Origin of the sequence: Exiguobacterium sp. BMC-KP (assembly GCF_001275385.1) — a bacterium.
GTDB lineage: Bacteria > Bacillota > Bacilli > Exiguobacteriales > Exiguobacteriaceae > Exiguobacterium_A.
In genome coordinates, this window is sequence record NZ_LGIW01000015.1 from 1,712,332 (window position 1) to 1,826,301 (window position 113,970).

At 48.2% G+C, this 113,970-nt stretch carries 120 protein-coding genes, 1 tRNA gene, 1 other RNA gene, 2 pseudogenes, 1 riboswitch and 1 other annotated feature (2 of these 126 cut by a window edge); of the genes and pseudogenes, 22 read left to right on the forward strand and 102 right to left on the reverse strand.

Annotation, left to right across the window (positions count from 1 at the left end; translation table 11 throughout):
- The 15 genes from ADM98_RS14645 to ADM98_RS14715 all read right to left on the reverse strand — a co-directional run.
- Nucleotides 1–411: the 5' portion of an MDR family MFS transporter gene (locus ADM98_RS14645; RefSeq protein WP_053454131.1), read on the reverse strand. It extends 840 nt beyond the left edge of the window; only the first 411 of its 1,251 coding nucleotides appear in the window; the start codon lies at nt 409–411; the stop codon falls past the left edge of the window.
- A gap of 79 nt (nt 412–490) precedes the next feature.
- On the reverse strand, nt 491–1,318 hold the full coding sequence (locus ADM98_RS14650) for a MetQ/NlpA family ABC transporter substrate-binding protein (RefSeq protein WP_053454132.1): 828 nt from the start codon (nt 1,316–1,318) through the stop codon (nt 491–493).
- 33 nt (nt 1,319–1,351) lie between these two features.
- On the reverse strand, nt 1,352–2,017 hold the full coding sequence (locus ADM98_RS14655; protein ID WP_053454133.1) for a methionine ABC transporter permease: 666 nt from the start codon (nt 2,015–2,017) through the stop codon (nt 1,352–1,354).
- The gene (locus ADM98_RS14660) at nt 2,014–3,036 is read right to left on the reverse strand and encodes a methionine ABC transporter ATP-binding protein (RefSeq protein ID WP_053454134.1); all 1,023 of its coding nucleotides are present in this window, start codon (nt 3,034–3,036) and stop codon (nt 2,014–2,016) included. The genes ADM98_RS14655 and ADM98_RS14660 overlap by 4 nt, the downstream gene beginning before the upstream one ends.
- Before the next feature lie 77 nt (nt 3,037–3,113).
- Nucleotides 3,114–3,218, reverse strand: a riboswitch (SAM riboswitch).
- A 57-nt stretch (nt 3,219–3,275) separates the two neighbouring features.
- On the reverse strand, nt 3,276–4,442 hold the full coding sequence (locus ADM98_RS14665; RefSeq protein ID WP_023469163.1) for a bifunctional cystathionine gamma-lyase/homocysteine desulfhydrase: 1,167 nt from the start codon (nt 4,440–4,442) through the stop codon (nt 3,276–3,278).
- Nucleotides 4,435–5,358 carry a PLP-dependent cysteine synthase family protein gene (locus tag ADM98_RS14670; RefSeq protein WP_053454135.1) on the reverse strand — a complete coding sequence of 308 codons (924 nt, stop codon included), beginning with the start codon at nt 5,356–5,358 and terminating at the stop codon, nt 4,435–4,437. The genes ADM98_RS14665 and ADM98_RS14670 overlap by 8 nt, the downstream gene beginning before the upstream one ends.
- Nucleotides 5,355–5,819 (reverse strand): S-ribosylhomocysteine lyase, encoded by a 465-nt coding sequence (locus ADM98_RS14675; protein ID WP_029342435.1) that lies wholly within the window; start codon nt 5,817–5,819, stop codon nt 5,355–5,357. The genes ADM98_RS14670 and ADM98_RS14675 overlap by 4 nt, the downstream gene beginning before the upstream one ends.
- A gap of 3 nt (nt 5,820–5,822) precedes the next feature.
- Nucleotides 5,823–6,461 (reverse strand): class I SAM-dependent methyltransferase, encoded by a 639-nt coding sequence (locus ADM98_RS14680; RefSeq protein ID WP_053454136.1) that lies wholly within the window; start codon nt 6,459–6,461, stop codon nt 5,823–5,825.
- A 539-nt stretch (nt 6,462–7,000) separates the two neighbouring features.
- Complete coding sequence (locus ADM98_RS14685) at nt 7,001–7,282, reverse strand: thioredoxin family protein (RefSeq protein WP_035405990.1); 282 nt, start codon at nt 7,280–7,282, stop codon at nt 7,001–7,003.
- Between the two features lie 98 nt (nt 7,283–7,380).
- Entirely contained in the window at nt 7,381–7,764 is a 384-nt protein-coding gene (gcvH, locus tag ADM98_RS14690) for a glycine cleavage system protein GcvH (protein WP_029342437.1), read from the reverse strand.
- 64 nt (nt 7,765–7,828) lie between these two features.
- On the reverse strand, nt 7,829–8,191 hold the full coding sequence (locus tag ADM98_RS14695) for an arsenate reductase family protein (protein ID WP_053454567.1): 363 nt from the start codon (nt 8,189–8,191) through the stop codon (nt 7,829–7,831).
- 34 nt (nt 8,192–8,225) lie between these two features.
- Nucleotides 8,226–8,678: a DinB family protein gene (locus ADM98_RS14700; protein ID WP_053454137.1), complete on the reverse strand. Its 453-nt coding sequence runs from the start codon at nt 8,676–8,678 to the stop codon at nt 8,226–8,228.
- Between the two features lie 75 nt (nt 8,679–8,753).
- Nucleotides 8,754–10,538, reverse strand: a complete 1,785-nt coding sequence (locus tag ADM98_RS14705; protein WP_053454138.1) for an acyl-CoA dehydrogenase family protein — start codon at nt 10,536–10,538, stop codon at nt 8,754–8,756.
- A complete protein-coding gene (locus ADM98_RS14710) occupies nt 10,535–11,725 on the reverse strand; it encodes an acetyl-CoA C-acetyltransferase (protein ID WP_053454139.1) in 1,191 nt (396 codons plus the stop codon). The genes ADM98_RS14705 and ADM98_RS14710 overlap by 4 nt, the downstream gene beginning before the upstream one ends.
- 17 nt (nt 11,726–11,742) lie before the next feature.
- Entirely contained in the window at nt 11,743–14,160 is a 2,418-nt protein-coding gene (locus ADM98_RS14715; RefSeq protein ID WP_053454140.1) for a 3-hydroxyacyl-CoA dehydrogenase/enoyl-CoA hydratase family protein, read from the reverse strand.
- A gap of 183 nt (nt 14,161–14,343) precedes the next feature.
- Between ADM98_RS14715 and ADM98_RS14720 the strand changes: the two genes are divergently transcribed.
- Together ADM98_RS14720 and ADM98_RS14725 are read left to right on the forward strand one after the other, a co-directional pair.
- The gene (locus ADM98_RS14720; RefSeq protein WP_053454141.1) at nt 14,344–14,991 is read left to right on the forward strand and encodes a class I SAM-dependent methyltransferase; all 648 of its coding nucleotides are present in this window, start codon (nt 14,344–14,346) and stop codon (nt 14,989–14,991) included.
- 2 nt (nt 14,992–14,993) lie between these two features.
- Nucleotides 14,994–15,254: a hypothetical protein gene (locus ADM98_RS14725; protein ID WP_053454142.1), complete on the forward strand. Its 261-nt coding sequence runs from the start codon at nt 14,994–14,996 to the stop codon at nt 15,252–15,254.
- A 432-nt stretch (nt 15,255–15,686) separates the two neighbouring features.
- Here ADM98_RS14725 and ADM98_RS14730 read toward each other — a convergent pair whose 3' ends face one another.
- The 13 genes and pseudogenes from ADM98_RS14730 to ADM98_RS14795 form a co-directional block, all read right to left on the reverse strand.
- The gene (locus ADM98_RS14730) at nt 15,687–16,505 is read right to left on the reverse strand and encodes a DUF2785 domain-containing protein (RefSeq protein WP_053454143.1); all 819 of its coding nucleotides are present in this window, start codon (nt 16,503–16,505) and stop codon (nt 15,687–15,689) included.
- A gap of 61 nt (nt 16,506–16,566) precedes the next feature.
- Nucleotides 16,567–17,484, reverse strand: coding sequence for a proline dehydrogenase family protein (locus ADM98_RS14735; protein WP_035405952.1), 918 nt, complete (start codon nt 17,482–17,484; stop codon nt 16,567–16,569).
- An 84-nt stretch (nt 17,485–17,568) separates the two neighbouring features.
- Complete coding sequence (locus tag ADM98_RS14740; RefSeq protein ID WP_053454144.1) at nt 17,569–18,243, reverse strand: TVP38/TMEM64 family protein; 675 nt, start codon at nt 18,241–18,243, stop codon at nt 17,569–17,571.
- Nucleotides 18,240–18,899, reverse strand: coding sequence for a PAQR family membrane homeostasis protein TrhA (gene trhA, locus ADM98_RS14745; RefSeq protein ID WP_053454568.1), 660 nt, complete (start codon nt 18,897–18,899; stop codon nt 18,240–18,242). The genes ADM98_RS14740 and trhA overlap by 4 nt, the downstream gene beginning before the upstream one ends.
- Nucleotides 18,900–19,117: 218 nt before the next feature.
- A pseudogene (gene hisIE, locus ADM98_RS17625) lies at nt 19,118–19,733 on the reverse strand (bifunctional phosphoribosyl-AMP cyclohydrolase/phosphoribosyl-ATP diphosphatase HisIE).
- Entirely contained in the window at nt 19,730–20,479 is a 750-nt protein-coding gene (gene hisF, locus ADM98_RS14760; RefSeq protein WP_053454147.1) for an imidazole glycerol phosphate synthase subunit HisF, read from the reverse strand. The pseudogene hisIE and the gene hisF overlap by 4 nt, the downstream one beginning before the upstream one ends.
- Nucleotides 20,473–21,177 carry a 1-(5-phosphoribosyl)-5-[(5-phosphoribosylamino)methylideneamino]imidazole-4-carboxamide isomerase gene (hisA, locus tag ADM98_RS14765; protein ID WP_035396350.1) on the reverse strand — a complete coding sequence of 235 codons (705 nt, stop codon included), beginning with the start codon at nt 21,175–21,177 and terminating at the stop codon, nt 20,473–20,475. The genes hisF and hisA overlap by 7 nt, the downstream gene beginning before the upstream one ends.
- A complete protein-coding gene (gene hisH / locus ADM98_RS14770) occupies nt 21,150–21,737 on the reverse strand; it encodes an imidazole glycerol phosphate synthase subunit HisH (protein WP_029342451.1) in 588 nt (195 codons plus the stop codon). The genes hisA and hisH overlap by 28 nt, the downstream gene beginning before the upstream one ends.
- The gene (hisB, locus tag ADM98_RS14775; protein WP_023469186.1) at nt 21,734–22,315 is read right to left on the reverse strand and encodes an imidazoleglycerol-phosphate dehydratase HisB; all 582 of its coding nucleotides are present in this window, start codon (nt 22,313–22,315) and stop codon (nt 21,734–21,736) included. The genes hisH and hisB overlap by 4 nt, the downstream gene beginning before the upstream one ends.
- Nucleotides 22,288–23,259 carry a pyridoxal phosphate-dependent aminotransferase gene (locus tag ADM98_RS14780; RefSeq protein WP_053454148.1) on the reverse strand — a complete coding sequence of 324 codons (972 nt, stop codon included), beginning with the start codon at nt 23,257–23,259 and terminating at the stop codon, nt 22,288–22,290. Before ADM98_RS14780 ends, hisB begins: the two co-directional genes overlap by 28 nt.
- On the reverse strand, nt 23,259–24,476 hold the full coding sequence (hisD, locus tag ADM98_RS14785; protein WP_053454149.1) for a histidinol dehydrogenase: 1,218 nt from the start codon (nt 24,474–24,476) through the stop codon (nt 23,259–23,261). The genes ADM98_RS14780 and hisD overlap by 1 nt, the downstream gene beginning before the upstream one ends.
- Nucleotides 24,473–25,084: an ATP phosphoribosyltransferase gene (gene hisG, locus ADM98_RS14790; RefSeq protein WP_053454150.1), complete on the reverse strand. Its 612-nt coding sequence runs from the start codon at nt 25,082–25,084 to the stop codon at nt 24,473–24,475. The genes hisD and hisG overlap by 4 nt, the downstream gene beginning before the upstream one ends.
- Nucleotides 25,085–25,906: an ATP phosphoribosyltransferase regulatory subunit gene (locus tag ADM98_RS14795; protein WP_053454151.1), complete on the reverse strand. Its 822-nt coding sequence runs from the start codon at nt 25,904–25,906 to the stop codon at nt 25,085–25,087. It abuts the gene before it with no gap.
- Nucleotides 25,907–26,028: 122 nt separating this feature from the next.
- Between ADM98_RS14795 and hisJ the strand changes: the two genes are divergently transcribed.
- A complete protein-coding gene (gene hisJ, locus ADM98_RS14800; protein ID WP_053454152.1) occupies nt 26,029–26,823 on the forward strand; it encodes a histidinol-phosphatase HisJ in 795 nt (264 codons plus the stop codon).
- Nucleotides 26,824–26,894: 71 nt separating this feature from the next.
- Here hisJ and ADM98_RS14805 read toward each other — a convergent pair whose 3' ends face one another.
- The 3 genes from ADM98_RS14805 to hxlA form a co-directional block, all read right to left on the reverse strand.
- Nucleotides 26,895–27,662 carry a hypothetical protein gene (locus tag ADM98_RS14805; protein ID WP_053454153.1) on the reverse strand — a complete coding sequence of 256 codons (768 nt, stop codon included), beginning with the start codon at nt 27,660–27,662 and terminating at the stop codon, nt 26,895–26,897.
- Nucleotides 27,663–27,822: 160 nt separating this feature from the next.
- On the reverse strand, nt 27,823–28,371 hold the full coding sequence (gene hxlB, locus ADM98_RS14810) for a 6-phospho-3-hexuloisomerase (RefSeq protein WP_053454154.1): 549 nt from the start codon (nt 28,369–28,371) through the stop codon (nt 27,823–27,825).
- The gene (gene hxlA / locus ADM98_RS14815; protein ID WP_023469194.1) at nt 28,372–29,007 is read right to left on the reverse strand and encodes a 3-hexulose-6-phosphate synthase; all 636 of its coding nucleotides are present in this window, start codon (nt 29,005–29,007) and stop codon (nt 28,372–28,374) included. It abuts the gene before it with no gap.
- 199 nt (nt 29,008–29,206) lie between these two features.
- Between hxlA and ADM98_RS14820 the strand changes: the two genes are divergently transcribed.
- Entirely contained in the window at nt 29,207–29,572 is a 366-nt protein-coding gene (locus ADM98_RS14820; protein WP_029342458.1) for a winged helix-turn-helix transcriptional regulator, read from the forward strand.
- 56 nt (nt 29,573–29,628) lie between these two features.
- On the opposite strand, the gene ADM98_RS14825 is transcribed toward ADM98_RS14820, so the two are convergent.
- The 15 genes from ADM98_RS14825 to ADM98_RS14890 all read right to left on the reverse strand — a co-directional run bounded on the left by ADM98_RS14825 (nt 29,629) and on the right by ADM98_RS14890 (nt 42,540).
- A complete protein-coding gene (locus tag ADM98_RS14825; protein WP_053454155.1) occupies nt 29,629–30,138 on the reverse strand; it encodes a GNAT family N-acetyltransferase in 510 nt (169 codons plus the stop codon).
- A gap of 77 nt (nt 30,139–30,215) precedes the next feature.
- A complete protein-coding gene (locus tag ADM98_RS14830) occupies nt 30,216–31,316 on the reverse strand; it encodes a hypothetical protein (protein ID WP_053454156.1) in 1,101 nt (366 codons plus the stop codon).
- A gap of 95 nt (nt 31,317–31,411) precedes the next feature.
- Nucleotides 31,412–31,770: a transfer-messenger RNA gene (gene ssrA, locus ADM98_RS17200) on the reverse strand.
- 58 nt (nt 31,771–31,828) lie between these two features.
- Nucleotides 31,829–32,299, reverse strand: coding sequence for an SsrA-binding protein SmpB (gene smpB / locus ADM98_RS14835; protein ID WP_029342464.1), 471 nt, complete (start codon nt 32,297–32,299; stop codon nt 31,829–31,831).
- Nucleotides 32,300–32,331: 32 nt separating this feature from the next.
- On the reverse strand, nt 32,332–34,692 hold the full coding sequence (gene rnr, locus ADM98_RS14840; protein ID WP_053454157.1) for a ribonuclease R: 2,361 nt from the start codon (nt 34,690–34,692) through the stop codon (nt 32,332–32,334).
- Nucleotides 34,693–34,706: 14 nt separating this feature from the next.
- Complete coding sequence (locus ADM98_RS14845; protein WP_035409936.1) at nt 34,707–35,447, reverse strand: alpha/beta hydrolase; 741 nt, start codon at nt 35,445–35,447, stop codon at nt 34,707–34,709.
- A 101-nt stretch (nt 35,448–35,548) separates the two neighbouring features.
- Nucleotides 35,549–35,782 (reverse strand): preprotein translocase subunit SecG, encoded by a 234-nt coding sequence (secG, locus tag ADM98_RS14850; RefSeq protein ID WP_023469201.1) that lies wholly within the window; start codon nt 35,780–35,782, stop codon nt 35,549–35,551.
- Between the two features lie 146 nt (nt 35,783–35,928).
- On the reverse strand, nt 35,929–36,843 hold the full coding sequence (gene rbsB / locus ADM98_RS14855) for a ribose ABC transporter substrate-binding protein RbsB (protein WP_053454158.1): 915 nt from the start codon (nt 36,841–36,843) through the stop codon (nt 35,929–35,931).
- A 27-nt stretch (nt 36,844–36,870) separates the two neighbouring features.
- Entirely contained in the window at nt 36,871–37,839 is a 969-nt protein-coding gene (rbsC, locus tag ADM98_RS14860; RefSeq protein WP_053454159.1) for a ribose ABC transporter permease, read from the reverse strand.
- 1 nt (nt 37,840) lies between these two features.
- Nucleotides 37,841–39,319, reverse strand: coding sequence for a sugar ABC transporter ATP-binding protein (locus ADM98_RS14865; protein ID WP_053454160.1), 1,479 nt, complete (start codon nt 39,317–39,319; stop codon nt 37,841–37,843).
- A gap of 12 nt (nt 39,320–39,331) precedes the next feature.
- Nucleotides 39,332–39,721: a D-ribose pyranase gene (gene rbsD / locus ADM98_RS14870; protein WP_053454161.1), complete on the reverse strand. Its 390-nt coding sequence runs from the start codon at nt 39,719–39,721 to the stop codon at nt 39,332–39,334.
- Nucleotides 39,718–40,596 carry a ribokinase gene (gene rbsK / locus ADM98_RS14875; protein WP_053454162.1) on the reverse strand — a complete coding sequence of 293 codons (879 nt, stop codon included), beginning with the start codon at nt 40,594–40,596 and terminating at the stop codon, nt 39,718–39,720. Before rbsK ends, rbsD begins: the two co-directional genes overlap by 4 nt.
- Complete coding sequence (locus ADM98_RS14880) at nt 40,593–41,573, reverse strand: LacI family DNA-binding transcriptional regulator (protein WP_053454163.1); 981 nt, start codon at nt 41,571–41,573, stop codon at nt 40,593–40,595. The genes rbsK and ADM98_RS14880 overlap by 4 nt, the downstream gene beginning before the upstream one ends.
- A gap of 197 nt (nt 41,574–41,770) precedes the next feature.
- Entirely contained in the window at nt 41,771–42,010 is a 240-nt protein-coding gene (locus ADM98_RS14885; RefSeq protein WP_053454164.1) for a hypothetical protein, read from the reverse strand.
- A gap of 176 nt (nt 42,011–42,186) precedes the next feature.
- The gene (locus ADM98_RS14890) at nt 42,187–42,540 is read right to left on the reverse strand and encodes a hypothetical protein (protein WP_052019103.1); all 354 of its coding nucleotides are present in this window, start codon (nt 42,538–42,540) and stop codon (nt 42,187–42,189) included.
- 135 nt (nt 42,541–42,675) lie between these two features.
- On the opposite strand from ADM98_RS14890, the gene ADM98_RS14895 reads away from it, so the two are divergent.
- Entirely contained in the window at nt 42,676–42,996 is a 321-nt protein-coding gene (locus ADM98_RS14895; protein WP_053454165.1) for a hypothetical protein, read from the forward strand.
- Nucleotides 42,997–43,134: 138 nt separating this feature from the next.
- Here ADM98_RS14895 and ADM98_RS14900 read toward each other — a convergent pair whose 3' ends face one another.
- The 10 genes from ADM98_RS14900 to ADM98_RS14945 all read right to left on the reverse strand — a co-directional run bounded on the left by ADM98_RS14900 (nt 43,135) and on the right by ADM98_RS14945 (nt 53,162).
- The gene (locus ADM98_RS14900) at nt 43,135–43,383 is read right to left on the reverse strand and encodes a hypothetical protein (protein ID WP_231925650.1); all 249 of its coding nucleotides are present in this window, start codon (nt 43,381–43,383) and stop codon (nt 43,135–43,137) included.
- Nucleotides 43,384–43,396: 13 nt separating this feature from the next.
- Nucleotides 43,397–44,308: an acyl-ACP desaturase gene (locus ADM98_RS14905; protein ID WP_053454166.1), complete on the reverse strand. Its 912-nt coding sequence runs from the start codon at nt 44,306–44,308 to the stop codon at nt 43,397–43,399.
- 269 nt (nt 44,309–44,577) lie between these two features.
- Nucleotides 44,578–45,870 carry a phosphopyruvate hydratase gene (gene eno / locus ADM98_RS14910; protein ID WP_035409961.1) on the reverse strand — a complete coding sequence of 431 codons (1,293 nt, stop codon included), beginning with the start codon at nt 45,868–45,870 and terminating at the stop codon, nt 44,578–44,580.
- A 59-nt stretch (nt 45,871–45,929) separates the two neighbouring features.
- Nucleotides 45,930–47,477, reverse strand: coding sequence for a 2,3-bisphosphoglycerate-independent phosphoglycerate mutase (gene gpmI, locus ADM98_RS14915; protein WP_053454167.1), 1,548 nt, complete (start codon nt 47,475–47,477; stop codon nt 45,930–45,932).
- Complete coding sequence (tpiA, locus tag ADM98_RS14920) at nt 47,478–48,230, reverse strand: triose-phosphate isomerase (protein ID WP_053454168.1); 753 nt, start codon at nt 48,228–48,230, stop codon at nt 47,478–47,480. It abuts the gene before it with no gap.
- Between the two features lie 27 nt (nt 48,231–48,257).
- Complete coding sequence (locus ADM98_RS14925) at nt 48,258–49,442, reverse strand: phosphoglycerate kinase (RefSeq protein ID WP_050678694.1); 1,185 nt, start codon at nt 49,440–49,442, stop codon at nt 48,258–48,260.
- 121 nt (nt 49,443–49,563) lie between these two features.
- Nucleotides 49,564–50,571 (reverse strand): type I glyceraldehyde-3-phosphate dehydrogenase, encoded by a 1,008-nt coding sequence (gene gap, locus ADM98_RS14930; protein WP_035409970.1) that lies wholly within the window; start codon nt 50,569–50,571, stop codon nt 49,564–49,566.
- A 53-nt stretch (nt 50,572–50,624) separates the two neighbouring features.
- Nucleotides 50,625–51,650: a sugar-binding transcriptional regulator gene (locus ADM98_RS14935; protein ID WP_053454569.1), complete on the reverse strand. Its 1,026-nt coding sequence runs from the start codon at nt 51,648–51,650 to the stop codon at nt 50,625–50,627.
- Between the two features lie 118 nt (nt 51,651–51,768).
- Entirely contained in the window at nt 51,769–52,029 is a 261-nt protein-coding gene (locus ADM98_RS14940) for a glutaredoxin family protein (protein ID WP_053454169.1), read from the reverse strand.
- Nucleotides 52,020–53,162: an RNA polymerase factor sigma-54 gene (locus ADM98_RS14945; RefSeq protein ID WP_053454170.1), complete on the reverse strand. Its 1,143-nt coding sequence runs from the start codon at nt 53,160–53,162 to the stop codon at nt 52,020–52,022. Before ADM98_RS14945 ends, ADM98_RS14940 begins: the two co-directional genes overlap by 10 nt.
- Nucleotides 53,163–53,316: 154 nt before the next feature.
- Between ADM98_RS14945 and ADM98_RS14950 the strand changes: the two genes are divergently transcribed.
- Both ADM98_RS14950 and clpP read left to right on the forward strand, forming a co-directional pair.
- Nucleotides 53,317–53,392, forward strand: a tRNA-Arg gene (locus ADM98_RS14950).
- Nucleotides 53,393–53,574: 182 nt separating this feature from the next.
- Nucleotides 53,575–54,159: pseudogene (gene clpP / locus ADM98_RS14955) on the forward strand (ATP-dependent Clp endopeptidase proteolytic subunit ClpP); the annotation flags it as partial.
- Nucleotides 54,160–54,265: 106 nt separating this feature from the next.
- On the opposite strand, the gene ADM98_RS14960 reads toward clpP, so the two are convergent.
- The 11 genes from ADM98_RS14960 to hprK form a co-directional block, all read right to left on the reverse strand.
- Complete coding sequence (locus ADM98_RS14960) at nt 54,266–54,502, reverse strand: hypothetical protein (RefSeq protein WP_023469221.1); 237 nt, start codon at nt 54,500–54,502, stop codon at nt 54,266–54,268.
- A gap of 82 nt (nt 54,503–54,584) precedes the next feature.
- On the reverse strand, nt 54,585–55,541 hold the full coding sequence (gene whiA / locus ADM98_RS14965; protein WP_053454171.1) for a DNA-binding protein WhiA: 957 nt from the start codon (nt 55,539–55,541) through the stop codon (nt 54,585–54,587).
- Nucleotides 55,538–56,536, reverse strand: coding sequence for a gluconeogenesis factor YvcK family protein (locus tag ADM98_RS14970; RefSeq protein WP_023469223.1), 999 nt, complete (start codon nt 56,534–56,536; stop codon nt 55,538–55,540). The genes whiA and ADM98_RS14970 overlap by 4 nt, the downstream gene beginning before the upstream one ends.
- Nucleotides 56,536–57,405 (reverse strand): RNase adapter RapZ, encoded by an 870-nt coding sequence (rapZ, locus tag ADM98_RS14975; RefSeq protein ID WP_053454172.1) that lies wholly within the window; start codon nt 57,403–57,405, stop codon nt 56,536–56,538. The genes ADM98_RS14970 and rapZ overlap by 1 nt, the downstream gene beginning before the upstream one ends.
- A gap of 112 nt (nt 57,406–57,517) precedes the next feature.
- Nucleotides 57,518–58,480 carry a thioredoxin-disulfide reductase gene (gene trxB, locus ADM98_RS14980; protein ID WP_023469225.1) on the reverse strand — a complete coding sequence of 321 codons (963 nt, stop codon included), beginning with the start codon at nt 58,478–58,480 and terminating at the stop codon, nt 57,518–57,520.
- A gap of 61 nt (nt 58,481–58,541) precedes the next feature.
- Nucleotides 58,542–60,026 (reverse strand): tetratricopeptide repeat protein, encoded by a 1,485-nt coding sequence (locus ADM98_RS14985; protein WP_053454173.1) that lies wholly within the window; start codon nt 60,024–60,026, stop codon nt 58,542–58,544.
- Between the two features lie 96 nt (nt 60,027–60,122).
- Nucleotides 60,123–60,503, reverse strand: a complete 381-nt coding sequence (kapB, locus tag ADM98_RS14990; protein ID WP_053454174.1) for a sporulation phosphorelay system protein KapB — start codon at nt 60,501–60,503, stop codon at nt 60,123–60,125.
- A gap of 31 nt (nt 60,504–60,534) precedes the next feature.
- On the reverse strand, nt 60,535–61,017 hold the full coding sequence (locus ADM98_RS14995) for an acyltransferase (RefSeq protein ID WP_053454175.1): 483 nt from the start codon (nt 61,015–61,017) through the stop codon (nt 60,535–60,537).
- A complete protein-coding gene (ppaX, locus tag ADM98_RS15000) occupies nt 61,001–61,657 on the reverse strand; it encodes a pyrophosphatase PpaX (protein WP_053454176.1) in 657 nt (218 codons plus the stop codon). Before ppaX ends, ADM98_RS14995 begins: the two co-directional genes overlap by 17 nt.
- A gap of 3 nt (nt 61,658–61,660) precedes the next feature.
- Entirely contained in the window at nt 61,661–62,494 is an 834-nt protein-coding gene (lgt, locus tag ADM98_RS15005; protein WP_053454177.1) for a prolipoprotein diacylglyceryl transferase, read from the reverse strand.
- Nucleotides 62,494–63,429 (reverse strand): HPr(Ser) kinase/phosphatase, encoded by a 936-nt coding sequence (hprK, locus tag ADM98_RS15010; RefSeq protein WP_023469231.1) that lies wholly within the window; start codon nt 63,427–63,429, stop codon nt 62,494–62,496. Before hprK ends, lgt begins: the two co-directional genes overlap by 1 nt.
- A 123-nt stretch (nt 63,430–63,552) precedes the next feature.
- Here hprK and ADM98_RS15015 point away from each other — a divergent pair, with 123 nt between their 5' ends.
- Entirely contained in the window at nt 63,553–63,939 is a 387-nt protein-coding gene (locus ADM98_RS15015) for a hypothetical protein (RefSeq protein ID WP_053454178.1), read from the forward strand.
- Between the two features lie 236 nt (nt 63,940–64,175).
- On the opposite strand, the gene ADM98_RS15020 is transcribed toward ADM98_RS15015, so the two are convergent.
- The 16 genes from ADM98_RS15020 to ADM98_RS15095 form a co-directional block, all read right to left on the reverse strand.
- Entirely contained in the window at nt 64,176–65,285 is a 1,110-nt protein-coding gene (locus tag ADM98_RS15020) for a DUF4097 family beta strand repeat-containing protein (protein WP_053454179.1), read from the reverse strand.
- A 100-nt stretch (nt 65,286–65,385) separates the two neighbouring features.
- Nucleotides 65,386–68,241 (reverse strand): excinuclease ABC subunit UvrA, encoded by a 2,856-nt coding sequence (uvrA, locus tag ADM98_RS15025; protein ID WP_053454180.1) that lies wholly within the window; start codon nt 68,239–68,241, stop codon nt 65,386–65,388.
- 1 nt (nt 68,242) lies between these two features.
- On the reverse strand, nt 68,243–70,210 hold the full coding sequence (gene uvrB / locus ADM98_RS15030; protein WP_053454181.1) for an excinuclease ABC subunit UvrB: 1,968 nt from the start codon (nt 70,208–70,210) through the stop codon (nt 68,243–68,245).
- A gap of 204 nt (nt 70,211–70,414) precedes the next feature.
- The gene (locus tag ADM98_RS15035) at nt 70,415–71,578 is read right to left on the reverse strand and encodes a PDZ domain-containing protein (RefSeq protein WP_053454182.1); all 1,164 of its coding nucleotides are present in this window, start codon (nt 71,576–71,578) and stop codon (nt 70,415–70,417) included.
- 22 nt (nt 71,579–71,600) lie between these two features.
- On the reverse strand, nt 71,601–73,025 hold the full coding sequence (locus ADM98_RS15040) for a S41 family peptidase (protein WP_053454183.1): 1,425 nt from the start codon (nt 73,023–73,025) through the stop codon (nt 71,601–71,603).
- Between the two features lie 94 nt (nt 73,026–73,119).
- The gene (locus tag ADM98_RS15045) at nt 73,120–74,502 is read right to left on the reverse strand and encodes a murein hydrolase activator EnvC family protein (protein WP_053454184.1); all 1,383 of its coding nucleotides are present in this window, start codon (nt 74,500–74,502) and stop codon (nt 73,120–73,122) included.
- A 40-nt stretch (nt 74,503–74,542) separates the two neighbouring features.
- Nucleotides 74,543–75,442 (reverse strand): permease-like cell division protein FtsX, encoded by a 900-nt coding sequence (gene ftsX / locus ADM98_RS15050; protein ID WP_053454185.1) that lies wholly within the window; start codon nt 75,440–75,442, stop codon nt 74,543–74,545.
- Nucleotides 75,432–76,118, reverse strand: a complete 687-nt coding sequence (ftsE, locus tag ADM98_RS15055; protein WP_023469240.1) for a cell division ATP-binding protein FtsE — start codon at nt 76,116–76,118, stop codon at nt 75,432–75,434. The genes ftsX and ftsE overlap by 11 nt, the downstream gene beginning before the upstream one ends.
- Nucleotides 76,119–76,312: 194 nt before the next feature.
- On the reverse strand, nt 76,313–76,687 hold the full coding sequence (gene cccB, locus ADM98_RS15060) for a cytochrome c551 (protein ID WP_200904902.1): 375 nt from the start codon (nt 76,685–76,687) through the stop codon (nt 76,313–76,315).
- Between the two features lie 115 nt (nt 76,688–76,802).
- Nucleotides 76,803–77,672, reverse strand: a complete 870-nt coding sequence (locus ADM98_RS15065; RefSeq protein WP_053454186.1) for a YitT family protein — start codon at nt 77,670–77,672, stop codon at nt 76,803–76,805.
- Nucleotides 77,673–77,769: 97 nt separating this feature from the next.
- Nucleotides 77,770–78,273 (reverse strand): GNAT family N-acetyltransferase, encoded by a 504-nt coding sequence (locus ADM98_RS15070; protein ID WP_053454187.1) that lies wholly within the window; start codon nt 78,271–78,273, stop codon nt 77,770–77,772.
- A complete protein-coding gene (locus ADM98_RS15075) occupies nt 78,273–79,040 on the reverse strand; it encodes a class I SAM-dependent methyltransferase (protein WP_053454188.1) in 768 nt (255 codons plus the stop codon). The genes ADM98_RS15070 and ADM98_RS15075 overlap by 1 nt, the downstream gene beginning before the upstream one ends.
- Nucleotides 79,041–79,098: 58 nt before the next feature.
- Nucleotides 79,099–80,199: a peptide chain release factor 2 gene (prfB, locus tag ADM98_RS15080; protein WP_023469245.1), complete on the reverse strand. Its 1,101-nt coding sequence runs from the start codon at nt 80,197–80,199 to the stop codon at nt 79,099–79,101.
- Between the two features lie 68 nt (nt 80,200–80,267).
- Complete coding sequence (gene secA / locus ADM98_RS15085) at nt 80,268–82,787, reverse strand: preprotein translocase subunit SecA (RefSeq protein WP_053454189.1); 2,520 nt, start codon at nt 82,785–82,787, stop codon at nt 80,268–80,270.
- A gap of 217 nt (nt 82,788–83,004) precedes the next feature.
- Nucleotides 83,005–83,568 (reverse strand): ribosome hibernation-promoting factor, HPF/YfiA family, encoded by a 564-nt coding sequence (gene hpf / locus ADM98_RS15090; RefSeq protein WP_035410035.1) that lies wholly within the window; start codon nt 83,566–83,568, stop codon nt 83,005–83,007.
- A 279-nt stretch (nt 83,569–83,847) separates the two neighbouring features.
- On the reverse strand, nt 83,848–84,048 hold the full coding sequence (locus ADM98_RS15095; protein WP_053454190.1) for a cold shock domain-containing protein: 201 nt from the start codon (nt 84,046–84,048) through the stop codon (nt 83,848–83,850).
- Between the two features lie 252 nt (nt 84,049–84,300).
- Between ADM98_RS15095 and ADM98_RS15100 the strand changes: the two genes are divergently transcribed.
- The 8 genes from ADM98_RS15100 (at nt 84,301) to ADM98_RS15135 (ending at nt 91,231) form a co-directional block, all read left to right on the forward strand.
- A complete protein-coding gene (locus tag ADM98_RS15100; protein WP_023469249.1) occupies nt 84,301–84,807 on the forward strand; it encodes a competence protein ComK in 507 nt (168 codons plus the stop codon).
- A gap of 94 nt (nt 84,808–84,901) precedes the next feature.
- Nucleotides 84,902–86,743: a hypothetical protein gene (locus ADM98_RS15105; protein WP_053454191.1), complete on the forward strand. Its 1,842-nt coding sequence runs from the start codon at nt 84,902–84,904 to the stop codon at nt 86,741–86,743.
- Between the two features lie 11 nt (nt 86,744–86,754).
- Nucleotides 86,755–87,045, forward strand: a complete 291-nt coding sequence (locus tag ADM98_RS15110) for an EscU/YscU/HrcU family type III secretion system export apparatus switch protein (protein WP_053454192.1) — start codon at nt 86,755–86,757, stop codon at nt 87,043–87,045.
- Entirely contained in the window at nt 87,042–87,434 is a 393-nt protein-coding gene (locus ADM98_RS15115; protein ID WP_053454193.1) for a flagellar export chaperone FliS, read from the forward strand. The genes ADM98_RS15110 and ADM98_RS15115 overlap by 4 nt, the downstream gene beginning before the upstream one ends.
- Entirely contained in the window at nt 87,431–88,318 is an 888-nt protein-coding gene (locus ADM98_RS15120; RefSeq protein WP_053454194.1) for a flagellin N-terminal helical domain-containing protein, read from the forward strand. The genes ADM98_RS15115 and ADM98_RS15120 overlap by 4 nt, the downstream gene beginning before the upstream one ends.
- A 16-nt stretch (nt 88,319–88,334) precedes the next feature.
- On the forward strand, nt 88,335–88,775 hold the full coding sequence (locus tag ADM98_RS15125) for a YaaR family protein (protein WP_053454195.1): 441 nt from the start codon (nt 88,335–88,337) through the stop codon (nt 88,773–88,775).
- 24 nt (nt 88,776–88,799) lie between these two features.
- On the forward strand, nt 88,800–89,468 hold the full coding sequence (locus ADM98_RS15130) for a DUF2225 domain-containing protein (protein WP_053454196.1): 669 nt from the start codon (nt 88,800–88,802) through the stop codon (nt 89,466–89,468).
- 29 nt (nt 89,469–89,497) lie between these two features.
- Complete coding sequence (locus tag ADM98_RS15135; RefSeq protein ID WP_053454197.1) at nt 89,498–91,231, forward strand: GGDEF domain-containing protein; 1,734 nt, start codon at nt 89,498–89,500, stop codon at nt 91,229–91,231.
- Between the two features lie 38 nt (nt 91,232–91,269).
- Here ADM98_RS15135 and ADM98_RS17500 read toward each other — a convergent pair whose 3' ends face one another.
- From ADM98_RS17500 to ADM98_RS15185, 11 genes are all read right to left on the reverse strand, one after another.
- Nucleotides 91,270–91,446, reverse strand: a complete 177-nt coding sequence (locus ADM98_RS17500; protein WP_200904903.1) for a hypothetical protein — start codon at nt 91,444–91,446, stop codon at nt 91,270–91,272.
- Between the two features lie 27 nt (nt 91,447–91,473).
- Nucleotides 91,474–91,827, reverse strand: a complete 354-nt coding sequence (locus ADM98_RS15140; RefSeq protein ID WP_053454198.1) for a flagellar protein FliT — start codon at nt 91,825–91,827, stop codon at nt 91,474–91,476.
- The gene (fliS, locus tag ADM98_RS15145) at nt 91,824–92,192 is read right to left on the reverse strand and encodes a flagellar export chaperone FliS (RefSeq protein ID WP_053454199.1); all 369 of its coding nucleotides are present in this window, start codon (nt 92,190–92,192) and stop codon (nt 91,824–91,826) included. Before fliS ends, ADM98_RS15140 begins: the two co-directional genes overlap by 4 nt.
- Nucleotides 92,193–92,211: 19 nt before the next feature.
- The gene (fliD, locus tag ADM98_RS15150) at nt 92,212–93,765 is read right to left on the reverse strand and encodes a flagellar filament capping protein FliD (RefSeq protein WP_053454200.1); all 1,554 of its coding nucleotides are present in this window, start codon (nt 93,763–93,765) and stop codon (nt 92,212–92,214) included.
- Between the two features lie 20 nt (nt 93,766–93,785).
- Entirely contained in the window at nt 93,786–94,142 is a 357-nt protein-coding gene (locus tag ADM98_RS15155) for a flagellar protein FlaG (protein WP_035396237.1), read from the reverse strand.
- A gap of 152 nt (nt 94,143–94,294) precedes the next feature.
- Nucleotides 94,295–95,926 (reverse strand): flagellin N-terminal helical domain-containing protein, encoded by a 1,632-nt coding sequence (locus tag ADM98_RS15160; RefSeq protein ID WP_053454201.1) that lies wholly within the window; start codon nt 95,924–95,926, stop codon nt 94,295–94,297.
- A gap of 219 nt (nt 95,927–96,145) precedes the next feature.
- Nucleotides 96,146–97,408 (reverse strand): methyl-accepting chemotaxis protein, encoded by a 1,263-nt coding sequence (locus ADM98_RS15165; protein WP_235504907.1) that lies wholly within the window; start codon nt 97,406–97,408, stop codon nt 96,146–96,148.
- A 185-nt stretch (nt 97,409–97,593) separates the two neighbouring features.
- Nucleotides 97,594–99,102: a peptide ABC transporter substrate-binding protein gene (locus ADM98_RS15170; protein ID WP_053454202.1), complete on the reverse strand. Its 1,509-nt coding sequence runs from the start codon at nt 99,100–99,102 to the stop codon at nt 97,594–97,596.
- A 94-nt stretch (nt 99,103–99,196) separates the two neighbouring features.
- Nucleotides 99,197–99,434: a binding site (T-box leader), on the reverse strand.
- 62 nt (nt 99,435–99,496) lie between these two features.
- The gene (locus tag ADM98_RS15175; RefSeq protein WP_053454203.1) at nt 99,497–99,889 is read right to left on the reverse strand and encodes a hypothetical protein; all 393 of its coding nucleotides are present in this window, start codon (nt 99,887–99,889) and stop codon (nt 99,497–99,499) included.
- 277 nt (nt 99,890–100,166) lie between these two features.
- A complete protein-coding gene (locus tag ADM98_RS15180) occupies nt 100,167–100,997 on the reverse strand; it encodes a GNAT family N-acetyltransferase (protein ID WP_053454204.1) in 831 nt (276 codons plus the stop codon).
- A 64-nt stretch (nt 100,998–101,061) separates the two neighbouring features.
- On the reverse strand, nt 101,062–101,544 hold the full coding sequence (locus ADM98_RS15185; protein ID WP_053454205.1) for a hypothetical protein: 483 nt from the start codon (nt 101,542–101,544) through the stop codon (nt 101,062–101,064).
- Between the two features lie 136 nt (nt 101,545–101,680).
- On the opposite strand from ADM98_RS15185, the gene ADM98_RS15190 reads away from it, so the two are divergent.
- Nucleotides 101,681–102,184 (forward strand): hypothetical protein, encoded by a 504-nt coding sequence (locus ADM98_RS15190; protein ID WP_023469278.1) that lies wholly within the window; start codon nt 101,681–101,683, stop codon nt 102,182–102,184.
- Between the two features lie 78 nt (nt 102,185–102,262).
- Here ADM98_RS15190 and ADM98_RS15195 read toward each other — a convergent pair whose 3' ends face one another.
- The gene (locus ADM98_RS15195; RefSeq protein ID WP_053454206.1) at nt 102,263–103,528 is read right to left on the reverse strand and encodes a HAMP domain-containing sensor histidine kinase; all 1,266 of its coding nucleotides are present in this window, start codon (nt 103,526–103,528) and stop codon (nt 102,263–102,265) included.
- Nucleotides 103,525–104,181, reverse strand: coding sequence for a response regulator transcription factor (locus ADM98_RS15200; RefSeq protein ID WP_053454207.1), 657 nt, complete (start codon nt 104,179–104,181; stop codon nt 103,525–103,527). The genes ADM98_RS15195 and ADM98_RS15200 overlap by 4 nt, the downstream gene beginning before the upstream one ends.
- A 130-nt stretch (nt 104,182–104,311) precedes the next feature.
- Here ADM98_RS15200 and ADM98_RS15205 point away from each other — a divergent pair, with 130 nt between their 5' ends.
- The 5 genes from ADM98_RS15205 (at nt 104,312) to ADM98_RS17410 (ending at nt 110,559) form a co-directional block, all read left to right on the forward strand.
- Nucleotides 104,312–105,466 carry a hypothetical protein gene (locus ADM98_RS15205; protein WP_053454208.1) on the forward strand — a complete coding sequence of 385 codons (1,155 nt, stop codon included), beginning with the start codon at nt 104,312–104,314 and terminating at the stop codon, nt 105,464–105,466.
- A gap of 199 nt (nt 105,467–105,665) precedes the next feature.
- The gene (locus ADM98_RS15210) at nt 105,666–108,488 is read left to right on the forward strand and encodes a sensor domain-containing protein (RefSeq protein ID WP_053454209.1); all 2,823 of its coding nucleotides are present in this window, start codon (nt 105,666–105,668) and stop codon (nt 108,486–108,488) included.
- Nucleotides 108,489–108,575: 87 nt separating this feature from the next.
- Nucleotides 108,576–109,457, forward strand: a complete 882-nt coding sequence (locus tag ADM98_RS15215) for a YitT family protein (RefSeq protein WP_053454210.1) — start codon at nt 108,576–108,578, stop codon at nt 109,455–109,457.
- 23 nt (nt 109,458–109,480) lie between these two features.
- Nucleotides 109,481–110,377, forward strand: a complete 897-nt coding sequence (locus ADM98_RS15220) for an alpha/beta hydrolase (RefSeq protein ID WP_053454211.1) — start codon at nt 109,481–109,483, stop codon at nt 110,375–110,377.
- A gap of 14 nt (nt 110,378–110,391) precedes the next feature.
- The gene (locus tag ADM98_RS17410; protein ID WP_160315950.1) at nt 110,392–110,559 is read left to right on the forward strand and encodes a hypothetical protein; all 168 of its coding nucleotides are present in this window, start codon (nt 110,392–110,394) and stop codon (nt 110,557–110,559) included.
- Between the two features lie 60 nt (nt 110,560–110,619).
- On the opposite strand, the gene ADM98_RS15225 is transcribed toward ADM98_RS17410, so the two are convergent.
- From ADM98_RS15225 to flgK, 6 genes are all read right to left on the reverse strand, one after another.
- Nucleotides 110,620–111,444: a squalene/phytoene synthase family protein gene (locus ADM98_RS15225; RefSeq protein WP_053454212.1), complete on the reverse strand. Its 825-nt coding sequence runs from the start codon at nt 111,442–111,444 to the stop codon at nt 110,620–110,622.
- Nucleotides 111,445–111,639: 195 nt separating this feature from the next.
- Entirely contained in the window at nt 111,640–111,864 is a 225-nt protein-coding gene (gene csrA / locus ADM98_RS15230; protein WP_023469287.1) for a carbon storage regulator CsrA, read from the reverse strand.
- Entirely contained in the window at nt 111,864–112,304 is a 441-nt protein-coding gene (fliW, locus tag ADM98_RS15235; RefSeq protein ID WP_053454213.1) for a flagellar assembly protein FliW, read from the reverse strand. Before fliW ends, csrA begins: the two co-directional genes overlap by 1 nt.
- A 4-nt stretch (nt 112,305–112,308) precedes the next feature.
- Nucleotides 112,309–112,887: a DUF6470 family protein gene (locus tag ADM98_RS15240; RefSeq protein WP_053454214.1), complete on the reverse strand. Its 579-nt coding sequence runs from the start codon at nt 112,885–112,887 to the stop codon at nt 112,309–112,311.
- Between the two features lie 13 nt (nt 112,888–112,900).
- Entirely contained in the window at nt 112,901–113,878 is a 978-nt protein-coding gene (gene flgL / locus ADM98_RS15245) for a flagellar hook-associated protein FlgL (protein WP_053454215.1), read from the reverse strand.
- Nucleotides 113,879–113,896: 18 nt separating this feature from the next.
- A protein-coding gene (flgK, locus tag ADM98_RS15250; RefSeq protein WP_053454216.1) for a flagellar hook-associated protein FlgK crosses the window boundary here: on the reverse strand, nt 113,897–113,970 show its end. It continues 1,483 nt past the right edge of the window; 74 of the gene's 1,557 nt are visible here — the last part of the coding sequence; its start codon lies off the right edge, out of view; the stop codon is at nt 113,897–113,899.

Here is a 113,970-nt window from a genome sequence, read left to right on the forward strand (position 1 = left end):
ATTGAAGACGAACAACCGGTTCGCTTCGTCCGTCGTATCACTGATCAAGGCACGAGCGGATGGTTCAAAAATCGAACGACAAACCCCGTTCAAGGCACTCAGAATGAAGAACGCCCAAAACGTCTCGACTTGAGCGAGCGCAATGAAGACGACCGCGAACCCAATTGTTCCAGCGAGCATCATCGCCCGACGACCGTAGCGGTCCGACAATGTACCACCGATGAAACTCATGACGAGACTGGCGATCGCCGAGATACTGAGGACCCAGCCGACATCAACCGGATCAAATTTCAAGACGGTCGTCATGTAGATGGCGAAGAATGGCATCGTGATGAACGTTCCAAGACGCGAGAAAAACGTCCCGAACAAGACCCCGAGTGTCAACGGATGCAGTTGACGAATGCGTTGCATATAATTCCCCCTAACCCCTGTTTCAGACAAATGAAAAGCATCCTTCCATTATATAGGAAGGATGCCGGCTTCGGTGAACTTATTTGCTGACTGGAACGACCGCACCTTTGTACTTGTCGAGAATCCAATCTTGGTTTTTCTTTTCGTGTAGCACGTCAATAAGTGCTGTGACACGCTTGTCTTTTTCATCGCCATCACGTGTAACGATGATGTTGACGTATGGTGACGACTCATCTTCTGATGCGATCGCGTCTTTCAATGGGTTCAGACCGTTATCGATCGCATAGTTCGTGTTGATGAGGACTGCGTCGCCTTCATTGTTTTTGTAAGCTTGCGGAAGAAGTGATGCTTCGATGTTCGTTTTGAACTTGAGTTTCTTCGGGTTCTCCGCGATATCACCGAGTTGCGCATCTGTCGTTTTACCGTCTTTGAGTTTGATCAACCCTTCGTTTTGAAGGAACGTCAAGACACGACCGCGTTCCGCGACGTTTGAGCTCGTTAAGATTGTTGCACCGTTTGGTAACTTATCGAGTGACTTGTATTTCTTCGAATAGATACCGAGTGGTTCAACGTGGACGCCACCTGCGTTCGCGAACTTATACGATTTATTTTCTTTTTCTTGTTGCTCGAGGTACGGTACGTGCTGGAAGTAGTTCGCATCGATTTCTTTTGATGCAAGTGCTTTGTTCGGAAGTACATAATCTTGGAACTTCTTGATTTCAAGCTTGTAACCTTTTGCTTCATATTCCTTTTTGACATGCTCAAGAATCTCAGCGTGCGGTACGTTTGAAGCACCGATGACGAGTGTTTTATCGTCGCTTCCTGATGATTTTTCACCACAAGCAGCAAGGCTGATTGCTAAAACAGATACAGCGGCAGTACCTACGAATTTTTTCCAAACTTTCATGAATGATTCCTCCAATTATAATCAAGATTTGAATTAACGTTTATCGATTGCCCGGATCAACAAGTCACCAATGATTTGGATGACGAAGACGATCGCTAAGATTAAGAGTGTCGCAATGACGATGATATCGTTTCGAGAACGCTGGAATCCTTCGATGAAGGCCATGTCCCCCAGTCCACCTCCACCGATTACTCCGGCCATTGCCGTATAACCGACAAGTGAAACGAGTGTGACCGTGATACCCGAAACGATGGCAGGCAACGCTTCTGGGATTAAGACTTTATAGATGATCTGGAACTTCGTCGCGCCCATCGATTCAGCTGCCTCGATGACACCTTTATCGACTTCGCGTAACGCGAGTTCGACCATTCGACCATAAAATGGAGCGGCTCCCAAGATCAGTGCCGGTAATGCTGCCGTTGGTCCGAGGAATGAACCGAAAAGCGCTAACGTAATCGGAATTAATAAGATCAGTAAGATGATGAATGGAACCGAACGGAAGACGTTGACGAGTAAGCTTAAGATTGAATAAAATGCTCGGTTCTTGAACAACAACTCTTCGTTTGTCGCAAACAATAATAAACCAATGATCAGACCGAGAATGAATGTCGAAAGACCGGCGACTGCTGTCATATAAACAGTACTGCCTGTCGCTCCCCACACCATCTCCCAGTCTAGGTTGTCAAAGAATGAAATCATCGGTGATCCACCTCCACTTCAACATCACTGGCTTGAAGCTTCGTGATGACCTCTTGTGTTGCTTCAGTTTCCCCGATCAACTGAATGAACAGTGTACCGAGTGCCCCTTCCTGCGATTGACCAACGTTCCCGCCGATGATATTGAACAGGACCGGTGAATCTTTCATGACTTCCGCAAGGATCGGGCTTTCCGCCGTCGATCCGACGAACGTCAACTGAACGATCTTTCCGGTTGGGTACCGTTCGCGGAGTTTCGCGAACGTCAACTCGTTTTCCAATGGTGACGTCAATTGTTTGACGAATTCCTTCGTCATCGCTTGCTTCGGATGACGGAAGACTTCTGCGACTGGACCTTGCTCGACGATTTTACCGGCTTCCATGACGGCGACCCGGTGACAGATTTTCTGAATGACGTGCATCTCATGTGTGATCAAGACGATCGTCAATTTCAGTTTCTGGTTGATGTCGACGAGTAACTCAAGGATTGAGTCCGTCGTTTTTGGATCGAGTGCACTTGTTGCCTCGTCACATAAGAGAACGTCCGGGTTCGATGCAAGTGCTCGAGCGATACCGACACGTTGCTTTTGACCACCGGATAATTGTGACGGGTAAGCCCCTTCTCGTCCGTCCAAACCAACGAGTTGGATCAACTCCGCGACTCGTTCTTTGCGGCGTGCTTTCGGGAAGCCACCGAGTTCGAGTGGGAACATGATGTTTTCTTCAACAGTCCGTGACCAGAGTAAGTTGAAGTGTTGGAAAACCATCGAGACATTCTTACGGACGCCTCGTAATTCTTTTGGTTTGAGTGATGTCATTTCAACACCATCGATTTGGATCGAACCACTCGTTGGTGCCTCGAGCATATTAAGCAAGCGAATCAGAGTCGATTTCCCTGCTCCGGAATAACCGATTATTCCAAAAATTTCACCGCGCTCGATTGTCAGATCAACATTCGCAACGGCTTCGACCGCTCCGCGCTTTGAGCGATAAATCTTTCCTACGTCTTGTAAACGAATCACAACTGTCCCTCCTAAATAAAAAAAGTGCGCGCGTTTTTGAGCAAACGCGCGCACTTTTCAGTACACAAAACCATTTGCTCTCATCTCCCAGACTTTTGTCTGCTGGAATTAGCACCACTTCGGATTAGATCCGCGGTTGCCGGGTTTCATCGGGCCAGTCCCTCCACCACTCTCGATAAGAGTTTCGGTATTAAGTTTGTAGAATATATTCTGAATATTAGCAGGGGTTATTTTTGTTGTCAAACAGTTTTTTCAGAAACTTTTTCGAGGAACGTGAAAGCACGTGTTAAGTCTTCTTTCAAATCTTCCGCATCCTCAAGTCCAACTGAAATCCGAACGAGACCGTCTGTGATCCCGAGTTCTGCCCGACGCTCTGCTGGGATTGACGCGTGCGTCATCCGTGCAGGAACGGAAATCAGACTCTCAACGGCGCCAAGACTCTCAGCGAGTGTGAAGAAGTGTGTTGCCTCGACGAGTTTTTCTGCGTTCGCTGCTGAACCGACATCAAAGCTGATCATCCCACCGAATCCAGTCGCTTGTTTCGCTTGGATGTCATGTCCAGGGTGCGATGCAAGTCCTGGGTAGAAGATGTTTGAAACGATGTCTTGTGCTTGTAAGAACGCAACGAGATCATGGGCTGTTTCTTCGATCGCATCCATCCGAATACCAAGCGTACGAAGACCACGGACGAGCAAGAAACTGTCTTGCGGTCCAAGAACGCCACCTGTCGAGTTTTGGATGAAGTGCAGTTCTTCGCCGAGCGCATCATCTTTGACGACGACAAGACCAGCGACGACGTCCGAGTGTCCGCCGATGTATTTTGTTGCACTGTGCAAGACGATGTCTGCACCAAGTGCGAGTGGTTGTTGATGGTATGGTGTTGCGAACGTGTTATCGACGACGAGTTTGAGATCGTGACGTTTTGCGATCGTTGCGATTGCCTCGATATCTGTTACTTTCAACAATGGATTCGTTGGTGTTTCGACGTAGACGATTTTCGTGTTGTCTTGAATCGCTGCTTCCGTTGCTGCAAGATCCGTCGTATCGACGAATGTCACTTGGATGTTGAACTTCGGTAAGACGCGTTGCATCAAGCGGAACGTTCCACCATAAACGTCATCTGTCATGACGATGTGGTCACCAGACTCAAGCAAATGGAAGACGGCATGGATCGCTGCCATCCCAGAACCGAATGCAAAACCACGTGCGCCGCCTTCAAGATCTGCAATCAAACGTTCGATGCTCGTCCGTGTTGGGTTCGCTGTCCGTGAGTATTCGTATCCGTCTTTGAGTTGACCGATTTTATCCTGCTTGTATGTGCTTGTTTGATAGATCGGTGGTGTGACGGCACCTGTTGCCCGGTCGACACCTGTTCCTCCATGAATCAATGCTGTCTTCTTACGCATGAGTTTCGTCCACCTTTTCAAAGATTTGTTGGCTTAAGTAGCGTTCGGCACTGTCTGCGAAGACCGTGACGATCGTACTGCCGGGGTGACGCTTCGCGATATCAAGGGCAGCAACGAGCGCTGCACCTGCTGAACTACCGACGAGTAGTCCTTCACGAGCGGCAAGTGTATGGACCGCGTCAAATGCATCGCGGTCAGAAATCGTATGAATCTCGTCAACGAGCTCACGCGGCACGAGACTTGGCCATTTTGCTGTACCGATGCCTTCTGTCTTGTGCGGACCGGCGGGACCACCGTTTAAAACGGAGCCTTCCGGTTCGACGATCGCTGCTTTTGTGCCGAGACGTTGTTTTAAGAAGTCCGCTGTTCCGGCAAATGTACCACCTGAACCACAACCGGCAACGAACCAGTCGATATGCGGTAAGTCAGCAATCAGCTCAGGACCGAGTGTCCGCTGATACGTGACTGGATTTTCTTCGTTTTCGAATTGTAACGGAACGTAACTGTTCGGAATTTCCTGACCGAGTTCTTTTGCCCGGTCAATTGCCCCTTGCATATCAAGTTCAGTCGGTGTGTTGACGACGGTTGCGCCGAGTGCCCGCATCAACGTCTGCTTTTCCTGACTGAATTTTTCTGGAACGACACAAATGACTTGTAGATCGTATTTCTTAGCGGCGAGCGCCAAGCCGATGCCGGTATTCCCGGCTGTCGGCTCGATGATCGTACCGCCTGGTGTCACATATCCGTTTTCGATTGCTGCATCAACGAGTTGAATGCCAAGGCGGTCTTTGACGCTGCCCCCAGGGTTCATCCATTCGAGCTTCGCCAAAATGCGCGTACCAGCAGGCAAATCGAATGAAGTAATCTCGTAGAGTGGTGTGTTTCCGACGAGGTCGCGGACGTTGTTCGCGATCATCCGAAGACGATGTCCCATTCATCACGACCGGCAAGCATTTTCTCGGCATAGTGCTTCGCTCCTTTAAGGTCATGTGCGCTTGCAAATCCACATTGGACTTCGTTTTGCGCTGGAATCTCTTCTGCTGCGAGGACGTCATTCAACGTCTTCTCAACGAGTTCGCTCATTTTTTCGACCGAGTCAAAGTTCATCATCGCCATGTAGAAACCTGTTTGGCATCCCATTGGCGAGACATCGATGACATCATCCGAGTAGTTACGAATGTTTTCAGCAAGTAAGTGCTCGAGTGTGTGCATCGCACGCATCGGCATTTGCTCAACGTTTGGTTGTGTGAAACGGATATCGTATTTGACGACTTGGTCCACTTTACCTTCTTTATATCCTGCGACGCGGATGTAAGGTGCTTTGACTTTCGTATGATCCAGGTTAAAGCTTTCGACGTTCATTTTTTGAAGTGCCATGATTTATTCCCCCATTTTCTCGGCTTCTACGAGCCAGACGAAGTGATTGTATTGTGTGAAGTTAACAGTGAATCCCCGTGCTGTAAACAATTCTTCCATGACTGGAATCAACGGGTAAAACTCGCGTTCGAGATCGTCCGCTAATGCGTCAAACCCTTGAGCGCGTGCTTCGCGGATCGTTTGCAGGCGCGCCTCTTCTGAGACGAACATCGTATCCGCGTAGACGATTTTTCCGTCTTTCGGTAAATGCGACGCCATCAGATCAATTGCTTCTCCCTTTTCCTCATCCGTTAGATGATGAAACGCATAAGTGGAGACGAAACTGCTTGCTTCCTTCGCTTTGAACGAGAGGAAGTGACCATCCTGTACATCAAGCGATGGAATCTTCTCCGTCAAAATCGCCCGCATCTCTGGACTTGGTTCGACGGCGAGTACGGCGTCGTGACGTGTTAGAAGACGTTGTGTCAGGTTCCCTGTGCCTGCTCCGAATTCAATGACCGGCGACTGCGCTTTATCCGCTACTGTATCCAAAATCTCATCGTATCGACGAAAGACTTCTTTATACTCCGGATCGTGCCCGGTTACTGTCTCGTCATACGTCGATGCCCATTCTGTGAAAACATCCATAAAACGTACTGTCATGCCTTGTCGTCCTCCATCTCACCAGTTAATTCCGAGTAATCGGATATGAATTAAAGTAATTTTCCTTATTCGCATTGTAGCAAGGAGATCCTATCCTGGCAAGCGACCGGCTCGAAAAACTTCCAGAAAACAAAAAAAAGGCGTTGCCGGCGAACCGACAACACGAATAATGTGGTTAGAAATGCTACGAAGGAAAACCCAGCTCCATTCGGAATTGTTCGCTCTTCCGCGTGGAGGACGGCGCCTGTTCGACATGATCGTCAGCTTACGTTCACTTCCTGATCGGTCCTTTCGATCCACCACCTGTCTATTGCACCGCTTCGTCTTTGGGGGACGACTTAAGGGGAAACAATACACCGGCTTAGGATGGGAGAAAGGGTTCAAGACTTGAAGCATATGGAACGGTCATCTCTGCTAGACTTCCTATAATGCATTTCTAGAAGTTGTTATGAATATACCATTCATATTTCTGCGTTGTCAACGGATTATTGTAAATATTCCGACAATTTAACAAAAAGAAAAATCCAGTCGGACTTTTCTTAACGTTCTTGACAGAAAGCGAAGACATTTTGGACGGACTGGAAAGCATAAAGTCGCTCTACGACTTGGTTTTCTTCGATTCGCAATAACGCCGGTACGCTCATGACTCGGGCTTCTTCTAAGAAGTCCGGAATAAAATTCCCGTTCGCCTTCTGAATCGATTGACCTGAATCCGTAGCTTCGACGATATCAAGCATTCGTTCCGCGATAGCGCATGTCCCGCACATCGGTGCATAGACATACAATAACCCGTTTTCCGGGACAGTCGTGACCTCTTGCATTGGGGTCTCTCCTTTCTTCGTGGTATCTGTCGTCAGTATACAAAAAAAAGAGAGCGGACGAAACGCAAGCGCCTCGTTCACTCTCTTTTCGTTAAGTATTACTCGTTGATCATCGATTTGTACGCTGCAGCGTCCATCAATGCCTCAACTTGTGAAGCATCTTCGATTTCGATGTCGACCATCCAAGCGCCTTCAAATGGTGACTCGTTGACGAGTTCTGGGGAATCCGAAAGGTTTTCGTTGATCGCAACGACTTTACCAGAGATCGGTGCATATAATTCTGAGACTGTCTTGACCGACTCGACTGAACCGAATGGCTCGTTTGCTGAGATTGTATCCCCAACTTCAGGTAATTCGACGAAGACGATATCCCCGAGTTCGTGTTGCGCGAAATCCGTGATTCCGATACGCGCTTTGTTTCCTGATACTTCGACCCATTCATGTTCTTCCGAATAGCGTAAGTTGTCTTTTACTTGACTCATTTCCGATTCCCCCTGTGGACTAATTTGGACTAACGTGTTCAGTATACCAAAATCGACTCTGAACTTAATACCATTTTCCTTGATACAATTCTTCCTTGAAGCCAATCGTAACGTCTTTCCCGTCGGTAACGATTGGACGCTTCAGCAACATACCATCACTTGCGAGCAACTTGTATTGCTCGTCTTCTGATAACGCAGGAAGTTTGTCCTTGATGCCTTGCGAACGATACGATTGACCGCTCGTGTTGAAGAACTTCTTCAACGGCTCCCCACTTTTTTGGTGGAGCTCCTGAATCGTTGCTGCAGACGGTGTCTCTTCAACGATATGTTTGTAATCGACTTCGACACCGTGTTGTTCGAGTGCTTTTTTTGCTTTGACGCACGTACTACATTTCGGATAGCCGTACATCGTGACTGTTGTTGTCATGTTCATCACCTCACCTTCAAGAGTAGCAGATGGATCACTTCTGCTTCAAGCGTGCGAGCGCCCCGTCGATCTGATCTTGATGATGGGCGTCATGGGCAACGAACGACTCGACGAATTCTTGCGGTCGGAAATTCTCATAGGTCGCCGCAAATTCCTCGTCAGACAGACGGTTGAGATGGTCGACGATGTCACGCCGGACACTGATCGCTTTCTTCAGTAAGGCAAGCGGATCGATATGATGCGCATACTCGATTGCCAGTCGATTGAACTGATCGAAATCCGTCTCGACCAGTGTCAACGGTTCGTCCGGTAACTTCGAGATGGCATGATCATAATAAAACCGGTCCCATAAATAGAGGTGGCTGACACACTCAAGGACCGTCCACTTGTTAAGGGCAAGCGGCAGTTCCCATTCTTCTGGCGACAAACGTTCAAGGGATTGATAGTAGGCAATCGCAAATTGCAGTTCAACCAATTCTTGGCGCATCTCGTTTTCCCTCCTCAACCAAAAACTTCGCCTTTACAGAGATTTTCCCTGCAAAGGCGAAGCGGTAAACCTGACTTAGACCGTATATTTATTTGACTCGATGAGGCGTTTTGCGATGTCGCGTTTCGTACCGATGACGTTGGTCGGCTGGTAACGGCTGAATTTTTTGAGCGCCGAGAGCAACATCCGGAGTTCGTCGCCGCTTGCTGCCGCGTAGAGTGTCTCTTTCGCGTCACGCTCGACAGCTTCGAATGCTTGTTGCGCGAAGACTTCCGTATAACGGACTTTCAGTTCGCTCTTCTCGATGCCTTTATCGGCAATCGCTTTGTCCGTCCGGACGATCGCTGACTCAAGCGCATAGATTGCACTCATGATGTCGGCTGTGTTCGCTAAGATCTCTTGCTCGCCTTGGAGTTTGTCCTGGTATTTCTGGACCGCTGTTCCGGCAGTCAACAAGAAGATTTTCTTCATCATTGCGAGTAAGTGACGTTCGCGATCGAGTGGTGCTGTTCCGATTTCTGTTGGCATGAAGCTCATCACTTCTTGTTGCAGACGTTGTGCTTCCGCAAGCAACGGCAACTCGCCTTTCATCGCTTTCTTCAACAATGTTCCCGGTACGAGGAGACGGTTGATTTCGTTCGTTCCTTCAAAGATTCGGTTGATCCGTGAATCGCGGTACATGTTCTCGACTTCATATTCTGCCATGAAGCCGTAACCACCGTGAATCTGAACTGCTTCGTCGATAACGTAATCAAATGTTTCCGAAGCAAAGACTTTGTTCATCGAGCATTCAATCGCATACTCAGCAATCGCATCGGCGATTTTCTTACCGTCTTTGCTCTCTTCTTCTGACAGCTGATCAAGGCTATCTTGGAACAGACCACCTGTCCGGTAAACTGAACTTTCCATCGCATACGTCTGTGCTGCCATCGTCGCGAGTTTTTCTTGAATCAATGGGAACGAGCTGATCGGTGTTTTGAACTGCTTGCGTTCGTTTGAGTACTGGACTGCGAGATCAATTGCTCGTTTCGACGAACCGACAGCACCAACAGCTAATTTATAACGACCGACGTTCAAGATGTTAAAGGCGATGACGTGACCGCGTCCAATCTCACCGAGGACGTTATCGACTGGTACTTCTGCGTCTTGTAAAATCAATGTCCGTGTTGATGATCCTTTGATCCCCATCTTCTGCTCCTCGACACCTGTCGAGACGCCTGGATATGATCCTTCGACGAGGAAGGCTGTGAACTTGTCACCGTCGATTTTTGCGTAGACGACGAACAAGCTTGCGAAACCAGCGTTCGTGATCCATTGTTTTTCACCGTTTAGGATGTAGTGCGTTCCTGCTTCATTCAAGACAGCCGTCGTTTTAGCACCGAGTGCATCCGAACCAGAGCCTGGCTCTGTCAATGCGTACGAAGCGATCCACTCCCCTGAAGCGAGTTTCGGCAAGTATTTATGCTTTTGCTCTTCGTTACCGAAGAAGACGATCGGCAACGAACCGATTCCGACGTGTGCGCCGTAGCTGAGGGCGAATGAACGACCGCGCGCGAACTTCTCCGTGATGATCGAAGACGAGATCTTATCCATCTGATAGCCGCCATATGCTTCCGGAACGTCTGCGCCGAGTAAACCAAGCTCGCCTGCTTCACGGAGTAGACCGACCGATAGTTCGAACTCGTGTTTTTCGATCCGGTCCAAGACAGGAACGACACGATCTTCGACGAACTTCGCTGTCATATCACCGACCATTTTGTGTTCTTCCGAGAAATCCTCTGGTGTGAAGAGACGTTCTGGTGCTAACTCATCTAATACAAAACTGCCACCTTTGATTAATTCGTTTGTCGTTTGGCTCATTGTCCTGTTCCTCCTTCAACTAGTTCGAATACACCTGCTGCGCCCATTCCGCCACCGATACACATCGAGACGACACCATACTGGACATTCCGGCGTTTCATTTCATGCAAGAGCGTTAATGTCAATTTCGTTCCTGTACAACCGAGTGGGTGACCGAGGGCGATCGCTCCACCGTTGACGTTGACAATGTCTTCGTTTAGTCCAAGCTCACGGATGACTCCGAGCGACTGCGAAGCGAACGCTTCGTTCAACTCGATCAAACCGACGTCCTCAAGCGTGATACCTGCGAGTTCGAGTGCCTTTGGAATCGCGACGACTGGTCCGATCCCCATGACTTCCGGACGGACACCACCGACTGCGAACGATTTGAACTTGCCGAGAATCGGTAAGCCTTGGCGTTCTGCCTCTTCCCGTTCCATGACGAGGACGGCAGCGGCACCATCTGACGTCTGCGAAGAGTTCCCTGCTGTGACGCTACCGCCGAGACGGAACGCTGGGCGAAGTTTCGCAAGACCTTCAGGTGACGAATCCGGACGAACGCCTTCATCGTGCTCGACGACAAATGTCTTCTCTTCGATTTTCAGTTCATCATTGACGAATTGTTCCGTCACTGTCACCGGGACGATTTCGTCAGCAAACTTACCAGCTGCGATTGCTGCTGCTGCCTTTTGGTGACTCTTTAGTGCAAAGGCATCTTGATCTTCTCGTGAGACATTGTAGGTTGCAGCGACTTGCTCCGCTGTATGCCCCATGCTCATGTAGTACTCCGGTGCCGTATCAACGATCGACGGATTAGGTCGGACGACGTGACCGGGCATCGGGACTTGACTCATCGATTCGAGGCCACCAGCGACGACAGCAGTTGCTTGCCCCGTCATGATTTTCATTGCCGCGTCAGCAATCGATTGTAAACCACTTGAGCAATACCGATTGATCGTGATCGCCGGTACCTCGTGTGATAATCCACCGAGGACTGAAGCGTACCGGGCGATGTTCATCCCCTGCTCTGCTTCTGGTAAGGCACATCCGAGGATGACGTCATCAACCGCTCCCGTGTAACCGGACCGTTTCAACGTTTCCTGGATGGCGATGCCTGCTAATTCATCCGAGCGTATTGACTTGAATGCGCCCTTTTTTGCTTTTCCGACCGGTGTCCGTGCACCAGCGACGATTACTGCTTCTTTCATCCGAATCCCCCCAGTCCTCAGTTACGAAGCGGCTTGCCTTTGACGAGCATGTGCTGCATCCGTTGTTGTGTCTTCATCTCACCGATCAGGCTCAAGAAGGCTTCCCGTTCGATGTCGAGCATATATTGTTCATCGACGTGGCTACCGAATGCGACGTTCCCACCGGCGATGACGTGTGCGAGTTTACTGGCGATTTTCAAGTCATGCTCTGAGATATAACCGCCGTAGAACATTTCGCGTGTCGCGAGTTCAAGCGTCGCTTTCCCTGCACGACCGACGACCGGAATCTTCGCTTTCGCTGGTGCTGTGTAGCCAGTCCGATCGAGTTCCAAGACAAGTTGTTTTGCATCATACGTCAAGTGATCGCGGTTCATCGAGATTTGATCAACGGAGCGGACATATCCGAGTTCGCGTGCTTCAAAGGCTGATTTTGAGACTTTTGCCATCGCGACGTTTTCAAATGTCTTTTGCGCTGCTTTCTCGATGTTGACGAGTCCGTCTGGTGTGTTTTCTAACAGTCGACGATACGTGTTGACGTTTCCGCCGCCTCCTGGAATCAGACCGACACCGACTTCGACGAGACCCATGTACGTTTCCAGACCAGCTTGCAGACGAGCTGCCGGAAGCGAGATCTCGGTACCACCACCAAGCGTCATTCCTTGTGGTGCAGTGACGATTGGACGCGATGCGTAACGAATCTTTTGAATCGATTGTTGGAATTTGTTGATGATCCAGTCGAGTTCGAACCAGTTCTCATCTTCTGCTTCCATCAGCATCATCGCTAAGTTCGCACCGACACAGAAGTTTTTGCCATCGTTTGCGATGACGAGACCACGGTGGTTTTTCTCGACGAGATCGACTGACTGTTCGATCATCTGCATGATGTCGACACCGATTGCATTGCTCTTCGATGTGAACTCAAGGACCGCGACATCGTCTCCGATATCAAGCAAGCGTGCTCCGTTATTCTCTAGTAAGACACCGTTTGATTTTCGGACGTCACGGAGGCGGATTTCCTTCGGATTGACCGTCGCTCCGACGTAATCTTTCGTTGCAACGTCATAATGGCGACCCGATGCATCATAGAAACTCGTCTTCCCTGCTGCGAGCATCTCATCGACCCATGTCGGTACTTCGTAATCGTCTTGTTTCATCTTCGCGACTGTTTTCTCGACGCCAAGTGTATCCCATGTCTCAAACGGTCCCATCTTCCAGCCGAAGCCCCATTTCATTGCTTCGTCGATCGCTTTGATGTCGTCTGCGATCTCACCCGTCAGTTGTGCCGAATAAAGCAATGTTTTCGCGTGAATTGGCCAGAGTAACGCACCGACACGATCTTGCGCGAAGACGACAGCCTTCAGTTTATTTTTTGCGCCCGGAAGTGCTTTTGCTTGTCCGATCGACGGTTCAGTAAGCGCTTTCTTTTCAACGTACTCAAATGTCTCAAGATCAAGTTCAAGGATCTGTTTTCCAACTTTTTTATAGAATCCTTGCCCCGTCTTTGCACCGAGCGATCCTTGTTCGACAAGGCGACGCATCTCAGTCGGAACTGCAAATGTCTCCTTCTCCTCGCCTTCAGGCAATAAGTCGTAAACGTTGTTCGCGACGTGGACGAACGTGTCGATGCCGACGACGTCGAGTGTCCGGAACGTCGCTGAGCCTGGACGTCCGAGTAATGGACCTGTGACGGAATCGACCTCCCCGATCGAATAGCCACCCTTTTTCATCTCATCCATCGTCACGAGGAGACCGTATGTCCCGATCCGGTTGCCAATGAAGTTCGGTGTGTCCTTCGCGATGACGACACCTTTTCCGAGTCGTTCTTCTGCGAATTGTTTCATGAAGTCGACGACACTTGGATCCGTGTCTGACGTTGGAATCAACTCGAGTAACTTCAGATAACGTGGTGGGTTAAAGAAGTGTGTCCCGAGGAAACGACGGTTGAACGATTCCGAGCGCCCTTCGCGCATCGCCTCGATCGAGATGCCCGATGTGTTCGAACTGACGATTGCGTCTTCCCGAATGAACGGTTCGATTGTTGCGAACAATTGCTGTTTGACATCGAGTCGTTCGACGACGACTTCAACGATCCAGTCCGCTTCTTTCAAACGCTCTAAGTCGTCTTCTAAGTTTCCGACCTCGATGAAGTCGATCAATTTCTTCGATGCCAGTGGTGCTGGATTTTGTTTCAAGAGCTTTTCGCGGTTATCGCGCGCGATGCGGGAACGGACGCGCGGATCACTCAGCGTCAAACCCTGCTTCTCTTCTTGTGCCGTAAGTTCTTTTGGTACGATATCAAGCATCAATGTCCGTATGCCAGCATTCGCAAGATGTGCCGCGATGCCTGCACCCATCACCCCTGAACCGATGATGACGGCGAATTGGATGTGTTTCGTCAACTGTATTGTGGTCGGCTGACCGATTTGACTCGCCATGATATACCCCCTGAGTTTAAATTGAATGAACAACCATTCATTATACTGACAAAAAAAGAAGCCAATCGGTTTTCGTTTGCTTCTTCTACATCTTCATCATAAATGAATAATGATTCAGTAGCAATAAAAAATCAGTCAATGGACAAATTTTCCTGTTAGACTGATATAAAGGGGTGGTTGAAAATGAGTCAAACTGAGCACGTATGGAATCAAAAAGCCGCTGACTGGGCGGAGCGCGCTGATGATATGTGGACGAATGGCAGCCGCAAAACCGTTTTACCGTTCTTACGAAAAATGATCACCGGTGGTCGGTTGCTTGATCTCGGTTGTGGCGATGGTGCCGCCTGTCGACTACTGACACCGGACTTTCAAACAGTCGGACTCGATGTCTCTGACGAGATGATTCGAATTGCACGTCAGAAATCACCCGAGCAGACGTTCATCGTCGGAACGGGCGAAGCATTACCGTTCGGCGATTATGCATTTGACGTCGTTCTTGCCGTCAATTCACTCGAATGGTCGACACGTCCCGTCCAGGTGTTACAAGAAATTGAACGCGTCGCCCCACTTGTCGTCATCAGTCTACTCGGTCCGACAGCCGCACCACGGCAACTTGCTTATCGTCGTCTCTATGGCGAAGAAGTCGCGATGGGGAATACGATGATGCCGTGGGAATTGCTGCAGCTAGCAAAAGAACGCGGCTGGACGTTACTTGATGAAGCAGTCATCCAAAAAGAAGGAGCCGTCATAACGGGGCATCGATTACTTGATCAAGCCCATGCTTTCTCATGTTTATTCGCTTTTCAGACGACGGCTGTAAGGGAGCGATAAATATGTCATATAGTCGTTTTTTCACTTCAATTTTAGGTGTGATTTCCATTTTCTTTTTATTTTACGTACAAGATCTTGGTATTTTCGAAAAGTGGCAATTCTATATTTTCTTCATGGTTATATTCGTTGGTACACAGGCCTTAGGAGAACGGGTATTATTTCGTCGATTTGAAGAAAAGCGATTCCATCCACAGACAGCGGTTTTATTGGTGGCACTATTATTTGTTGGAATTTTTATTGCGGCGAATGTTTTGTATCCTTGATATAAATCAATCCGTACTACAACGTTGCTAACCTCACTGTCTTCTCCCCCGCTTTCCTCAGGCGAGACACAAGCCATTCTTCCTCATCTTTCGGATGATGAATCCGGGTCTTGTTTGTCTCTGACAGCGCGATAAAAACACCGCGCTTTTTCCTGTAGGAGTCGGGTGAAGACATGTGAGGAGAATGCAATCATTTGTTATCCAAAGAACTCAAAAGCGATCGATTTCCGTCAATGGAATCGATCGCTTTTAAGTTTGGTTCATCTAGGACGAACCAGGCATCTTCGACTTCTGCAGGAAAAGGAAGCATGAATCATGCTTCCGTCAGGGAATAGGAAGACCCGGCAAATCGTATGGAATGCGAGATGCCGCGGCTTACTTCCCGCCTGAGGAAAGCGAAGATGCTGGAGACGTCCGTCACACTATGACTAATCATTCTTCGTGCGTTCGCTGATACACTTTCCTTAACCAATCCTCTACCTGTTTACTTCCTGTCCGTTCTTCCCATATCAATCGGAAATAGAGTGTCTGCAGCATCTGCTTGACGTTACGATATGTCGTCCACTCTGTATCGCCCCATGTCACATCACTCTCAAGCCACTTCTTCACCTTCTTCTGTTCGATTCGTTGTAATAAGATATCTTCTGACAGTCCATGACGACAAGCTTGCAACCATGCCGTTACCATCCGGTCCGCTTCTTCATCGACATAGAGATAATCGGACCGCGTCAACTGACGAATCATCGCATCAATCGCTCCGAGCTCCTCCTGCGGACGACTCGCTGGGTGCGTAAACCAAACTGCATAAACATCGGCGATATGTGCCATGCTGTGTGCCCACCCCATTCCGTCAATGAATCCACGGACATCCTTTTCTTGCTCCAGATAAGTTTGTAAGTAAGTAGACAGCCGATCCAACTGACTTTTCGTCATTAAGTGTCGGGTTTTGTCCATCACTAACAATTCAGCGAGTGCTAATGCTGAAAATGATCGCGTCAGAACAGCTGTTGTGTCCGCTGTTCCCATTCTATACATCAATCCATGCCCGCTTAAAATAAAATCGAAAATTCGATTGGTGTCTTCTATCGTAAATGACTCTGATGCGATGTAGGTCGCTAACTGCGGATAGATCAATCCATCTCGTAACTCAGAATCTGTCGAACCGATATGTAGAAGGAACTCATCGAGTAAGGCAGGCGTTACACGCGCGTCTTGTTGTAGCAGTTCCTTGAATTCTTGTTCTGTTCGCACTATTTTGTCCTTCCCTTCCTGAATCAAAAAAGACGATGCAGCGCTGCATCGTCTTCTCTACTTATCCTTTGACCATTCCTTTGAGAACGAAGGCAACGTTTGCCGGTCGTTCTGCTAAACGGCGCATGAAGTAACCGTACCAGTCGCGTCCATAAGGAACGTAGACACGGACTTTATAGCCTTGTTTGACGAGTTCGAGTTGACGCTCGACCCGGATGCCGAATAACATCTGGAATTCGAACTGGTCTTTTTCGATCCCGTTTTCTTTAGCGTAACGGATGATTTGCTCAATCATCGCATCGTCATGCGTTGCGACGGCAGCATAGTTTCCGAGTGATAATTGTAACTTCACGAGCTTGATGTAGTTGTGGTCGACGTCTTCTTTTTCTGGGAACGCGACCGTTGCTGGCTCTTTGTACGCCCCTTTGACGATCCGGAGATTCGTCTCGAAGCGACCGACACGTTTGATATCATCTTCCGACCGGTAGAGGTATGACTGGATGACCGTGCCGATGTTATCGAAAGATTGGCGCAATTCTTCAAACAATTGAATCGTCTTTTCACAACGTGGCTCATCTTCCATATCGATCGTGACGAAGACACCGAGTTCTTTCGCCCGTGTTAAGATCCGCTCCATGTTCGAACGAATCAAGTCGTCCGAGATATCGAGTCCGAGTGATGTCAGTTTCAACGAGAGTTGCGAGTCTAATTTTTCTTCCGCAATCATCTCAACCGCACGAATACATTCTTGTGTCATCATCTCTGCTTCCGCCACCGTCGAGATGAACTCCCCTAAATGGTCCATCGTGACGCATAATCCTTTTGCGTTCAATTCCTGGATCGCCCGTTTTGATGCTTCCAATGAATCCCCTGCCACGAAGCGACTTGCTCCGAATTTAAGCCCGTATCGCTTGGCGAGACCGTTCAATGTCTTGTTTTGCGATAAGAAGATAAAACCATCCCGTAGTACTTTTTCCATCACTCATGATTCCCCCTAAATAAATGCTAGGCTGTTTTACCGTATCGGTTCACATCTCTGCACTCATATTATGCCATAAAGCGCTTACATACGCTCTTTATTTCGTTTATTTTTGAGAATCCGTTGGGCAACAAGTCCTACGGCAAAGAATAAGACATACAATCCGATGGCAACGAAAAATTTCCAGGAGAATGGATCACGCAGACTTGAACCAATATTGTTGTAAACGAACGCACCAGGAATGATCCCAATGTAGTTGGCGATCGCGAACTGTTTGAAGCGGATTTTCGAGAGACCCGATGCGTAGCTGATCGCGTCAAACGGAAACAACGGGATCAACCGGACGACTAAGACAACGAGAAAGCCATTCGTCGCAATCCGGTCGTCAAGCACGTTCAGCTTTCCTTTGCCGATTAACTTTTCGACCCCACGCCGACCGAGCAAGCGGGCAATCCAAAAGCTGAGCAAGCCACCAGTACCGGCGCCAATGACGTCGAGTAATGTACCGAGCCATGGACCATACGTATAACCGCCAAAGACGGTCAACAGACTCGCTGGGAAAAAGACGAGTGGTCGGACGGTATAAGCAAGCACATAAAGCAACATACCAGTCAGACCTTGATCCCGTACCCAATCGGACAACGCTTGAATGTCGAATTGCTCCAGCATTCCAGACATCCGGAAGTACAGGAGCAATCCAAGACCAAACATAAAATACAGCGTGATCGGGAGCCAGTCCCGTATGCGCAGTTTCTTCATGACATCGTCGCCGGAGCAACGTAATAGAAAATCGATAGGAAAATTAAGACACTGCCGGCAAGGACGAACAAATGCCAGATCGCGTGGTTATATGGCAACCGTGCCCAGACGTAGAAGATGACACCGAGAGAATACGCGAGTCCGCCACCGAGGAGGAGTAAGAATCCTTGTAACCCGAGTGCTTCATAAATCGGCTTGATCGCAAACAGACAGCACCAGCCGAGAATCAGATAAGACGCATTCGAGATCCAAACGTACTTACCTGTCGAATAGAGCTTCCAGATGATGCCGAGTGTTCCGACACCCCAGACGATTCCAAGCAACGTCCAGCCGAGCGGACCACGGAGCGTGATCAAGGCGAACGGTGTATAACTACCGGCAATCAAGAGATAGATACCAGCATGATCTAAAATTTGCAAGACTTTATTCGCTCTCGTGTGCATCAATGAATGCATCAACGTCGAGAACAGATAGAGCAGAATCATCGTCGCCCCGAAGATACTGACGGCAGTGACGTTCCAAGCGCTACCGGATTTCGTCGCCTGCAGGATCAACATCACGAGCGCAACGATACTGAAGATGACACCGAGACCATGCGTGATGGCACTAGCGATTTCCTCTTTCAAGGAATCACCTTTTGCGAGCAGCTCTTCGATCGTTTCCTTGGATTGTTGCTTGATTGTTTGCTTGATTTCTTTTTTCGTAACCAACCGAACACCTACTTTCTAAAAACAAAGAACTATGCTTTTGATTATACGCCCTCATGCGACAGCGTGCCTATCGAAAGATTCTGTCGATTTGATGACATCTGTCATCTGATTGTCTTTTCCCGCTCATACAAAAATCCACACCGCTTAAGCGATGTGGATTTCGTTTACCACTTTTCAATATCTGGGCGGTCCTTGAACGTCGATTTTGTTCCGTGACGTTCATTGAGGACGGCTTCGACTTCTTTGAAGGAGACACCACGGTCAGCAAGCAAGACCGTTAAGTGATACAACAAGTCTGCTGTCTCTTCTGCTAATGTATCGTCGCCAGCAAGGACGACTTCAAACGCCTCTTCGCCAAATTTCTTCGCAATCTTCTCGTACCCAGAAGCAATCAAATAGTTCGTATAGGACTCTGCTTCCTTCGCCTCAATCTTCGCTTTGACGGTCTGTTCCAGTTCGTATAACATCGGGCACCTCCACTTCCGTATAGAAACAACTGCGATTTCCGGTATGGCATGTTGGACCGTTCGCTTTGACCGTGATCAAGAGACTATCTTGATCACAATCGATCCACATCCGTTTGAGTTCAAGCGTGTTCCCGCTTGTCTCGCCTTTCGTCCAGAGACGATTCTTCGTCCGCGAGAAGAAGGTGACGAGACCGGTCGCAAGCGTCTTATCGTAAGCCGCTTGGTCCATGAACCCGACCATCAAGACATCGTTCGTCTGCTCGTCGACGACGACGGCAGCGACGAGTCCTTTTGAAAAATTCAATGTCGTCATCGGACTTCGACTCCCCGTTCTTTGAGGTAGGCTTTCGTTTCCGGCATCGTGTACGTCGCTTCATGGAAAATCGAAGCAGCTAGAGCCGCGTCAGCCCCTGCCTCTAGTCCTTCCGCTAAGTGATCGAGTGTTCCGACCCCACCGGAAGCAATGATCGGCACGTTGACGACTTCACGCAGACGACGGATCAAGGCGAGATCATAGCCGTCTTTTGTGCCGTCAGCATCCATTGAAGTGACGAGTAATTCACCGGCACCCAGGGCAACGGCTTCCTGTGCCCACTCGATTACGTCACGTCCGACGGGTTGTGTGCCACCGTGCGAGAAGACACCCCACGAATCACCGGTCTGTTTCGCATCGATCGCGACGACCGTCGCTTGGACACCAAACAAGCGGCTGACTTCTTGAATCAGTTGTGGGTTTTGAAGCGCTGACGAGTTGAGTGATACTTTATCGGCACCGGCACGAATCAACCGTTTTGCGTCTTCAATCGTCTTGATTCCGCCACCGACCGTAAACGGCATATAGATGACTTCTGCGACGCGTTCGACGATATCAAGCATCGTCTCCCGCCCTTCTTGCGTTGCTGAAATATCGAGCAGGACGAGTTCGTCGGCCCCTTGTTCGTAATAGTATTTCGCGACGGCGACTGGGTCCCCAAGATCACGTAAGTTCTGGAATTTGACCCCTTTGACGACACGTCCTTCTTTGACGTCAAGACAGGGAATGATCCGTTTCATCAACATACGCGTAACACCTCTTTTAAGGCAAGTGATCCGTCAAGTAAGGCCCGACCGACTACTGCTCCGTCCATCCCGATCTCTTTGAGACGCGCAACGTCGTCAACTGTCGTCACACCACCGGAAGCGATCAATTCGACCCCTTCACGTTTTAAACGATCAAGTCCATCAACGTCCGGTCCCATCATCATTCCGTCACGCGAAATGTCCGTATAGAGGAACGTCTTGATGCCTTTACCGATCAAGTGCGTCATCGCCTCTTCGAGCGTCCAACCGCTCGCTTCGAGCCAGCCGCGTGTCTGAACGATGCCTTCTTTTGCATCTAACGCAACAGCTAGTTTATCACCAGCGAGGGCGATCATCTGCTCGAGTAATGCCTCATCTTCAAGGGCGACCGTCCCGACGAGAATCCGGTCGATTCCGGCACCGACGTATGCTTCGACGGTCTCGATATTGCGGACACCACCACCCGCTTCAACGAACAAACCGGTCTCTTTTTTAATGTCGGCGATTAAGCTCAAATGTAACGGTTCGCCGGCTTTCGCACCGTCGAGATCGATCAAGTGAATCGCAGTCGCCCCGTCTTCCTTGAAGCGCTTCGCGATTGTCAACGCATCACCGAAGAATGTCTGTTGGTCAAAATCTCCTTGCTTCAGGCGTACCGCCTGTCCGCTCATTAAATCGATTGCTGGGTAGAGTTGCATGTCGTCTCTCTCCATTCCTTCAGTAGTTTCAGTCCGACTTCGCCACTCTTTTCCGGGTGGAACTGCATCCCCGTGACTTGTCCTTTTTGAACGATTGCCGGAACGAGACGTCCGTATTCAACCGCGTCGACGATCCATTCTGGATCACAGACGGCACCGTACGAGTGCACGAAATAGACGGCTTCGCCGTGGTTCGTCAGTTGGTGCCACCCCATATGTGGTAAGCGGACGTCGCTCGGTAGTTTTTCAATCGTTCCCGGTAAGATTCCGAGTCCTTCCGTCAGTCCATCTTCGTCACTTGATTCAAAGAGTAACTGCATTCCGAGACAAATCCCGAGGAATGGTTTCTTTTCGGCTTGTTCTTTTAAGAAGTCGACGAGTCCCGTTTCCTTTAGGCGCTCCATTGCCGGTGCATAGGCACCGACACCCGGTAAGACGAGTGCTTCTGCTTGGTCGAGCAACTCTGTGTCACTCGTGACGATGACTGCTTCGCCGAGTTCCTTTAACGCGCGCTCGACGTTCGCGATATTCCCGACGCCATAATCGACGATTGCTATCATTGATCAATCAACCCTTTCGTAGACGGTACGCCTTCGCTCGTCACAGCAACTGCCTGACGAACAGCCCGACCGAGTGCTTTGAACAACCCTTCGATCATGTGGTGTGTGTTCGAACCATACAAGACTTCGGCATGAATCGTCATCCGGGCACTCCGTGATAAGCCTTGGAAGAACTCTTCTGCAAGTTCCGTATCAAAGTCACCAAGCTTCGGATTCTTGAAACTAGCACGGAAGACCGTGAACGGACGACCGCTGAAGTCGAGGACGACCGATGCGAGTGTCTCGTCCATTGGCACACGCGATTCACCGTAACGTTCGATCCCGGCTTTATCACCGAGCGCTTCCGTCAATGCTGCCCCGAGGACGATCGCTGTATCTTCGACCGTGTGGTGGGCATCGATCCACGTATCACCTTTTGCGGTTACCTTCAGACCGATTCGGGCCTGAAAGGCGAATAATGTCAACATATGATCAAAGAATCCGACACCGGTCTTGATCTCAACAGGACCTCCTGCGAGATCAATCTCGACCTTGATGTCTGACTCTGCACTTACTCGTTCGCTTGCGCCACGCCGCATCGTAATTCCTCCTCTACACACGTTTCTAATACTTGCATCGCTTCTGGTGATCCACAACTGACACGGAATGCTTGGTCAAACAAGCGGATTCGCAATCCGGCGTCAGCACAACGCTGCGTAAAGCGCTCGGCTTCTGAATACTCGACATAGACGAAGTTCGCTGCACTCGGATACGTCTTCCCGATCGGGGCGAGAATCCGTTCAATTGCTTCACGGCTCGCATACGTTTCCTCTAAGACACGATCGAGTTCCGGTTCTGCCATGATGGCGATACCGACAGCTGCCGATAAACCAGAGACGTTATATGGTGATTTAATCTGTTCGATTTCTTCGATGATTTGTTCGCTCGCGATGACAAAACCAAGTCGGAGCGATGCGAGTCCGAACGCTTTTGAGAGTGTCCGTAAGATGATCGCTTTCGGATACTCTTCTAGTAGATGAAGCATCGACTGTTCGAGCGCGAAGTCGATATACGCCTCATCGATGACGACGTATTTGCCACTGTCGAGCAAACGGCGGATGTCTGCTTCCTTGCGAAGGACACCGGACGGATTGTGCGGGTGACTCAAGAAGATGATCTCACCGGGTGCGGCAATCAATCCGTCAACGTCAAGCGCCATCTCGTCAAGTAACGGCACGCGTTCGAACGGTGCCCGTGCTCGGTCAGCGTAGAACTGGTACATGACGAAGTCCGGTTCTGAGGCAATGACTGGCATACCGGGTCCCCCGTAGCGGGCACATAAGTAGCCGATCAACTCATCCGAGCCATTTCCGGCGACGAGTTGCGTCGGACGGACACCAGCGTACGTCGCGTACGATGCTTTGACTTGATCGATGATTTCAACAGGATATTCGTTTAATGGGAACGTTGCGATCAATTCCTGAATCGCTTTAATCCCGACTGGACTGTGGGTCGTGAATCGTTCGTTTTGGTGTAATCGCATTAGTCTTCCCTCACTTCGATAGCTTGTGCGTGTGCTTCAAGTCCTTCGACCCGGGCAACGGTCTTCGCTGCGTTCGCGAGACGTTGTACGCCTTCACGTGTTGCTTCGAGCATCGTTTGGTGACGTAGGAACGTCCGCGCTGATAATCCAGACGCAAAACGAGCTGTCCCGGATGTCGGTAAGACGTGGTTCGTTCCGGCAACGTAATCGCCGAGTGTTTCCGGTGTCTCGTGACCGAGGAAGATCATCCCAGCGTGACGGATCGATTTGACGACCTCTTGCGGATTGGCAACCGCGAGTTCCAAGTGTTCCGCTGCGAGGCGGTTTGCTTCTTCAATCGCTGTTTCGAGTGGGGCGACGAAAACACCACCGTTTTCCATTGCACGACGAGCAATCTCTTGACGCGGCAATTGCTGTAAGCGTCGTTCGATTTCTGCATCAACGGCTTGTTTCATCTCTTCTGTCGGCACGAAGGCGATCGCGACAGCGTCACGGTCGTGTTCAGCTTGAGCAAGAAGATCAGCTGCGATCCGGTCCGGATGCGCCGTTTTGTCAGCGATGACGACGACTTCCGATGGACCGGCGACCGAGTCAATCCCGACGATGCCGTAAACTTGGCGTTTCGCTTCGGCGACGAAGCGGTTCCCGGGTCCGACGATTAAATCGACAGATTGGATACTTTCTGTTCCGAATGTCAGCGCTGCGACCGCTTGCGCTCCACCAATCGTATAGATTTCTGTCACACCAGCGATGCGTGCGGCAACGAGAACCTCGTCACTTAAGTTCGTCATCGGCGTCACCATGACGACACGGTCGACACCAGCAACCTTCGCTGGAATGGCGTTCATCAAGACCGTCGATGGATAACTCGCTGCACCACCCGGTACGTAGATCCCGACTGAATCGACGGGAACGAACCGTTGACGTCGTGTCACGTCTGCTTCGACGAGTTCGATGTCAGACGGAAGTTCCTGTTCGTGCCATTCGACGAGCCGTATCGCCATCAACTTCAACGAGTCGATCAAGTTCGCGTCTGCCTGTTCGAACGCTTGTGTGATCCGTGTTTCACTGAGACGGAAATCTTCGAGATCGACCTGATCGAATTGGTTCGTGTAATCGCGGACAGCAGCGTCACCGTCTGTTGCGACGCGTTCGAGAATCGCGCGGACTGCGAGCTCCGTGTCGCGATCGATGCTGAAAGGTTTTGTCGGTGTCATGATCGTGTCACTCCTTCTGTCAATTGCTCCAGCAAGCGGATGACTTCAACCCGCTTCCGTTTTAACGTCCATTCACTCGTAAAGAACCGAGCACTGATATCGATGATTTTCTCGTATTCGTTTAATCCGTTGGCGCGTAACGTCTCACCTGTCTCGACGATATCGACGATCGCGTCAGCAAGTCCGAGTAACGGTGCTAGTTCGACCGATCCGTTCAACGGTACGATATCGACGTCGACACCGAGTTCGCTGAAGTAGCGTTTTGCGATGACGGGATACTTCGTCGCAATCCGGACGCGGCGCCCACCTTCAAATTGCAAAGGCTCTTTCGCACAGACGGACATTCGGCAGACACCGAACGGCAATTCTGTCAGTTCCGATAGTTCTTGATCCGATTCAAGTAAGATGTCGCTCCCCGTGATCGCGACATCAAGAACACCTTGGGCAACGTACGGAATCAAATCCGATCCTTTCATAAAGACGAATTCGTGCTCGCCCCGTTTGACGATCAGTTCGCGTTCAATGGCTCCCCATGTCTCGACGCCAGCTTCTTTTAGATAACGTTCTGTCGCTTTCGACAGCCGTCCTTTTGTAATTCCGATTCGCATTTAGAGCACCTCCGCCAACCGTTCGACCGAGAATCCGATGCCGAACGCCTGTTGTTCTTGTCCGAATTGTTCATAAAGTCGGTCGTAGCGTCCACCGACGAGGACGGGTTCTGTCACACCTTCGATGAAACCGTGAATCGTGATCCCGTCATAGTACGTCTGTAAGCCCATTTGACCGAAGTCGAGATCGGCATTGACGGCTTCCGCGAGATCAAGCACGGCATTGAGTCGTGTCTCGTCAACGTACGGTAGAATCGTCTCTGCCCCTTCACGTCCGAATAATAACGGAAGTTTCGCAAGTAACGCATCATCGAGTTGACCCGCAATCCGCTTCAGTTCGATGACGTTACGTAAACGGAGCATCTGTGTCACTTGATCACGTAAGTGGTGATCACCGACGCGCGTCTCAATCAAATGCTCGATTAGACCGGCATCGCCGATTGAGAGTGTGACTTCTTTTCCTGTCAGTTCCTCAACGAGTCGGACCGCGAGTTGGATCGCTTCGACTTCCGCGAGTTGTCCCCGTTCCTCAAACCCGACTTGGAACTTCTCTTCTGGTTGAAAGACCGAGCCACTGTAGAAGACTCGTTTATATTGTTCGCGACCGCGTTCGCTGAGTGCACGCGCGACACTAGTCGTAAAGTCCATCCGAATCTGTTCCCGTCCACCGATTTCCTCAATTAGGGGGGTGATTAATCGGGTATAGTTAGATTGTTCGAGTCCATCTTCGAGCTGACGGATGACCCGTTGAAGCCTTGTTGCCGAGGCACCGACGTAATCCGTCGCTCCATCCTTGAGTCGAATCGTAGAAAATGATTGCATACTCCCACTCCTTTATCTTATTATCACTGTACCACGCTAAATTATTTAACGATAAGATACCGCGTTTCGGGCACATTGTCAATCGCTTTGCTTGCCAATTCTAAAAAATCGGAGGGTTTATCATGCAATTATTGAAATGGGACGGTCACGTCCACAGTCCATATTGTCCACACGGTACGAAGGATCCACTCGAAGCCTACATCGAGCGCGCGTTAGAGCAAGGCTTAGAACGAATCAGCTTCACGGAACATGCGCCTTTACCTGAAGGTCTGACGGACCCCGCACCGGATAACGATTCCGGAATGTCGTTCGCGACAGCCGATGCCTACCTGAAGGAATTGACACAACTCCGCGAGACATACAAGAATCAAATCGACATCCGGATCGGGATGGAGTTCGACTACTGGGAAGGGCATGTCGATGGCACGCGTGACATTATCGCTCGCTACGCTGACTTCTTGACCGACGGTATTCTCTCACTGCATTACTTATACATCGATGAGCAGTACTATGGCGTCGATTTCAGCAAGGAAAGCTTCGGTGAGATCGTCACGAAACTCGGGAGCGTCACAGCCGTCCATGAACGGTATTATGAAGGCATTCAAGCCCTCGTCATGACAGACCTCGGTGCACATCAACCAAAGCGGCTCGGTCACTTGACGTTACCGACGAAGTTCATCCAAACTTATCCGCTTGAATCGAATCCGTCGAACCTCGACGACACGTTGCGGAAGATCCGTCAGGCGAACTTTACGCTCGACGTCAACACGGCAGGACTTCGTAAGCCGTTATGTGGTCTTTCCTATCCTTACCCGGAACTCCTGCAAGTCACGCAGTCGTTATCGATTCCGCTCGTCTATGGATCAGATGCCCATCTTGCAAAAGATGTTGGTGCTGATTTTGATTTCAAATGGTAAGAACGTAAATAGATAAAAGATCGCGCGCTTCACTTACTCTGACAAGAGTTGTGTGAAGCGCGCGATTTTCTTTATTCTGTTTCGCTATACGGAAACGATCCTGACGTGACGGATGGCAATGATGCCGCAAGTATTTTAAGACGATCAACTGATACGTTACCAGCTAACAGAACCGTCTGTTCGCCGTCCTGATAAGACAAACTAGCTTCCCGCTTCGTCTCATGGACGTAAGCTTCTATTCCATTCATTAATGTCACGACCTCCGACGGTTTGCTGTCAATCGGTTGTTGCGGGAGCTTCGAAACCGTAAGGATTGATTGTTTTCCAGCAAACGTCCATGTGATTGGCGCGTCTTCCGCATCACTCCAACTCATTTCATTCGCTGTAAATGTCGAAAACGGGAGCTTCAAGCCACGTGATTCCGAGCGTTCGGTTGTAACAGGTCCCGTCGCAGGAAGAACACCAGTTAATATCCAGCGATCAGACTGTTCATAAAACAAAATGATGTAATGATGTGGTCCTTCCGGAGACTGCAGAGTGACAATCGCTTTTTGACCGAGAATCGTTTCCGACAAGATATCATCTTTGGTCGGTACGGCGGTTTGTCCGTTTTTGTAGGTCAGCTGAATTTGCTCGACGCTCGCTTTGCCCGGTGTATCTGCCTCGACGGATGGCTCTTTAATTAAAATTTCTTCGACTTCCTTTTGTCCTTTAGTTGGTTTCACGGACGTAACTTTTGTAGATGGTTTTACAGCATGATCCTTTGTCTCCGTTGCACATCCCGATAAAACGCAACTACTGATCAATACGACAGTTGTCATCGATTTCATAAAACGCATTGCTCCTCCCCCTTACCATACCTTTACTTCTTTTAGTATGGCAGGTCGATTCCTGCAAGTATCTGAACAAATTCGCACAAACAGGAAATGTTTTATTAAAAATCAGCTCAAAAAAAGACCGGTAAACGTATCGCATACGTCTACTGGTCTTCTGGTTTATCTATTCTAAGTTGGCATGTTTTCCGTACATCGTTTGTGAATCGAGCTGCTTGTCTTCCATGATTTGTAGAATCAAGGCATCATAGAACAACAACATCGTCTGTTCGAACAATGAGCCCATTGGTTGAACCGTCTCGTCCGCTGATGCCGTTTGTTCTTTCGGAACTCCGGGGAGTTTGACGACTAAGTCGGCTAATCGCGCTAACGTCGACGTCGGATTGATCGTGACAACGGCAACCGTTCCACCGAGTTGCTGTGCTTTCTCGACGATTGGAATCAGCGTTTTCGTCTCACCTGATCCGGAACCGACGATTAACAAGTCACCCTCGCGTAAATTCGCCGTGACCGTCTCGCCGACGACATAAGCATCGAGTCCCATATGCATTAGCCGCATGACGAACGCTTTCCCCATCAAGCCGGAGCGACCAGCTCCTGCGAGAAAGATTCGGTTCGATTGAAGCACAGCATCTGCCAGTTCTTTCGTCTCCGTCGCATCGATTGCTTCGACCGTCGAAGTCAGCTCTTCGATAATCGTTTGAATGTGTGTCATTTACGCCTCTTGAAGCATCCGGTGCATCGTTGACGCTGTTTCTTGTTTATCATCTTGTCCCGTAATCCCGCCACCAACGATGATCAGATCAGGACGTGCCGCGATGACTTCCGGTAACGTCTCCATCTTAATGCCACCTGCAACAGCAGTTTTTGCATTTGTCACAACCGATTTGATCGTCGCAAGATCCTCGAACGAGTTTTGACCGACTGCTTGGAGATCGTAACCTGTGTGGACACAGATATAATCGACGCCTAATGCATCAAGTTCTTTCGCACGTGTTGCGATATCTTTCACGGCAATCATATCCACGAGAATCTGTTTGCCTGATTTTTTCGCTTCTTCGACTGCCCCTTTGATTGACATGTCTTCCGCTGCACCAAGGATCGTCACGATGTCAGCACCGTGTGCGACAGCTTGGCTGACTTCGTAGCCGGCAGCGTCCATGATTTTCAAGTCAGCGAGGACTGTTAAGTTCGGGAACGCGGCTTTCATTTCTTTGACGGCACGGAGCCCTTCGTTGATGACGACCGGTGTGCCGATTTCAACGATATCTAAATTGTCTTCCCCGATTTCTTTGACTAAAGCAATCGCACCTGCTGTATCGACTAAATCAATTGCGAGTTGTAATTTCATTCTGAATCTCTCCCGTTCTTCTCTATATTGTCGTACCTGATACTTCCTTCAAACAGAAGGAACAGGATTAAATATAATCCGCAGGAGCATTCTTGAGAAGTACGCACTTTTAATTTACATAGTGCGGTTTTTCATACATAGTGCGGAAAAGTATACTGTCGACCGGAAGAAAGACTATACTGGAACAGGAGGTGGAACGATGCCACATTTTGAAGACCGTCAGTTTAACTGTGAGAAGGAATTGACCCTCTCGATCATCGGAGGAAAATGGAAGATGCTCATTCTTTGGCACTTAGGCAAGGAAGGAACGAAACGCTTCGGGGAACTGAAAAGTCTGATGCCCGGGATCACGCAACGGATGCTCGTCAATCAACTGCGGGAACTCGAAGATCACCACATCATTCACCGGGAAGTCTATCCGGTCGTACCACCGAAGGTAGAATATTCTTTGACACCGCATGGTCATAGCTTAATGCCGATTTTAGATGCGATGTATGACTGGGGTAAGGATTATGCGAAAAACGTCTTGGAGATCGACTTCGAACAACAAAAGATATCACCATAAAAAAGATGCTCATGGTCTCGTCTCTTTTCAGAGATAAGTCCACTGAGCATCTTTTTTTAGGATTCTTCCACTGTATAAATCTTCGACATCGCCAGTTCATCAACGTATTCCCCATCGATGAAAAGTGACGCAATCCGTGTGCCTTCGATGTTGAAGCCAAACTTATGATAGAGCTCGATTGCCCGCAAATTATCCTTGCGAACCGTCAACTCGAGTCGGATGAGTCCAGCTTCAACAGCAAAGGCATCGACTGCTTCAAGTAAACCCGCACCAAGCCCACGACCTGTATAGGCATCAAGCAAACCGATGACAAGATTCGCGCGGTGTCGGATTCGACTCGGTTCACCACCAACGACGAGCACATACCCGACAAGTTGTTCATCAACGTCCACGACAAAGATGTCCGAGTTGGCAGCCTGACCGAACTTTTCGATGAATGCCTCCGCCTGTTCTGTTGACAGGACGCGTTCCTCCGGCTCATACAACATGTATTTCGTTTCCCGATCAATGCGTCGCATCAAGTCCGATAAGGCTTTTCCGTCCATCAACGTGGCACGTCGTATCATAGGTGTAGACTCCTTTTAAGTTAAGATATTCAATATAATTTCTTATGAAAATAATTATAAACACGGACAGATAGTGTTTAACTATATTCATCTAAAAGAAATTTTTCTTCATATATGTCTTCTCCTTTAGAAGTAATTATCAACTTAATGCTTTGTTCATCAGCTTCTAGTTTAACTAGTTCTTTCTCCTTCAAATAGTTTATAGCATTTTTTAATTCGTTATGCAGTAGTTCGAATTCTTCATTAGTGTAATTGAAACTATACTTTGAAGAATTTCCTTCATAATATTTTTTATTATACAACTCATTAAGTATTAAATCCCTGTATTTGATGCGTAAGTCTACTGTTAAACTTCCAAAGTCAACATCAATATTGTTAAAAACTGCTATAGCATGACTATCATTCACTTCATACATTGGGTTAAAAAAATCATCTATAAATCTGTTTTTTTCTTCGATTTCTATATTTTCTGTAGATGTCAGATTTTCCAATATTCTTTTAAATTGTATCTTGTGTTCTTCAGATCCTATTTGATAAGAATCTAATTTTTTTAGTTTTTTTAATGTTTCTTTATTTAACTTATTTGAATCAAAATAAAAATTTTTTGAAATTGCAGAATATGCGACTCCGTAATTGCCACAATAAAATATAGCCAATTTCCATATTTTAAAAAGACATGCATATTGATATTCTAATTTAATATCAGCGCTCTCACTATTTTTTAAGATGTCTATGTATTCTTCTATAACTGTACAAAATAATTCTATTTCAGCAACTTCCTTTTGAAATCCTGAAAAATCATCAAAATATTTATTACTCATCACTTTTCTATGCTTTGAAAGTATTCTATAGTTCACGTATATTGTATTATTAGAAATTAAATCAAATATTCTTTTTTTTACATCTCTAGATCTTACGTGAATTTTTAAATCGTGACCTTTTCTGAAATCTGTTTCTATTGAAAAATAATCATAAATATCAGGAATTATTTTATAATAAAAATTCTTTAAAGTTTCTGTTCTCTTGTTATCTTTTTCGCGTTTTTTAGTAAAATTATTATTTAATCTTTGTGTAAACCAAGCTGCTAAAAAAGCAACCAACAGTGTTGTAAACCATTTTGTTTCAAAAATAATTGATAATAAATTCGTAATCTCCATAATAAGTTTAGAGATAATCATTTAAATCCACTCTCCTTATGACTTAACTTACAAAAAAATGCTAAGTCCTTAACAATCAAGGAACTTAGCACTTTTCGAAATCTTAAGATTTCAGGGTATGGAGACGGTGGGAGTCGAACCCACGTCCGAAGGCATCGTATACTTAAGCTTCTACGTGTGTAGTCAATTTATTGGGATCTCGTCGTCAGGCTGCCAATTGACAGGCGTCCGTCCGACCAGTCTGATTCCATCTCTTCTCTTTCCCTCCAGACGGAAGGGTCCAAGCGTAGCCTGTTTAAAGTGAGACCCTAGAAATCAGCCGACCAGGCGACGGCTGCTAGGATCCGTAGCGGCAATTAAGCTGCTGCGAGTTGTGTGTTAGTTTTGCCAGTTATGGCTGGTGCGTTTTAACGAGGCCGACCCCTCGACACGCCACAGAAGACCGAACTACCCCCGTCGAATCCGTAACGTCCCCAAGATAATAAATTGGGGCTTTCCGAATACTAATATTCTAGCAGAAAAGTGTTACGGGTTCAATACTTTTGCTTATCGCGTAGTGCCCGGTCGATATCACGCTTCGCATCCTTCTTCTTCAGGTCGTCGCGTTTATCGAATTTTTTCTTCCCTCGTCCAAGCCCGATCAAGCATTTTGCGTAACCGTTCTTGATGTAGACCTTGAGCGGTACGATCGTATAGCCGTCCCGTGAGACTGCCCCGATCAAGTTTGCGATCTGTTTCTTGTGTAGCAACAACTTCCGTGGGCGGAGCTGTTCATGGTTGTACCGGTTCCCCTGTTCGAAGTGGGCGATGTTCGAATTCCAAAGAATCGCTTCTCCCCCATCGAACCGGACGAACGCGTCCCCGATACTGATTTTTCCTTTGCGGACCGATTTGATTTCCGTTCCCGTCAAGACGAGACCGGCTTCAATCGTATCCTCGATCGCATAATCGAACGAGGCCCGTTTGTTGTTCGCTAAGACTTTCGAATCTGTTCCCTTTGGCATGTTCATTCACCACATTTCCGATGCGGAAGCGCTTATTTGCGCTTCCGTTTCTTATTCGAGACCGCCTTATGGAATGGCGGCTTATCCTTTTTGTCTTTCAGCGCGAAGCCTTTGCCCTTCGACTGGTCCTTCGACTTGCCCGGACGTTTTGACTTGCCACGCCGGTCGTCCTTCTTCTTGTCGTCACGTTTTTGTCCCGGACGTCCACCGCTTGAGCGGATCGTCTTCGACTCGAACCGTTTCTTCGGCTGCCGTTCCGGCATCCCGACGACGCTAAAGTCAATCGTCCGTTCATCGATGTTGACGTTCGTGACCTTGATCTCGACGACATCCCCAATTCGGAACTGTTGCTTCGTCCGCTCACCGATTAGCTGATAGTTCGCTTCATCGTAGCGGTAGAAGTCATCCGTCATCGCTTGGATGTGGACGAGTCCTTCAATCGTGTTCGGCAATTCGACGAACATCCCGAAGTTCGTCACACCACTGACGACGCCTTCAAATGTCTCGCCGATGTGTTGCTCCATATACTCGGCTTTCTTCAAGGCATTCGTTTCCCGCTCAGCGTCAACCGCACGACGCTCGCGTTTTGACGAATGGTCGGCGATTTCCGGTAAGATTTCCGAGTACCGGTCTTGCGTCTTTTGCGACTTGTCATTGTAGACGACATATTCACGCAACAGACGGTGAACCATCAAGTCTGGATACCGACGGATTGGTGACGTGAAGTGCGTGTAGTAGTCCGTCGACAGACCGAAGTGACCGATTGGTTCGATGTCGTATTTCGCTTGTTGGAGCGAACGGAGCATGACCGTACTGACGACGGCTTCTTCCGGCTCACCTTCAACAGCGTTCAAAATCGATTGCAACGTTTTCGGTGCGACCGACTCACCCTTGCGTTCTACGTTGATGCCGAAGTTGCCGATGAACTTGAAGAACGTATCGAGACGTTCAGCTTTTGGCTCATCGTGAATCCGGTACATGAACGGTAATTTTTGACGCTGGATGTGCTCCGCGACCGTTTCGTTCGCTGCAAGCATGAACTCTTCAATCAGCTTCTCGGCGACTGACCGTTCCCGGAGGATGATCTCACTCGTCTTGCCTTCTTCGTTGACGAGGACCTTCGCTTCTGGGAAGTCGAAGTTGATCGCCCCACGACGTGAGCGACGTTCGCGCAGAATCGCTGCGAGTTCCGCCATCTTGTCGAAGTACTCGACGAGATCTTGGTACTTCGCGATTACTTCTTCGTCTTCGCGTTCGACGATTTTCCGGACGTCCGTGTACGTCATCCGTTCCGTCGTCTTGATGACACTTTGGAAGATTTCATGGTTGACGACAGCCCCGTTCGCGTCGATTTCCATGATACAGCTGAGTGTCAGGCGATCGACGTGCGGATTGAGCGAGCAGATCCCGTTCGATAACCGGTGAGGGATCATCGGGATGACGCGGTCGACGAGATAAACACTCGTTCCACGCTCACGCGCCTCTTCGTCGAGTGCTGAATCTTCTTTGACGTAATGCGAGACGTCGGCGATGTGGACACCAAGCTCGAAGTTGCCGTTCGCTAACTTCTTGACGTGAACCGCATCATCGAGGTCTTTTGCGTCCGCTCCGTCAATCGTCACCGTCAATTCATTCCGCAAATCAACGCGTCCGACTAAATCTTTCTCATCGATCTGATCCGGTACAGCGTTCGCCTCAGCGATTGCTTCCGGTGAGAAGTCGACGTTGATGCCGTGTTTATGGACGATCGACAAGATGTCGACGCCTGGGTCATTTTTGTGACCGATGATTTTCAAGACTTTCGCTGTTCCGGCGTAGCGACCATCCGGATACTTCGTGATCCGGGCGAGGACTTTATGACCATCGACGGCACCGAGTGTGTCTTCGTTCGCGACGACCGGTAAGAACGTCAATTTCGTATCATCCGGTTCGATATAAGCGATCGATTCAATCCGTCCTTTTGGACTGACGAACGTGCCGACGAAATCGGCTGGTCCGCGTGAGAGAATCTTAAGCAGTTTCCCTTCACGACGGTCGCCGCCGTTTGATTCGGCAAACACTTTGACGAGGACACGGTCGCCGTTATAGACGTTCTTCAGTTCCGGTGCCGGCAAGAAGATATCACCTTCTGAGCCGTCTTCCGGTGAGACGAAACCGAATCCGCGTTGGTGAACGGAAATCTTCCCTGCGACTTGACCGATTTGCGCAAGCGTTCCGTATTTGTTCGAGCGTGTCCGGGCAATCAACGCTTCGTCTTCCATGGCGTTTAGCGTCCGAATCAATTCCTTGAATGCTTCCGTATCCGCTAGTTCTAGTTTTTTCGTTAATTGATCAATCGACAACGGACGTTCTTCCGTCGTGATGACCGTTAGTATTCGTTCACGTAATTCCAACGTGACACCTCCAGTTACTTGCTCCAGTTCAATGACTCTAGGAAGTCCAAGATGTCAGAGTGGAGCTGGTCTTTTTCTTTATCGAGCGTAATGACGTGACCTGAGTTCTCATACCAGATCAGCTCTTTTTGGAAGGCACTGACTCCATCATGAATGATGTTCGCAGAGTCGGTGTTGATCATGTGATCGTTGCGTGCTTGGACGACGAGCGTCGGTGCGTAGACGTCCTCAAGCGAGTCGCGTGTCTCACGCAGCAGTTCCTGCAAGTCCTTCAAGGTCGGCATCGGTTCGAAGGACGCCATCTCTTGGTCGATCTCTTCTTGCGATTTACCTTCTCGCTTCTTGAATTCTCGTGCGTACTCGGTGACTCCTGCATACATGACTTCTTCACTTTTGATGTAGGCGGGTGCACACATCGGGATGACCGCTTTTACCGGACGGTTCATCGATAACTTCAGCGACATGACACCGCCAAGCGACAGTCCGCAAACGGCGATTTCGTCATAACCTTTATCGACGAGTTCTTGATATCCGGCAAGGACATCCTGCCACCAGTCGGCTGGCCCGGTCTTCGTCAGCTCTTCGGGTGGGGCAGCGTGCCCTTTATATTGTGGTGCAAGGGACGTATAGCCCTGTTTTTGTAGATAGCGACCGAGGATGCGGACATCCGCGCTCGATCCCGTGAATCCGTGTAATAGTAAAACGGCACGTGGGCCGGCTTCGAAAAAGAATGGTTTCGGTAAAGTGATTTTCATAAAATGATTCCCCCTCTAACTCTATACCCCATATCCGGAAAAATTGAATATCGAGAAATACAAAAAACGACAGCGCGATCATACGGCTGTCGTTTCAATGCTCACTTATAAAAAGCGACGAGTAACGCCAAGATGAAGAGTAATGCTCCTAAGATAGACGCCACACGATTTAGGACCGCATCCAAGCCACGAGCTTTTTGGCGACCAAATAATTGTTCTGCTCCACCCGTCAATGCTCCGAGTCCGGTCGTACGACCCGACATCAATAGAACGACGATGATGAGAAGAACGGAAACGACGATGAGGCCGACAAGAGCCACGTTATGAATGATCATCGATGATCCTCCTTCAGTAATATACGCTTCTTTCATTATAGAGAAAAACAAGTACGGGAACAAGGAATAGATTTAGGAACTTTTTCCTGCGTCCTTTACCCGACGAAAAGAGACACCTGAATCATCGACTCAGATGTCTTAAATACTTATTGTTTAATCAATTCGAGATCAACTGGGATGTTCTTCTCGACTGATTCACCCTTTAAGTGCTTGATTGCTGTCTCGACACCCATCTTCCCGATTTCAGTCGGTTTTTGAGCAATCGTTCCTGCCATTTTTCCGTCTTTGACGGCTTTGACCGCATCATCCGTTGCATCGAAGCCGATGACTTTCACATCATTCAGACCCGCTGCTTTTAACGCTTCAACCGCACCGAGTGCCATTTCATCATTATGAGCGAAGACAGCTTTGATGTCTTTGTTGTTTTGAAGGATGTTCTCCATGACCGACAATCCTTTTGCCCGGTCGAAGTTTGCTGCTTGTTTTGCGACGACGTCAAGTTTACCGTCGACTGCTTCATGGAACCCTTTACCACGGTCACGAGTTGCGGATGCTCCTGGAATTCCTTCGAGTTCAACGACTTTTGCTTTATCGCCGACGAGTTCGATCATGAACTCACCTGCTTGTTTCCCACCCGCGACGTTATCTGACGCGATGTGTGCGACGACGTCGCCTGCTTCTGCGTTCCGGTCAACTGTGATGACGGGAATGTTCGCATCGTTTGCTGTTTGAACGGCTGCACCAACTGCTGCTGAATCCGTTGGGTTGATCAAGATGAGATCGACTTTCTTTTGAACCATGTCTTCGATGTCGCTTGCTTGTTTTGCTGCATCATCTTGTGCATCGGCGACTTGAAGTGTTGCGCCTTGTGCTTTTGCTTCTTGTTCTGCCCCTTCTTTTAACGAGACGAAGAATGGGTTGTTGAGGGTTGAAATCGAAAGACCGATTTTGAAATCCTTCGTCTTCTTCGTTTCACCGTTGCTGCTGCCTGGCTGTTCCGTCGAACAGGCTGCTGCGAAGACCATTAATGCCATCATGACGACTGCAAGTAGTTTTTTCATCTGTAAATCCTCCTTTTTGAGTGTGGGTTACGCTGCTTGTTTCCGGTCCGCGAGTACCGCGAACAAAATGACTAAACCTTTGACGACGAGTTGGAAGAACGAGGAGACACCAAGCAAGTTAAGTCCGTTGTTCAGTGTTCCGATGATCAAGGCACCAATCAAGGTACCGACAATCCAGCCACGACCACCTGAGAGGCTCGTCCCACCAAGGACGACCGCCGCGATGGCGTCGAGTTCGTACGATGTCCCCGCCGTCGGCTGTGCCGAGTTCAGACGAGACGTCAGGATGATGCCGGCAAGTGCTGCCATCAAGCCTGAGAGTGAGTAAATCATGATCTTCACTTTATTAACTTGAATCCCCATCAACTTCGCTGCTTCTTCGTTGCCACCAATCGCATACGTATAGCGACCGAACGTCGTCTTCTTCAAGATGAAGTAGAGAACCGCAAAGGCAAGCAACATCGTTAGAACCGGTACTGGGAAGATCCAGAAGTAGCCGCGTCCGAACAGTTCGAACCAGCCACCTTGGCTAAGTCCAGTGATTGGTTTCCCGTCCGTATAGACGAGCGTCAAGCCTCGGAAAATCGTCATCGTCGCAAGTGTTGCGATGAACGGTGCGACTTTCCCGAGTGAGATGACCATTCCGTTCAACGCACCCATGACAGCTCCGACGATCAATCCGGCGAGAACAGCGATCAACGCTGACATTCCATCCGTCATCAGACCCGCGACGAAGGCGGACGAGAGGGCGAGAATCGAGCCGACCGATAAATCAATCCCACCCGTCAGAATGACGAACGTCATCCCGAAGGCAATCAAGGCATTGATCGAGACTTGTCGTAAGATGTTAAATAAATTATTCAATGTTAAAAAGTCCGGTTCCATGATCGAGACGACGAGGACGATCGCGAACAATCCTGCGAGTGGTCCAAGCTTTTGTCCGATCCCAAGACGTCTCGGTTTTGCTTCCGTTACCTTGCCTTGCATCAATTCCATATCATTGTCCTCCTGTCGCAAGTGTCATGATGCTTTCTTGCGTCGCTTCCTGTCGTGTCAACATGCCGCTCATCTTGCCTTCGCGCATGACGTAGACGCGGTCGCTCATCCCGAGAATCTCCGGGAGGTCCGAGCTGACCATGATGATTGCGACCCCCGCCGCAGCGAGTTCGTTCATGATGAGGTAAATCTCTTTCTTCGCCCCGACATCAACACCACGTGTTGGTTCGTCGAGTATCAAGACTTTTGGTTGTGTCCCGAGCCATTTCGCGAGGACGACCTTCTGTTGGTTCCCCCCGGATAGTGACTTCGCCGGTTGGTCCATCGAGCTATGGCGGACCGAGAGCGACTTCAAGTACCCTTCTGCGAAATCACGTTCTGCCTGATCCTTGATGACACCGGATCTTGATAACGAACGGATCGTCGGCAGTGAGATGTTCTCACGCAGTGAAAAGTCGAGGAACAATCCTTCGCCTTTGCGGTCTTCGGTCAAAAAGCCGATACCTTGGCGAATCGCGTCGTACGGTGTCTTGATCTTCAGCGCCTGTCCGTTCAGCTCGATTGTTCCATCTTTCAGGCGATCGACTCCGAACAGTCCCCGCATCACTTCCGTCCGCCCAGCACCCATCAAACCCGAGAAGCCGATGATTTCGCCAGCTTTGACGGAGAACGAAACATCGTCAAACCGTTTCCCGCTCGCCTGCTTGACTTCAAGGACGGTCGCGCCAATCGAAACATCACGATCCGGATACCGTTCTCCCATCTCGCGACCAACCATCTCCCGAACAATCTGTTCGAACGATGTCTCAGGAATCGCGTGCGTTGAGACGGAAATCCCGTCCCGTAAGACCGTGATCCGGTCGCAGAGCTCGAAAATTTCCTCCATTCGGTGCGAGATATAGACGATCGAGACACCTTGATTACGCAGTGCCGTTGCGACGCTGAATAAGGCGCGAATTTCCCGCTCCGTCAGTGCTGCCGTCGGTTCATCCATGATGATGACCTTCGCGTCCGTCATCAAGGCTTTCGCAATCTCGATCATCTGTTGTTGACCGACCGACAAGGTCCGGGCAAGTTGATCGACGTCCATGAAGACGTTCAATTCCGCGAGTTCGCGTTCTGCCTGGCGCTTCATCTCCCCTTGCTTGAGAATCCCAAAGCGTGACTTCAGTTCCCGTCCAAGGAATAAGTTCTCCGTCACCGTCAAATCGGGGAGGATGTTCAGTTCCTGGTGGATGAAGGCGATTCCCGCCTCTTCGGCAAGCTTCGGATTCTTATACTCGACGACCTGTCCATCAACCCGGATCGTCCCCGCGTCCGCTTTATGGACACCGGTCAAAATCTTCATCAATGTCGATTTCCCAGCACCGTTCTCTCCCATCAAGGCATGAATCTCACCCGCTGCGAGGTCGAAGTCAACGCCTTTAAGGACGGGAACAGGACCGAATGCTTTTTTAATACCTGTCATCTCGATACGCATCGCACGACCCCCTTAAAAGATTACGCCGGAACGGAAGATAACATTTGCGTACGGTGTCGCTTCCCCGGTGCGGATGATGACCTTCGCCTGCTGCGTCAATTTCTTGAATTCTTCATGTGAGACGAACGTCGTCTCAATCTGCATGTCTTCCAGTGCCTCAAGGACATTCGGATTCGCTTCCGTGATCTCCGTTGCTAGTGTCAGTTGTTCGATCGCCATGTCACCAGCAACGACACGGACGACATCGAGAAATGACGGTGTGCCAAGTTCAAGTGCTAAATCGATTCGTGCAACACCGTCTGGAATCGGTAAGCCGCAATCGGCGATGACGATCGTATCGGTATGACCAAGATCGGTCAGGACCTTGCTGATATGACTGTTTAAAATACCGTGCTTCTTCATGCGTCTCCCTCCATCTGTTCCCGTGTTGGCATACCGCCTTGAGCGCCGAGTGCGCGGATCGATAACCCGGCTGCCCGGTTCGCGAAACGAATCGCATCAACGAGCGATTGTCCTTCCGTTAACGCAACAGCTAAAGCACCGTTGAACGTATCCCCTGCACCCGTCGTATCGACGACGGTCGTCTCAATCGCTGGAATCGTCACGATCGACTCTCCGTCATAGAAGCGTGCCCCCCGACTACCTTCCGTTACGATCAATTTATTCGGATATTCCATCAACCAATGTTCGATTGACTGGTCTTGTCCGAAGATCAAGCCGCATTCATGTTCGTTTGGTGTTAAGTATGTGACATGTTCAATCAATTCCGGACTGAGTGATATCGCCGGCGCTGGATTCAAGACGACTGGAATGCCGGCTGCATGTGCTTCCCTGGCAACAGTCTCGACCGTCTCGATTGGAATCTCGAGCTGGAGTAAGATGATTTCACTGTCTGCGAGAATCGGTGCGAGTGTATCATCCGCAAATTTCACATGTTGATTGGCAGACTGAACGACGACGATCGAGTTGTCGCCTTCAGCGAGCGTGATGTGTGCCGTCCCAGTTCGTTCGCCTTCAATCGTTTGCAAGTGTGTCGTTCGCACCCCTTGCGTCTTGAAGTTTTCGCGGATCGCTTCGCCGTTTGCATCACTACCGACGCAACCGATCATTTCGACGGTACTACCGAGACGCGCGACTGCAACGGCTTGGTTCGCACCCTTTCCGCCCGGTACGGTATGAAAGGCATCCCCGATGACCGTTTCGCCTGCGCCTGGACGGCGTTTACTTTCGACGACGAGATCCATCGAGATACTGCCGATGACACTGATTTGTTTCATGCTTCCTCATCCTTCCGTTTCGTCGTTTCCCGTTCGATGATTTCAACCGTTAACTCATGATGGACGGCGGCAATCGGTGTGCCTTCGATCCGCTGAATCAAGAGTTTCGCGGCCAGCTCCCCCATTTGATAGATTGGCTGCGCGATCGTCGTCAACGGTGGTGAAATCATTTGTCCGAGTTCGATCCCGTCATAGCCGATTACTTGCAGTTCATCTGGAATCGTAATCCCGCGTTCCGCCGCAACTTGGATTGCTGCCGCGGCAATGACATCACTCGCAGCAAAGATCCCGTTGCAGTGATAGTGATCAAAAAGATAGTTCGCTGCGTCGAGCGCCCCTTGAAAGTGGAACGGTGACTCGATGCTTGCTACGAGATGGGTTCCGGCGATTTCCTCGAACCCATCCCGCCTTTTCTTGATCGTCGGGAGTTTCGATGGACCACTGATTACTGCTAGCTCCGTTGCACCTGCTTCCAGTAGAAGCGAAGCCGCCTTCTTCCCGCCTTCGTATCCGTTTGAGGTTACCGTTGGAATCGCCCCTTGTAATACACGGTCTAACGCTACGACCGGCACTTCGAGTTCTTCATAGTTCGGATTGTTCGAGTAGTTTGTCGTGATGATCAATCCGTCGACATGCATTGCCTCGAGTGACTTGATATATTCGCGTTCTTTCTGAAACTGTTCGTCTGTGTTACACAAAATGACCTGAAAACCATGTTGATGTGCCATATCTTCCACAGCCCGTGCGAGTTGTGGGAAGAACGGGTTCGTGATGTCTGGAACGATCAATCCGATCAGTCCGGACCGTTTTTGGAACAACGATCGCGCGACCCGGTTCGGTCGATAATCCAATTGTTTGATTGCCTGAAGCACCGCCTTACGCGATTTCTCACTGACATAACCCTTTTCGTTCATGACGCGTGAGACCGTCGCGACGGAGACATGTGCCGCTTTCGCTACTTCCCGGATGGTCGACATGTTTCGCCACCTCTTTCTTTTGATAACGCTTACAAGAATCATCATATTGTGTAACCGGTTACACATCAATCTTTTTTGTATAAAATATATTTTATTTTTTTCGAATCCTTGGATGAAACCATAAAAAAGAAGCCTGATGCCGCATCAGACTTAAGATCATACCGTATTAACGTTCACTTAAAAGCTCTGGAGCACTCTTAAATAAAGACGATCAGCGAGAGACCTATCAGAATATTGATGAACCCTAACCAGTCCGTCGCTTTTGTATATAACGATGGCTTATCTTTTTTGACGCTATCGTTAAGGAACATCAGTGTCACGGCAATAACGGTTGTTACGCCAAGTGGAGCGTTTAGAAAACTATCGGAATACGTAAATAAATTATTCGTAATGTAGACACTGTTTAAGACGGACAAACCAAACAAGATTTTCTGCACGTAAGCCACTCCTATAATTATTAAGATCTGATTTCGTTCTTTCTCTATTATAGAATATTCTTCCAGAAACCCTTCCTTACATTATCGAAAGAAAGCATTTAGATTCGGACGCAAATAAACCATGAGGCAGTGTTACATCACCTCACGGTTTATGAATTATCAGCTTAGGACGGAAATCAATGAACATCTCTACTTCGCTTCTTTTTACTTTTCTTCTCTGTATACAAGCGACGGATCAAGGCAACAACGAACGCAACGATTGCGAGCGGCTCGAACAAATAGATCAACAGGAACGTGACATCAATAACAGCATCCTCTGGATTATAACGAATGATGTAGAGCGCCCCTGGTAAGATGGCGATTAATCCACCGATTCCGAGAGCTGTTCCCAAAATCAGACTCTGACGCGAAAACCGGCTCGTGATTTGGTACAAGCCGATGAATAGTATGAGTTCCGTAAAATAGATGAGGCGCAATGGGATGTCACCAATCGACGTATCAAGCCCTAAAAACAAAAACCGAAATAGCATGTCGATTCCCCCTTCCCTCTAGTTTTACCCAGAACAGCGTCCTCGTAATGCTTGATTTCCAGTTTCCCTGCATATCCTCGCTTTAATTAGGGAATAGCTAGAGAGTTACAGTCACACACAGAGAGTTGGGATTGCATGAAGGAAGAACACTCGATGAAGGTCGTCAGTTGTTTGAATGATTATTTCGAACGTCATCAGCAGCCCCTTCAGGTCGATCTCTTACGAGGTCTACCACCAATCGTGCTATTATTGCGCGATGATGCGAAACGCGCTTTTCCAAAAGAAGCGAACTTACACGATGAACTGTTACAAGATATAAAACGACTCGTTCAAGAGTGTCTCGATCCAGATACCTTACGCGAACTCGGAATCGATGTGGATCTCCCAGATTTTTTCGTGACGCGTGCACCGCTTCATTCTGCCCATCATTATCTCGTTACATTCATTGAAGATTGATCTTATGTTAAAAGCAGCTATCTTTTCGTTCACGCATTTCCGTGAAAGAAGAAATAGCTGCTTTTTTGTAGATATCAAAAAAACCGATAGAGCCGCAGCACTACCGGTTTGACTTCCCATCACACAGAAGAAGATGACTTAATTTTCAACCTCAAGAATCGCTTCGATTTCAGCTTCTACTTCTTTGTTGACCATTTGTGAACGTTTTTTTCGTAACTCCAGATCCATTTCCTGATCGATGAAATGGTTCGTATGTTTATCAAAACAATCAAAACAAATCGGATAAAAATCTTTTGCTTCTTTGTTTAATGAGTTGAATTCCCACGTATCGAGTTCCAAGTAACTGACTTGGTTGTTCGTTTCAGTTCCACAAATTTCACACTTCATGTTCATTGCCTCCTTAGACGTCAAGCTTCGCTTTTTCGAGTTGGCGTTCCTGACGTTCCTTGATACGCTTCAAACGTCCATGATACTTCATGATGTTCGCTTGTGATTGTTTTGCTTCTTCAGTTGTCGGCTCCAAATCAGCGATTCCCCAGTATTTGACGACGACGTCTAATACTTGGTCGAAGTATTGAAGTGGTCCATAGTTCGTATCAACAGCAATCGTCTTCATGCGTTCTGTAAAGTCAGGCATGACGGCACCCGGCATCGAGAAGTTAATGATGACATCTTCGAAGAAGACGATGAAGTTCGGATCGAGCTCTAAGTGTGCTTTGACCGTGTCACGATAGAACGCATAATGCAACGCTTCATCTTTCGCTAGACGACGGAGTAACGTTGCTAAGTCTTTATCGTGTGCCCCTGCGATCTTCGCGACGTTGTTGTAAAAGACGAGTGTCGCTAACTCTTGCAGCGATGTGTATGCCATCGTCGCTAACGGATTTGTGAAGTCCGGGAACCAGCCACTTTCAACGACGCGTCTTCTTAACTGATGAAGTCGTGTCGGATTGACGTTTCGCGTGACGAGTAAATACGTCTCGAGTAAGTTCGAATGCTGATCTTCTTCCGCTGTCCACGTCCGAACGAAATCATTGATGACTTCCATCGAGTTCTTAAATGTATAGTCTAAGTGCGACGTATACCAAGGTAAGTTGACCTCTGTCAGCAATGCCGTTTCGATCGCTACGATGACACCTTCTGGAAGCGTGACTTGGCTTTCGTCCCAAGGAACACGTTTAAAGGACATCGCCTTATCCCATGGAATGAACTCGTGATAGCTCCAGTCAATATTGGCTGAACGCTCCTTGTGTAGTCGATATAACTCTTGAATGCGTGGTTCTAAACGGATATCTAAATCTGAATTTAACATGATCTTATCTCCTTTAGACGTATTTTTCATCTCCATCGAGCAAGATGTAATTAATCCCTATAACTATTTGATTTGCACTTATTTATGAGTATAACATTTTAGTCATCTACTAGGATGAATCAATTTTTTGACAGTTCGATATAGTTTTAATGACAAAAATGGTTTTCATGTTTGACATTACTTGATAGACAAAAACCCTCCTATCCGTGTGTACGTATCACACGAATAGGAGGGTTTCCTTATAGTTTGTTCAAACAATCAACCTGAAATTACTTCTTGAGGTTGTAGAATGATTTGATTCCGTCGTAGACAGCAACGTCTGAAAGCATGTCTTCGATGCGGAGAAGTTGGTTGTATTTCGCGATACGGTCTGTACGTGAAAGTGAACCAGTTTTGATTTGACCAGCGTTTGTCGCAACAGCGATGTCAGCGATCGTTGAATCTTCAGTTTCACCAGAACGGTGAGAAACGACAGCTGTGTAACCAGCTTTTTTAGCCATTTCGATTGCGTCGAATGTTTCAGTCAACGTACCGATTTGGTTAACTTTGATGAGGATCGAGTTAGCGATGCCTTTTTCGATACCTTCAGCAAGTTTCTCAGTGTTTGTTACGAACAAGTCATCCCCAACGAGTTGAACTTTGTGTCCGATACGATCTGTAAGGAGTTTGTGACCATCCCAGTCGTTTTCGTCACAGCCATCTTCGATTGAGATGATTGGGTATTTGTCAACGAGTTGTGCGTAGAATTCAACAAGCTCTTCTGTTGAAAGGACTTTGCCTTCGCCAGCGAGGTTGTATTTTCCAGCTGCTTTATCGTAGAACTCAGAAGAAGCGACGTCCATTGCAAGGTAAACATCTTCGCCTGCTTTGTAGCCAGCTTTTTCGATTGCTTCAAGGATAACTGTGATTGCTTCTTCGTTTGATTTCAAGTTTGGAGCGAATCCACCCTCGTCACCAACTGCTGTGTTAAGACCCATTCCGCTAAGAACTGATTTCAACGCGTGGAAGATTTCAGCACCCATACGAAGTGCTTCTTTGAATGTTGGAGCACCGACAGGCATGATCATGAACTCTTGGAAGTCCACGTTGTTGTCTGCGTGTGATCCACCGTTGATGATGTTCATCATTGGTGTTGGTAATGTTTTCGCGTTGAATCCACCGAGGTACGTGTAAAGTGGAAGACCAAGCTCATCTGCAGCAGCACGTGCAGCAGCCATAGAAACACCAAGGATTGCGTTAGCGCCGAAGTTACCTTTGTTTTTCGTACCGTCGAGATCGATCATTTTTTTGTCGATTCCAGTTTGGTCGAAGACATCGTAACCGATGATTTCTGGTGCGATTTTTTCGTTGACGTTGTCAACAGCTTTCAAAACACCTTTTCCGAGGTAACGTGCTTTGTCGCCATCACGGAGTTCGACTGCTTCGTGCTCACCAGTTGATGCACCTGATGGTACGAGTGCGCGACCGAAACCGCCATCTTCTGTATAAACTTCTACTTCTACTGTTGGGTTACCGCGTGAATCAAGAATCTCGCGTGCGTAAATCTCTGTAATCATTGACATTTAAATTCGCTCCTTTTGTGTGTAAGAAATATGTGGTGTAGCTACTTCGATCGACGGGATTATTTCTTCAATACGATCGATTTACCAGTCATCTCTGCTGGTTGGTCCGCTCCGAGGAGATCAAGGACCGTTGGTGCGAGATCAGCGAGTGCACCTGTGAGTGGTTCAAGGAGTTCAACGTCCTCGACCGTCACGATACATGGAACAGGTTCTGTCGTATGCGCCGTCATCTTACTGCCGTCTGCATTGAGGACTTTATCCGCGTTCCCGTGGTCAGCCGTGATGACTGCCGCGCCGCCTTTACTGAGAATCAAGTCAACGACTTTCCCAAGACACTCATCGACTGCTTCGATCGCCTTTTTCGTCGGCTCGAGCATACCCGAGTGACCGACCATATCCGGGTTAGCGAAGTTGAGGATAATGGCGTCGTGTTTGTCCGAGTTGATGGCATCAACGAGCGCATCCGTGACTTCATAGACGCTCATCTCTGGTTTCAAGTCGTATGTCGCGACTTTTGGTGAAGGGATCAAGATCCGATCTTCCCCTTCGTATGGTTCTTCACGTTGTCCGTTGAAGAAGAACGTGACGTGCGGATACTTTTCCGTTTCCGCGATGCGTAGCTGTTTGAGACCTTGTTTTGACAATGTCTCACCAAGCGTATTTTTGATGTCTTCAGGCGGGAAGACGATGTCCGTATCAATCGCATCCGAGTACTTCGTCATCGAGACGAGTAGCAGGTTCTTCGGTGCGTTGTCCGGAAGTTCGAATCCGTCGAAGCCTTTTTTCTCTTTGTAAACTTTTGAAAGCTGAATCGCACGGTCAGGACGATAGTTGAAGAACATGATCGCATCGTTATCGTGGATCGGTGCGACTGGCGTACCGTCTTCCTGCACGACAACAGTTGGTTCGATGAACTCATCAGTTACGTCTTGTTTGTACGAAGCTTCAACCATGCCGATTGGATCCTTCGTCGTTGGACCTTCCCCGTATGTGATGACGTCATAGACTTTCTTGACGCGTTCCCAACGGTTATCGCGATCCATCGCATAGTAGCGACCAGAGATACTCGCGAATTGTCCAACATTCAATTCGTCCATCTTCGCTTGCGCGTCACGGAGGAAACCAGCGCCCGATTGTGGGTCGCAGTCACGACCGTCCGTGAAAGCATGAAGATAAACTTTTTCGATTTCGTGAAGTTTCGCGAATTCGAGTACCGCATACAAGTGGTTGATGTGACTGTGGATCCCACCGTCAGAGACCAGACCGAAGATATGAAGCGCCGAACCGTATTTCTTCACGTGACCTGCCGCATCGTTCATCGCTTGGCGCGAGAAGAACGAGCGATCCTTGATCGCGTTGTTGATTCGGGATAGCGATTGATAGACGACGCGACCAGCACCGATGTTGAGGTGACCCACTTCTGAGTTCCCCATTTGACCATCAGGCAAACCGACGTATTCCCCTTTCGCATTCAACAACGTATGCGGGTATTGACCCCAGTAACGATCGAAGTTCGGTTTGTTTGCCGCCGTAACGGCATTTCCGAACTCTTCGTCACGCATACCAAAACCATCAAGGATGATTAGTGCGACTGGACGTTTTGTCATTTAAATCGCCTCCAACAGTTTGAGGAACGATCCTGTCTCAAGACTTGCACCGCCGACGAGCGCGCCGTCGATGTCTGGTTGAGCCATATATTCTTTGATGTTTTCCGGTTTGACGCTACCACCGTATTGGATGCGGACAGCTTCTGCTGCTTCAGCACCAAATTCAGCTGCAACGACGTCACGGACGAATTTACAAGAATCTTGTGCATCTTGTTCTGTCGCTGATTTACCTGTTCCGATTGCCCAGACAGGCTCGTATGCGACGACGAGATTTTTCACTTGGTCGACAGTAAGGTCTTTAAGGCTGTTTGCTGTCTGTTCGCGGATGACGTCTTCGAACTTGCCGCCTTCACGCTCTTCCAGTGTTTCACCTACACAAACGATAGGAACGAGACCGTGCTCGAACGCTTTTTTCGCTTTGCTGTTGATGAACGCATCTGTTTCGCCGAAGTACTCACGACGCTCAGAGTGACCGAGGATGACGTACGTCACGTCGAGTTCTTTGAGCATGAGCGGGCTGATTTCACCAGTGAAGGCACCGCTCTCTTTGTCGTACATGTTTTGAGCACCGATCTTAAGATCCGTACCAGCTGCTGCTTCTGTCAAGTGTGCCAAGAATACGGCTGGTGCACAGACAGCTGCGTCGACTGTTGTCGAAGCAGGTACAGCTCCTTTGACTTCCTCAGCGAATGCAACTGCATCCTTGAGCGTCAGATTCATCTTCCAGTTACCTGCGATAATTGGTTTACGCATTGAGAAACACTCCCTTGTGAACTTAGATTACTTGTCGTTTAGCGCTTCGACACCAGGAAGAGCTTTCCCTTCCATGAATTCGAGACTTGCTCCACCACCTGTAGAAATGTGGCTCATTTTGTCAGCAAGACCGAATTTCTCTGCCGCAGCAGCTGAGTCGCCACCGCCGATGATTGAGTACGCATCGCTGTCCGCAAGAGCTTGCGCGACACCTTTTGTACCGTTTGCGTATTTATCGAGTTCGAATACGCCCATCGGTCCGTTCCAGACGACGAGTTTCGAGTTCTTGATTGCCTCTGCATAGAGTTCAACCGTTTTTGGACCGATATCAAGTGACATGTGATCTGCTGGGATCTCTGTGATGTCACGTGGTCCGACATATGTTTCTTCTCCGAATTCCTTCGTGATGACACAGTCGACAGGCATGAGGAACTTAACGCCTTTTTCTTCTGCTTTTTTCATGAATTCCTTCGCTTGGTCGATTTTGTCGACCTCAAGAAGTGAAGTACCGACTTCGATACCACGAGCTGTGAGGAACGTGTACGATAAGCCGCCACCGATGATCAACGTATCGACGATGTCGAGTAAGTGATCGATGACACCGATTTTATCCGCAACTTTCGAACCACCGATGATTGCCGTGAACGGGCGATCTGGGTTAGAAAGAGCTTTACCGAGAACTTGAAGTTCTTTTTCGATGAGAAGACCGGCAACTGCTGTGTCGACATGGTGTGCGATACCTTCTGTCGATGCGTGTGCACGGTGTGCTGCGCCGAACGCGTCGTTGACGAAAACGTCAGCGAGTTTCGCGAATCCTTTAGCGAGCTCTTCGTCGTTTTTCGTTTCGCCAGGATAGAAGCGGACGTTCTCTAAGACGACGACATCGCCGTTTTCGAGTTTGCTGACTGCTTCTTCTGCAACTGGACCGTATGCTTCTTCAACGAGCTTGATGTCTTTACCAAGCAATTCGCTGAGGCGTGCTACGACTGGTGCAAGTGAGAACTCAGGGTTCTTTTCGCCTTTTGGACGACCCATGTGGCTAGCGAGAATGACTTTTGCTCCGCCGTCGATCAAGTGTTTGATCGTTGGGAGTGCAGCACGGATCCGTGTGTCATCCGTGATTTTACCGTCTTCCAACGGTACGTTGAAATCTACGCGTGTAAATACGCGTTTTCCTTGTACATCGATGTCGCGAATCGATTTCTTATTCATACATTCGTCCTCCGTCTCTTACGTATAGTGAGGGGCGAATGCCCCTCCCGCTTTTTTCCGCAATAAGAGCGGAGACTAATATCGTTTCCGCTCTTATTCAATTGCTATTTAATTGCTCGAATTACTTAGCGATTTCTGCGAAGTGTTTGAGTGTACGAACGAGTTGGCTAGTGTAAGACATTTCGTTGTCATACCAAGCAACTGTTTTAACGAGTTGTTTGTCGCCGACTGTCATGACTTTAGTTTGTGTTGCATCGAAGAGTGATCCGTAAGAGATACCAACGATGTCAGAAGAAACGATTTCGTCTTCAGTGTAACCGTAAGACTCGTTAGCAGCTGCTTTCATTGCTGCGTTGATTTCTTCTACAGAAACTTTTTTGTCGAGTACAGTTACGAGCTCAGTGAGTGAACCTGTAGCGACTGGTACACGTTGTGCAGATCCGTCAAGTTTACCTTGAAGTTCTGGAAGAACGAGACCGATTGCTTTTGCAGCACCAGTTGAGTTAGGAACGATGTTTGCTGCTGCCGCACGTGCACGACGGAAGTCACCTTTAGGGTGTGGAGCGTCGAGTGTGTTTTGGTCACCAGTGTAAGCGTGGATCGTAGTCATGAGACCTTCAACGATTCCGAACTGATCTTGGAGAACTTTAGCCATTGGCGCGAGACAGTTAGTAGTACAAGAAGCACCAGAGATAACTGTTTCAGTTCCGTCAAGGATTTCGTGGTTTGTGTTGAAGACGACTGTTTTCATGTCGCCAGTTGCAGGTGCAGAGATAACGACTTTTTTAGCGCCAGCTTTCAAGTGAAGCTCAGCTTTTTCTTTGTCTGTGAAGAAACCAGTACATTCGAGAACGATGTCAACACCGAGCTCGCCCCATGGGAGTTCTTCTGGGTTGCGGTTAGCAAGTGTTTTGATTTCTTTACCGTTGACGAGGAAGTAACCGTCGTGTACTTCAACTTCGCCGTCGAAACGACCTTGAGTCGTGTCATATTTGAGAAGGTGTGCAAGCATTTTAGTGTCTGTAAGGTCGTTGATCGCGACTACTTCGATTCCATCGAATTGAAGAATTTGACGAAGTGCCAAACGTCCGATACGTCCAAATCCGTTAATACCAACTTTTACTGCCATGATAATTTTCCTCCTTTTAATGTAAAGCGAGTTATCTATTATTCAAAAGGGGGTTACCCTTTCAAAATCGAAGTTGCTGCGCCTTCATCCGTAATCAGGATGATGTCTGGCGACTGTTTGACATAGGCGTTGATCGCTTCTGCCTTCGAATGACCACCTGCGACGACGATGACGTGTTCAACTTGCTTCAAGTCATCGAGTTGGAGACCAACTGTCTTGACCCGGTGCACGATGTTCCCATCTCGGTCGAAGTAATAACCGAATGCTTCCGCTACTGCCTGTTCATGTTCCAGTCGGGTCAGGAGATCCTCAGACGCACGACGACGTTTTGCCATCGTTTTCGCCTCACCAATTCCATGTACCACGATTGAAGCACCTTTAATCATTTGAAGCACATTTTTTATGCTCGGCTCTTCGATCATCTTGACGAACGTCTCTGTACTGACCATGTCCGGGATGTGAAGCAGATGATAATCACTTTGAGCGCGTGACGCCATCCGTGAGCATACTGTGTTCGCTTGTAGTTCGAGCGTTTCTCCCAGTCCTCCGCGCGCCGGAACGAACGTCATTGGACGGTGTTCCTTGTCTGGCGACATCATCGCCGCGACCGAAGCCATCGTCGTACCGCCTGTGACAGCGATCGTATTGTGATGGTCTGAAGAAAGCTCTCGCTTGAGTCGTGCGACGGTCGCCCGCCCCATGTCTCGTTGTACCCAGAAGGTCTCATCGGAATCACCCGGTACGATGACGACGTCCCGTACCCCGAGTCTCTCTTTCAAGGCTTTCGCCATGTCTGAGATCCCTGCGAGTTCTCCCATGATGCTGTGCATGCTGCGAAGAACGTTTCGTCCTTCATCCGTTAAGGACATCCCTTGCGTTGCGACCTCTAGGAGGTCTTGTTGCTTCAAGAAGTCGACTTCCCGCCGTAAGACGCGTTCCGTCAAGCCAAGGCTTGTCGCAAGCGTGCGTCGTCCGATCGGTTGCATCAGTCGCACATAATGAAGGATGTCGTAGCGTGTCTGCATTTCTTCGATCAGATCAGGCACGATTCGTTTTTGGATCTGGACTAACTGCCGAATCATGTATTTCCCTCTCCTCTCAAGTAGCTGGACGCTTTTTGTCCCGCATGTCATAACGTGTCCCACTTGGTACACCGTTATCATAACAGTCCATTTCTCGCCTTGCAAGTCTCGTTTCTCAAGTTTTTTGAAGTAAGCGTTTTCTTACTGTTTCCGTGTCGAATTTGCCATAACTCCAGATTTCACCGTCATACATGACGACGGGAATCTCATATAAGAACCGTAGACTGAGCGCTTCATCCTGATCGATGTTGACTTCCTCGAACGTCCATTCCGGAAACTCATCGAGTACGAAGTCGAGTAAGATGGCGGCCTCTTCACATAGCGTACATCCCGGACGTGAATAGAGTGTTAAGTGTCTGTGTCGTTTTAATCCCATTCTGATTGCGCCTTTCTTTGCTGCATCGTTTTTTTCGTCAATCCAAGCGCTGCCCGGTATTTTGCGACCGTCCGTCGCGCGACCGTCAGACCGTCTGCGTGCAGGCGGTCCGTCAATTGCTGATCACTTAACGGTCGATCGCTTTGCTGAATGTATTCGGCGATTCGTCGTTTGATTAAAAAACTCGAATCCCCAGTCGTCGTCCGTGAGACGAACAAGTCTTCTAGGGCAACGAGACCATGTAACGTCTCGACGTACTTAGAAGCAATCGCTCGACCGATTGTCGATGGATGATGTCCCGTTGCTTCTGCGACTTGTTTTTTCGTCAGCGGCTCGAGATGCAGTTCGCCTTTGAACCAGCGTCCTTGCCGCTCAAGTAAAACGGAAAGAATGGCATGCAATGTAACACGTCGTCGTTCGTAAGCGCGCAAAAAAGGCGTTGCCTCTTTTAATTCGAGCCACGTCTGATCCGTGTCGAGTGTCATCCAGTCGATATGAAGTTCTCCATCCAACATACGAATTCGCGCCTCTGCTGTAACCGTTCGTTCTCCCTTTTGAAGATCTGGGGTTCGGCTTAGTCGCGTCAGTCGTTTTCGCAATCGCGTTCGATCCGGTTCACTGAACCGAGCGAACACCTGATTCGCCGATTCATGTCGCAACCGATCCGTTAGTTCAATCAGTTCCACATCGTCTAGCTCGATTGCCTGTAACCACTGGCATTCGCGTTCCGAGCGGGCAGCGATTCCGACCGGTTCACATTGTTGGAGGAGCGTTCGTGCTTCTCGAATCGATGCGACATCCGTCGAGAAGGATGCAGCGAGCTGCTCGTCCGATGTTCGCATTAAACCGTCCGCTTCTAAATACACAATGAGTTGTTCCGCCATATATCTTATTTCCTGTCTGACTGATTCTAAACGTATTTGTGCAAGAAGCTCCTCTTCATAGGACGCCATGTTTCCCGTCACTTGCTCGACTTCTAGCGAAAGCTGATTCGGGTAATGGCGGTGCATTCGTCGTTTCAATCGTCGCCATTCCTCCTCGAGTTCAGCCGCAGGTTGCTCGAGCACATGTAACTGATACTGTTGTGACGCCGATAATGTCATCTGTTGCGTCTGTTCTTGGCGTTGATCCATCGATTCCCCTCCTCTGCTTCTTATTATAGAAGAAACGTTTTAAAAAACACCCTACGAACGTTTCTCGCACCGCTCAGGAAAAAGAAAACTCACGCTTCCCTATTGCTTTTCTGAAAAAATGTCGATATACTATTAATTGTTCAGTACATCAGATGCACCCGTAGCTCAGGGGATAGAGCACTGGTTTCCGGTACCAGGTGTCGGGAGTTCGAATCTCTCCGGGTGTACCATTTATTCAACTACAAGGCAATGCCAGCAATGGCGTTGCCTTTTTTCTATATTGATATGTTTCATTTGCCCTTGTAATGGAAAAATACCTAAAAGTCGCATCGTATCTTTTGACCAATATTGACCAAAGGATTATGATAAGGATAAGTCGAATAGGAAGCTACATACCAACTATAAGGAGGCAAAGACTATGTTAATTCCAACAGTCATCGAACAAACAAACCGCGGGGAACGTGCTTACGATATCTACTCACGTTTGCTAAAAGACCGCATCATTCTTCTCGGGAGCGCGATTGACGACAACGTCGCCAACTCAGTCGTTGCCCAACTTCTGTTCTTAGCAGCAGAAGATCCAGATAAAGAAATCTCGCTTTACATCAACAGCCCAGGTGGTTCGATTACTGCCGGTATGGCGATTTACGATACAATGAACTTCATCAAACCACAAGTTTCTACGATTTGTATCGGTATGGCAGCATCGATGGGTGCATTCTTGCTCCAAGCTGGCGCAAAAGGAAAACGTTTCGCGTTACCAAACGCTGAAATCATGATCCACCAACCACTCGGTGGTACACAAGGTCAAGCATCGGATATTAAAATCCATGCGGAACGTATCATCAAAATGCGTGAGCATCTCAACAAAATCATGGCTGAAAACACAGGACAACCACTTGAAGTCATCGAACGCGATACAGAGCGTGACAACTTCATGTCAGCACAAGCTGCTGCTGACTACGGTCTCATCGACCGCGTCATGGAACGTGCATAAGTCATCCAAAGTGTCTCCTTTACGGGAGGCACTTTTTTAATACGTATTTCCACATCTATACATATACAAAAAACCTCCCGTTCCATAAAGAACGAGAGGTCGATGATCAGTCGATCAAGTCTGTGATGTCTGAAACGATGTCGTGGTTTTCACGAATCAGCGAGTAGATGGCGTTCGCATGTGGCGAAAGCTCTTCTTCTGCTTGTAATTGCTTCAGGAATAATGATGTTGCGAATGCAACGAGCGTGCTTTTCGGTACACCGATTGATTTTGCTTTTTTCGTTAATACTTCGTCAAACTTCGCGTCTACAGTCAGCGAAATACGTTTCTTTTCGTTAGCCATTTCAAAAACTCCTTAATTCGAACATTTAGTTGCATCGACTATATATTATAGTAGACTATGGTTCATCTCGCAAGCGACCCTCTTATAAGGCCCCTGTCATCGACTCGCCATTTCGGATTTTTTCTGCGATTTGATCAATCTTCCGCAACCGGTGATTGATCCCTGATTTTGAGATGGAGCCGCTTTCGACCATCTCACCGAGCTCTTGTAACGTGACGTCTTGATGCGTGACACGCAAGATTGCGATTTCCTTCAACTTATCTGGTAAGACGTCGAGACCGACCGTCCGCTCGAGGAACTTGATGTTTTCGACTTGACGTAATGCCGCGCCGACCGTCTTGTTGAGGTTCGCTGTCTCACAGTTAACGAGACGGTTGACCGAGTTGCGCATATCTTTTAAAATCCGCACGTCCTCGAACCGCAGCATCGATTGTGTCGCATCGATGAGTTTGAGGAAATCGGAAATCTTTTCGCTCTCCTTGATGTAGAGGATGTGTCCTTTTTTCCGTTCGATCGCCTTCGCATTCAAGTCAAAGACATTCGATAAACCGCGTAGCGCCGCATTGTGTTCTTCGTACAAGCTGAAGATTTCTAAATGATACGACGACGTCGCCGGATTGTTGAGCGAACCACCAGCGAGGAATGCCCCTCTCAAATAAGCGCGTGCTTTTCGTTCATCGTTTAAGATCGCATCACTGATCGAACGAATCATCGTGAATCCTTCCCCTAAAATCCCGAGGTCTTGCAAAATCTTATCCGCTTGTTGTTTAACACGGACGATGTAGACATTGTTCTTTTTCAGACGCATTTTCTTCCGCACGAGCAGATCGAGGTGAACACCGTATGCTTTTTTAAGCAACGAATAGATCCGACGAGCAATCGAAGCATTCTCAGTTGAAATATCCAGTGTCAGACCGCGTCCGAGTCCGAACGAGATCGCACCGTTCATCCGAGCGAGTGCTGCAAGTTCTGCCTTCATCTCATGATCGGTAATCGGAATCTGCGTTAATTCTTTTTTGACTTCTGAGGCAAAGCTCATGTCAGCTCCTCCTTCCCTTCGAGTTGACGCATGCGCCGAATCGATAATACTTTTCGCATGACGAGACTTGCGACGGCGTCTGAATCGTGACGAATGAAGTGATGATTATAATCAACGATATCGTCTGCAAGCACTTCAACGCCTGCTAACTCGAATTGTTTTTCATTATAGGTGACGATGTCGGCGTGATCCTTTTGATACTTTTTCAAATAACCAGCATCGATCGACTCATTATTGACGATGATCGTATCGACGACTCCTTGACCGAGAAAGCGTTCGAGCGTCGATAAGTGCTCATTTGCTGTAAATGCTGTCGTCTCACCGGGTTGTGTCATGACGTTACAAATATAGACGACTGGAGCCAGCGATTGCTGAATTGCTTCTCGAATCTCATCGATCAAGACGTTCGGAATGATACTTGTATAGAGACTCCCTGGTCCAAGGACGATGACATCGGCATCAAGAATCGCTTGAATCGCTTCCGGTACTGGACGGACGTCTTGTTCCTCGAGGAAAATTCGTTCGATTTTCTTACCAACCGTCGGAATCAGTGACTCCCCTTTAACGATCGTTCCATCCTCGAACTCAGCACATAGTGTAATCGTACGTTCTGTCGCGGGATAGACTTTTCCTTCCGCGTTCAACAGTTGTCCCATGACACCAATCGCTTCAACGAACGAACCGTTACAGAGTTGCGTCGCTGCCGTCAGCATCAAGTTGCCGAGCGAATGCCCATGTAATCCTTCGCCGGTCTCAAACCGGTACTGCATGATCCGGTCCATCAGGGTTTCCGATTTCGATAAGGAGACGATGACATTGCGAATATCGCCAGGCGGCAACATATTAAACTCTGTCCGCAGGCGACCAGAACTTCCGCCGTCATCCGCGACGGTAACGATTGCTGTAATATCGAGCGGATAATGCTTCAGTCCACGAAGAAGCGTCGAGAGTCCTGTCCCGCCACCAATGGCGACGACTTTACGTTCCCATTTCATCACTTCTCCTCCTTCGCATGTACATAATCCCGGTGGTTCGTCTCAATGTGATACTGCGTCGCGAATTCCTTGCTGATTGCTTCCGCGAACGTAATCGACCGATGCTTTCCTCCCGTACAACCGAGGGCGATGACGAGTTGCGACTTCCCTTCTCGCTCGTATTGCGGAATCAGGAACTCGAGCAAATCGACGAGTTTTTTATAGAACAGCTTCGCTTCAGGCCACTGCATGACGTAAGACGCGACTTCCTCATCGAGTCCTGTTTTTGGACGCAGTTCTGGAATGTAGAACGGGTTCGGTAAGAACCGGAGGTCAAAGACAAGATCGGCATCAAGCGGCAATCCGTGTTTAAAACCAAACGACATGACGTTGACCGTGAACGGAATCCGTTCTCCTGTCGTAAACTCTTTCAATAAGCGTTCTTTTAGGACGAGTGGTTTGATGTCACTCGTATCAATCAGCATTTGTGCTTTATCACGGAACCCTTCGAGCAACGTCCGCTCACGTTCAATCCCGATCAGTGGTGAGTCAGTGGGTGCAAGCGGATGGGAACGACGTGATTCTTTATAACGGCGTACGAGGACATCGTTACGCGCATCGAGATACAGCATCCGAGTCTGTAAATTCGTCTTTTTCAGATCCTCATAAACGACAAAAAAACTGTCGATGAAATCACGCGCACGTGTATCGATGGCAACGGCGATTTTAGGACGCACTTGTCCGATGACTTCGATGAGTTGTGGCAATAACGTTGGTGGTAGATTGTCGACACAGAAATAGCCTAAATCCTCAAAGCTGTTCATTGCGACTGTCTTTCCAGCCCCACTCATACCTGTGATGATGACAAGTTGTGGTTGATTCTGTTCCATCTTTTCGCCCTCCAGACAACAGTTCCGTGTGTATTTTTTCTCTTCATTTTCAGTATATCATAAAAAAAGAGCCAGCCTCACTGAAGATACCTTCAATGAAACTGGTTCGTTATTACGCGTGTGAGGATTCTTGTAATTCTTCAAGCAACGCTTCGATGAAGTGTTGTGCATTTTGTGCAGCAATCGAACCGTCGTTTGTCGCTGTAACGACTTGACGAAGTGTTTTTTCACGAACGTCACCAGCAGCAAAGATCCCTTTGATGTTCGTTTCCATCGCTTCATTCGTCACGACATAACCTTGGTCGTTCAAGATACCGAGATCTTGGACGTAGCCTGTGATCGGGTTCATCCCGATGTAGATGAAGACACCATCGATTGGATGTGTTGTTACGTCAGCTGTTTTTGTATTGATTAGCTCAATACCGCCGACTTTTCCGTCTTGTTCGTTAATCTGTTTGACCGTATGGTTCCAGATGAAGTCGATTTTCGGGTTGTCGAACGCACGTTTTTGAAGAATCTTTTGAGCACGGAGCTCATCACGACGGTGAACAATCGTGACTTTTTTCGCGAATCGCGTCAAGTAGACGCCTTCTTCAACCGCTGAGTCGCCTCCACCGATGACGAAGAGTTCTTTTTCTTTAAAGAACGCACCATCACAAACGGCACAGTACGAGACACCACGACCGCCGAGCTCTTCTTCGCCCGGTACGCCGATCTTTTTATATTGTGCACCTGACGCAATGATGATTGCCCGTGCGTAGTAATCTTTATTGTGTGCATGAATTGTTTTGTATGCTTTACCATCTTCGATACTCCGAACGTCTCCGTACGCATATTCTGCGCCGAATGCTTTCGAGTGGTCGAACATTTTTTGTGAGAGATCTGGTCCGAGGATGCTATCGTATCCTGGGTAGTTCTCGATATCTTCTGTGTTCGCCATCTGACCGCCCGGAATCCCACGTTCGATCATCAATGTCGAAAGGTTCGCACGTGATGCGTAAAGTGCAGCTGTCATCCCAGCAGGACCTGCCCCGATGATGATGACGTCATAAATTTTTTGTTCTGTTTCCGCCATGATTCCACCCCATTTATCGTAATCGTTGTAGTTTGAGTATAGGTGAGAATCCCCTAAACGTCTAACACTTTGCTTGCAGCGGTGCCAGCATCCGTTCATGTGTCCGGATCATCGACGCGACGTGATCAAATGAACAATCGACGAGCGATGCACATTCTTCAATCAACATCCCGTCTCGTAAATCATGGAACAGATAAAGCAGTGATGCAGCCGAAGCTTCGATCGAATCGAACGACTCACCACTTAAAACGAGTTGCGCGAAGCGTTCGTAAAAATCACCTTCAAGACTCATCCGTTCTTCGTCTGAAACAAATCGTTCCGCAAGGCGAATCGTCTGTAATGCCCGGTGAATGCGTTCATCCACGACATCAGTCCGACCTTCCATCTCGACGATGATCTGTTCCGTCAACAAGAGGACGTCTTCACGGTCTGTCACTTCTGGCATCATCGACAACGCAAGCCGTGCTTCGGCATCGTTCAGTTTGCCAAGAAGAAGTGCCGTGAAGATGCGTGAGACATCATCTTCTGTCTTCAACGCTTGAATGAGTGCTGAACGAAACTGTAGGTTGTGGCGGATGTCATACGTATCCGTTTCTTCCTTTAACGCTTGTGCTTCGTCTGACTTCAAGAAAGCTGTTGCTTCTTCGACGTGTCCTGTTTTATAAGCAGAGATCGATAACCAGTGCCCAAAGAGTGGATCTCCTCGGTAACCGCGACGTTCGAGTAACTTCAACTCTTCATAGGCGATATCGTAACGACCGATGATCGCTAAAGTTGAGGCGACCTTATACCGTGTCTCCAGGTGCACGGAACGGACGTGTTCGAGCTGACGAGAGAGGCTGTGTGCCTCTTCGTCTTGTCCCATCTCGTGTAACAAGACGAGCGTGTTACAGAGGGCATGCAAATTGCCCGGGTTTCCTTCAAGGACCCGTTCGAGAGAAGCGAATGCTTGATCGTTCTCTCCTAAATAGAACTCAACGATCGCGAGGTTGTTGTAGGCAGGCCAGAACGTCGGGTACTGAGCAATCAGTCCCGTCAACGTTTCCTGTGCAGCGAACAGCATCCCTTTATCGATCTGGCGCTGTGCCTGACCGTGCAGACGAATCAATTCATCTTCTTCGTCATCTTCCATCTCTTGTTCGAGATCAATCAATTCCACGAGTGCGGCCGATGCCTCTGCGTGTTTGCCGTTTGGTGCCTGTTCTAAATATTCCATCGCATGGTGTCGCGCCTCTTCATAAAGTGAGACGTGTGCGTAGTTATTCGCTAAATAAAAGAGTGCTTCCGTATTTGATGCGTCGAGTGCACGAATCTGTTTCAAGACATCATTCGCATGATTGATTTCTCCTGTCTCGAATAAGACACGGGCATAACGGAGCAAATAGCGGATATCCGCTGGCTGAAGTGCCGTCGCCTCATCTAAGTGATAGACGGCTTCGTCCAGTCGCCCTTCCCGGTGCGCCTTCCGTCCGCGGAAATAAAAAAGTTCCGCTTGGCGCGCTGTTATCGCAAAGGGGTCTGCTTTGTATTTGGTTAATTCCATCATGATTCAAGCCCCCATAAATAGTAAACTGGTTTCGTAGTTGCAGACACAAGAATACCCTATCTCTAGAAGGCATGCAACAGAAAAAAACGCCGGAGTTCATCCCCAGCGTTTCGCATAAATCGATTCCAGTTCTTTGTAATTCTCTAAGCATTTTCGTACAAAAGCATCCGTCTCTGGATTCAGTCCTTCAAGACGTGCCACGTCCTTGTCATATGCCTGTCGTAAACTCGCCGCATATTCCGGAATCTCTCCATCATACGCATAAACGACTGCGGGCGAAACTGTGATCTTTTCGTGCTTATGCAAGGCAGTTCGGATATGAAAGAGTGGGACATCAACTTGGTTCGGTTGATGAAGATCGCCTTGAACAGGATGCTTTTCAACAGCCAACACCTCAACGACGAGACCTTGTGGACGTTCGGCGAATAATCTTCCGAAATACTTTCCTGTCTTATACGTAAAGCGGATATGCGTCATCTTTTTTTCCTTCTTCCTTCTCACAGTTTTGTCACATTTCGTGCCGACGAAGCGGCTGACTCGAGACGCGTTCGTTCGGTGCGATATCCCGGTGAACGACAGATCCGGCACCGACAACGGCACCATCTCCAATCGTTACGCCCGGTAGAATCGTCACGTTCGCACCGATCAAGACGTTGCTTCCAATGACGACATCGCCTAAGCGATACTCCGTCGTCAAATATTCATGACAGAGAATCGTCGTATTGAAGCCGATGATCGTATTGTCACCAATCGTGATCCGCTCCGGGAACATTGTATCTGGCATCACCATCAAGGCAAGTGCCGTCTTCTCCCCGATCTTCATCCGAAGGCAAGTCCGGTAGAGTGCATTCTTGAAACGGAGCGATGGTGTAAACCGACCAATCGTAACGATCGTAAAGCACCACATCACTTTAAAGAACGAGACGGTCCGGTACATGTGCCAGAGTGGATTCGTCGTTCCGACCTGAAAGCGATCAGTTCGCCGTGCCATTTTGTTCCTCCAGCCACGCAGCGAGATGATCCATCGAGTCGATGATGACGTCTGGCTCGAGTGCCTCTAAGTACGTGCGCCCTTTGATTGCCCAGCCGACTGCGACTGTCTTCAGTCCCGCGTTCTTACCACCGAGAATGTCCGTATCGTTGTCTCCAACCATGATCGTCTCGTCTGGTGTTGTCCCAAGCAACTGCATCGCTTTTTCGAAGGGTTCGACCGCTGGTTTTTCTTCTGTTACGTCGTCCGCTGCGATGACCGCGTCAAACAGTGACGTCAAACCGAATAACTCGATGCCGCGTAAAGCGACGCGACGGCTTTTCGACGTCACGACTGCCATCTTGTAGCCTGCTTCATGCAGACGTCGTAACCCGTCAAGAACGCCTGGATACTCAAGTACGAGCGCATCATGCATGGCGATGTTATAACTGCGGTAAAAAGCGACCATCTCTTTCCATTGTTCCGCGTTCATGGCTGAGAATGATTTTTCAAGTGTCGGACCGATGAACGGAAGCAATTCCGCTTCCGTGAACGTCCGGTCTGGGTAATAGTAACTGAGCGTATGTTCGAAACTTTTTAAAATCAATGGATTCGTATCGATCAACGTACCATCTAAGTCAAACAGAAGTGTGCGAATCATCGATTACTTCGCCTCCTTTTTTGAACCATCCAAGTAACGAACGGCGTTGCGACGAACGACGAACATGATCACACCAAAGATGATCAGACAAATCGAGACGATTTGTGCTGTCCGGAGTCCATCAGCCATCATCAGACTATCCGTCCGGAGTCCTTCAATGTAGTAGCGTCCAATCGAATACCAGACAAGATAACCAAGGAAGACATATCCACGACGTGGATTGAACTTCATCCGCCAAACGATCAACAGGATGACACCGATAATGTTCCAAATGCTTTCATAAAGGAACGTTGGTAAGTAGTACGTTCCATCAATATACATCTGATTAACGATCCAGTTTGGCAAGTGCAACGTATCTTGTAAGTACGACCACGTCGTCTCACCACCGTGCGCCTCTTGGTTGAAGAAGTTGCCCCAGCGTCCAACGGCTTGTCCGAATAAGAGTGACGGTGCCAAGATATCAGCAATTTGCCAGAACGAAATCTTTTTCTTACGTGTATAAATGATGACCGTCAAGATCGCACCGATGATCGCACCGTGAATCGCGATCCCGCCTTGACGGATATTGATGATCTGATCGAGATGCTGACTGTAGTAGTCCCACTCGAACGCGACGTAGTAAATACGTGCACAGATGATACTGATCGGAATCGACCAGATGACGACATCGACCGCATACTCTTCGTTGAAGCCAATTCGCTTCGATTCGAAGATCGCGATCAACAGTCCAACGACTGCACCGAGTGCGATGACGATGCCATACCAGTAAATCGGTACTGGACCAATCTCAATCGCCACGCGGTCAAACGTTGGTTGTACAGAGGCTAAAGTTCCCATCAAAGACCACCATTCCCATCTTCAATTGCTTGCGCGAGACGTCCCGCGAATTCTTCTGCTGTGTTGATGCCCATGTTTTTCAGACGATAGTTCATCGCTGCGACTTCGATGATGACAGCAAGGTTTCGTCCGGGGCGAACCGGAATCGTCAGGAACGGAATTTCCGTATCGATGATTTGGAGTGTCTCTTGATCGAGACCAACGCGGTCATAAACTTTCGACTGATCCCAAATCTCGAGGTTACAGACGAGGCTGATTTTCTTGTGCGAGCGAACAGCACCTGCACCAAACAACGTCATCACATCGATGATCCCAATTCCACGAATCTCAAGCAGATGTTGAATCAATTTCGGTGCGGTTCCGACTAGAATCCCGTCACCGGTTTGACGAATCTCGACCGAGTCATCCGCTACTAGGCGATGACCGCGTTTGACGAGTTCGAGTGCCGTTTCCGATTTACCAACACCACTTGCACCTTTAATGAAGACACCAACACCATAGATATCAACGAGGACACCATGCATTGCCGTCGTTGGCGCGAGTTCTGCTTCGAGGAAGTTCGTGATCTGTGACTCGACCGATGTCGTATGCCCTTTTGTTGTCAACAGTGGTACGTTCGTCTCGTCTGCGGCTTGGATGATTGCTTCCGGTACGTCAAATCCTCGTGTGATCAAAATACCAGGTGTTTCATCCGTACAGAGGACGTTCGCTCGTTCGCGTTGTTCCTCATACGTTAAATTATTGAAGAACGTCAATTCCGTTTTACCGAGAATTTGAAGACGTTCTGCCGGATAATAGGCATAATAACCGGCAAGCACAAGGCCAGGTCGGCACAAATCGGCCGTCAGAATCGGGCGATGTAAGCCCTCTTCTCCCGTGACGATGTGGAGATTGAATTGTTTTACGATTTCAGCTGTTCGCACTTTTGGTTGCACGCTTCATCAGCCCCTTTCACTTGAAGTATTGTACCATATTTTTATTCGATTTATGGAATTGGATTAGAAGCTTGATTTCTTGGGAATGGAATAAAGAGTTAATATTTTGAAGGAGGTTTTGCCATGATGTCAGCTGGCGGCATTTGGTTCGTTTTAATACTTATTTTATTTGGGATTCTCGCAATTGCTGGTTTCGTCTATCTCGTGATTTCGCTGATTGATATGTGGAAAGCCTACTCCCGGAATCAGGATCAAACAGCCCTTTTATTCTTCATCATTTCGATTATCGGGGTCTTCATCAGTGGGTCATTCATCTCCTACGTCCTTGCAATCATCTTCTATTGGAATCGTTCACGGGGAAAGAGCTGGCTCGGCCTCGGTCTGATCCTCGTCTCGATCGTGCTTGCCGTCATCGGCGTCATCGCCTTACTCTCATTCGGGTATGACATGAATAACATCGAAAACATGAACTTCGATGAACCGATGATGGATCAGGATTACAATTATTGATTCACGAAAACCCCCATCTTCTTCAAGGAGGATGGGGGTTTTATGTGTGTAGACGACGTCGCTCCGCTTGCGTGCCTCCTACAGGAGAAAGCGCAGTTATCCGCGCTGTCAGAGACAAACGAGACCCAGACAGAACGATGAAGCCGCGACAGTCTCGCCTAAGAAAAAGTACGCAAAGCGGATACAACGTCATAAGAAAAGCGCAACCTCTTTTTCAAGAAGTTACGCCGGTATGCTTATAACGCTTGTGGACTGAGGTGAACGCCGTGCGTGACAGAAATCGTACCTGTCTTCGTATCGGCTTCGACCTCGATTTTTGGTGAACGACCGCGACCTGATACGAAATGAAGCTTCCGGTTGACGATCTCTTTTTGATCCCGGATCAATTCCATGTCGTCGAGGTTACAGTTGAGACCACCGAAGTTCGTCTCAAGTTCTCCGTAGACTTCAGCGCCATGCGGCAACATCAAGGCGATGCTTCCGGCAAGCGATGAAGCTTTGACTTTCGCGTTTTGCGCCGTCTTCAGTTCGCAACGAACGTTTCCGTTCGCTGTTTTCAGTTCCGAGCGTTCGAAGACACCCGTCGTGATGATCTGACCGTTGGCTGTCTTCGCCTTCAAGACCTTCAACTCTGACTCTTCGATTTCGATTGAGCCGTTTGCTGTTGATACTTTGACATCTTCACTGAAGAGGTCACGGACATTGACTCGACCGTTCGCTGTCATCAGTTGAGCGGACGTCGTATCGAGTGACGATAACGAAATCTCACCGTTCAACGTCTGTAAGACGAATGATTCGTAATGGCGGCGTGGAACTTTCAGATGGACCGTCGCACGGACACTCTTATCCTTTAGACGGATGGATAGTGTGTTTGCTGAAACCGCATGTTGGACGGCTGCCTGAAGTTGCTCAAGCGCTTGTTCTTCCGTCACCTGTTGGCGGCGGAGCGGACGCCCCGTCACCGTCAACTCGCATTCTTCAAGATCACTCGGTTCAACGACCAAGTTCGCATTGAACAGATCGACGTGGACCGTCTCTCCGCTGAATGGGAATTGTTTGACGTAGGTAACGTTCGGACCTGACGCCTGATTGAGTGAAAGATCACTGTCCTTGATCCGGCTGACGAGATTATCGAATGCTGACATGACTTTCGTCGTCAGCGAATCGACGGAATACTGGTCGACCCGATCATACTGTTCTGGTTCATCGACGTACTTATGTTCACTTGCAGAAGTAGCACGTTCGTCGATTGATTCGAGTCGCTCAAGTTTATCAAGTGCCTCATCAATCGTTAACTTTCCTTCTTTGACTTGCTCCAATATCAATTGACGCATATCTTGCTTCATGAACCGTTCCCTCCTATTCTTGAACCTCAAACGTGTGTTACATGATACTTTCGTTTAAGTTCCCTTAGTTCCTTCCTACGAATCCTCATCCACAAAAGTTTCACGATTCAATTCGTGCCGCATCCCGTTCAAGGACCGGAGCGAGATAATGTCCCGTATACGATGCTTTAACTTCAGCGATCTGTTCCGGTGTACCGGCAGCTACGATCGTTCCGCCGCCGTCGCCCCCTTCTGGTCCAAGATCAATCAAGTAGTCGGCCGTCTTAATGACGTCTAAATTGTGTTCGATAACGAGTACCGTATCTCCATTGTCGACGAGACGTTGCAAGACTTTCAGAAGACGCGCAATATCGTGGACGTGCAGCCCTGTCGTTGGCTCATCGAGAATATAAATTGTCTTCCCGGTCGAACGCTTATGCAACTCAGACGCCAGCTTGACGCGCTGTGCTTCCCCACCGGACAATTCCGTCGCGGGTTGACCGAGACGCATATACGTGAGTCCAACGTCAGCAATCGTCTGTAGTTTCCGCGTGATTTTCGGAATGTTCTCGAAGAAAGCGAGTGCATCTTCGACTGTCATTTCAAGGACATCGGCAATCGTTTTGCCTTTATATTTCACTTCAAGTGTTTCGCGGTTATAACGTTTCCCGTGACAGACTTCACACGGAACATAGACATCCGGTAAGAAGTGCATCTCGATCTTAATGATTCCATCGCCACGACACGCTTCACAGCGTCCACCCTTGATGTTGAAACTGAAGCGTCCTTTTTTGTACCCACGAAGTTTTGCTTCGTTCGTTGAAGCAAAGACGTCACGAATATCATCAAAGACACCAGTATACGTTGCTGGGTTCGAACGTGGTGTCCGACCAATTGGCGATTGATCGATATCGATGACCTTGTCGATTTGGTCGAGACCGGTGATGCCTTTATGGGCACCCGGCTTTTCCTTCGCCCGGTTCATCTCGTGGGCGATCGTCTTATAGAGAATCTCATTGATCAATGTTGATTTCCCGGATCCCGACACACCCGTAACGGCAACGAATAAACCAAGCGGAATGTCGACATCAACGTTCTTCAGGTTGTTTTCCGACGCTTTGTGGATGTGGAGCATCCGACCGTCTGACTCTTTGCGTGTCGATGGGACAGGGATGAACTTCTTCCCAGACAAGTATTGACCGGTCAGCGAGTTCGCATCCTTCATCAGTTCTTCTGGTTTCCCGGCTGCCGTGACGAAACCACCGTGATCGCCAGCACCTGGTCCGATATCAATCAAATAGTCAGCTGCCATCATCGTATCTTCATCATGCTCGACGACGATCAATGTGTTCCCGAGGTCACGCATCGCTTTTAGCGTATTGATCAAGCGATCATTATCGCGTTGATGTAAACCAATCGATGGTTCATCGAGGACGTAAAGGACACCCGTCAAACGCGAACCAATTTGTGTTGCAAGACGAATCCGTTGCGCTTCCCCACCAGACAACGTACCAGCTGCACGAGAGATCGTCAGGTAATCGAGACCGACGTTCTCGAGGAACGACGCGCGTTCGTGAATCTCACGGACGATCATTTTTGAAATCGTCTTGTCTTTCTCACTTAATTTCTCTGGTAGTTCGTCAAAGAACATGACCGCTTGTTTAACGGACATCTTTGTCACTTCACCGATGTGGTGATCGGATACTTTGACGGCAAGTGATTCCCGTTTTAAACGATGTCCTTTACATGTCGGACATGCCTTCTTCGCCATATAGCCTTCCATCTGTTCACGGATGTAATCAGATGACGTCTCCTTGAAACGACGTTGTAAATTATTGAGGACACCTTCGAAGTAGAGATCCGTATTCCGGACCATTCCGAAATCATTTTCATAACGGAAATGGATTTCTTCTTTGGTGTTTCCATTCAAGAGTGTTTCGCGATGCTCTTCTGACAACTGTTCGAACGGTGTATCCATATCAATCTTAAAGTGGTCGCAGACCGCTTTAAGCAATTGTGGATAATACTGCGAACTTGTCGGTTCCCACGCCACGATTGCCCCTTCGTTCAATGACTTATCTGGATGCGGCACAACGAGATCGACATCGACCTCAAGTTTCGTCCCCAGTCCATCACATGACGTACAAGCACCAAACGGCGAGTTGAACGAGAACATCCGTGGCTCGAGTTCACCAATCGAGAAGCCACAAATCGGACAAGCATGGTGTTCACTGAATAAGAGTTCGTTTCCATCCATCGTATCGACGATGACACGACCGTCAGCGAGACGAAGCGCTGTTTCAAGCGAATCGGCGAGGCGGGCTTCGACGTCTGGTCGAACAACGACACGGTCGACGACGACTTCAATCGAATGTTTCTTATTTTTCTCAAGCGTGATTTCTTCCGCGAGATCAAGTGTCTCTCCGTTGACGCGGACACGGACGAAACCTTCTTTCTTAAGATCGTCGAGGACTTTAACGTGCGTTCCTTTTCGTCCGGAGACGATCGGCGCGAGGATTTGCAGACGCGTCCGTTCTGGTTGTTCCATTACTTGGTCGACCATCTGACTGATTGTCTGACTCGAAATCTCGATTCCGTGATTCGGACAGATCGGTTTCCCGATCCGTGCGTACAATAGTCGAAGATAATCATAGATTTCCGTCACGGTTCCGACCGTTGATCGTGGGTTTTTACTCGTCGTTTTCTGGTCGATCGAGATCGCTGGACTTAATCCTTCAATCGTGTCGACATCTGGCTTATCCATCTGTCCGAGGAACTGACGGGCATAAGCCGATAAACTTTCGACATAACGACGCTGTCCTTCAGCGTAAATCGTATCAAAGGCAAGCGACGATTTCCCTGACCCGGACAGACCCGTCAAGACGACGAGTTGGTCACGGGGAATTTCGACATCGATGTTTTGTAGATTATTGACGCGAGCGCCTTTGATGATAATCTGATTCTTCTTTTCTCCCAACTTAGGCACCTGCTTTCAATTCTAATATGAGGTCGCGGAGCTCGGCAGCTCGTTCGAACTGCATGTCCTTCGCCGCTTGACGCATCTCTTGGTCGAGCTGTTCGAGTAACGTTTCGCGCTCCGGTTTTTTGAGTTTGTTAAACTTCTCGAGTTTTTCGACGGTATCGTCGCTCTCGATCGTCGTACTAATGACACCACGGACATCTTTTTTGATCGTCTGCGGCGTAATGCCATGCTCTTCGTTAAATGCCATCTGAATCGCGCGACGACGTTCTGTCTCATCGATTGCTCGTTGCATTGAATCAGTGACTTTATCAGCAAACAAGATGACATGACCTTCTGAGTTTCGTGCTGCCCGACCAATCGTCTGGATTAGTGAACGGTCTGACCGGAGGAAACCTTCTTTATCGGCATCAAGAATCGTTACGAGCGAAACTTCCGGAATATCAAGTCCTTCTCGAAGTAAGTTGATCCCGACGAGGACGTCGTACTTCCCGAGTCGTAAGTCACGAATGATTTCAATTCGTTCGAGTGTCTTGATCTCCGAGTGCATGTAGTTGACCTTGACCCCGTGTTCCTTCAAATAATCGGTCAAGTCTTCCGACATTTTCTTCGTCAATGTCGTAACGAGGACACGCTCGTTCTTCGCCACGCGATCGCGGATGTTGTCCATCAAATAATCGATTTGTCCGGTAATCGGATGAATCTCAATCGTCGGATCAACAAGACCCGTCGGACGGATGATTTGCTCAACCATCTCTTTTGAATGTTCGAGTTCATACGGTCCCGGTGTCGCCGAGATATAGATTGCCTGACTGACTTTTTCTTCGAACTCCTCGAACCGTAGCGGACGGTTGTCTTTTGCTGAAGGCAGACGGAAACCGTGATCGACAAGGACTTGTTTCCGCGCTTGGTCGCCATTGTACATCCCGCGAATTTGCGGCAGTGTCACGTGTGACTCGTCAGCAACGAGTAAGAAGTCTTTCGGGAAGTAATCGATCAACGTATACGGTGTTGCCCCTTCCGGCATCAAGTTCAAATGACGCGAGTAGTTCTCGATTCCTGAGCAATAGCCCATCTCACGCATCATCTCGAGGTCATAGTTCGTCCGTTGCTCGAGCCGTTGTGCTTCAAGTAATTGATTGTCTTCACGTAACTTCGCAAGCTGCACTTCAAGTTCCTTCTCGATGTTCGCGATTGCCTTCTGCAAACGGGTATCCCCCGTCACGAAGTGGGACGCCGGGAAGATTGAAATATGCTCACGGTCCGCGATGATTTCACCTGTTAACGGATCCATATCACGAATCCGCTCAATCTCGTCACCGAAGAATTCGATTCGTACACACTGCTCATCACGCGACGCCGGGAAGATCTCAACGACGTCTCCTCGGACGCGGAACCGTCCGCGCTGGAAGTCGATATCGTTTCGCTCATATTGAATGTCGATCAAGCGACGGAGCATCTCATTACGCCCCATCTCATTACCGACACGAAGTGACAAGACGTGGTTGTTGTATTCTTCCGGGTTACCGAGACCATAGATACACGAGACAGAGGCAACGATCAAGACGTCCTCCCGTTCGAACAAGGCGGACGTCGCCGAGTGACGCAACTTGTCAATTTCATCATTGATTGAGGAATCCTTCTCAATGAACGTATCGGTCGACGGGACATATGCTTCCGGTTGGTAATAATCATAAAAACTAACAAAGTACTCGACCGCGTTGTTCGGGAAAAATTCCTTGAACTCCGAGTAGAGTTGTCCCGCTAGTGTTTTGTTGTGGGCAAGGACAAGCGTCGGTTTCTTGATTTCCTTGATGACGTTCGACACTGTGAACGTCTTCCCTGTACCGGTCGCCCCAAGCAACGTCTGATGTCGTTCGCCTTGTTTTAGCCCAGTCACCAATTTTTCGATTGCCGTCGGCTGATCACCGCCTGGCTCAAATGGTGAAACGAGTTCAAAATCCATCGTTTGCTTCCCCCTCATCACGTAAAAAATCTATTTTTATTGTACCACTTTACGAACAAACATTCGATTATGAAGTGCTCCTTTTAGGAAGTTACCCTTTTTTTCGAAAATGCAAAAGTTTCTTTTTGCTTCGAGTGTTGCACATCGATTTTTCGTTTACAAAAAAATCCCTATCACGGATGTTCCGTGACAGGGATGTACTCTTTAATGTAAGGACCGAACCTTCGTCCGACCATGGGCCGGCTCGTTCACGAACAGGATACCGAGTTCATGATGGTCTTGTTCATAGAAGGCACGTTGCGCAAAACGGATGTCCCCGTTATGGTTCATGACTTCAAGACGCAGATACGGTTTGTGTTTTTGAATGGCTTCATAGAACGACGCTTCCGAGTCGACCTTCTCACCGTTGACTTTATAGATCGCTTCCCCCGGAATCAAGCCCATCTCGGCAGCCGGTTTATCGGGAAGTGTCCCGAGAATCACCGCACCACGCGTTCCATTAAGGAAGAGCGGTGTTTGTGCCCGGTTCAAACGTTTGACCCGTTGATGCAACAGAATATGCAGGACGAGCAACAAAATGATGCCGTACAGCCATTCAGCTTGTCCGGTGACGTATGCAAGAACCGTCAACAAGATTGCAACGAGACTCGTGATCAAACGTCCTTGGACGAGTGGACGCATCAACTCCTTCGGTAACTTACCGGTAAAGAGGAAGCTGAAGCCGATCGGTAACCACACAATGATTGGAACGAGTCCCGGGAAACTGTAACGTGGCCACCATGTCTCGAGTACGTCGCCCGGAACGAAGACGAGCAGTGGCAAGAGCCAAAGCTTATTTGCTGACAAGCCACCGATGAAGCGACCACGCTTCGAGACGACGAGTGACGGGGACAGGCGGCGTTGCCCACGCCACCAGACGAGGACAACTTCAGCGATGAGTGTTACCGTCGCAAGTAATAAAATCATCTTCGGATCGACTGCGCGAACTGAATCGAGACGCGAATCCATCACGAACCAGCCGGCAAGTCCAAGTAAGACGATTGGCCAAAGCGGTACGTTTAAGCGAACGATGCCGATTAACAATAGCACGCTTGAAAGTCCAAGTAACATCAGAGCGTATTGTGGTGTCACCGTTAATCCAAGCCATCCGCTGACGACGGATAAGATAAGACCAACGAGTAGCCCCGGTAAAAGTGTTTCGAGAACATCGCTTCGTTTTCCGTGTGTCCGGGAGCGGAACAGACCACGCTCCCGTTTGACACGCCGGATGCCGATGACCCAACTGACAAGGAGTGCTAACCACAAGGTCGGACTGGCGATGAGACTAATCGCGGTCCAACCAATTTCATCGAGTAATTCCACGCGCATTCAGACCTCTTTCCATTCCTTATTATTGAGCAGCGACCTCGAGTGCTTTTTTCCGCTGAACGTCATTCTTGTCATCCTCGAGTTTCTTCAGGAGACGTGTCTCCATCTCACCCGCCGTCTGCTGATCGATTTTTCCTGTGACATCAAGCTTCGCATCCTTTTGCAAGGCTTCAACGGCTTTCTTCATCGTGTCACCGAAATAGCCGTCCTGTCCTTTTGGCTCGTAACCGATTGCTTCAAGGACCAGGTGAGCGTTTTCGACCGATTTTCCATAATCACCGACTGCGAGTGACTTTTTGTCAGTCAAAATCTTCGTGACGTTAAAGTAAGCCGGTTGCTTGACTTCAATCGTCGGCTTGACCCCTTTTTTGTGGATCCAGTTGCCGTCCGGTGTTAGCCATTTGTTCGTCGTCAACTTCAAGTCGCTACCGTCCTTCAGGTCATAGGCACTTTGGACAATTCCTTTACCAAACGATTTTGTACCGACGACCTCAGCCCCAGCACCTTCTTTCAGACCAGCTGCTAAAATCTCAGACGCCGATGCCGATCCGCCGTCTTCGAGCACGACGATGTTATAAGGTTTCTTCTCGTCTGCCTTCCCGAATTCCTGCTGACGCTCTCCCTTATTGTTCTCTACTTGATAAATCGGAACATCCGTCGGGATGAACGATGCAATCATTTTCGAGACAGCCGTTAGTAGACCACCTGGGTTCCCTCGGACGTCGATGACGAGTCCATCAATATTCTGACTCTCGAGTTTCGCAAGACCCTTCTCAAACTCTTCTGCTGTCGGTTCCGAGAACTGTGTCACTTGCAAGACACCGATCTTCTTCCCGTTGACGTCTTCCGTCGACGTATAGACCGTCTCAATCGGAATCGTATCCCGTTTGATCGTGATATCCATCGCGTCTTGACCACTGCGCTGAATCGTCAGGACGACGTTCGTCCCTTTTTCACCACGAATTTTTTTGACCGCTTGATCCGTCTTTTGACCTTTTGTCGACTTACCATCAATTTCTAAGATGACGTCGCCCGGTTTGATGCCCGCTTTTTCAGCGGGTGAGCCTTTGATTGGTGAGACGATGACGATCGACTCACCTTTTTGTTCAAGCGTTGCCCCAATCCCTTCAAACGAAGACGACAGATTCGTATTGAACGATGCCGTCTCTGACTCATCCATGTAGACCGAGTACGGGTCGTCGAGCACTTCCGCCATCCCGGATAACGCACCATCCAGCAGTTCTTTATCCGTCACGTCCTCTAGATAGTTCTGTTCGATCATTTGACGCACCTGATCGATTTTTTTCCAATCCCCCGTTGCATTCGAAGAAGACGATGATGTCGAGACGGAATCCGTTCCGCCTGCCGCCAACATCCCGACGGCACCTGCCCCTAAACCAAGCCCGAAGGTACTGACCGCGATGACTGCTGTTGTAGATTTTTTCACGCTTGATTCCCCACTTCCGTTAAAAAACGCATTATTTTTTTCAGTATAGCAAAAAAAGATAGGTTACCCTATCTTTTCGGTATTCTATGGGATGTTAAAAGATGTACGGTGCTGGGTCGACTGCATTCGGTTGACCGGCAGCCCACTCTCCTTTATGCAATTCGAAGTGCAGGTGAGGACCTGTCGACCAACCGGTGGAGCCAAGCGTCCCGACGGTTTGACCCGGCATGACCGTTTGACCCGTTTTTACATCGATTGACTCCAGATGCGCGTAAACGGTCGTGTAGACCTTGCCGTCAATCAAGTGTGTCACCATGACGACGTTGCCATACCCTGTCGCACTACCGGCACGGAGGACGATGCCACCGGCTGCGGCATGAATCGCTGTCCCTTTCGCATTGACGAGGTCAATCCCTTTATGGATTTCAGGTTTTCCGGTCAATGGATTGTTCCGTGGACCGAACGGTGATGAAACATATCCTTGCACTGGTAAATGAAACGGACGGCTCGACTCGACGTCTGTCGGTGTATTAGTTTTATCGGGTGTTTCGACTTTCGGAACGGATGGTTCTGCTTTTGGAACTTCCGTCTCCTGTTGTTTCGCTTCAGCAGCACGTGCGGCTTCTGCTTGTCGCTTAGCTTCCGCTACTCGCTTCGCTTCTGCTTGACGTGCTGCCTCGATTGCCCGCCGCTTTGCCTTTTCTTTTGCTTTTCGTTCTGCTTCTTTTAGAGCAGCCAATTCATTTTGAATCAATTGTCGCTGATCAGCGAGGATTTCTGACTCTTCGGCTTTTGAGAACTGCTCTTGTTGCAACGCTTTTACTTTCGTATTCAACTGCACGACCAGCTTCCGCTTCAAATCTGATTCCGCAATGATTTGCGTCTGAAGGACAAGTAATTTCCGTTGCTCTCGTTTTAGACTCTCGAGCAACAGGGCTTGATCCGACCTTTGTTCATTCAGCTGAGTGACGTTCGTTTTATAAGCTTGTAGAACATCATCATCTTGTTTGATGATCTCACTGACCGTGCTAAAGCGCGAAATCAAATCACCGAAATCCTTTGCGTCGAGCAAGACTTCGATATAGGTGACGTCCCCTTTTTGCTGGACGGCACGTAAGCGACTGCCAAGTAGATCTTCTTGCTGATGCAGTTCTTTCAGCGTCTCGGAGATTGCTTCTTCCGTTAGACGCAATTGTTCCTTAGATGCAGCAACAGCCGCTTGTTGATCGGCTATCTTACGCGCTAAATCATCCAAACGGCTGTTGACTTCATCCAGTTGCGCACGGGCTTCCTTGCGCTGCTGTTTCGTCAAGATCAACTTCTCTGATGTCTGATTCTGTGATCGTTCCGTCTCTTTTAGACGGCTTTCGACCTCCTGTTGTTCCTTCAACAAATCTTCTTTCGACGTGGCATGAACGGACACGCTAGTTCCAATCAAAGCTAGGCTCAGGACGACAGAATAGAATCGGACTTTCATGAGAAGCATCTCTCCTCTATTTTATTTTTGAGTGAATCAATTAAATCTTCAAGAAACGACCAAGTGATGTTGTCGATCCCCAGACACCGATGAATGCACCGAGACCGAGTAAGATTGAGACGACCTCTAGTGATAATTGACCTGGCGGAATCAGTGAGAAGATTCCTTCGTTAATCGTTAACAGCTGAGGCTGAATCGCATTATACGAGGCTTCGTAACCAAAGTAGACAACGACAATCGGGATGATGGCACCTAATATACCCATCAACAACCCTTCAACGAAGAACGGTGCACGAATAAATCCGTTTTTCGCTCCAACGAGACGCATGATCTCGATTTCCCGGCGACGGGAGAAGATCGTGACTTTAATCGTATTCGAAATGAGGAACATCGCCATGAACGTCAAGCCGACAATCAGGATAATTCCACCGATCCGAACTCCTTCAAGGAAGTTAAACATCTTTTTAACATAGTCCTTACCATATTCGACACTATCTATATTTTCCATTTTATTGATGGAATTTGCAAGTGTTTCTGTCTCTTTTGGTGAGGTAGCTTTGACGATGTATCGGTCGTGAAGCGGGTTATCTTTTTCAACGGACCGGTACGCTTGTGAACCTTCGCCAAGTTGCTCCTTGAAGCGGTCCAGTTCTTCTTCTTTCGAACTATAACGAACAGAGGCGACTCCCGGTAATTGCTTCAGTGAATCGCCGACTGAATCAATTTTTGCCTGATCGGCTTCCCGTTCGACGAACACTTGGATTTCGACGTCTTTTTCGACGTTATCAGAAATCTTATTGACGTTGAACATAAGCATTGCGAATATTCCTACGAGAAGTAGTGTAACGGTAACGGCACTGACAGAAGCGAATGTCATCCAGCCGTTCCGGACGAGACCTTTTGCCCCTTCCCGTAAATGACGGAATCCATTAAACTTCATAGCCGTACATTCCTTTCTCTTCGTCTCGGACGATTTTTCCACCATCAATCGCTAAGACACGATGACGCATCTTGTTAACGATATCCCGGTTGTGTGTCGCCATTACGACCGTTGTCCCACGGCGATAAATTTCTTCGAACACTTCCATGATCTCCCATGCTGTATCCGGATCTAAGTTCCCAGTCGGCTCATCCGCGATGACGAGTGACGGGCGGTTGACGATGGCTCTCGCGATCGAGATCCGTTGTTGTTCGCCCCCAGATAGTTCATCCGGATAGTTCCGTTCCTTATGCTTAAGCTTCACGAGATCGAGTACCTCAAGCACTTTTTGGCGGATTTGTGATTTGTCTTCTCCTACGACTTCTAGTGCGAAGGCGACATTTTCATAAACCGTCAATGACGGCAATAATTTAAAATCTTGGAAGATGACGCCGATTTGGCGACGGAGTTCTGGAATCTGACGGTTCTTCAGTTTCCCCACTTCAATTCCTTTAAATAAAAATGAACCGCTCGTTGGTTTCTCTTCGCGGTACATCATTTTCATGAATGTTGACTTACCCGCACCCGACGGACCGACGATATAGACGAATTCGCCTTGATCAATCGTCAAATCGACCTCACGCAGTGCCGTGACGCCGTTCGGATAAATCTTACTGATTCGTTGCATCTTGATCACGTACTTCACATCCTTACTGGTTTACTGATGCTGAATCGATAGGTCTAAAAACCTACCGAACACCATTATAACAGGGACAAAATTGAACGCACATTACAATCAAATGTCATTTCAGGCGATTATACCATAAAAAAGAGGCACGGATGACGAACACATGTCGTGTCTGTCATCTCGTACCCCATCATATCCCATAATCATTTTTTAGCGGCGAGCCAGTCGGCAACAGCCACGATTTCTTTATCATCTTTCAGGATTCCAGCAGGCATTTGCCCTTTCCCGTTTTTGATGATTTTCTGAATTTCTTCTGAAGAATATTTCGAGCCGACCTTCGTTAGGTTCGGACCGACGTTCCCTTCAAGGTTGTTCCCGTGACACGAAGCACAGTTGTTCGCAAAGATTTTTTCCGCGTCGACTGCTGATTCTGTCTTCGACGAATCATCTTTCATCGTAGATTCTTCTTTTGTCCCTGACGACGAGTCGTCTGAACTTGAATCATCACTACCGCCACATGCTGCGAGCGCGAGCGTCGTCCCTAGACCTAATGCTAGTAATAAGTTTTTCAGCTTCATCCGGATTTCCCCCTCTTATAAGTATCTACATAAACACTTCTGACCTAGTTAAAGTATAACCGTTATCTAGAGGAGTTAAGCCTAATTTCACAAAAACTTCACGTTTTAAGAACAATTACGGCACATTGCGATAGCGTTTATCGTCTGTAAAGCCGAGTCCAAGGACCTCATGGGCTTCACTGACGACGAGGAACGCCGACGGATCGATGTGTTTGACGATCTCTTTGAGCGTCGTGATTTCCCCTTGACGAACGACAACCATTAGCATTGGTTTGCGCGTCCGCGTGAATGCGCCTGCTGCTTCGATCTCGGTCGCGCCACGATCGAGCGTCTCAAAGATCTCCTTCACTAACGCTTCCCGTTGATCGGAGATGATATAGGCAAGCTTGTCGTTTGTGATCCCGAGCTGGACGACGTCAATCATCTTGATCGTGATAAATAAAGCAACAAGAGCATACAAGCCGATCTCAAGCGAGAAGATCGTCGCCGCACTGATGACGATCGTTCCGTCAAGCAAAGCAATACACAGATGGAGCGGCAACTTCGTGAAACGATGCAGGATTTGCGCGATCAAATCCATCCCACCGGTCGAAGCGCGACCACGGAAGATCAGACCCAGTCCGATTCCGACACCGGCACCGCCGAAAATCGCAGCAAGCATCGGATTCGTCGTCGCAGCCGGAACGTCGAACCGTTCATACACGAGGATGACGACCGGTAAGAAGATCGAACCGACGAGTGATTTGACACCAAAGCCCATCCCGAGGATCATCCAGCCGATTGCCAGCAAAACAACGTTTGCGACGAGCTGGAATAACCCGGGTGAGATGCCAAACAGATCGTTTAAGACGATCGATAACCCACTGACGCCTCCTGAGGCGAGTTGATTTGGTGCTAAAAATAAACTAAAGGCACTTGCGACGAACAAGGACCCGATTAACAAATACGCATAATCGCGCACGACTTCCTGACGTGTCGATGTCATGACATTCCATTTCCCCTTATCGATTGATTCTCGTGTTTCATTTTAGCGGAAAAGTCAGACAACGACTAGATAGGCGGAACAACTCACAGTGTTCCCTTTATACCGCACTAAAGGGTGGACTGTAGCGGACGATTCCGCTGACACCACGCAAAGCGTTCCGTTCGAGCGCAAGAACGAGGAATACTTCCGGCGGGACAGGGAACGGTGGCTCAATGCCGTAGTCGACCGCCCGTTCAAAACCGAACTGCGGATAATAGCTGTCATGCCCGAGGACGACGATGTGTGCTTCACCGGCGTCCCGCGCATCTTCAATCACTTGCCGGATTAACTCGGAACCAATCCCTTTTCGTTGCCAGACCGGCAACACGCCAACTGGTGCTAAGGCAAGCGACGGGATGTCATCGATATGGATTCGGCTCAATAGAACATGACCGACGATTTCTCCTTTATCGGTCACCGCGACCCGACCAAAGACCGGTTGAGCGGCTTCGTCCTCACGTAAGGCATCGACGAGATTCGCTTCGTTCGGTTGCTCGAACGCCGCTTCATGGACGAGCCGGATTCCCGCTGCATCCTTGAAGCCTTCTTTCCGGATGATCATCAGACATTTCTCCCTTCGAATGGTTTGGTTGCAAGTATCGTGAACTCTTTCGGAATGTTCTCACCGTTCCAGCCGCGATGCTCGTCGAACTGTTGCAATGTGAATCGCGTCTTGATGACGCCGTTTAGAATTTCACTTAGTGTAAAATAGCGGACAGACACATCTGGAAAATCACCTTGTTCATGATCCGTAAAGTGCCGTTTGTACGCCAAGTCATCAGCTTGCACAGCTTGATCGAAGTAACGCGGTCGATACGTCAGATCCGCATTAATCCAGCGTCCGACCGGATGAAAATCACTGAGGATCAGCTGACCACCGGACTTTAACATCGTAAAGAGAATCTGTAAGAAACGCTCTAGATCAGCAAAGTAATGTAAGATGCCGCCTTCTAAGTAGAGGATATCAAACGTATCGCTGTATCGCTCAAGGTCGATTTCATAAACATCCCCGACAATGTACTCGATTTTCGTCTCAGCGTGGTCCGCTAGTTCAAGTGCGTACGTAGCATTCTCCTCTGAGATATCGAACACCGTGACGTCTGCCCCGAGTAACGCCAACGGAACGGCTTTTCGTCCATTTGAACCGCAGATGTTCGCAATCGTCTTCCCCGCGACGTCTTCGAAATAATGCCGGTGTTTCTTCAGCATTGCTGCGGGATTTACTTTGATGATGGCAGCATATTCTGCCGGTGTTCCGTCACGTTTCTCCCAAAACTCATATGCTCGGTACTCCCAAGCTTGTTTGTTGATTCGACTTTGCTCCTTCATCGCTTCTCCCCCTGACGGTCAAAAAACCAGTCGAACATCGTCCGACTGGTTAGTTATCTTACATATTCATGAGACGGAGGTACGCATCGATGAAGCCCATGATGTCGCCATCCATTGCCCCTTGTGTGTTCCCGACTTCATAGTTCGTCCGGTGATCCTTGACCATGCTGTATGGGTGGAAGACGTACGAACGGATTTGGCTACCCCACGCGATATCCGACTTTTCACCACGGATTTCGTCGAGTTTCTTTTGTTGCTCTTCGATTTCACGTTGATAGAGTTTCGCTTTCAACATCTTCATCGCCGCTTCACGGTTTTTGATCTGCGAACGTTCTTGTTGACATGAGACGACGACACCTGTTGGAACGTGTGTGATCCGGACAGCCGAGTCCGTCGTATTGATGTGCTGACCACCCGCACCAGAGGCACGGTACGTATCGATCCGTAAGTCTTCCGTACGGACTTCGATATCGATGTCATCGTTGAATTCTGGCATGACGTCACACGAGACGAACGATGTATGACGACGACCTGATGAGTCAAACGGTGAGATCCGGACTAAACGATGGATCCCTTTTTCGGCTTTTAAGTATCCATAGGCATTGTGCCCTTGAATACGAAGCGTGACCGATTTGACACCGGCTTCATCACCTGGTTGATAATCCATCGTTTCGACTTTCCAGCCCTGCTTGTCGCAGAAACGTTGGTACATCCGGAGCAACATCGATGCCCAGTCTTGCGACTCGGTCCCACCCGCACCTGGGTGTAACTCGAGGATCGCGTTGTTCGCGTCATATTCTCCGTTTAAGAGGATTTGAAGTTCGAAGTCTTCGAACTTCTTCTTGAGGTCGCCGAGTTCTGACTCGAGCTCTTCTTGAAGATCCGCATCCGGCTCTTCCTTGATCAATTCGTACGTCAAAGCGACGTTCTCGTGACCTGCTTCAAGTTCCTTGTATTTGTCGACCATCGCTTTTAAGCCGTTCGACTCATCGATGACTTTTTGTGCTGATTCCTGGTTGTTCCAGAAGTCTGGGTACGTCATCTCGTTTTCAAGTTCTTCGATCCGAGCAATCTTCGATTCGAGGTCAAGTGATGCCTTATATTCGTCGAGTTTCTTTTCCATCCACTCGGCGGTGTTGCGAATTTCTGCTAATTCCATGTGTTCCACCTTCTCTTTCCGTGAAAAGAGGCAGGAATCTCCTGCCTCTCTTTCAGTCGATTCATCACTTATGCCTGACGGCCGTGACAGTTCTTATATTTCTTACCGGATCCACACCAGCACGGATCGTTTCGTCCGATTTGGTCGTTTGGATTTTTCCGGACTGGTTTTTTCTTGACTGCTTTGTCTTCCTTACCGGAAACCGCGACTTCGTCTTGGACGACTTTTTCGCGTTTGAGGTTCGGATCGAGATCCGCACGAAGGACAAATTGCGTCACTTCTTCTGCGATCGCAGCGTTCATCGCATCAAACATCATCGAACCTTCCGATTGGTATTCACGGAGCGGATCGTTTTGACCGTACGCCCGGAGGTGAATCCCTTCACGGAGTTGATCCATCTGATCGATGTGGTTCATCCAGTGTTGGTCAACAGCACGAAGGACGATGACTTTTTCGAACTCATCGAATGCTTCGGCCGGCACTTCTGACCGTTTGTGCTCGTAGTGTGCGAATGTACGCTCTTTGAGCAACTCGATGATTTCTTCGCGTTCTTTTCCGAAGAGGTCGCTTTCCGTGATCTTCTCTTCGATCGCAAGCGTTTGGTTTGCCCACTCTGCAAGCGCACCGATGCTCCACTCTTCCGGTACGAACTCGACCGGCGTATATTGATGGACGCCCGCTTCGATCGTTGATTCGATCATCGGACGGACGATATCTGACACTGAACCGGCATCAAGAATCGCTGCCCGGTCAGCATACATGACTTTCCGTTGGTCTGCCATGACGTTATCGTATCCGAGAACTTGTTTCCGTGCATCAAAGTTATTTCCTTCGACCCGTTTTTGAGCAGATTCAACAGCACGAGACACCATCCGGCTCTCGATCGGTTGCGAATCATCCATCCCGAGACGGTCCATCATTGACTGCAAGGAGTCTGAACCAAAACGACGCATCAATTCATCTTCCAGTGATAGATAGAATTGTGATGCCCCTGGGTCTCCTTGACGACCAGCACGACCACGGAGCTGGTTATCGATCCGGCGTGATTCGTGACGCTCTGTCCCGAGAATGAAGAGACCACCTTTATCTAAGACACCTTCACCAAGCTTGATGTCGGTACCACGACCGGCCATGTTCGTTGCGATCGTAACCGAGTTCGCTTGACCGGCGTTCTCGATGATTTCTGCTTCACGCGCATGGTTCTTCGCGTTCAAGACTTCGTGACGGATGCCACGTTTCTTAAGGATGTTACTGAGTAACTCAGACGTCTCAACGGCAACCGTACCAACGAGAACGGGTTGTCCTTCGCGGTGGGCACGTTCGATTTCGTCCGCAACGGCAGCGAACTTCCCGTTCATCGTCTTGAAGATCAAGTCTGGCATATCATTTCGGACGACCGGTTTGTTCGTCGGAACCGGTACGACGTGCATGTTGTAGATATTACGGAACTCTTCTTCCTCCGTCTTCGCTGTACCGGTCATCCCAGCAAGCTTCGTGTACATCCGGAAGAAGTTTTGATACGTGATCGTCGCAAGGGTCATCGATTCGCGTTGAATCTCGACGCCTTCCTTCGCTTCGATCGCTTGGTGTAAGCCTTCTGAGTAACGACGACCTTCCATGACACGACCTGTGAACTGGTCGATGATCATGACTTCGTCTTCGCGGACCATATAGTCGACGTCGCGGTGCATGACGGCGTTCGCCCGAAGTGCAAGACTCAAGTGATGGTTAAGTGAGACGTGATCGAGACCAAACAAGTTATCGATACCGAAGTATTTCTCAGCACGGTCGATCCCTTGCTCTGTCAACAAGACACTCTTCGTTTTGATGTCGACCGTGTAGTCTTCATCTGCCTTCATGATTTTCGCGAACGTATCCGCTTGCGAATAGAGTGCTGTCGATTTTTCAGCCGACCCTGAGATGATGAGCGGAGTCCGTGCTTCATCGACGAGGATCGAGTCGACTTCATCGACGACGGCGTAACTAAGCGGCCGTTGAACACGGTCTTCTTTATAAAGGACCATGTTGTCACGCAAGTAGTCAAAACCGAACTCGTTGTTTGTTCCGTACGTGATGTCACAGCTGTAGGCTGCTTGTTTTTCTTGACGCGACATGCTTGAGAGGTTCAAGCCGACCGATAGACCAAGTGCCGCGTAAAGAGGCTCCATAATGTCACGGTCACGTTTTGCGAGATATTCGTTGACGGTAACGACGTGAACGCCGTTGCCAGCGAGGGCATTCAAATATACAGGGAGAGTCGCGACGAGTGTCTTACCTTCCCCGGTCTTCATTTCGGCGATGTCACCGTTGTGCAGGACATATCCACCGATCAACTGAACGCGGTAGTGGCGCATGCCGAGAACACGTGTCGACACTTCGCGACAGACAGCGAAAGCTTCCGGTAAAATATCATCTAAGTCTTCTCCGTTAGCGAGACGCTCACGGAATTCAACGACTTTTCCTTCGAGTTCTTGATCCGATAACGCACCGATTTGTGTCTCGAATGCTTCCACAGCATCTGCTGCTTTTTCGGCTTTCTTCAGGACACGTTTCGTTGGTGCAAATAATTCTTTAAGAAAATTAGCCATGCCTTACAGTCCCCTTACTTCGAACGATTCTTTGAACGAACAGAATTCCGAGATTTTTCCTTTATTCAGTGTACCGAATACGACGTCAAATTTCAACAAGCGGACCAAACGCTTCCTCCTGGTCACTCCTTATAGAGTAAACGTATCTTGTTTCGAAATAGTTTTTTATCATATCAAAAAGGGACCCGCCCGTAAGAGCGAGTCCCTGTTGCATTCATTATTCTGGTTCAATCAAACCGTAACGACCATCCTTACGACGGTAGACGACGTTCGTGTTGCCCGTTTCTGCGTCTGAGAAGACGAAGAATGCGTGCCCGAGCATGTCCATCTGAAGAATTGCTTCTTCCGTGTCCATTGGTTTGAGTGTGAAACGCTTCGTCCGAACGAGTTCGAGTTCAGCCTCGTCCTCTTCATAGACAGGCGCTTCCGCTTCCGGTCCTTCGAGCGTTTTAAAGTACTCTCCGATGCCGCCTTCTTTAGCGCGCCCTCTCCGGTTCAACTTTGTTTTGTGTTTCCGGATCTGACGTTCGAGCTTATCGACGACGAGGTCGATTGCTGCATACATATCGCCATTGACATCCTCTGCACGGAGCAAGAGGTTTGGCATTGGAATCGTCACTTCGACTTTTTGTTTCTCGTTGTTGACTTTGAGATTAACATAAGCCGTTTGCGCTTCCGTAGGAGTTGTAAAATAACGAGTTAACTTTTCAAGCTTTTTCTCGACGTAATCCTTGAGAGCATCTGTGACGTCCAAGTTTTCACCGCGAATGTTGTAGATCATGTAAACTCCTCCTTAAGTAACCGGTTGAACCTATGAATTCGAGATGATTCAGTCGTTCCCTTCTGAATATTCGAAATTCTTTGGTTCGTTTTTATTATAGCACGATAAGTGAAGGAAGACCATGAAAACGATGACATTCTCATGAACGTTCACTTCGGTTCTTAGCGTACGATAATATTGAAGCATGTTGATGTTAACGTATATACCCGTTTTGATTAGACTCAAAACAAAAAAACCGCTTTTAGGCAAGACGCCTAAAAACGGTGGTGGCTGCTTCGTTTAGAGTTTAGATACGTTCGCAGCTTGTGGACCACGATCGCCTTCTACGATTTCAAACTCCACTTCTTCGCCTTCTTCAAGTGATTTGTAACCATCAGCTTGAATTGCTGAGAAGTGTACGAATACGTCTTTCGCATCAGACGTTTCAATGAAACCATAACCCTTTTCAGCGTTAAACCATTTGACTTTACCTTGTTCCATTCGAATTCACGTTCCCTTCGCAAACCAGAGTACGAGAGCAAGCTCTCACGAATTAGTCTATCAAAAGAAGGAATTATTGACAATTAAAAATTCTGATTATTTAGAAACCATTACCACTAAAATATCAATTTCCTCCAAGACATTGTTCTATATTTCAAAAAATTACATTGTCATTACATTTGTAATATTGTATTATATCGTTAGTAATTACCTGTTTTATCCATTGTCCCATTTGAGGAGGATGTAGTCGACATGCGACCATTCCATAATGATGAAAAGTATCGAATCACGAAGCGGACCGTAGCAATCTTACCTTGTTACGACATGATGAAGCAGTCCATCATCGTGCTAGAAGATGGTTCTACCATCATGACGCCACTTCGACCGTATCAACTGTTGCAATTATCGTGCAGGCAGTACAATAGTTCTATTGAGGAACGGATCGTCACCGCAAAACGTGTCGCATCCGTGAAAGGAAAAGTCCCGATTGTCATCGAACCGTCACTCGGCCTCGTCTTTTTCCCTACCAAATCACCGAAACGTGATGATTGCGAATGGTACGCTTGGAGTCATATGATTGATGTCCTCGAAGAGGATGGACAGACTAAGCTGAAGACCCGCAATGGCATGATCCTTCCCGTGAACGCCTCTCCTTACATCGTCCGCAACCAAATGAAAGCAACAGGTGAGCTTATGGCTCGCTATCAACAATTGAACGCGATGACATTAGAGGAACGCTTTAATGCAATCAAATCTTGAAAAAACGAAGGTTGGGCGATATTTTCGCTCAACCCTTTTTCGTTTCTGCCGATATATAATAAGATGATGTATTTTGAAAAAAGGAGGACGTTTGATGAATATCCAGTTGAATCCAGCTCGTTCGACGGTACCTGCCGGACAAACCGTGCTTTCGGAGACGAAGACATATAAAGGAACCGTCTTGGAACAAACCGGACCGCATACGGCGCTCGTTCAAGTCGGACGGGATAAAATCGAGATGACATTCACTGGAGATGTTCCGACAGGTGATTTCCAGTTTAAAGTAAAAGGTCAAACGGCAGAAGGTTATCTGATCGAGCAGCTACCAGCTGTCTCAGAGCCTGACGCTGAAACACCGTCCGCCGTCTCGATTCCGTCAAACGTCGATCCTGCTTTACTCGAAGGCGTGCCAGCAGAACTGAAACCGGCTGTCGCAAAACTCCTTGCGAGCGGTCAGTTGCCTCAAACACCAGAAGTCGTCGCCCAACTGGTCACGGCTTTACAAGGCAGCTACAAGGATCTTGTCCTTGAACTCGTCTCTCGTCCTGACCACGCGCTCCCACCGGAAGCGGAACTCTTGATCGATAGTCTGTTAGCGACAACAGAAGACTTCGTCGACGTCCTTCCGGAACACGACGCCTTACGCGACCAACCAACGTTCGAAAAAGCTGTTGCACTTGACGTCGCACGCGTCACCTTACCGACGCAACGCGATATCGAGACCGCAACCCCACTGCATATGCGCCAGTACATTGAACACTTGCCACTAAAAGAACGTCCGGCACTGATCACAGCGCTTGATCAAGGGGACGTCGAAACGATCCGTAAACACCTGACACCTTACTTCCCGCAAGCTCCACTTGAGCCGAAGACGAGTGTCCGTGAACAATTGATCGGTCTGACGGCGCGTGCCGCAAGTCCGGTCGAGCCAGCCACTCCGATACGGTCGGCTCTGACGCTCGTCCGGGAAGTGACTCCTCGATTAGCGGAAGTAACGAACGATTTCAAGAGCCAACAGCGAACGATCGTATCGCAACTGCGGCAAATCGAACCACTCGTCGAGTCCCGCCCGGTGCAAATGGTCGCTGTCATCGAAAGTACGGCACACCGCTTGAAGCAAATGTTCCAGCAAACGGACGCGATGTTGCATACGACGATGCGGGATGAAAAACAATTGATTCATTTCTTGTCAAAACTCGAACTCGGCGCTGAACTCGCGTCACTCGGTCGGGGAACAGAAGCGAAGGCACTGCTACAAGAAGTCCGGACGGGCTTTGAAGCCTTCCGCTACGCGCCAGCGAACGTACGCCCGACCTATTTACCGGAATGGAACGCGCCAAGCACACGAACGCCAAGCGACGCACCGGCAAAGCTCGTACCGTATGAGCCAAAGCAAAACAGTCCGCGAGTCTTACAAGAAACGGTTCAAAAAGCGTTGCAGCTACAAAGTGCCGAGTTAAAGCTCGCTACTCCAACTCTCAACCCGGAAGCTTCGAAGCTTCAATCATTCTTGACAACGCAACAACAGGTCAATAAACCTGACAATCAACAACAGTTGAATCAGATCCTGTTATCACTTCCAGTCCAAATCGTCGAAGCGACGGCCGGTCTTCATGTTCATCTTCAAAATAAACGCCCGGATGAAGTGATCGACTGGGAAAACAATACGTTGTACGTCCAGTTGAATACGAAACGTCTCGGTGACATTGGTGTGCGCGTCGAAACCGTTAACCGAAAGATGCAAATCACGATCGAAAATGATCTTCCGATTCTCGAGCGACTTGCCGCTCCTTTCCTCGAACGGACGACAGATGCCTTAGAAGCGACCGGTTATCAGGATGTCCGGATTCAGTTCCGACCATTCACGAAAGAAGAACGCCAAGACGTCGCCGCGCAGAAGGATGAGACACCAAACGGGTATGACTACCGGATTTAAAGGAGGACGCCATGTACCAGAAAATTGATTTGAAGCACCGGAAGTCAGCTGCCGTTCTGCGTTACGATGAAGCATCTGGACAAGCACCCGTCGTCGTCGCCCGAGCGACAGGACAAGCGGCAGACCGGATTTTACAGGAAGCTCGAGCCAACGGGATCGCTGTCGAACACGATACATCGTTACTCGGTCACCTACTCGATCTTGATCTTGGGACCGCAATTCCACCGCAACTCTATGACGTCATGGCAGAACTCCTCTTATTGATCGAAGAACTGGACCACGCGAAAGGACGACAGACATGACAGAACAAGAACTGTATCAGATGACTCCACAACAATTGACGGAAAAAATGTTGCAAGGACTTGTCTTTCAGTACGAACAGGCAATCACGGCGATTGAAGCAAAAGCGTTTGATCACATGAATGAACGTCTACAAAAAGCCTACGCGCTACTGACGAAGCTCTCGGAAGGACTCCATGACGACGGCGGGATCATCACGTCTCAACTTGAAGCGTTGTACTTCTATCTCGGTCAACAGACTCTGCGTGCCTACACAGAACATCACGTGCTCACGGAAGCACTTTTCCTTGCTGAAGAACTGCTAATTACGTGGCAAGCAGCAAGTACAGATAAGCGCCCGCTCGCCCGGGCAGCCCACCATGCAGGATATGAAAGGATGGCATACGAATGAGAATCTCAAACAACGTCCAGGCTCTAAAGGCGTATCGCAACCTGACGGCGAATCAATTAAACGTTAAGACAACGATGGATAAACTATCAAGTGGTCAAAAAATCAACCGCGCTGCGGACGATGCTGCCGGTCTCGCCATCTCTGAGAAGATGCGGAATCGCTTGCAGGCACTCGATAAAGCGGAACAAAACGTTCTGGACGGCATCTCGATGGTGCAGACGTTAGAAGGCGGCATGAATGAAACGCATAGTCTCTTACAACGGATGCGCGAACTCGCCGTCCAAGCAGGTAACGGAACACTTGCTCCTGAAGACCGTTCTTCGATCCAATCCGAAATCGACCAATTGACGAATGAAGTGACACGGATCGCAAAGACGACCCAGTTCAACGGTAAAGACATCCTGACGGGTGACTTCGGTGAAGGGAAAAGTACTCTATTCATTCAAACAAATACTGGTGCTAACGAGGGCATTTCAATTAATGTAGAGGATATGCGTTCATTAGCACTTGGTATTAGTACTACGACAGCACCAGCGACAGGTAGTGTCGCCATGACGGACACGAGTGGCACGAACGAATATGCTTTGAGCATCATGACAAGTAACAACGCAGACACTGCTGTTTCTCTTTATACAAAGGCCATTGATAGTGTGTCAAATCAACGCGCGAAGCTTGGTGCGATCCAGAACCGTTTTGAAGCAACGAATTCCGTTCTCAGTATCAGCCGCGAGAACTTGACGGCGTCCGAGTCACGGATTCGCGATACCGATATGGCACGGGAAATGATGGAGTATGCGAAATATAACATCCTCAACCAATCCGGTATGGCCATGATTGCGCAAGCGAACGCATTACCGCAAGGCGTCTTGCAACTACTCAACTAAGAAGGAAGTGTCATTTATGGACATTCGCCGCATTCAAGAAACCCAACGACTTCAGGCAGCTCGGTCCGGTCCTCGGGAAGTCGAGGCATCGACGACCTTCTCTGCCTTAATGCAGGATAAACGAGAACACAAAGGCTATGAACGTCTCCAGCAAAAGTTACTGCTCGTCGAAGAACACGGTCAACTCCTCGCTGAGAGTCATACGATCGAAAACCTAGAGAGCTACAAGGAGAAGATCAAGGACTTCCTGAAGGATGCACTGGATCAGTCACAACAACTAGAAGAGAAACGTGGCTTCAATCGCCGCGGACGAACGAAAATCTATAAGGTCGTCGAACAGGTCGATACGAAGCTATTGCAATTGACGGACACCGTCTTATCCGGAGAATCAAGACGACTTGATATTTTAGATCAAGTCGGTGAAATCAAAGGCATGCTCGTTAACGTCTTTGTCTAATCCGACATCACGAGGAGATTATCCATGCCTGAGTTGTATTTTAAAAAATGTAAGTGTACCTATTGTTTAAAAGAAACAGAGACGAAGCGTGTCCTGTCCCGTCATATCCGGGTTGAGCGCACGGATTTCGATGGCTTCGTCCATTACCAAGGATCGAACCCCTACCTGTATGAACCGATTCAGTGTTCGCACTGCCGCTTCGTCTTTCATGAGTCGTTTGAAAAGTTGCGGACGGACGTGCGTCAGACGCTCGAAGAGCAAATCTTGCCGACGCTCCCGGTATTACCGTTCGCAGCGACGGAGCGAACGATTGAACAATCCTTACAGCTATATAAATTAGCGCTCTATACGGCGCAAGTGACCGGACAAAAAGAAGCAATCCTCGCCATGCTCGGCGTCCGGATTGCCTGGATGTACCGGATGCTCGGAGACGAAGCACAAGAATTGCAGTGGATGGAACGGTCGGTTACGAAGTACGAAGCCTTATATCTCAATTATACCGACGCTGTTCGTACCGGTATCCCCCACGATGTCCTCTTACTGCGGATCAGTGACTTGTATGCTGTCTTAAAACGGACGGATGATGCGAAACAATGGTATGGTCTCATCTTCCAAAGTAAGACCGTGTCGGACCGGACGAAAAAAGAAGCACGGGAACATTGGGAATTGTATCGCGAAACACATAACGTCTAACCAAACTACATAAAAAAGGAGGATCATGCATGCGACAGATGTCTCGCGTCCAGTGGTATGTCATCGTTACGTACATTGCCATTCTCGGATCAAGCTGGTTTCATGCTGGTCCGATTTTTGCTGTCTTCAGTACGATTGCCGGACTTCTCTATTGCTCATGGGTCGCTCGTACTTCCGGCACGTTACCGATCATCCGGCGAGCAATCGAGTGGTTCACGATCGGTATCATCTTGAACTTTGCCTTTAGCTTCTTACCAGTTGCCTGGCATCCACCGGAGCTCGATACCGTCGTCAACCTGACGATTACCGGCTTTTTTATCCTGACAGCGCGGACATTCGCGAAACAGATCAATTGGACGACGGTCCGTCGCTTACCGCTTCTTTACGTCGACGGGATTTTACTCTTTGGTATGACGTTCGTCTTCGGCTATACGATCGTCTTACGCTATATCCCAGATTTCGCCCGTTCTCCAATCGAACTCGTCGGGATGAGCGGTTTTGCACTTAGCTTCATGGCACAACTGTTCTTTTTCTTCTTACTTTATACGACTGGCTTACACAATAAATCACATCGCTTACTGATTCGATCGATGCTATTGTTCATCTTTGCGATTTTCGGGTACTATACGTTTTTCATCCGGAATCAGCTCGACATCGCCAGTTGGTTCTTTCCGCTGTACCCGGTCAGCTTATACGGTCTCTTACGGTATTATCGCAAATCGCACTCACCAGAAGCCTCTGAACGATGGACGATCTCGTACCTTCCCTACCTCAGTCTATTAATTGTCGTCGGTGGCATCTCGTACGTACCGATCCCATCTACCATCTACTGGAGCAGTCTCATCGGTCTCTTCTCGCTCTTTTTCGTACGCCAATTTTTCTCCGAGCGTCAAAACACACGACTCTTGCGTGAGTTGGGCCTCTCGGAAAATGAGTTATTGCAACGCGTCAGCGAAAAAACGGAGCGCCTCGAACTGCGAAAGGAAGAGTACCGTCGGCTATTTTTGAATCATCCGTATCCAATCGTTCGGATGGACGCCAACGGTCATGAAAAAACGATGAATCCAATTGCGGAACAGTATTTCCCTGCCGGACAGCTTCCGGATCATCTAATGGAACAGATCGTCCCGATCAGTTGGCAAGGAACACCGATTGAACATCAATTGATGCAACTCGACGATGGACGTGCTTTTGAAGTGACGGTCATCTCGATTCCGCGCGAGCATGACTTCTACATCATCTTAGCGGACCGGACGCATGCTTTGACAGAAGAACGGATGTTGCGCTCGCTCGGATACCAGGACGCGCTCACTGGATTACCGAATCGTCGTTACTTCGAGGAAGTTCTATCAAATGAACTACCACATTGGCAAGAAGGATCATTACTGTTCATCGACTTAGATGGCTTTAAAGACATCAATGATCAGTTCGGTCATGACGCGGGGGACTTCGTTCTACAAGAGACGGCACGACGTCTAGAAGCCGACCTGCAGGAAGCAGAGATGGCTGCACGCCTTGGAGGTGACGAATTCATCGTCTTCTTACACCGAAATCGAGCGGGCACGATCCATTACGCAGAAAGTATTCTCAAGCGGCTGAATGAGGTATTCCTTTATCAAGCGCAGACGATGCACGTCACACCTTCGATCGGGATTGCACGTTACCCGGAAGACGGAACGACGACGAGTCTCCTGTTGATTCGTGCGGACGAAGCGATGTATACCGTCAAGCAGGAAGACAAAAATGCTTATCGCTTCAAATAAAAAGAACGGAATCCACGGATTCCGTTCTTTTTATCGTGTCATGATTCACGGCGATACTTTTCTTCCTCATACGCATCCGGTTGTTCCGAGATCGGACGCTCGAGCGCTTCCCAAGACTCCGTCTCGACATCCGGTTCAATGAACTGATCGTACGAACCGTCCGATTGAAAATAGGTTTGTGGGACACGGCGTTTACTCTGCTCTTGTTTCTTCACGAAAGATTCCTCCCTCACGCAAAAACATTACTGACGCGAATCAAAATACGGGGAAAAGCTATTGTCGACATCCTCGTACGGATCGACATATGACTTCCGGCTCGACTGCGTTTGACGCAACTGACTAATTTGTACCCCTAATTTAGCCGTTTCCGCTGATAATTTCAAGTCAATTTGTCGGCTGTCTGCCACCAACTCCTGAATGATCGCTTGATTTGCACCGGCTAGTAAATTGGAATGTGCGGCAATGAACGCTTCCCGTTCATTCAGCAGATGCTGAATTTTTTCAATCCAATCATCATACGTCTCGTCGCTCGGCGTCTGATCAAGTAATTCCATCAACCGTTTCGTCTTGAGGCGAAGCGGATCAAGCGGACTCATCGTTGCTTCGCGAGCTTCATCGCTTCTTTCCACGTCTCACGGAACTCTTCCGCAAAGCCTATCACTTCCTCGATCGCGACGACATCATTCTTGATGTTCGCATCCATCAACCGCATTTGCATATAATCATACAATGCATTCAAGTCTTTTGATAATGCAATCGACTGATTGAGTGTCAGTTGCAGTTCACTGATGATCGCTTGTGCTTTTTGGATGTTTGTATTCTTTTGTTCGATCAATCCTTGTTCAATCGATCGTTTCGCGAGCATCGCAAATTTGATCAATCCTTCATACAGCATGAGCGTCAAATCTTGTGGTAATGCTGTTGTGACTGAATTTGTCTGATACGTAGCATAAGGATTCATTACGTTGCCTCCTTCATTATTATCCTTGACCGAGATAGCCTGCAAGTGTAGCCGACTGACTGTTCGCTTGGTTCATGGCTTGTTCCATCGCTGCGAATCGACGATAGTAGCTATCTTCTTTACGTTTGAGCTTGTCTTCCCAAGACAGCATGCTTTTATCGATATCTGCAAGCGACTTACCAAGTCGGTACGTTGTCGCGACAGATCCATCACGCCCAGCGACGTTCGAAATTTTATCACGCAAATTCGTCGTAAAAGTTTGAATTTGGCGAACGAAACCACTTAATCCATTCGGGTTATCGATTTCCGTTCCATCAGCTTGCTTGATTTTAGCGGGTGCATCTGCCGTAAAAAGACGATAGACACCATCCGGATGTTTTTCGAGCATCTCTTTTAATTTTGTTTCGTCAAGTTTGATTTTCCCACCATCACGGAAATCACTCGTCGACGTAATCCCGATTTGCGACAGTGAACTTAGCACGACAGGACCTGAAGCAGAAGGAATCGTGTAGCCGGTATCAATCTTCGCTGACAACGTACTGCGGAAGTCATTCATGCCATCACGCAAGTAAGGATCATTTTTCAAGACACCACTCATCGCTTTTTCTTCCCACTTCTTGACTTCGTCTTCGCTTAGTTCTTTTCGCTGGGCATCAGTCAACGGTTGAAAATCTCGATACTTCTCTTCTCGAACTTTCTTGTTCATCTTATCGATCATGTCATTATACTTATCGACGAACTTCTTAATCGAATCAAAGTTCGCCTGTGTGTCAAGTTTAGTATTGATTGTCGTTGAAGTGTCTGTCGCACTGTTCAAAGTAATTGTTAATCCGTTTTGCGTAAAGGTATTTGACTTTTGTTCGAGTTCTTGTCCACCAATAACGTAAATTGCATTTTTACCTTCTACTCCGGCAGTCGAAGTTTTCGCAACATCAGTACTAATTGTGGCGTCACGAATGACGATGTCGTCTCCTGAACCCAAGTCACCACTACTTGTTTTGGTTAGGACTAGTTTACCTGTCAGTTCATTATAAACAGCATTCATTCCTAAACTAGTCTTTGCATTGATTGCAGCTGTCAAATCAGAAATTTTTTGCGTAGCATCCAGTTCTAGCGTTTCCGAGACAGATGTTCCTGCCGCGTCAAATGTATTAATCTGTACTTTAACTTTTCCACTTGATGAATCAAACCAGGCTGTATCTTTTAATGCAGTGTCACTTGATTTTCCGTTATCAGTCTTTAATGTGACTGCCGATGCTGTTGCTAATTGTTTTACCTTATCAATCGTCAAACTACCTTCTGTCGCACTTGTACTTGCTGTCACTAGGATAGCAGACGAAGAACTAGACACTGTCTTAGCTGAGTAGTTTTTAGAAAACAACATATCACTCGCAGCAGAACGTAAATCAAGCAACGCTCGATTCATTTCACGATACGCATCGCGTTGCCACGTCATCGTCTGTTTCTTTTGCGATAAGCGATCGACGGGAGCACGCTCCGCCTGCATTAATTGTTTAATCATTGTTTCGGTGTCGATGCCGCTCGCTAGTCCGCTGAGTCGGATTCCTGCCATCGAATCAGTCCCTTCTCTTATTAAATCCGTTTATCAATCAATTGGTTGAATTCAAGAAATGCTGCAAAGAAATCAAGTTCCTTTTTACTTGGAATCTCTTGTACGACATTATCGTTCGTATCCACGACCTGAATATAATACTCGTTTAATTTTTCATGTTTGACGAACTTCAATCCTGTCCGTTGCAATTCCAGCTTCACATTCGCTTGCTCAATCGCTACTTCAAGTTTTTGGACGTGTTGAGGAGTCGGCAAGACAATGACGCCATCTTCCTCCAACTCTGCTTGGTTTGCTTCGACGAAGACATTTTTCGTCGCTTCATATGGTAAAACGTTCGAAGGCAGGTGAAGCCGGATTTCCGTATTGATGGAATTCATTGTCTGTCACTCCTTATTTATTCTCTATGTAATGTATCGGTCTATTAGCTTAATTCTTAATACTATTTAATTTATAAAACCTATCATTCAATTAAACCAATAAAAAAAAGCCATGGAACGAGCCCATGACTTTAAGTAATCTATAAATCCGATTAACGGAGTAATTGAAGAACACCTTGTGGCTGTTGGTTAGCTTGAGCTAACATTGCTTGAGCAGCCTGTGCAAGAATCGAGTTCTTTGTTTGGTTCATCATTTCTTTCGCCATATCAACGTCACGAATACGTGATTCAGCCGCTGTAATGTTTTCAGAAGATGTTTTCAAGTTATTGATTGTGTGCTCAAGACGGTTTTGAACAGCACCAAGTTTTCCGCGTTCAGAAGAAACCGTTTTGATTGCTTTATCAAGAGCAGTAAGTGATTGTGAAGCTCCTGATTGTGAAGAAACGTCTACGTTAGCAATACCAAGAGCTGATGAACGCATGTCGTTTACTCCGAATGTAATTGTTTGACCTTTGTTAGCACCGATTTGGAATGTCATTCCACCATTTCCTGATGCTTCTGTTTGAGCTTGAGTCAATCCAAGATCTTTAACAAGTGAAGATCCTTCAGACTCATTAAATGATACAGGTCCGTTTGAAGAAGAAACCGTGAAGTGACCACCTTTTGCTTCTACAAATACTGCATCTTTGTCAATGAATCCTTCTTGTCCTTTTGATAATCCAGCACCTGTATTGTATGTGTCGATTGCTGCACGCATTTTTGTTTGAATATCTGTTGCTACAGTTGTTGCATCACTGTTAGCAGCTGCCGCTGTTAATGCTGCAGTTTGTAATTTAACACCACCAACTTCAAATGAAAGCTTTTCAGCTGTTACTGCTTTTGCTAATTGGTCTTGTCCAGCTGCAGTTGTAGTTGCTGCGTCAGCAAATGTATCAAGTACAGTTGCATTTGTAGTATCCAATTTAGAAGTTTGTCCGTTTGAACCACTTTCTAAAACTAATTTTCCACCTGCTTCGTATACTTTAACAGGAGCTACACTTGTTCCATTTGCAGCATTGTGTGCTGAAATAGCATCATTTAAAACGCGACCAATCGCATCTTTAATATCCGATTTTTGAGAATCTGTCATTGCTGTTGTTGAGTAATCACCTTTGAATAATGTTTTTTCAGCATCAGTAAGGCCTTTATCCCAGTCAACTTCAATTTCAACATTATCAACTTTGATTTTATCTTTTGCTGCTAAAGATACACCTGATGCATCTACAGCAGAGAAGTTAGTAGCACCAGTTAACTTAGCGGCTGTTTGATTTAACACATTTGATCCGATTGTGCTATCACTGCCAACAGTAGCACCAGCTGATTTCAAAGCACCATTCAATAATTTTTGTGTATTGAATTCAGTCGTGTTACCAATGCGATCTACTTCTTCTTTTAATTGCTTGACTTCATCTTGAATCGCTTTACGATCATCGTTCGTAATTGTACCGTTTGCTGATTGATCCGCGAGTTCACGAACACGTTGAAGAATATCGTGTGTTTCATTCAATGCACCCTCAGCCGTTTGAATCAATGAAATTCCGTCTTGTGCGTTACGTGATGCTTGATCAAGTCCACGAACCTGAGCACGCATTTTTTCAGAGATTGCAAGACCAGCTGCATCGTCACCTGCACGGTTGATACGAAGACCTGAAGCTAATTTTTCCATTGATTTGCTTTGCGCAGCAGAAGCTGAAGATAGCTTACTGTGCGTATTGAGAGCTGTAATGTTGTGATTGATAATCATTGTAATTTCCCTCCATAGGATAAGTTTTTTGTCTCTTCGAAGATCCGTCTTCTCCGAGATGTGCCCCCTGGCCGGCCCAAGGGTGACACGGTAGAATTAGTCGATGACTGCTTCCACCCTATATATCGTCGTCCCTCCGAAATGTTTAATGCTTTTTTCAAAAAAATCCAAAAAAAAAAAATCGTGCATCCCGTTTCAGGATACACGATTCCTCATCATTCAAAGACGCGTCGCGCCTGTCTCTTCCTGTAATTGCTCCGCTACTGCAACCAATTCTTCCATCGCGCCGTTGACTTCACCGAGTGAAGCCGCTTGATGACTTGATGCCTGCAAGACTTGCTCTGCGTGTTTCGATGCTTCCTCGACCATCGCAAGGATATTCGCTGTCGTCAGACCGACTTGATCAATCTCTTGGTCCGATTTGACAACGAGTTGGTCGACCGATTTCACGCGTGAATAGACATGCTCCGTCGAATGATGAATCTCTTCAAATGACGAACCAGCTTGTTCGACGAGCCCGACGCCTGTCGCGACTTCGTTTTGGACATCCGTCATCGCGTTCGCCGTATCATTAACGAGACGTTTGACGCCTGAAATCAGATCCGTGATTTCTTTTGCTGACGTCGCAGTTTGCTCCGCAAGTTTTTTAACTTCCGCTGCAACGACAGCAAAGCCACGCCCTGCTTCACCCGCACGTGCCGCTTCAATCGAAGCATTCAAGCTGAGTAGATTCGTCTGAGCAGAAATGTCACTGATGACATCCGTGATGCGTGAGATTTCACCTGTCATGTCCGTCAATCGACCGTTGAGTGTCGCTGACTGCTCCATCTTCTTCGAAATCATATGCATCGCTTCAACCGAATCCGTCGCGAGTGTCTTCCCGTTCTGCGCTTCCGTCTGCATGACTGTCGCTGATTTCAACGCTTCGTTCATTTCTGCTGCGACTTCATCCATCGTCCGCTTGACCGCACCGAGTGCGTCCATTGATAGATAGGCTTGATCAACGTTTTCGTTCATTTTTGCAGATAACTCCGCCATTGCTGAACGAATGCTTTCACCAGACGCGTTTCCTTCTTGGACAGCTGCTGCGATTTCTTGCGCTGACGCCGTCAATTTATCGCTTGAGCTCCCCATTTGTGTTGCTTGTTTGCGGATATGTAAGACCATTACTTCGAGCTCATGCATGAGCTGATCGACTTCATCTCCACGTTTTGCTTCTTCAAAATCAACATCGAAGTTGCCGTTTGCGACTTCGCGTGCTGTCTCGGTCGCCTTTTCAATCGCTTTGATTGGTTGACGGAGAATGAGTTGTGTCAACGTCGTTCCAATCAATGAGAGGAGAAGACCGATACCCGCTCCAACCCAGATCGCATTCGTATCCGCGACGTCGAGCCCACGGTGTAGATATAAGACGAGTTGTGCTGAGATACCACTTGTGACGGCCGAGATCACCAATACCCAAAAGAACAATCGTAACTTCAAGTTTCTTCGAAATCTTTTCATAACTGCGACTTCCCTTCTTGGTTCTTCTTTTCACCGTTCTATCTATCGGTTGATAATGAAAGCGATTTTAGTCGATTGACCTGATTTCAGAATAAAATTACCAAATCTCTCCCATACAAAAAATCCTCTTTCCCTTGTGTTATCAGGAAAAGAGGATACGAGTATCAGTTACGATTGATTTCGACGTATTTATAGGAAATATCCGTTCCGACATTGTGTCGCGCGAGATTCTTCACTTCTGTATTTTGTAAGAAAGCATTCTTTCGCTGGTAGACCGGTGAGATCGCTTGATCGTCGAGCAATACGCTTTCCGCCTTACTGAGTAATGCAAGACGCTTATCCTGATCAAGTTCACTTTCAGCCTGCTTCAAGAGACGGTCATACTGCTTGTTCGAGTAGTCCATCATGTTGAACGGGTTACCGGTCGTAAACAAGTTCAAGTAAGTCGTCGCGTCCTGATAGTCCGGTGCCCAACTCGCGAGTGACAGATCGTAATCCCCTCGTCCTTCACGGGCGAGACGTTCTTTCTTCGGCAGTGACAACAGTTTAACGTCGACGTTCTGTTTCTTCAACGCCCCTTGAATATACTCACCGATTTTTTTTGAGACATCATCGTCTTCAATCAACATCGTCAATTCAAGATTTTGTTTGGCAAGCACCTTGTTCGCAGCTGCTACATCATACGACGATTTGATTTGACGCGCGTTGTCATACTTCGGATCGAGTTCTTGCGGCACGATGTAGTCCGCAGGCAGTGATCCGTTTCCGAGTAATGTTTCCGTTAATGCCTTTTTATCGTACGCTGCATCGATTGCTTGACGTGTCTGCTTGTCTTTCAACGCATCCGTCTTTTCATTCATCCGAATGAAGAACATCCGCGAATCGCTGAACGTGTTGTACTCTTTTTTGTCTTTGTACGTGACGACATTTTCTGAGTTGAGTGGTGCGACATCGAGCTCGCCTGACTCGAACAAGTTGATCGCAAGCATCGGATCCTTGATGATCTTGACGTCAACTTCGTCGATCTTGACGTTCTTCCGGTCTGCGTACTCAGCATTCTTCGCAAGCGTATAACCTTGCTCCGCTTGATACTTCTTGAACGTGAACGGTCCGTTGTAGACGTTCGTTTTCGGGTCCGTCCCGAACTGGTCGCCTTCTGCTTTGACGATATCTTCACGAACCGGCATATAGGTGCCGAACGTCGTCATGCTGAGAAAGTACGGTGTCGGACGTTTCAGTTCAATCCGGAGTGTCTCGTCATCGACGGCTGTCGTTTTTTCAACTGGCTCAAGCAAGTACGCGAACGGTGAATTCGTTTCGACGACACGTTCGAACGCATAACGGAAGTTCTCCGCTGTGACGGGCTTCCCATCCGACCATTTGGCATTTGGGTCCAGCTTAAACGTATAGACTTTTCCGTCCTCTGACACGCTATGTGATTTCGCCGCTGCCGGAACAAGTTCGTTGTTCACGTCGAAGCGATAGAGCCCTTCATAAATTTGGTTGAAGATGTTTGACGTGATGGCATCTGCCGGGTCAACCGACAGAAGATCGTAACTTTCCATCGTATGCAAAATCTTCTTATCTGCTTTTTTATCCTCTGCTGGTTCTGTCGTTGCACATCCTGCGAGTAAAACTGCCGTGCTCGCCGCTGCGATCAATGTTTTTTTCATGTGTAGTGCCTCCTGAGAAATATGATGAGCGTTGGATGATTCGGCATGTGACGTACAAAAAAGACGCCCTCTACGCATAGCTAATAGCTAATGCATAGAGGACGCCTGTATCCGCGCGGTGCCACCTCTGATTGAGACGAAAAATCGTCTCCACTTGTCGCTGGTCCAACAACCAGCTAGCCCGGTAACGGGGGCAACCGTCCTGTCTACTCGAAGGTTCAACAGGCTCTCAGCGGTCCATTCTCGTTCAGCTTACCGTGTCAGGCTCTCACCATTCCTGACTCGCTTGGTCGGCAGTGTTGACGATACTTACTCCGCGTCGTCGATGTAATTGATATGGCTTAACTTGTTGTTTACTTTACACGGCTTGTTTTTCGCTGTCAACGAAAAAAACTTAGAACGGATGGTCTTCTTGTTTTTCTTGTTCCCGACGAACCGGACGCGGTCGAATCGGTTCGACGTGTTTGACATGAGTCCGCGCGACGATTCGGTTACCGAGTGCCGCATCGATCAAAATCGTGATCGCTGCTGCCATGTGTAAGAACATCCCAACGACCGGAATGACCCCGACCGTTGATGCGACGATCCCGACGATGTTCCCTTTTGAGACGTTCCCGGCACGTGCCGTCAATACGACGACGACGATATGAAACGCGAGCATTAACCACAGGGCATTGTAACCTGAGAAAATGACGATTGAACCACCTAAAAGCGGAATCCCAAGCACCGCTTCCATTCCACCTGATACCCACTTCAACGTCCGCAATGAATCCTGTCGACTCTCCATGACGTCGCCTCCTCTTTTTTTCCATATGTCTAGTATACGACGGATTGCAGAAAAGGTTCCAACGTTTTTGTTTAGTTTCTGTAATAATACCTATAAAAAAGAACGATCCGGAGACCGTTCTTCGATAGGCATTACACGTCCACTCGACTCCTATAGTAAAAAGCGCGTCTGCGCTGTCAGAGACGAACAAGACCCGGCTCTGCGTCAAAGACGACAGAGTCGCGGCTTGTGTCTCGCCTGAGGAAAGCGAGTGGAAAAGTCGTGATGCTTATTTCAATTAGACCGCCAACACGTGGAACTGATAACCACGATGCACGACGAATCCCGCTTCTTTGTAAAGATCAAGTGCACGGTCGTTATCCGTTTCGACGTCGAGTTCAAGCTGTGTTCGACCAGTTCGGAACAACGCTTGAACCATCAACTTCAACATCTTTTTCCCGTAGCCGTTGCCTTGGGCTTCCGGACGAACGGCGAACGCATGGATGCTCGCTTGTGTATCGGAAGCAAGGTAAGCACGGATGACGCCGACCGATTTACCGCTCGCGACACCGATGAACGTGATCCGGTCGTCGGATTCGATTGCTTGATAGATTGACTCTGCTTCTTCGTCCGTATTCCCGAACGATTTACCAAGTGTCTCGACGATGAACGGACGGTCGTCCGCTGTCGCTTCCCGTAGTTCGAAATCAGGGTCCGCTTTTAGGAACAATTGCGCCTTCTTCAAAATCATGTTGTACTCCGTCATCCGGTACTCAGCCCCTAACCGTCCAAGAACAGCTTGACCTGATTCACTGGCGTCATCAATGACGAACGTGAATGCTTCGACGCCTGCTTCCGTCGCCCGCGTGCGTGCTGCTTCGACGAGTGCCGTGAAGATACCTTGTTTCCGGTAATCCGGATCAACGAAGACGTTCAATTCCCATTCCGTCGGTAAATACGCGAATGCTTGCAAATATCCAATCAATTTCTCACCATCATAGATGGCGAAATCGTTCTCGCCAACCCAATCGGCTGCGACTTTTAATTCAATGCCATCATGATCGTTGACACATTTTTCGAGTTGTAATACATCTGTTGTCTGTTTGACGTCTGTGACGTTCCATTCCATAATTCACTCACCTCATTTTTAACTATACCGAACGAATAAAAGAAGCACTAGCAAAAGCTAGTGCTCATTGCAGTTTGAATGTCTTCATCATCTGCGGGACGTCCTTAACGATCAAGTTCTCGATCGCTTTCTTGCCAGCAGCGCCTTTAACGGCTTCCGTTGGTAAGACGTAATAGTACGTTTTACTACCTTTCGTCCCGAGATATGTACCATATCCGATTTCACGGTCGAATTGTTTTTTTGAGAGCTTCTTCGGCTCGTAGTTCAAGTTGACGAGTAGTTGATCGGCTCCCTTGACTTTATAGTACAACGCGAACGTCCCACTGCGTGTCACGACACCGTATTTTGACTTGACGGTCTTGTTCTTGACAAGTTCGACCTTGTCTTGCTGAATTGCCTTTTTCAACGCGTCTGTCGTCTTGACTGTGTAGCCGAACGTCTTATTTTCGACGACTCCTTTACTATACGTCACGTTACTTGCGGCAAAGCCCGTCACCGGAGTCAGACATGCTCCGAGTAAGACTCCTGTCATTGCGATTCGTTTCATGCTGACTCCCCCTAAAATGATTGATAGTAATGGATTCCCTTTTGTGAAATAGGTAAACTCTATTCTCGAAAAAGATTTGACGGAATTGTCTAAATTTCTTACGATAAGGATAACGAAACGAAATGGGGTTAAAGCGATGACTGAACAAGAACAATTAACGCAAGAACAGCTCGATAACTTGCTCAAAAATGCGTTTGCAATGCAGGTTCCGATACTCGAGAAGTTCATGAAGGATACACACGATCGCTATGCGCTAGCAACGACGTCATTCAAACGTGACATGGAAGCGATGAAAGAGACGGAATGGCATCAGTTCTTCGCGAGTAAACTGTTACCTCACTTCTTCCTCGAGCACCTCGGATTCGGTGCCTCGTTCCGCTTCAACGGACACGATAAGGAAGTCGATCTTCCAGAAAACGTCGTCCCAGTACGTAATGATGCCGATGAGCAAATCGACAAAGTCGTCCTCGGGGTCAAAAAGGCGATGCAAGACGAGCACATCAAGAATCACGATCTCGTCGCGAACTTCTATAAGGAAACACTCGAACTCGCTTGCCAGATGGGGAGTCGCGTCGGAATGAGCGATGAATTCTATACTCTCGTCAAACCAAGTCTCGTTCATGCGAACGAAGGCGAATAATCGTTGAAGTCAACAGAGGTCAGTTCCGGATTAACTCCGAGAACTGACCTCTCTTTTTACGTGTCTAATATAGTCCAATCAAAACTGAACGTAGAAAACTGCCCCGCCACCACTCCGGTCACGGACACCGTACTCGAATTGATGACTATCAAGAATCATTCGACTAATCGCAAGACCAAGTCCGTGTCCGGCACTGCCTTCTTGTTTGACGTAGACGTCCCAAATCGTTGCCCGGTCCTCAATGCGAACTCCTACTCCCTCATCTTCGACCGTCAATTCGTCATCCGTTAAACGAACGGTGACCGTTCCACCGACTGGTGAAGCAAACCGCGCGTTCATCAGGAAGTTAATCAAAACACGTTCGAACATTCGTGGATCAAGGGACTGCCTCATCGAATGAAGATCCGTCGCAAGCGTCAGTCCTGCTTGCGTGAATGTTCCGCGCAGGCGTTCGACCGTCATCGATACGAGTTCATCAAGTGCTACCTCCTTCTTTTCAAGCGGCATCCGTCCACCGGCAAGCTTTGAATAAAGTAACGTCTCATCAATCAGATGACCAAGTCGATCCGTCTCCTCGATGATGCTCGTCGTCACGTCGGGCAGTTCGGCGACAGGAATAACACCTGCTGCAAGCGCCTCGGTCTCGTTTCGGATGATTGCGAGTGGTGTCCGCAAGTCGTGTGTGATCCCGGCAATGAACGTCTTTTGTAGATGATCCTTCTGTTTCAGTTGTGTCTGCATCTCATCAACCGCGTCAATTAATTCGCCGACTTCATCTTTCGGTCGCGCTGGCAGGACGACATCCATTTCGCCGGCACCAATCTTTTGAGCGACGGACCGAAGTGTGACGATCGGTCGCGTCAAGTGCCGTCCCATATAGTAAGCAAGCAAGGATGCCAGCAGTAACGTCACGAGTAAGGCAAGTCCGATTGCGATATAGACACCGTCGAGGGCACTACTCGCAAGCGGTGCTTGGCGAACCGTCGTGATGCGGGTTCCGTCAACGGTCAGCTGATACGTCAGTAACCGTTCGTCTTGAACTTCGATGACATCTTCTTTCTTTAAATCATCGAGAAGTGGTAACCGTCCAGCGGGTCCGCGCGCGCCAATGCGTTGCGTCAATCCGTCCGTCGTCAAAAATCCTTGGATATCACGTGGAATCGGAGTGTCTGCCTCAAGGGACTGTTTGATGATGTTCGCTTCCCGCGCCAGTTGGTCATACCGTTCGCCTTCCGCAAACCGATTGACGAGAAACGCCGTCAAGACGAAACTGAGAACACCCATGACCAGCAACGGACCGACGACAGCGTATAAGAACTTTCGCATCAAAGAACGTCGTTTCATTCAATCGCCTCCAATCGATAGCCGACCCGGTGCACTGTCTTCAATTGTTGTTTAATGACGGGTAACTTGTCGCGCAGTTGCTTGACGTGCGTATCGACGGTCCGTGTATCGCCACCGAATGCATAGCCCCAGACATCGTCAAGAATTTGATCCCGACTGAGTGCCTCACCGAGATGTTCAATAAAGTAAAGCAACAGTTCGAATTCCATCTTCGCGAGACTGACCACGCGTTCACCGGTTTTCACTTGGCGTCCCTTTTCATCAATCGTCAAGTCACCGAACGCATAGCGAGCGACCGGACGAACTTTTAATGCCCGCTCGAGCCGGATCGTCAACTCCTTCAGGACGACCGGTTTGACGAGGTAATCATCAGCACCAAGTTCGAGTCCGAAGACACGATCATCTGCCTCCCCGCGCGACGTCATCATGAAGACGACCGGTGGCTGAACTTGTGATTTGATGCCTGGCACGAGCGACCAACCGTCTCCGTCCGGTAAACGGACGTCGATCAAGACGGCGTCAAATGCTGTCGTCAGGCACTGTTTCGCCTCTGCTAACGAACCGGCAATCGTTACCTCATACGCATGGTGACGCAGGAAGCGTGCTGTCACCTGTGCTAACTTTTGTTCATCTTCAATTAATAGTACGTTCATTGTCATCCCTCCACTAGTAGTGTAACGTCTTTTTATCCGCATTTGCCTTTCTTCGCAGTTTCTTTGCAACTTCCTCACAACTTCTCTTTCGTGACCCTCTACCATAAAAGGTGAAAGGAGTGATCATCCCATGACATTCAAAAAACAATGGATCACTGCATTGACAATTAGCGCATTAACAGTTGGAGGAGCATCCGCATACGCTGCGACGAACGATGACTCGAGCACGACAAAACAAGCGAAACACGGGCACCACTTCGAAGGTATGAAAAAACAAGACATGACGTTACTCTTGAAAAAATTAAACCTGACACAAGCCGAGGCTGACGCTGCCCGGGAGAAAGGACAATCGATCGCTGATCTCGCGAAAGCAAAGGGGATCTCGTTCGCCGATTACAAGAAGGCTGAACTCGCGGCAGCGAAGGAACAGCTCGCAAGTCTCGTCAAATCCGGTGACTTAACGAAAACACAAGCTGCTGACATGCTGAAGCGTCAGACGGAACGATTCAGTGGCGTCAAGAGCTACGCTGAACTAAAAGAGAAGATGCCGATGGGTCGCCACGGCGGACCCGGTTTCTTTAATGAATCGTTGATCGCAGACGTTTTGAAGGCACTCGGACTGAGCCAGTCAAAATTCGACGCCGCTAATCAATCACTTGCTGCCTACGCGAAAGCACAATCAATCAAGTTCGCCGATTACAAAAAAGCGTTACTCGCGGCACAGACAAGCGAACTCAATCAACTCGTCAAAGATGGGAAGATGACGAAAAAACAAGCAACGGAAATCAAGTCCCGTCTGACAGAGGAATACAAGGATGCGAAGAGCTACGACGATCTTCCGGATCGCGGCGAACACGGCAAGCGCGGTGACCATGGACCAGGCGGTGTCTTCGGTGACTCGACGTCAGCGATTTTAAAAGCACTTGGACTCGATGAGGCGAAATTCGAAGCTGCAGAGCAATCCTTACCTGAATTTGCGGAAGCGAACAAGATTGCTTACGCGGATTTCGAGAAAGCCGTTCTCAACGCTCAAAATGCTGCCGTCGATCAACAAGTCAAAGATGGTAAGCTGACTGAAAAACAAGCGAAACAAATCAAGGAACACATTCAGTCTCGAGCGGATGCTGTCTCAAGCTATGCTGACCTCAAGAAAGGTCCAGCACGTGATGGTCACGGTCCAGGACACGGACATGGTCCGGACAGTGGCATGGGACCAGGCGCACCGGATCAAGGAGCCGATACGGACCCGAACGTCAGTGACACTTCGGTCGATTTAGCGATTTAACATATAAAACGAAGCTCTCGCAGCAGAGCTTCGTTTTTTGTTGTGATTGATCTCTTAATTTTGAAATAAAATTGCACCATTTTCTAACTTTTCATTCGTTTTTTTGAAATAATAGTCTATTGTTTGAAGAATCGTTGCAACGAAGCCGTCCTTCATCCGATAGTAACACTGAAGCGTTACTATGTATGGAGGTGAAGAGATGGCGTTTTTTGAGGCCATGAAAACGATCCGACGTTCTGCTAAGACACCCATTCACATCGGTGGACTAGAAGTGACACGTCTTGAACAATCAGAAGCCTTTTTCCATCATCAAACCGATGCGATTTTTGTATTTGATGCAGCTGGTACGATCATCTATTTCAATGAACATCTACCAGAAATCCTAGGATACTCAGAACACACCTTATACGAGCACTTTTCCGTTTTTAATCCTCCGGATCAGATGGAGGCGGTCTCGCAGTTTTTCCAGCGCGCGTTACAAGGGGAAACCGTCCATTATACGGCGAGGGGACTGCATGCCGACCAACACCTCGTTACGTTAAAAATTACGAATATGCCGATTGAACAAGATGGACATATCATCGGTGTCTACGGCGTCGCACGCGACTTGACACGTGAAAAACAACTCGAAGAAGACGTCTCAACGATTCGCTCTCAATTGGAATTGACAGAACAGGTGCCCGAATTAGTTCTATTTTATTATGACTTACGATCTCATCAAATCGAGTCTTCGCCCTCACTTTTCAAGTTTCTCGGTTTAAGGGAAGACCAGTCATCAATCGAGCAAAAACGATTACTCGAGCGGATCCATCCATGGGATTTTGATCCACTCCGTTTCGAATTCGAACGGATGGCAGCAGGGAAGCAAGATCAGTTTGAACAAGAACTATCTTTATTGACGTCAGATGGTTCTTACCAATTACTTCGTCTGAAAGCTTCACGTCGCGCAGGTCATGCGCATCAGGCGTCCATCGTGTTGTATGACTTGTCAGAAATCGATGCGGCTCGTCAACAATTGAAGATGGAGCGCGCTCAAGCCCGTGAAATTTATGAGGCTGTGAATGCAGCAATCTCACAAATTGACTTGACGACCGGAAGAATCTTATTTCATTCGCAAGGTTTTTTACACATCTACGAAGAATTACCCAAAAATTTGATTTTAAATGATACGTGGTTATTGTCTCGAATTGATCCTCGTGATCACGATGCGATGCGAAAGTTCACGCAACGCTTGTTACAAGGGCATGCGGGCACACTACAGTACCGTCTCCGTTTTCCCGATGGACGGATTAAATGGGTCGAAGATCAACAAATCCCAGTCTTCCAGTCGGACGGATCGATTGCCTATTCCAATAGTGTTTTGCATGACATCACGTTACAAAAAGCATACGAAGAACAGTTACGGCAACTTGCTCTTCGAGACGTCGTGACTGGTCTTCCAAATCGCCAAGCACTGATCGAGACGATTGAATCATGGCAAGCGCTCGATATTCCTTTTTTCGTTCTATCAGTTTCGTTCAACCGTATTACGGAAATCAATAATGCGTTCGGTCACGGCTCCGGCGATCAATGGCTTCAAGCAACAGCAGCCCGCTTAAATGATGTCAAGCCGGACGAGGTCTTTCTTGGTCACCTCGGTGGGGATGAATATGCACTGCTCGTCTCGACCGACTATGAACAAGACGTCACGCCGTGTGCGGAAAGACTACTTACGATCTCGACACAACCGATTTCAATTGAGCCCTATGCCTTGTTCGCCCGGGTGTCAATCGGTATCAGTCGCTATCCTCAAGACAGCACGGACGCCGTTGAGTTATTAAAGCATTCTTATACAGCACTAAGACGCTCGAGACGCGACGATCACAGTGCATTTCATCACTACGCTTCGAATCTCGACATTGACTATTACCGACGCTATCGTTTGGAGCAGGACTTGCATTATGCGATCGAACGCGATCAGTTATTCCTCGAGTACCAACCAAAGGTCGATAGCTGGACGGGTAAGATTGTTGGGATGGAAGCATTGATCCGCTGGCAGCATCCGGAATGGGGACGGATCCCGCCGAACGATTTCATCCCGCTTTCTGAAGAAAGTGCGCTGCATATCGACATTGGGGATTGGGTCCTCGAGACAGCCTGCCGGACAATGAAAGAGTGGTCTAAGACAGGTGCCTCACTTGTACCGATTTCGATCAATGTCTCACCAAAACGGCTGTTGATACCAGGCTTCGACCATCAAATCGAACAGACCTTATCACGGTATGCGCTCGACCCAATCCTACTTGAACTAGAAATCACAGAAGCCGCCCTCATCATGGATGATCCGATGACGAGTCGGACGCTTGAATCAGTCAGTGCCCTCGGTGTTCGAATCGCCTTAGATGATTTCGGAAAAGGCTACTCCTCGATGGTCTATTTGCAACGCTATCCAATTGACGTCATCAAGATTGATCGACAATTCGCGACGCACATTTACGATGACCTAAAAGCACAAGCCATCGTCAAAAGTATCTTATACATGGCAAACGAATTTAATCTGCATGTCGTTGCAGAAGGAATCGAAACGATTCAGCAGCTCGATACGTTCCGGATGCTCGAATGCCCACGCATCCAAGGCTATCTTTTCAGTCGACCTGTTCCGAGTGATGTGATGGAAGGATTTTTAATTCGAGAAATTCTCTATCCCATCGAAGCCTGTGCGCTAGCGAGTGACACCGTTCCACGCTTTTCTGTTCCTGGAAAGATTCGGATGTTGACGCATCATACGGAATCCTTCACCCTCGCTTTTTCTGACTTAGAGGCGCATCAGACAAGTACAAGGGCGTTGTATTTCTCGACTGAGACACCCCTTCCTTCACATGCAGCAACGTGTGAGATTCGCTTGAACGAAGGGCTTCAACTCGTCACCTGTACCGTTACGATCATCGACCAACTTGATGGACAATATGTCGGAGAATATGCAAATGCAACAGAAGCAGAACAGATCATGCGCTTTTTCCAATCGTTACGTTATACCTCTTGACTCGTTCACGAAGACGTTCACAGACGTCTTCGTGCTTTTTTTGTTATAGTAATCTTAAAGTAATTTACTCTAGATGGGAGGAATGGCATGCAGTCTCCACTACGGATGAAACATCATCGTCGTTCGACGAAAGGTCAACTCTTTCGGCGTCTCCTCATGCTAACGATCGGTGCCATCATCTTTGCAATTGGACTGAAAGGATTCTTAGTCCCCAATAATATCATCGATGGTGGAATCGTCGGGATTTCGATCATTGGTTCGAAAGTCACAGATACGACTCTTGCGCTGTGGCTGTTCTTCTTGAACATCCCGTTCATCTTCTTCGGCTATAAACAGATCGGGAAGACATTTGCCTTGTCGACTTTATACGCAATCTTCATCATGGCGATTGCTACAAAACTACTTGAGCATATCGGACCGTTAACGAGCGTCGACTTGCTCGCGACCGTCTTCGGCGGACTGATTCTCGGGATCGGCGTCGGGATCGTCATCCGGTCGAGTGGTTCACTCGACGGAACAGAGATTCTTGCGGTCTCCTTTAGCCGTTCGACACCATTTTCGGTCGGTGAGATCGTGATGTTCTTCAACGTCTTCATCCTAGGTGCCGCTGGTTTCGTCTTTGGATGGGACCGGGCGATGTATTCCTTGATTACATATTTCGTCGCTTTCAAGACGATTGACGTCGTTATCGATGGTCTCGATCAATCGAAAAGCGTCTGGATCATCTCTGAGAACTATGAAGAGATTGGTCTTGCAATCATGGACCGACTCGGTCGGAGTATGACGTATTTAAACGGAGAAGGTGCCTTTACGGGTGACGGGAAGAAAGTCATTTTCTGTGTCATTAGTCGTTTGGAAGAATCGAAGTTGAAGGACATCGTTCGTGATTTTGATGAACAAGCCTTTATTGCAATTGGCAACATCCATGATGTCCATGGCGGTCGCTTCAAGAAAAAAGATATCCATTAACCGAACGAAAGGAAGGAACGCGGGTGTGGAAAAAACATCGTAAAAAAATCATCGCGACTATCGTCATCATCATCACCTTTGTCGTCGTCATCATCGTTGGTATTTCAGGTTACGTCGGCTCATCATTGACGCAACCTGAACGAGAGGCACTGACGACGAATCCAAAGAAGGCAGAAAATCTAGAATATGAGGACGTGACATTCCGGTCCTATAAAGACCGGACCCGCCTATCCGGCTGGTGGATGCCGAGCGAGGATGCGAAGCTGACGATTGTCTTTGCCCATGGATACGGTAAAAATCGGGAGCAAGAAGATGTTCCAGTCCTACCGCTCTTTAAAAAATTTCATGATGCTGGCTACAATGTGCTGACGTTTGATTTCCGGGGTTCTGGTAAATCTGACGGCAAACGCGTCACAGTCGGAGCAAAGGAACAAGATGATTTACTAACAGCTGTTCGTTATGCGAAATCACGCTCGTCGAAGCCAGTTGTACTTTACGGCATCTCAATGGGAGCTGCGACTTCGCTCGTCACCGCTCCAAATGCTGATGTCGTCGGTGTCATTGCCGATAGTCCATTTAGCGATCTCGAAAACTATCTTGCTACCAATCTACCAGTTTGGAGCGGTTTACCAAACTTCCCATTTACACCGATCATTCTAGAAATCACGCCCCCACTAACAGGATTAAATCCAGAACGCGTCAAACCGGTGGAATCCGTCCGGCGGATTGAGTATCCAATCCTTTTGATCCACGGGAAGGATGACGATGCGATTCCGGTGACAGAAAGTATGAAGATTCAAAAGGCAGCCCCACGATCGGAACTTTATGTGACAGAGAACGGTGGTCATGTTCAATCGTATGCCCATGATCGAAAAGCCTATGAAGAGAAGGTACTCGCATACTTATCTGATCTACACTGACAGGAGGAAATCGGATGCAACAACTCTCCTTGTTCTTGACGTTCTTCATCGCACTGGCGGTCATGGGGATCGGTTTATTCGTTTCGCGACGTGCCGGTTATCGGTTCCCTTATGGACGAGCGATCCTCCTCATTTGGATCGGTTCTGCACTGATTGGATTAACATTGTACGTCTTACGCTGAGACACAAAGCAGCCGTCCGCTTCCCTTAGGGAAACGGACGGCTACTTTTTTAATGTAAGCTTATCGTTTTAATACGGCAGCACCGACGATTTTCAAGACTTCCGGACGACTCAGTTTTTCCTTACCTCTTGCAAGTGCATCGAGCGTACCGTGAGCAAGCGCAAGTGGAATATGACAAAACTCGTAGATTGTCGTCTCTTTCGGGATCGAAGCGAGATAGGCATCGGCTTCCGCAAGATTCTCTCGTGCGTAAGCGAACATCGTATCGGTCGTCCAGCCAGGTGGGAAGTAACCGACACCCCGCTCTGCATCTTCTTGTTGGTTACGGAGAATGTTCACGGCCTGCAGTCCTCGACCGAATCCAATCGCTTGTTGCTTATCCGTGACAATACCTGCTTTCCAGTACCAAATGTCCGACAGCATCACACCGACAAGTCCGGCGACATAATACGTATATTCGTCGAGATCGGCTTCTGTTTTGACTGTCCAGTCCCGCTCTGCCCAAACGGCCATGCCTTCTGCCATCTCAGCCGTCGAATCGAGGACTTTCGCACGAATCGGTGCTGGACAATAGGCAATCCATTCTGGTAAACGAAGCGTGACTTCTGGTAAATGTGACGTGTACGGAGCAATCAACTCAAGATAGGCCGTACCGGAAAACGTCCCACGCATCATCAATGCCGTCTCGCGTAGTAACATCGTCTTGATGTCCGTCGCCAGTTCCTCATGATCTTCGATTTCATCGATAGCACGCATGCATAGATAAGCAGCACCGACCGCTTCCTGTAAGTCTTGCGATAGTCGACTAATCGGGATATAGAAGGTGCGACTCGTCGCTTTTAATACACGGTTCGCGTCTTTTTTCAGCTGCTTCGTCTCATTCATTCCTGACAACTCCCTCTTCGATTCAAAAGGTTTCTTTTCTCTCCATTTACTATACACGATTCAACGCGTTTCAGCATTTATTTCATGATAAGAAAGACTCCCTGCACTTGTATGATACACGCAGGGAGTCTTTCTGTATTCTTTTTCCCAGAGAATGCATGAATCACAAGAGTATACACTGGCATTCACTTGACCTTACTTTTCCTGTTGTTTCAAGAGTTGTCCAATCAATCCCGTACTACGTGAGGCTTCCGTGTTCTCTTCTTGAATCGCTAAGTAGACTTCTTTGCGATGGATATCGACTTGTCGTGGAGCTCGAATCCCGAGTTTAACCTGATCGCCTTCGATTGCAAGAATCGTCAGTTCGATATCGTCCCCGATTTGAATCGCTTCGCCGTTCTTTCGTTTTAGTACGAGCATCAGCGTCCACCTACTTCTGTCAGACTTCCAATCTTTTGACGATTCGGATATGTATCTTCTAAAATGATTTGTTTCGCGAGCCGCTGCTTCGTCTCCATGACGAATGGTGCACGTAAATTCGTCGTCGATTCCTCAAATGGCTCACGTAAGGTTACCGTCGTGTATACGGCGACTTGTACTGTTTCTTCGATACTCAACTGTTCTTTTGCAGAATCCGTTAATTCAAAGACATAATCCGGATCGATCCAAAACGGATTCGTGACGATGAACGCACACTCCGGCTGATCGATCGATTGGAAGGACCAGAACGGTACCCCTTCTCCAAACGGTAACAACACGAATTGTTTGGCATCCGGAAACCCCGGTAATTCAGAAGCGAAAGTAATGATCTCACTTGGCTCGATCGTAATCGTGCCAAAAAAATCTGTTTCGATTTGCATAATATTATCCTTTCTCGTCGTATATGCCGCCCACTGGCCACATATCTAGCTGATTTCGTTCCCGAAGAAAAATGTCTGTTTTCCCTTCCGTGACATCTAGTTCCGGACGATGCGTTGTGACATCGATGACCGGCTTACGAGCAGTGTAGCGAACATTCACTTCAGCCGGCGTAAAATTAATTTTGACCCGGTCCAAGCTCCGAGGAATGAAGCCCAGCGTCGTCACTTCTGCTGGAGGCGTATCGTTCATCTTCGCAATCCGCGCGATGACCTCACCTTTTTGCTCGATCCGCATCAATTGATCTCCTTCACTCGCGACGCGTCCCGTCCCTTCACGTACCATTTGTTGACCGAGATCCGCATACCGTCTGACTGATTCAAATGCCGGGATTCGTCCCATTTCAATCCAAGCCTGCGAAGAATCAATTTCGAGACGAGCCGCTACGGTTTCAATCGCTAGTTCGCCTTGCGGTTGTTCAATCGAGAGATCAGCCGAACGTTGCGTTTGTCGCATTTCAAGTGGTGTCGTCTGCATACCGATTTTAGCAGAGGTCTGTCGCATCTCTAGGTGAGGAAGATTCATCCCTGTTCACCCCTTATCGAAGAAAATCAAGTAACGATGGTTGGATGATTCGTGCCCCTGCACTGAGTGCGGCACGATGTAACGTTTCATGTGATTTTAATTCCATGATGACCTGTTCTGTTTCGATATCTTCATTATCAGACATAACCGTTTTTGCGATGATTTCTTGATCTTCTAAGCGAGACGCGTTCAGTTCCAGTCGATTCACGCGTGCCCCTAAATCCGAGCGCACTTCGACCGTTTTGTTCAACATCGCCGTTAAGTCTTTCAACATGCCGGATAATTCGGTTCCGTTATTCGTGCTACTGCCAGCAGTTCCATCTTCTTTTGTACCACCGAGTGCATTAAATAACTTCTTTAGTGTCGTGAACGTATCTTTCCCAAACACACCACCGTCGCCACCATCTGTAGGTGTGACGTTAACTTGTACTTTGATTCCTGAAGATACTTCATATTCGATTTTACCGTTTCCTGGTCCAACGGATGTCGTGAAGATTGAGTCAACCGTCGCGGTATCTACATTATCCTTTAAAAATGCTTTCAGTTTTTCCATGTCGATGAACGGTTGATCGGTCTTTGTACCATTGAATATTTGCTTTTCGTTATACTTTGTATTCGCCAGTGTTCCGATATGTTCGATCAACTGTCCGACTTCGCTTTGGATGGCTTTCCGCTGTGTGCCATCATACGTATCATTCGCTGCTTGTGTCGTTAATTCGTTGATCCGGCGCATGGCAGACGTCACTTCATCTAAAGCAGAATCGGTTAGATCCATCCAGCCTGTCGCTTCATCGACATTTTTTTTGAACTGATCGACTTCACGGACTTCTGTCCGGTACCGGATCCCCTGCATTGCAACGACAGGATCTTGAGACGGCTTTTGAATTTTTTTACCGCTGATCAGTTGTTCTTGTAACGTACTCAATTTTTGATAACTCGAAGACAAATGACCAATATTCGTCTTTGTCAGCATCGTTTGTGTGACCCGCATGTCCTCATTCCTTCCTTATCAGCGACCGACTAATCCCATACCGTTAATGATTTTATCGAGCATTTCATCGACCGTTGTGATGTTTCGTGCTG

What these genes read in the sequence shown, in the direction of transcription:
- ADM98_RS14650 (WP_053454132.1), bottom strand. Translation starts at nt 1,318, where the DNA reads ATGAAAGTTTGGAAAAAATTCGTAGGTACTGCCGCTGTATCTGTTTTA.
- ADM98_RS14655 (WP_053454133.1), bottom strand. Translation starts at nt 2,017, where the DNA reads ATGATTTCATTCTTTGACAACCTAGACTGGGAGATGGTGTGGGGAGCG.
- ADM98_RS14665 (WP_023469163.1), bottom strand. Translation starts at nt 4,442, where the DNA reads ATGCGTAAGAAGACAGCATTGATTCATGGAGGAACAGGTGTCGACCGG.
- ADM98_RS14670 (WP_053454135.1), bottom strand. Translation starts at nt 5,358, where the DNA reads ATGATCGCGAACAACGTCCGCGACCTCGTCGGAAACACACCACTCTAC.
- ADM98_RS14675 (WP_029342435.1), bottom strand. Translation starts at nt 5,819, where the DNA reads ATGGCACTTCAAAAAATGAACGTCGAAAGCTTTAACCTGGATCATACG.
- ADM98_RS14680 (WP_053454136.1), bottom strand. Translation starts at nt 6,461, where the DNA reads ATGACAGTACGTTTTATGGATGTTTTCACAGAATGGGCATCGACGTAT.
- ADM98_RS14685 (WP_035405990.1), bottom strand. Translation starts at nt 7,282, where the DNA reads ATGCAAGAGGTCACGACTGTCCCGGAAAACGGGTTATTGTATGTCTAT.
- gcvH (WP_029342437.1), bottom strand. Translation starts at nt 7,764, where the DNA reads ATGAGTCAAGTAAAAGACAACTTACGCTATTCGGAAGAACATGAATGG.
- ADM98_RS14695 (WP_053454567.1), bottom strand. Translation starts at nt 8,191, where the DNA reads ATGACAACAACAGTCACGATGTACGGCTATCCGAAATGTAGTACGTGC.
- ADM98_RS14700 (WP_053454137.1), bottom strand. Translation starts at nt 8,678, where the DNA reads ATGCGCCAAGAATTGGTTGAACTGCAATTTGCGATTGCCTACTATCAA.
- ADM98_RS14705 (WP_053454138.1), bottom strand. Translation starts at nt 10,538, where the DNA reads ATGAGCCAAACGACAAACGAATTAATCAAAGGTGGCAGTTTTGTATTA.
- ADM98_RS14710 (WP_053454139.1), bottom strand. Translation starts at nt 11,725, where the DNA reads ATGAAAGAAGCAGTAATCGTCGCTGGTGCACGGACACCGGTCGGAAAA.
- ADM98_RS14715 (WP_053454140.1), bottom strand. Translation starts at nt 14,160, where the DNA reads ATGGCGAGTCAAATCGGTCAGCCGACCACAATACAGTTGACGAAACAC.
- ADM98_RS14720 (WP_053454141.1), top strand. Translation starts at nt 14,344, where the DNA reads ATGAGTCAAACTGAGCACGTATGGAATCAAAAAGCCGCTGACTGGGCG.
- ADM98_RS14725 (WP_053454142.1), top strand. Translation starts at nt 14,994, where the DNA reads ATGTCATATAGTCGTTTTTTCACTTCAATTTTAGGTGTGATTTCCATT.
- ADM98_RS14735 (WP_035405952.1), bottom strand. Translation starts at nt 17,484, where the DNA reads ATGGAAAAAGTACTACGGGATGGTTTTATCTTCTTATCGCAAAACAAG.
- ADM98_RS14740 (WP_053454144.1), bottom strand. Translation starts at nt 18,243, where the DNA reads ATGAAGAAACTGCGCATACGGGACTGGCTCCCGATCACGCTGTATTTT.
- hisF (WP_053454147.1), bottom strand. Translation starts at nt 20,479, where the DNA reads ATGTTGATGAAACGGATCATTCCCTGTCTTGACGTCAAAGAAGGACGT.
- hisA (WP_035396350.1), bottom strand. Translation starts at nt 21,177, where the DNA reads ATGCAACTCTACCCAGCAATCGATTTAATGAGCGGACAGGCGGTACGC.
- hisH (WP_029342451.1), bottom strand. Translation starts at nt 21,737, where the DNA reads ATGATAGCAATCGTCGATTATGGCGTCGGGAATATCGCGAACGTCGAG.
- hisB (WP_023469186.1), bottom strand. Translation starts at nt 22,315, where the DNA reads ATGCGGCGTGGCGCAAGCGAACGAGTAAGTGCAGAGTCAGACATCAAG.
- ADM98_RS14780 (WP_053454148.1), bottom strand. Translation starts at nt 23,259, where the DNA reads ATGCGATTACACCAAAACGAACGATTCACGACCCACAGTCCAGTCGGG.
- hisD (WP_053454149.1), bottom strand. Translation starts at nt 24,476, where the DNA reads ATGACACCGACAAAACCTTTCAGCATCGATCGCGACACGGAGCTCGCA.
- hisG (WP_053454150.1), bottom strand. Translation starts at nt 25,084, where the DNA reads ATGCGAATCGGAATTACAAAAGGACGGCTGTCGAAAGCGACAGAACGT.
- ADM98_RS14795 (WP_053454151.1), bottom strand. Translation starts at nt 25,906, where the DNA reads ATGCAATCATTTTCTACGATTCGACTCAAGGATGGAGCGACGGATTAC.
- hisJ (WP_053454152.1), top strand. Translation starts at nt 26,029, where the DNA reads ATGCAATTATTGAAATGGGACGGTCACGTCCACAGTCCATATTGTCCA.
- ADM98_RS14805 (WP_053454153.1), bottom strand. Translation starts at nt 27,662, where the DNA reads ATGCGTTTTATGAAATCGATGACAACTGTCGTATTGATCAGTAGTTGC.
- hxlB (WP_053454154.1), bottom strand. Translation starts at nt 28,371, where the DNA reads ATGACACACATTCAAACGATTATCGAAGAGCTGACTTCGACGGTCGAA.
- hxlA (WP_023469194.1), bottom strand. Translation starts at nt 29,007, where the DNA reads ATGAAATTACAACTCGCAATTGATTTAGTCGATACAGCAGGTGCGATT.
- ADM98_RS14820 (WP_029342458.1), top strand. Translation starts at nt 29,207, where the DNA reads ATGCCACATTTTGAAGACCGTCAGTTTAACTGTGAGAAGGAATTGACC.
- ADM98_RS14825 (WP_053454155.1), bottom strand. Translation starts at nt 30,138, where the DNA reads ATGATACGACGTGCCACGTTGATGGACGGAAAAGCCTTATCGGACTTG.
- ADM98_RS14830 (WP_053454156.1), bottom strand. Translation starts at nt 31,316, where the DNA reads ATGATTATCTCTAAACTTATTATGGAGATTACGAATTTATTATCAATT.
- smpB (WP_029342464.1), bottom strand. Translation starts at nt 32,299, where the DNA reads ATGCCAAAGGGAACAGATTCGAAAGTCTTAGCGAACAACAAACGGGCC.
- ADM98_RS14845 (WP_035409936.1), bottom strand. Translation starts at nt 35,447, where the DNA reads ATGAAAATCACTTTACCGAAACCATTCTTTTTCGAAGCCGGCCCACGT.
- secG (WP_023469201.1), bottom strand. Translation starts at nt 35,782, where the DNA reads ATGATCATTCATAACGTGGCTCTTGTCGGCCTCATCGTCGTTTCCGTT.
- rbsB (WP_053454158.1), bottom strand. Translation starts at nt 36,843, where the DNA reads ATGAAAAAACTACTTGCAGTCGTCATGATGGCATTAATGGTCTTCGCA.
- rbsC (WP_053454159.1), bottom strand. Translation starts at nt 37,839, where the DNA reads ATGGAATTGATGCAAGGCAAGGTAACGGAAGCAAAACCGAGACGTCTT.
- ADM98_RS14865 (WP_053454160.1), bottom strand. Translation starts at nt 39,319, where the DNA reads ATGCGTATCGAGATGACAGGTATTAAAAAAGCATTCGGTCCTGTTCCC.
- rbsD (WP_053454161.1), bottom strand. Translation starts at nt 39,721, where the DNA reads ATGAAGAAGCACGGTATTTTAAACAGTCATATCAGCAAGGTCCTGACC.
- rbsK (WP_053454162.1), bottom strand. Translation starts at nt 40,596, where the DNA reads ATGAAACAAATCAGTGTCATCGGCAGTATCTCGATGGATCTCGTCGTC.
- ADM98_RS14880 (WP_053454163.1), bottom strand. Translation starts at nt 41,573, where the DNA reads ATGTCGACCATCCGGGAAGTAGCGAAAGCGGCACATGTCTCCGTCGCG.
- ADM98_RS14890 (WP_052019103.1), bottom strand. Translation starts at nt 42,540, where the DNA reads ATGCTATTTCGGTTTTTGTTTTTAGGGCTTGATACGTCGATTGGTGAC.
- ADM98_RS14895 (WP_053454165.1), top strand. Translation starts at nt 42,676, where the DNA reads ATGAAGGAAGAACACTCGATGAAGGTCGTCAGTTGTTTGAATGATTAT.
- ADM98_RS14900 (WP_231925650.1), bottom strand. Translation starts at nt 43,383, where the DNA reads ATGAAGTGTGAAATTTGTGGAACTGAAACGAACAACCAAGTCAGTTAC.
- ADM98_RS14905 (WP_053454166.1), bottom strand. Translation starts at nt 44,308, where the DNA reads ATGTTAAATTCAGATTTAGATATCCGTTTAGAACCACGCATTCAAGAG.
- eno (WP_035409961.1), bottom strand. Translation starts at nt 45,870, where the DNA reads ATGTCAATGATTACAGAGATTTACGCACGCGAGATTCTTGATTCACGC.
- gpmI (WP_053454167.1), bottom strand. Translation starts at nt 47,477, where the DNA reads ATGACAAAACGTCCAGTCGCACTAATCATCCTTGATGGTTTTGGTATG.
- tpiA (WP_053454168.1), bottom strand. Translation starts at nt 48,230, where the DNA reads ATGCGTAAACCAATTATCGCAGGTAACTGGAAGATGAATCTGACGCTC.
- ADM98_RS14925 (WP_050678694.1), bottom strand. Translation starts at nt 49,442, where the DNA reads ATGAATAAGAAATCGATTCGCGACATCGATGTACAAGGAAAACGCGTA.
- gap (WP_035409970.1), bottom strand. Translation starts at nt 50,571, where the DNA reads ATGGCAGTAAAAGTTGGTATTAACGGATTTGGACGTATCGGACGTTTG.
- ADM98_RS14940 (WP_053454169.1), bottom strand. Translation starts at nt 52,029, where the DNA reads ATGGGATTAAAACGACACAGACACTTAACACTCTATTCACGTCCGGGA.
- ADM98_RS14945 (WP_053454170.1), bottom strand. Translation starts at nt 53,162, where the DNA reads ATGGATCAACGCCAAGAACAGACGCAACAGATGACATTATCGGCGTCA.
- ADM98_RS14960 (WP_023469221.1), bottom strand. Translation starts at nt 54,502, where the DNA reads ATGGCTAACGAAAAGAAACGTATTTCGCTGACTGTAGACGCGAAGTTT.
- whiA (WP_053454171.1), bottom strand. Translation starts at nt 55,541, where the DNA reads ATGAGCTTTGCCTCAGAAGTCAAAAAAGAATTAACGCAGATTCCGATT.
- ADM98_RS14970 (WP_023469223.1), bottom strand. Translation starts at nt 56,536, where the DNA reads ATGAAATGGGAACGTAAAGTCGTCGCCATTGGTGGCGGGACAGGACTC.
- rapZ (WP_053454172.1), bottom strand. Translation starts at nt 57,405, where the DNA reads ATGGAACAGAATCAACCACAACTTGTCATCATCACAGGTATGAGTGGG.
- trxB (WP_023469225.1), bottom strand. Translation starts at nt 58,480, where the DNA reads ATGGCGGAAACAGAACAAAAAATTTATGACGTCATCATCATCGGGGCA.
- ADM98_RS14985 (WP_053454173.1), bottom strand. Translation starts at nt 60,026, where the DNA reads ATGATGGAATTAACCAAATACAAAGCAGACCCCTTTGCGATAACAGCG.
- kapB (WP_053454174.1), bottom strand. Translation starts at nt 60,503, where the DNA reads ATGACGCATATCCGCTTTACGTATAAGACAGGAAAGTATTTCGGAAGA.
- ADM98_RS14995 (WP_053454175.1), bottom strand. Translation starts at nt 61,017, where the DNA reads ATGGCACGGCGAACTGATCGCTTTCAGGTCGGAACGACGAATCCACTC.
- ppaX (WP_053454176.1), bottom strand. Translation starts at nt 61,657, where the DNA reads ATGATTCGCACACTTCTGTTTGACTTAGATGGTACGTTGATCGATACG.
- lgt (WP_053454177.1), bottom strand. Translation starts at nt 62,494, where the DNA reads ATGGGAACTTTAGCCTCTGTACAACCAACGTTTGACCGCGTGGCGATT.
- ADM98_RS15015 (WP_053454178.1), top strand. Translation starts at nt 63,553, where the DNA reads ATGATGTCAGCTGGCGGCATTTGGTTCGTTTTAATACTTATTTTATTT.
- ADM98_RS15020 (WP_053454179.1), bottom strand. Translation starts at nt 65,285, where the DNA reads ATGAAGCAAGATATGCGTCAATTGATATTGGAGCAAGTCAAAGAAGGA.
- uvrB (WP_053454181.1), bottom strand. Translation starts at nt 70,210, where the DNA reads ATGGATTTTGAACTCGTTTCACCATTTGAGCCAGGCGGTGATCAGCCG.
- ADM98_RS15035 (WP_053454182.1), bottom strand. Translation starts at nt 71,578, where the DNA reads ATGCGCGTGGAATTACTCGATGAAATTGGTTGGACCGCGATTAGTCTC.
- ADM98_RS15045 (WP_053454184.1), bottom strand. Translation starts at nt 74,502, where the DNA reads ATGAAAGTCCGATTCTATTCTGTCGTCCTGAGCCTAGCTTTGATTGGA.
- ftsX (WP_053454185.1), bottom strand. Translation starts at nt 75,442, where the DNA reads ATGAAGTTTAATGGATTCCGTCATTTACGGGAAGGGGCAAAAGGTCTC.
- cccB (WP_200904902.1), bottom strand. Translation starts at nt 76,687, where the DNA reads ATGAAGCTGAAAAACTTATTACTAGCATTAGGTCTAGGGACGACGCTC.
- ADM98_RS15065 (WP_053454186.1), bottom strand. Translation starts at nt 77,672, where the DNA reads ATGACATCGACACGTCAGGAAGTCGTGCGCGATTATGCGTATTTGTTA.
- ADM98_RS15070 (WP_053454187.1), bottom strand. Translation starts at nt 78,273, where the DNA reads ATGATCATCCGGAAAGAAGGCTTCAAGGATGCAGCGGGAATCCGGCTC.
- ADM98_RS15075 (WP_053454188.1), bottom strand. Translation starts at nt 79,040, where the DNA reads ATGAAGGAGCAAAGTCGAATCAACAAACAAGCTTGGGAGTACCGAGCA.
- prfB (WP_023469245.1), bottom strand. Translation starts at nt 80,199, where the DNA reads ATGGAATTAGCAGAAATTCGCAACACCGCCGAGTGGATGGAAAAGAAA.
- secA (WP_053454189.1), bottom strand. Translation starts at nt 82,787, where the DNA reads ATGGCTAATTTTCTTAAAGAATTATTTGCACCAACGAAACGTGTCCTG.
- hpf (WP_035410035.1), bottom strand. Translation starts at nt 83,568, where the DNA reads ATGATCTACAACATTCGCGGTGAAAACTTGGACGTCACAGATGCTCTC.
- ADM98_RS15095 (WP_053454190.1), bottom strand. Translation starts at nt 84,048, where the DNA reads ATGGAACAAGGTAAAGTCAAATGGTTTAACGCTGAAAAGGGTTATGGT.
- ADM98_RS15100 (WP_023469249.1), top strand. Translation starts at nt 84,301, where the DNA reads ATGCGACCATTCCATAATGATGAAAAGTATCGAATCACGAAGCGGACC.
- ADM98_RS15105 (WP_053454191.1), top strand. Translation starts at nt 84,902, where the DNA reads ATGAATATCCAGTTGAATCCAGCTCGTTCGACGGTACCTGCCGGACAA.
- ADM98_RS15110 (WP_053454192.1), top strand. Translation starts at nt 86,755, where the DNA reads ATGTACCAGAAAATTGATTTGAAGCACCGGAAGTCAGCTGCCGTTCTG.
- ADM98_RS15115 (WP_053454193.1), top strand. Translation starts at nt 87,042, where the DNA reads ATGACAGAACAAGAACTGTATCAGATGACTCCACAACAATTGACGGAA.
- ADM98_RS15120 (WP_053454194.1), top strand. Translation starts at nt 87,431, where the DNA reads ATGAGAATCTCAAACAACGTCCAGGCTCTAAAGGCGTATCGCAACCTG.
- ADM98_RS15125 (WP_053454195.1), top strand. Translation starts at nt 88,335, where the DNA reads ATGGACATTCGCCGCATTCAAGAAACCCAACGACTTCAGGCAGCTCGG.
- ADM98_RS15130 (WP_053454196.1), top strand. Translation starts at nt 88,800, where the DNA reads ATGCCTGAGTTGTATTTTAAAAAATGTAAGTGTACCTATTGTTTAAAA.
- ADM98_RS15135 (WP_053454197.1), top strand. Translation starts at nt 89,498, where the DNA reads ATGCGACAGATGTCTCGCGTCCAGTGGTATGTCATCGTTACGTACATT.
- ADM98_RS15140 (WP_053454198.1), bottom strand. Translation starts at nt 91,827, where the DNA reads ATGAGTCCGCTTGATCCGCTTCGCCTCAAGACGAAACGGTTGATGGAA.
- fliS (WP_053454199.1), bottom strand. Translation starts at nt 92,192, where the DNA reads ATGAATCCTTATGCTACGTATCAGACAAATTCAGTCACAACAGCATTA.
- fliD (WP_053454200.1), bottom strand. Translation starts at nt 93,765, where the DNA reads ATGGCAGGAATCCGACTCAGCGGACTAGCGAGCGGCATCGACACCGAA.
- ADM98_RS15155 (WP_035396237.1), bottom strand. Translation starts at nt 94,142, where the DNA reads ATGAATTCCATCAATACGGAAATCCGGCTTCACCTGCCTTCGAACGTT.
- ADM98_RS15160 (WP_053454201.1), bottom strand. Translation starts at nt 95,926, where the DNA reads ATGATTATCAATCACAACATTACAGCTCTCAATACGCACAGTAAGCTA.
- ADM98_RS15170 (WP_053454202.1), bottom strand. Translation starts at nt 99,102, where the DNA reads ATGAAAAAAACATTGATCGCAGCGGCGAGCACGGCAGTTTTACTCGCA.
- ADM98_RS15175 (WP_053454203.1), bottom strand. Translation starts at nt 99,889, where the DNA reads ATGGAGAGTCGACAGGATTCATTGCGGACGTTGAAGTGGGTATCAGGT.
- ADM98_RS15180 (WP_053454204.1), bottom strand. Translation starts at nt 100,997, where the DNA reads ATGGAATGGAACGTCACAGACGTCAAACAGACAACAGATGTATTACAA.
- ADM98_RS15185 (WP_053454205.1), bottom strand. Translation starts at nt 101,544, where the DNA reads ATGAAACGAATCGCAATGACAGGAGTCTTACTCGGAGCATGTCTGACT.
- ADM98_RS15190 (WP_023469278.1), top strand. Translation starts at nt 101,681, where the DNA reads ATGACTGAACAAGAACAATTAACGCAAGAACAGCTCGATAACTTGCTC.
- ADM98_RS15195 (WP_053454206.1), bottom strand. Translation starts at nt 103,528, where the DNA reads ATGAAACGACGTTCTTTGATGCGAAAGTTCTTATACGCTGTCGTCGGT.
- ADM98_RS15200 (WP_053454207.1), bottom strand. Translation starts at nt 104,181, where the DNA reads ATGAACGTACTATTAATTGAAGATGAACAAAAGTTAGCACAGGTGACA.
- ADM98_RS15205 (WP_053454208.1), top strand. Translation starts at nt 104,312, where the DNA reads ATGACATTCAAAAAACAATGGATCACTGCATTGACAATTAGCGCATTA.
- ADM98_RS15210 (WP_053454209.1), top strand. Translation starts at nt 105,666, where the DNA reads ATGGCGTTTTTTGAGGCCATGAAAACGATCCGACGTTCTGCTAAGACA.
- ADM98_RS15215 (WP_053454210.1), top strand. Translation starts at nt 108,576, where the DNA reads ATGCAGTCTCCACTACGGATGAAACATCATCGTCGTTCGACGAAAGGT.
- ADM98_RS17410 (WP_160315950.1), top strand. Translation starts at nt 110,392, where the DNA reads ATGCAACAACTCTCCTTGTTCTTGACGTTCTTCATCGCACTGGCGGTC.
- ADM98_RS15225 (WP_053454212.1), bottom strand. Translation starts at nt 111,444, where the DNA reads ATGAATGAGACGAAGCAGCTGAAAAAAGACGCGAACCGTGTATTAAAA.
- csrA (WP_023469287.1), bottom strand. Translation starts at nt 111,864, where the DNA reads ATGCTCGTACTAAAACGAAAGAACGGCGAAGCGATTCAAATCGGGGAC.
- fliW (WP_053454213.1), bottom strand. Translation starts at nt 112,304, where the DNA reads ATGCAAATCGAAACAGATTTTTTTGGCACGATTACGATCGAGCCAAGT.
- ADM98_RS15240 (WP_053454214.1), bottom strand. Translation starts at nt 112,887, where the DNA reads ATGAATCTTCCTCACCTAGAGATGCGACAGACCTCTGCTAAAATCGGT.
- flgL (WP_053454215.1), bottom strand. Translation starts at nt 113,878, where the DNA reads ATGCGGGTCACACAAACGATGCTGACAAAGACGAATATTGGTCATTTG.